This window comes from Streptomyces javensis, from assembly GCF_039525925.1.
GTDB lineage: Bacteria > Actinomycetota > Actinomycetes > Streptomycetales > Streptomycetaceae > Streptomyces > Streptomyces asiaticus.
In genome coordinates this window covers 1-81,693 of the sequence record NZ_BAAAIF010000044.1, presented here as the reverse complement: position 1 = coordinate 81,693, position 81,693 = coordinate 1, and the positions used below count along the sequence as shown (strand labels likewise).

The following is an 81,693-nucleotide window of genomic DNA, read 5'->3' as shown; positions in this document are numbered from 1 at the left end:
CGCCTGCCGTGCCGCTGCCCGCCGCGCCGCCGCCACCGGTGGTCACCACCCGCGCGCCCGCCGCCCGCAGAGCGGCGAGGCCGCCTCCGTGCGCCCGGTCGGGGTTGAGCAGTACCGCCGTGACGCCCGCGCCGCGGCGGGCCAGTCGGGCGCCCGCGTAGAGCGCGTCGCCGCCGTTGTCGCCGCTGCCGACGAGCAGGGCCACCCGGGAGCCGTACACCCGGCCCAGCAGGTCGGCGCACGCGGCCGCGAGCCCCGCCGCCGCGCGCTGCATGAGCGCTCCTTCGGGCAGCCGCGCCATCAGTTCGCGCTCGGCGGCCCGTACGGTCTCGACGCTGTAGGCAATCCTCATGCCCATAGTCTCCCGAACAGAGGGCACTCCTTGCGTGGAAGCGAGGCACTCCTTGCGTAGAAGCACACACTCCGGTCGGGGGATCGGCCTGAGAGACTGACGGAGATGGACGAGACACCGATGCGCGCCCGGGCCGTGGTCGATCTGGCCGCCCTGCGGGCCAATGTGAGGGCGCTGCGCGCCGCGGCACCCACGGCCGAGCTGATGACCGTGGTCAAGTCGGACGCCTATGGCCACGGCATGGTCCCGTGCGCGCGCGCCGCCCGCGCGGCGGGCGCGGACTGGCTGGGCGCGGCCACGCCGGAGGAGGCGTTCGCGCTGCGGGCGGCGGGGGACACGGGCCGGCTGATGTGCTGGCTGTGGACGCCCGGCGGCCCCTGGCGGCAGGCCGTCGAGGCGGACATCGACGTCTCGGCCAGTGGGCTGTGGGCGCTGCGCGAGGCCGTCGCCGCGGCCCGGGCGTGCGGCCGTACCGCGCGGCTGCACCTGAAGGCGGACACCGGGCTCGGCCGCAACGGCTGCCAGCCCGCCGACTGGCCCGCCCTGGTCGCCGAGGCCCGCGCCGCAGAGGCGGAAGGGGCCGTTCGGGTGACGGGGCTGTGGTCCCACTTCGCCTGCGCGGACGAGCCGGGCCATCCGTCCATCGCCGCCCAGCTGTCGGTCTTCCGCGACATGGTGGCGCACGCCGAGCGGGCGGGGCTGCGGCCGGAGGTGCGCCACATCGCCAACTCACCGGCCACCCTGACCGTGCCCGAGTCGCACTTCGACCTCGTCCGGACCGGCATCTCCACCTACGGCATCTGCCCGAGCCCCGAACTCGGCACGTCCGCCGACTTCGGGCTGCGCCCGGTGATGACGCTCTCCGCCGCGCTCGCCTCCGTGAAGCGGGTGCCGGGCGGGCACGGCGTCTCCTACGGGCACCGCTATGTGACCCCCGGCGAGACGACCCTCGCGCTGGTGCCCGTCGGCTACGGGGACGGCATCCCGCGCCATGCCTCGGGCACCGGCCCGGTACTGGTCGCGGGAAAGTGGCGGACCATCGCGGGTACGGTCGCCATGGACCAGTTCGTTGTGGATCTGGGCGGCGACACCGCCGCCCCGGGGGACGAGGCGGTGCTGTTCGGCCCGGGGGACCGGGGCGAGCCGACCGTCGAGGACTGGGCGCGGGCCGTGGGCTCGATCGGCTACGAGATCGTGACCAGGATCTCGGCCCGTGTCCCCCGCGTTTATGTAGGTGAGGACGGGGGCACAGGGAACTGACCATGGGCGACGAGACCACGGCCGTCAGCACGGCAGAGATGGCGACACGAGTCGCGGCGGGGGCCACAGCCGTGAGCTGGCGCCGGGGGGCCGGATTCGCCGGTGCCGCGATCGGCGTGCTCGCGGCGGGGGCGGCGGCGGGTGTCGCGCTCGAGCGGCTGACGGTCGGCCGCGGCGTACGGCGCAAGGCCCGGCTCGCCCTGGACGCCGAGGGCCCGTACGGCACGCTGCGCGGCACCCCGGGGACGGCGATCGCCGAGGACGGCACCGAGCTCTACTACGAGGTCGAGGAGGTGCGGGAGAACGCCGCCGCGCCCTCGCCCCGGCGCAAGCGGCGGTTCGGGCGCCGCGCCCCCACCCCCGTCACCATGATCTTCAGCCATGGCTACTGCCTCGCCCAGGACTCCTGGCACTTCCAGCGCTCCGCGCTGCGCGAGGTGGTCCGCACCGTCTACTGGGACCAGCGCTGCCACGGCCGCTCGGCGCGCGGCTGCGCCCAGGCGGACGGCGAGGCGATCAGCATCGACCAGCTCGGCCGCGATCTGAAGGCGGTGATCGACGCGACGGCGCCCGAGGGACCGCTGCTGCTGGTCGGCCACTCCATGGGCGGCATGACGATGATGGCGCTGGCCGCGCAGTACCCCGACCTGATCCGCGAGCGCGTGATCGGCGCGGCCTTCATCGGCACCTCGGCGGGCCGTCTCGGCGAGGTCAGCTTCGGCCTCCCGGTGGTCGGGGTGAACGCGGTGCGGCGGGTGCTGCCCGGGCTGCTGAAGGCGCTGGGCTGGCAGGCCGATCTGGTGGAGCGGGGTCGGCGGGCGACCGCGGATCTGTTCGCGGGGCTGATCAAGCGCTATTCGTTCGGTTCGAAGGACGTGGACCCGGGGGTCGCGCGGTTCGCCGAGCGGCTGATCGAGGCCACGCCGATCGATGTGGTCGCGGAGTTCTACCCGGCCTTCATCGCCCATGACAAGGCGGCGGCGTTGCCGCACTTCGACGGCATGCCGGTGCTGGTGCTCGCGGGCGACAAGGACCTCATCACCCCGATGGAACACAGCGAGGCGATCGCGGAGCTGCTTCCGGGCGCTGAGCTGGTCATCCTCGAGGAGGCCGGACACCTGGTGATCCTCGAGCACCCGGAGGTGGTCAACGGCCATCTGACGGAGCTGCTCTCGCGGTCGGTGGACGGGGTCGGCGACCGGGCGGGGCGGGGCGTGACGGGCTGACGAGCGGTGTCCCTGCCGGGGCCTTGGGGGGGTTCGGCCGGGGCGTTCGGGGGTCCGGCCGGGTCGTTCGGGGTGGCCGCACGCCGGTCCGCGGCGGGCTTTTCGGGCCCGTACCATCGGCGAGTATGGACGTAGGCACGCGCATCACCGTCACCTCTCCCGACCAGATGCGGGACCTGGGCCGCAGACTCGCCAAGCTGCTGCGCCCCGGTGATCTGGTGTTGCTCACCGGTGAACTCGGCGCGGGCAAGACGACCCTGACACGGGGCCTCGGCGAGGGCCTCGGCGTCCGGGGCGCCGTCACCTCGCCCACCTTCGTGATCGCCCGGGTGCACCCCTCGCTGGGCGACGGCCCGCCGCTGGTCCATGTCGATGCGTACCGGCTGAACGGCGGCCTCGACGAGATGGAGGACCTGGACCTCGATGTCTCCCTGCCGGATTCGGTGGTGGCCGTGGAGTGGGGCGAGGGCAAGGTCGAGGGGCTGGCGGAGGACCGGCTGCATGTGGTGATCCAGCGGACCGTGGGCAGCGACATGGCCGTCACGGACACGATGGCCGCCGACGTGGACGACGTACGGGACGTGGTGGTGACGGGCGTGGGTACCCGCTGGGCGGGGGAGGACCTGGCGTCGCTCGCGGGGTAGCGCCGGAGCTGCCGGGGGCCACCGGTCAAACGGTCAAGCCGCAGGTAGAGCTCGCGTGCAGATGCCGCGTAGTTTCCGACAAGCCGTCGGCATGCTGTTGCGTTCCGGGCATCACCCGTGGTCACATGGGGGGAGAAAGCGTGGGTTAGGTCTGCCTAACTCGGCTCGACTGCCCCAGGACCCTCAGGAGGCACCCATGTCGGCCCACGACCCCGTGGCCGGGACCGGCGCCGCGCGCGACGACCGGTCACCGTCGATGTCGGAGCTCCTGGCGGCGTGTGCGGCGGCCAGCGCGGTCTCGACGCCTCCGCGGCCGGCCGAGGAGGAGACCGGGGAGACCGGGGAGACCGAGACCCCGGCGTCCGTGGAGCCCGAGGCGGACGACGAGGAGCGGGACGAGGAGCGGGACGCGGCGTAGCCGCGCGGAGCTGCGTCGGCTGGGTACGTCGGCCAGGTCCGCGGTCCGTCAGGGGACGACGACCACCTTCATGTCGACCTGAGCGAACTCCCACATCGCCGTACCGTCCGCCCGGCTCTCCCGGACGGCTCCGGTCCGCTTGCGCGCGTTCGGGTCCGGCATCGACCCGTCCACCGCCGCGCTGAAACCGAACACGACCCCCCCTTCCGAGTGGAAGACGACGACGTGCTCGACCTGCACTCCGTCCGAGCCGACCCCGCCCTTGTTGCGCGAGGTCACCGTGTAGGTCCCCGGGTCGGGGCTGGCCGGGCTGGGTCCCACCTCGAAGGTGCGGCTCGCCTTGCCGTCGGCGCCGACCAGCCAGACCCGCTTGTCGCCGAGGGCGTAGACGACCCGTACGCCGGAGCCGGAGCGGGCCGGGAGGGCGGTGGACTTCTTCTTCGACCCCGCGTCGTCCTTGTCCTTCTTCTTGGACTCGGCGGAGTGCGACCCGGGCCGGGCCTGGGTCGGATGGTCGGGCGCGGTCGCGGCGGCCTGGTAGCCGAGGAACCCGACGACGCCCAGCGCGGCGGCGGTGAGTACGGCCACAGCTGGCCCGGTACTGCTCCTTGGCACGGCGGCTTCCCTCTCCTGCGGTCAGTACGTGCTGACGGCCCGTACGCACTTACGGTGACGGTAGCACCGGCGCCCGCCGCCCGGCCGCGCTCCGGGCGTCCGGTGACCGAGCTGTTCCACCGTCGGTACGAAAGCCCGTGCCGGGGCCGGTGCGGAAGCCGGTACCGGCATCGGTACCGAGGCCGGTACGGAAGAACGACCTCCCGGCGCGCCGTAGGCTGTTCTCGTGCTGTTGCTCGCTCTTGATACCGCCACCCCCGCCGTGACCGTCGCCCTGCACGACGGCTCCGCAGTGATCGCCGAGTCCGCCGACGTGGACGCTCGGCGCCACGGCGAGCTGTTGCTGCCCGCCGTCCACCGGACGCTGAAAGCGGCGGGTGCCGAGCTGAGCGCGGTGACGGAGATCGTCGTCGGCGCGGGCCCCGGCCCGTACACCGGACTGCGCGTGGGCCTGGTGACCGCGGCCACCTTCGGGTCGGCCCTCGGCGTCCCCGTCCACGGGCTGTGCACGCTCGACGGGATCGCGTACGCCGCCGGGCAGGCCGGTCTGGAAGGCCCCTTCGTCGTGGCCACGGACGCGCGGCGCAAGGAGGTCTACTGGGCGCGGTACGACGACGCCCGCACCCGCGTCACCGAGCCCGCCGTCGACCACCCCGCCGATCTCGCCGAGCGGGTGGCCGGGCTGCCCGCGGTCGGCGCGGGCGCGCTGCTCTACCCGGCGGCCTTCGCCGACGTACCGGCCGGGATGCCGGAGCACCAGTCGGCCGGGGCGCTCGCCTCGCTCGCCGCCGAGAAGCTGGCGCGCGGCGAGGAGCTGCCCCCGCCCCGGCCGTTGTATCTGCGCCGCCCCGACGCGAAGGTGCCCGCCAACTACAAGGTGGTCACCCCGAAGTGACCGGCACCGGCAGCGGCACCGACACCGGGACGGCCGTGACCCTGCGCGAGATGCGCTGGTGGGACCTGGAGCGGGTGATGGAGCTCGAGGAGGAGCTGTTCCCCGAGGACGCCTGGTCGTGGGGGATGTTCTGGTCCGAACTCGCGCATGCCCGGGGCCGGGACGCCACCCGTCACTATGTGGTGGCGGAGGAGGGGACCCGGCTGGCCGGGTACGCCGGGCTCGCGGTCGTCGACCGCACCGGCGACGTCCAGACCATCGCCGCCGCCCGCGACCACTGGGGCACCGGGCTCGGCGCCCGCCTCCTCACCGACCTCCTTACGGCCGCCACCGCCTTCGAGTGCCGTGAGGTACTGCTGGAGGTGCGGGTGGACAACGCCCGCGCGCAGCGGCTGTACGAGCGCTTCGGCTTCGAGCCCATCGGCAAACGCAAGGGCTACTACCAGCCCGGCAATGTGGACGCGCTGGTCATGCGGCTGGCCGACCCGGCGACGGCGAGTGCGGTGACGGCGAGCGCGGTGACGGCGAGCGCCGCCATGACCGCGAACGGCGAGCCCACGGCAGACACGGCGTCCACCCCGCACACGGCGAACCTGGCGACTCCCGCGAACTCCGTGAACCCGGCGACTCCCGCGAACCCCGTGAACCCGGCGACTCCCGCGAACCCCGTGAACCCGGCGACTCCCGCGAACCCCGTGAACCCGGCGACTCCCGCGAACCCCGCGAACCCCGCGAACCCGGCGAACCCGGCGAACCCGGCGAACCCTGCGACCTCAGTACAAGGAACCGAGACCCATGGCTGACGAACCCCTCGTCCTCGGCATCGAGACCTCCTGCGACGAGACCGGCGTCGGCATCGTCCGCGGCCACACCCTCCTCGCCGACGCCGTCGCCTCCAGCGTGGACGAGCACGCCCGCTTCGGCGGCGTCGTCCCGGAGGTCGCCAGCCGCGCCCATCTGGAGGCGATGGTCCCCACGATCCAGCGCGCCCTGAAGGAGGCCGGGGTCGCCGCCTCCGACCTCGACGGCATCGCCGTCACCGCGGGCCCCGGGCTCGCGGGCGCGCTGCTGGTCGGCGTCTCGGCCGCCAAGGCGTACGCCTACGCGCTCGGCAAGCCGCTCTACGGCGTCAACCACCTCGCCTCCCACATCTGCGTCGACCAGCTGGAGCACGGTCCGCTGCCCGAGCCGACGATGGCGCTGCTGGTGAGCGGCGGCCACTCCTCGCTGCTCCTCGCGCCCGACATCACCGCCGACGTCCGCCCGCTGGGCTCGACCATCGACGACGCGGCGGGCGAGGCGTTCGACAAGATCGCCCGGGTGCTGAACCTGGGCTTCCCCGGCGGCCCGGTCATCGACCGCATCGCCCGCGAGGGCGACCCGGACGCGATCGCTTTCCCGCGCGGGCTGACCGGTCCGCGGGACGCCGCGTACGACTTCTCCTTCTCGGGGCTGAAGACCGCCGTCGCCCGCTGGATCGAGGCGAAGCGGGCGGCGGGCGAGGAGGTTCCGATCGCCGATGTCTCGGCCTCCTTCCAGGAGGCGGTCGTGGACGTGCTGACCCGGAAGGCCGTCCGCGCCTGCAAGGACGAGGGCGTGGAGCACCTGATGATCGGCGGCGGCGTCGCCGCCAACTCCCGGCTGCGGGCGATGGCCGAACGCCGCTGCGAGGACGCGGGCCTCACCCTGCGGGTGCCGCGGCCGAAGCTGTGCACGGACAACGGGGCGATGGTCGCGGCGCTCGGCGCGGAGATGGTGGCGCGGGGGCGGTCGTCCTCGGCGTGGGACCTCTCGGCCGACTCCTCCCTCCCGGTGACGGACCCGCATGTCCCGGCGCCCACCGGGCACACCCACGACCATGTGCACGAGCTGAGCCGGAAGAACCTGTACGCATGACGGTCGCCTTGATGTGGGAGGCCCGGGCCGTGGCCGGAAAGGGCGAGGAGCTCCTGGCCTGGGCCCGGCGTCAGCGCCTCGACCCGCCCCCGCTCCGCCGCGAAACCTTCCGCGCACCCGAGGACCGCGTCCTCGTCATCACCTGGTGGGACGGCGCCTACGACACCCGGGGCCTGCCGGAACTCCCCGAGCCGGGGGAGGACTTGGTACGGCGTGCGGTGCACCGCTGGCGATTTGAGGCGGTAGCGGACGAGGGTTAGGGGGCGTCCGGCGAACCTTGACGCCTGCGGCGGGCTGCTCCCCTCCCCGCCCCACCCCACAACCGGGGCTCCGCCCCGGCCCCCGGCCCGGGACTCTGCCCCAGGCGCCCCGGAGGGGGCTCCGCCCTGGGCTCCGGGGGCTTCGTCCCGGGTTCCGGGGGGCTTCGCCTCGGGTTCGGGGGGCGCCTCGGGCTCCGGAGGAACTTCGTCCTGGGCCCCTGAGGAAGTTTCGTCCCGGGTTCCGGAGGGGGCTCCGCCCCGGGCCCCGGGCCGGGGCTCTGCCCCAGGCTCCGGAGGGGCCTCCGCCCGGGGCCCTGGCCAGGGCTTCACCCTGGGCTCCGGGGGGGGCTTCGCCTCGGGCTCCGGAGGGGGCTCCGCCCCGGGCCCCGGGCCGGGGCTCTGCCCCAGGCTCCGGAGGGCGCTCGCCCCAGGCTCTGGGGTCCAGGGGCGGAGCCCCTGGTGTCGGGAAGGGGTGGGGAGGGGAAAGACCCGCCGGGCACGGCACCCGGCCGCGCCGCTACCGCAGGGCCTCGGACAGATCGGCCAGGTGGCGGGAGACCGGGCCGACGGTGAGCAGGCCGCTGCCCGCCCCGGCGAGCTCGGCCGCCGCCGGAGCCAGCGCCGCGCGGGCGCGGGCGATCGTCTCCTGGTCGCCGACGGCGATGGCCGCCCGCCCGGTGAGGCACCACAGCGCCTCCAGCAGCAGATCGCGGGGCGGCTCCGGGACCGTGCGCAGCGCCGCCGCGGCCTCGGTGCGGCGGTCCTGGGCCAGCAGCACCAGCGGGCGGGCCCAAGGCGCGTACGGCCCCCAGTCGAGGCCCGCGTCGATCGGGGCGGGGCGCCCCCGTTCCACGCGCAGACAGAGCAGCGCGAGCGGCAGCAGACCGCGCTCCAGGCCGGGCATCCCGGCGCCGTCCAGCCGCGCGGCGGCGTCCCGGTAGGCCGCCTCGGCCGCGGCTTCGTCCGCCCGCCCCGTCGCGGCGAGCCGCAGCGCCCGGTACCACGCGGTGAACACCCCCACCAGCGGCCGCTCATGGCGCTCGCCCAGACGCTCGGCGGCGGCCGCGTGCCGGTCGGCCGCCGCGAAGTCGCCGAGCGCGCTGCGGGCCTGGAGCCGGATGAGATGGCCGAGCACCTCGAAGGCGGCCAGCCCGTGCCGCGCCGCGAGGGCGATCAGCTCGGCCCCGGTGGCGTCCCGGCGCGGCGCCAGCCCCGCGCGTTCGAAGCTCTGCATGAAGACGCCGTTCAGCGCGAACGCCAACAGCCCGGGATCGTCCAGCCGCCGAGCGATCTCCTCAGCCTGCCGAGCCGCCTGCCGCCCCCGCTCGGACCGCCCACCCCGAGACTCCACGGCGATCGTCGCCAACAGCCGGGCACGAATGGCGTCATGGCCGACCGGCTCATGGCCCCGCGTCTCGTGTGCGGGTGCGCCGTGGCCGGGCGGGCCGGGGGCCGTCGCCCCGCTGCCAGGGGGCTTGTGGCCGGGGGCCTCGTGATCGGGCGTACCAGGGCCGGCCGGGAAAACGGCCGCGAGAGCGGCCAGCGTGCGTTCGGCCGCGGCCACGATCGACGCCGCCTGTTCCGGGTCGTCCAGGCGGGTCCAGATCGCCGGGACGTCGTAGGCGCCGATGACTCGGGCGGTCAGTTCGGGGTCGCCCAGTTCTTCGGCCGCCGCGACGGCCGCCACGCGTTGTCGGCGGGCCGTCAGCAGGCCGCCGCCACCGGTCATCGAAAGGTCGCGGAGCAGGGCGGCCGTCGACTCCAGGCGGGTCCGGGCGCCGGAGGCCACGGTGCGGTCGTACGCGGCGGTCGCGTCCGCCCACACCTGGGCCGCCGCGTCGCCCCGCGCCGCCCTGGGATCGAGGTGGGGCGCCTGGCCGAGGATGTCCGTCTCCAGGCGGCGCAGCTCCGGGCCGGGGTCCACGCCCAGCTGCTCGACCAGCAGCGCCCGGGCCCGGCGCAGCACCGCCAGCGCGTCGCCCTGGCGGCCGGTGCGGTACAGCGCGAGGGCCATCGCCCGCCAGGCGCCCTCGCGCCAGGGGTGCTCGGCCAGATGCGCCTCCAGGTCCGGCACCGCCTCGGCGGCCCGGCCCAGCGCCAGCCGGGCCTCCGCCTGCCGCTCGACGGCGTGCAGCCGCAGCTCCGCCAGCCGGGAGCGCTCGCCCCGGGCCCAGCCCTCGTCGGCGAACTCCGCGTACGCGGGCCCGCGCCACCGGCTCAGCGCCTCCTCCAGCCGGGGCAGCGCGCCGTCCGGCGGCAGGGTCGCGGCGGCGGACACGTCCTGTTCGAAGCGCCAGGCGTCCACCGCGTCCGGGTCGGCCCGCAGCGCGTACCCGGGGCCCTCGGTGACCAGCAGCCGGGCCGGGGTGCGCGGCGGGCGCTGCGGCTCCAGCGCACGGCGCAGCGCGGCCACGAACGTGCGCACCGCGCCCACCGCCCCCGGCGGCGGCTCCGTCCACAGGTCCTCGATCAGCCCGGAGACGGGTACGACACGGCGGCGGGCGACGATCAGCCGGGCCAGCACCGCGCGGTGCCGTGGCCCCTTGAGCGCGATCGCGCGCCCGTCGGCGTCCGCGTCCCAGGCCACCACCGGCCCCAGCACCCCGAAACCGACCCGCATGCGGTCACCGTAGCGCGCTGATCGGATGCTCATCCGCACCCGGCAGGCTGACAGCCGTCTCGTCAGTCACTTACGTCATTACGTCGTCCGGTCGTCCGGTCGTTCACTCGTCGTCCGGTCACCCGGATGCTCTACAGAAAGCGCGCTGAGCCATGGCCCCTGTCATTCCCGGCTTCGACTACCGCCGCGTCCCCGTCGCCGACGGCGTGTCCCTGAACGTGGCCGTCGGGGGCTCGGGCAGCCCCGTCGTCCTGCTGCACGGCTTCCCGCAGACCCACCTCATGTGGCGGCATGTGGCCGCCGACCTCGCGGCCGATCACGCCGTGATCTGCCCCGACCTGCGCGGCTACGGCGCCAGCGACAAACCGGCAGCCGATGTAGACGCCGACGCCGACACCGACAGCGACACCGCCCCCGCCGCCTACGCCAAGCGCACCATGGCCGCCGACATCGTCGCCCTGGCCCGCGCGCTCGGGCATGAGCGCTTCGCGCTCGCCGGTCATGACCGCGGCGCCCTGGTCGCCTTCCGGGCGGGCCTCGACCACCCCGCGACGATCACCCATCTCGCCTGCCTGGACGTGCTGCCGACCCTCGACATGTGGGATGTGCTGCACGGCACCACCGCCGCCGTCGGCTTCCACCTCTTTCTGATGGCCCAGCCCCCCGGGCTGCCCGAGCGGATGATCGCCGCCTGCCCCGACGACTTCTTCGGCCACTTCCTCGACCTGTGGGCGGGCGACCCGCGGGCCATCCCCGCCGAGGTCCGTACCGCCTATCTGGACGCCTGCCGCGCCGCGGTGCCGTCGATCGTGGCCGACTACCGTGCCTCCGCCGGTGTCGACGTCGACCACGACCGGGCCGACCGGGACGGCGGACGCCGGCTGACGATGCCGCTCACCGTCATCCAGCAGGACTGGGGCGCGGCCCTCGGCTATGACGCGGCGGCGCTGTGGCGCGCCTGGGCCGACGACCTGGAGCACCTCACCGTCGGCTACGGCCACTTCATGGCCGAGGAGGCACCCGCGGACATCGCCAAGGCGCTGCGGAAGCTCCTCGCCCGCTAGGAGTCGTCGCCACAAGCCACGCCCACACCATGCCGGGGCCGCCCTGGTCGGATGCGGCTTCTGACCGCCGGACAACTCATGCGGCCGGTGGTTCGGCCGGTCGCCGAAGCCGACCCGTTCCAGGGTCGCGACCGCGCGCCTGCGGCGTTCGGCGCGCGGCAGACCGGAGTAGAGCGGGCCCTCGGCGACGTTGGCCTGCGCGCTCATGCCGGGTACGAGGTGGAACGCCTGGAAGACGAACCGATGACACCAACCCGGGCGGCGGCCTCTCGGTCAGGGTCCGCTTCCCATGAGCGGGGTGTGGCCCGTCACGCCGTCCGGTCGTAGTGGTCGGCGATCTCGTCGCTGGTCGTCACCCACACCCCGGGGTGGTTCACCACGTACTCCAGCGCCTGGTCCACGTACTTGTGCCGGAAGGGCTGGTTGATCACGAACGGATGCAGTACCAGCGACATCACCCGCCCGCTGTCGGCCGAGTCGGCGTAGAGCTGGTCGAGTTGGTCCTTGACGATCCGGACGAAGTCCGGCCCGCTGAGGCTCTTGCCGACGAAGAGCTGGATGTCGTTGACCTCGATCGAATACGGCACGCTCAGCATGCCCGGCACGTTCAGCCGGTACGGCTGGTCGTCGTTGGCCCAGTCCAGTACGTACCGCAGCCCCAGCTCGGCCAGGAGCTCCGGGGTCCGGAAGGTCTCGGTCAGCGCGGGCCCGAGCCAGCCGTGCGGCCTGCGGCCGGTGGCCTTCTCGATGGTGCCGATCACCTCGGTGAGGTAGGCCCGCTCCTCCTCCGGGGACATGTCCGCCTGGAGGATCGAGTTGTTCCTGCCGTGCGCCGCCCACACCCAGTCCCGTTCCCGCCCGGCCCGGATGATCTGGGGGTAGCGCTCGGCGACATCGGAGTTGAGCATCACGCTCGCCCGCACCCGGTGCCGGTCCAGGCTCTCGATCAGCCGCCAGATCCCGACCCGGGGCCCGTAGTCCCGCCACCCGTAGTTCAGCGGATCGGGGGCCAGCGCCCGGGTGTCGGGGAAGATGCTGGTGGAGGGGCGGTCGATCGCGTAGTGCTCGACGTTCAGCCCGACGTAGAAGGCCACCCGGGCGCCGCCGGGCCAGTGGATCGGGGGGCGTTCGACGATGGGGCTGTAGTCGAAGAGCTGGTTGTCCATCAGGGCTCACCTCATCTGTGTGGCTCAGCTGTACGGCGGTTCGGCGCCGCTCGGTGGACATCGTGAAACCCTCACACAAGTGAGAAGGTCAAGTGGTCTGCCCTCATGAGCTGAGAGACTGCGTCGGCGTACACCGCAGTGCCCTGCCTGCCCTGCGTGCCCTGCGTGCGATGAATGCCATGAGTGCCATGAGTGCCATGAGGAAGGACGCCATGACGCCGCCCAACGAGCTTCCGCCACCGCCGCCCGCCCCGGACGAGCGGCCGTGGAAGGACCGCGCCGGGCTGCTCGACGCGCGGGCGCGGGCGATGGGGGCGCTGGCGCGGTGGTACCTGGCGCCGCACCGGGCGCTGCTGCTGTGGCTGTCCACGCTCGTCTTCGCGCTGGGGTGGAGCCTCGCCGTCTCGGGATTCCAGTTCCTGGTGAAGGGCGAGATCATCGAGCATGTGCTGGGCGTGATCTTCCTGGGACTCGCCCTGGGCGCCACGGTCCCCTCCAGCCTCGGGGTGGTCTCCGGCATCCGGCGCGATGTCTTCGTGGGCGCCTGCCTCCGCGACTGGGCGGAGCTGGAGCGCGACCCCCGGACGCTGCCGCACTGGCGGGTCTCCGGCGGCGCTCTCCTGTGGCTGGGTCCGTCCATCGTGCTGGCCTGCCTGGGGCTGGCGCTGGGCGGGTTCGCGGCCTTCTCGGACGTCGGCACGGAGAGCGTCGGCACGGTCGCCGGTATCGGCCTGGTCTTCGTGGCCGCCGGAGCGCTCGGCATGGCCAAGGCGATCGACTACTACCGCCTGGTCAGCCGCGAACTCCGCCCCGACGGCGGTCCGGACGCATACGGTCCGGACCCGCTGGATCCGGACTCCGGCTACGGCGACGGCTTCTCCGGGGATGGCTTCTCCGCCGAGGGCTTCTCCGACGAGGGCTTTTGCAGTGACTGAAAGCGGGTCCGCAGCTCCTCGTACCGCTCCCCCGGGGTCTCCCCGCGCTCCTTGGCGACCTCCTCGATACGGGTCAGCAGCTGCCTGACCCGCACGGCGTCCGTATAGGCGTCGCGCTCCAGCTTCTTGTACGCGGCGGCGGCCGGGCCCTTGTGGTCGTCGGGGTCCACCGACTGCCTCAGATGGCCGAGACGCTCGATCTGTTCCTCGAGGTAACTGAGCATTCCCTCAAGGTCTTTGATGAGATCCGACAGATCCTGGTCCGATACGGACAGTTTGTCTTTACTCATGTTTCATCCGTCCCTGCCACCCTCCCATCGGCCCATTAGCGGGATGATCGTGCCATGACCGGGGCCGGTGTGGAGAGCCGCCCGGGGTAACTCCTCCGCCGTCAGTCCGGCAGGGCCGTGCCCGGGGGCAGCTCGATGCCGAAGTCGGCGGCGAGAACGCGCAGCACCTCGTCGTTGTCGGCGAGTTCGCGCTCCTTACGGCTGCCGTCGGAGCGGGTCTCGACGAGAGTCCGCCCGGACAGCAGGAGATGGCGGGCCGGGGTGGTGCGCTGGACGTGGAGGGTGTGCTGGAAGGGCGAGCGCGGGTTGGTGGCGACGTGCCAGTTGATGACCCCGTAGTCGGACGCCTCGAAGGGTTCGCGGGTGAAGGCGTACTGGTCCTGCCAGGAGCCGTCGAGGAACGCCTGGAACACCCACAGGTCCTCCAGCCCCTCCGGGTACGGCTCGCGGACGTAGCGGTGGCGGCGGGGGCCGTCGTGGAACTCGGTGTCGGCGACGAGCGGTACGGCCTCCAGGAGGCCGCCGACGCTGCCGAAGCCCACATCGGCCACGTAACGCCGCTCCTCGCCCGGGATCCCGACCAGCAGCAGCATATGGGTGCGCGGACGGACCGTCCCGGGGGCCGCTCCGACCCGGACGCGGGCGGTGAGGCCGGTGACGCGGAAGCCGAGCGCGGTGAGGGCGGCGGTCAGCAGCGTGTTGTGCTCGTAGCAGTAACCGCCGCGCCGGCCGCGCACCAGCTTGGCCTCGAGGTCGGGGACGGCGAGGGAGGGGGCCGAGCCGAGGAGGGGGTCGAGGTTCTCGAACGGTATGGACGTGAGGTGCGCCCGATGCACCGCCCGCAGCGTCTCCACAGTGGGGGCGGGGCGCCGGTCGCCCGTCCAGCCGATACGCGTCAGATAGGCGTCGAGATCAAGGGCGATGCGTTCCATACCGCCGACCGTAACGCCGGAGCCCGGCACCGGCTTCCGCTCCTGGTGGGGCCGTGTCTGGTCCCTTGGGCGTAGGTCCGTTACGCCATCCGTTACGTCTTCGGCACCGCCGCGAGGTGATCGAGCGCGCCCGCCTTGATCGACTGGAGCAGGGCTCCCAGCCTCGTGGGGCTCGTGGTGAGAACCGTACGGGGGTCGTCGCTCTCCCGGAGGGCGACGGTGGTGCCTATGAAGGCGAGCTCTATGCAGGAGTTCCCGTCCCCCGCGCCGGAGTAGGACGACTTGCGCCAGTTGACCTCGGACATTCCTTCGCCCTCACATCTGTCGAACGGTCTCGCGGATGAAGTCACGTGACTCCTTCTCGGACAAAGCCAGCTCTCCGGTCCGGTCCATGACCGCCCGGTAGTTCAGAAGCTGGGACTCCCCGTCGAGGAACGCCGCGTCCTGCGCGACGTCGAGTTGAACGGTATCCAACTGCGGCACCGGACCCGTGGCGTAGGTGACGGAGATTCCCGCGACGTGGAAACCTCCGGCCGCGATCGGGACGACCCGGACGGAGACGTTCGGGCGCTCCGAGGACTCCAGCAGGCTGTCGAGCTGCGCGCACAGCACGCGCTGATCGCCGAACCGTACGCGGAGCGCGGTCTCGTGCACGATGAATGTGCAGGATGGCGGCTGGTCCCGATCCAGGATGTCCCGGCGCTTCATGCGGTGCGAGAGTCTTCGGCGGAGCTCCGTCGGCGACCAGCCGGGGACGGCCGTGCTCAGTACCGATCGGGCGTAATCCTCGGTCTGCAAGAGTCCAGGGATGTGCATGAGCTCGACGACGCGCAGGCTCGTGGCGAAGTACTCCAGTTCCGCCAGATCGAGACCGGCGGCGCCGAGCGTCCCCCGGTACTCCTCCCACCACCCGCGCTTGCGCTCGGTCGCCATCGCGACCAGCGCCTCGACGTACGCCTCGTCCGGGCAGGCGTAGTTGGCGGCGAGTGTGCGTACGCGCTCTTCGCTGACGCCGAACCGGGCCAGCTCCATATTGGTGACATGCGAGCGGTTCGTGCCCAGCCGGTCGGCCGCTTCCTGGATGGTGAGACCCGCGTGCTCGCGCATCCTCCGAAGCTCCGTGCCAAGTCGGCGCTGACGTGCCGTGATGGTGGTCCTCGAAGCCATGCCTGCCTTCCTCGTGGGTCGTCACCCAGTGTGGCGCGTGACCACGAATGGGTCTATCTACTCACTAATTTCGACGATCCGGTGGCACTAGTTAGGCGCCGCCCTCTACCGTAGGTGTCGTTGCCGCTACTGCGCGTTGATCGCCGTAACGGTACGCGCGCTGTCGGCCCCCTCACAGGGAGTTGCCCCATGGATTCCGATCACGAGTCCGACGACCGTCCCCCACGCCGCCCGCCCGTTCCCTCCAGGGATCCGTACGTCTACACCCTTCAGAGCAGCCGGCACGCGACCTCCGCCAAGGTCTGCCGGGACTTCGTCGCCTGCGTCCTGAACTCCGTGGGGCAGGAGGAGCTGGTCGACACGGCGACGCTGTGCACGTCGGAGCTGGCCACCAACGCCTTTCTGCACGCCGAGGGCGACTCCGTGATGCTGCGCGTGGTGATCGAGCCGCCCCGCTTCCGCGTCCTGGTCTACGACGCCTCCGCCGAGCTCCCCGCCGCCGCCTGTCTCCCCGAGGGGGACCGCCTCCACGGCCGTGGCCTCGGGCTGGTGGCGGCCCTGGCCGACGCGTGGGGGACGGCGGAGGGTGACGCGGTGGGCATGTACGCCAAGGGGGTCTGGTTCGAACTCGCGGGCAAGGAGGAGGACGAGGCTTAGCCCTGGCTCAGCCCGCCGCGACGAAGGTCAGTGGGAATGCCTGGCCGGAGTCCGCGTAACGGTGGAACCGCCCGACCCAGGACGGCTCCTGAAGGGCCTGGACCTGGTCGCGGGGCAGCGCGATGTGCACATCGCGGCCGCCGTCCTGGTCGGCCGGGGTCGGCGCGATATGCACGGTCCAGGGAATGGGGATGGAGGAGAAGTCGTACCAGAAGGGGGCGCCCTGGCCGAAGTCGATGCGATAGAAGGGCAGCTTCGACCAGTTGTTGATCGCGATGGTGTTGTTGAACGCGTCCAGGCCCATGGTGGTCATGACCCGCTTGAGGCGCCCCGCGTCGCGTTCGGTGCACAGGAACGCCGCTTCCGCGCGGATTCGCTCCTCGGTGTTCTCGGCATAGCCCGCGCGGATCGCCGCGGCGATTTCGCCGAGCGGGCGGGAGCGCAGTTCGGCGGCGGTCATTCCGGGCCGGGTGTTGGTGACGGCGTTGCCAAAGTAGTCGTCCGGTACGGCCGCGCCGACGAATGAACGGAAGTCGGCGATGAGGCCGAGCCTTTCCTCGCTCGAATCGGGGCGGTCCCGCAATGCGCCGAGCACTTTCCACAGATGGGCGGTGAGCGCGTCATTGGTCGACACCCACCGGTCCGTGCCCGCGAGGTCGGCCATCGCGGCGTCCTTCATGGCGGTCAGCTCGGCGGCGGTGAAGCGGGTGGTCACGGTCGTCACACCGCCGAGGCTGCCCTTCAGGGCGCGGCCGACGAAGGCGGTCTTCTGGCCGCGCCCGGTGACCGTGAGATGGGCGCCGCCGGTAAGGGGGTCACCGGAGGCTGCGGCGGCGAGTGCGTCGATGATCCCGCGATCATGGTTGGGCTTGGCGTATCCGAGGCCCCGGTGCTCGTGCGACCAGGCCTCCAGGAAACTCATATAGCTGGATCCGTCGCCCACGGCGTGGTTCATCGTGAGCCCGAGGATGGAGCCGCCGCCTTTCATATGGGTGAGCTTCACCGTGAAAAGCGGCGTATCGCGGTCGACCACCCAGAACGGCATGGCGTGACTGAGATAGCGGTCCAGTCCCTTTTTCGCCGTGCGGCGGGGCCCGTAGTCCGGCATGGGCACGGATGCCTGTGCCTCGACGAAGCGCACACCCGAGTCGTCGCAGAGCACGCTGAGACCGCCGTCGGGGTCCTTCTTCATGCGCCCCGAAAGGACGGGGAAGTTACGCAGCGTCCGGCCGAGGGAGGCGCGCAGCGCCTCGCCGTCGAGCGTCTCCCGGTAGAAAAAGGCGCGGGGCGTATAGACGGTGCCGATGAGCATGTCGTAGACGCTCAGCCGTAGGCGGTCACCGCTCGCCTCTCCGGCACATACGGTGAACGATCGCTTGGCGCCGCTCTCGGTGGCGGAAGCCGTCATACTCACACGCTCTTTCGTCGGGCCCAAACGCGCTGTCACGGCGACGCGTTGACCGTAACTCCCGACGCGTTGACCGTAACCCTCGAGGCGTTGACCGTAACCCGCGGGCCGCGACGGCCCTCACGAACTGGAACGGGTTTAGGGAATTCCCCACCGCCCGCCCGGCCCCGAACTTTCCCGGGGCCGGGCGCGGACGCGGGGGCGGGCCGGGGCCGAGGCTGGGGGCGGGGGCGGGTTACGGGGTGTCCGCCGTTTCTTTCCCCTCCCCGCCCCTTCCCGCAACAGGGGCTCCGCCCCAGACCCCGACCCGGACGGGCGCGACCATCCGCCGCACCCAGCCCCTGGTTACGGGAAGGGGCGGGGAGCGGCCCACCGCGGGCGATGCCCGTGCGCATCCGGGGCGTCCGGCCGGTGTCTGGGGCGGGGCCGCGGTTTTGTCTCGCCCCTGGATGCCGGGGGCGAGGTGCCGACCGTCGCCGCGTGCTCGGCTCACTGCCCGGGGCGCCGACCGCGCCACCCGCGACGCGCCCGGGGCCCGGGGCGCAGCCCTCGCGTGGTGGAGCCGCGTATGGGTGCTGCGGGAAGGGGCGGGGCGGGGGACAGCCCACCGCGGGCGATGTTCGTGCGCATCTGGGGCGTCCGGCCGGTGTCTGGGGCGGGGCCGCGGTTTTGTCTCGCCCCTGGACCCCGGGGGCCAGGTGCCGACCGTCGTCGTGCTCGGCTCACCGCCCGGGGCGCCGACCGCGCCACCCGCGACGCGCCCGGGGCCCGGGGCGGAGCCCTCGCGCGGCGGAGCCCCCGCGCGGCGGAGCCGCGTATCGGTGCTGCGATGAAGAGAGCCGCCCGCCGCGGGCGTCAAGGGCCGGTGGGCAGGGGCTGGGCCGGGTGGCCCAGGAGCATCGTGGGGGAGCCCGCCGACCGCGTCAGCACGATCGTGCACGCGTTCCCACCCTCAAGCCGCAGCTTCTTGCGGAGCTGCTCCGGCTCGACCGCCGACCCGCGCTTCTTGATGGTCGCGACGCCCACCTCCCGCTCCCGCAACAGCGCCTTGAGCTTCTTCAGGTTGAACGGCAGCACATCCGTGATCTCGTACGCGGTGGCGAACGGCGTCGGACGCAGCTCGTCCGTGGTGATGTAGGCGATCGTCGGGTCGATCAGACGGCCGCCGACGCGGGCCGCCACATCGGCCACGAGGTGGGCGCGGATGACGGCGCCGTCCGGCTCGTAGAGCCAGCGGCCGACCGGGCCGGGCTCGGGGTCGGGGAGGAACGGGGTGCCGATCAGGGAGTGGCCGCTCGGCAGCAGCGTGGCGCGGCGCAGCCCGGGGCGGGCGGTGCCGAACCACAGGACGGCCTCCTTCACATGGCCGTGGTCCGAGATCCACTCGGCCTCCGCGTCCTCGGGTACCGCCTCGTGCGGCACGCCGGGGGCGATCTTGAGGGCGGCGCGCGGCGTGGTGCGGGCGGCCTCGACGGCCCAGGAGAGGGGCGGGGAGTACGCCTCGGGGTCGAAGACGCGGCCCCGGCCGCCGCGCCGGGCCGGGTCGACGAAGACCGCGTCGAAGTCGCGGGTGTCGACCTCGGTGACATCGGCGCAGCGGACCTCGATGAGCTCGGCCAGGCCGAGCGCCTCGGCGTTGGCGCGGGTGACGGCGCAGGTCAGCGGGTCGCGATCGACGGCGAGCACGGAGATCCCGGCGCGGGCGAGCGCGATCGCGTCGCCGCCGATGCCGCAGCACAGATCGGCCATCCGACGGACGCCGAACCCCGCGAAGCGGGAGGCGCGGTACGCGGCCACGGAGGTGCGGGTGGACTGCTCGACGCCGTTCGGCGTGAAGTACATGCGGTACGCGTCCTCGGGGCCGAATTTGGCCGCCGCCCGCTGCCGCAGCGCGGCCTGGGTCAGGGCCGCCGAGACCAGCGCCGGGGGATGGTCGCGGCGCAGCCGCGTCGCGGTGGCGAGTTCCTTCGCCGGGTCGTAGTCGCGGAGCGCGGAGAGCAGCGCCTGCCCCTCGTCGCCGAGCAGTGAATCGAAGGCGTCAACGTCCACATGGCCCATTCTCTCCGCTCCCAAGGGAGCATTCGCACCCCGCTCGGCGCGCGGGCCGGCGCCATAGAGCTGAAGATCGCTTTTGTGATGATGATCAAGGCTGGTCTTTCAAGGTGTCTGGTTCTCACCGCCGCGGCGGCCGTGCTCGCCGGCTGCGGGGCGCTCGGCTCTTCGGAGCCGCACACCCGGACGGGGAAGGCGGCCGGTCTGCTGGAGTCGGCCTCCGCCGGTCCGCACACCGCGTCCGGGACGTCCGGGCCGCCGTCGTCGGCGGGGAGCGGGCACGAGGACGGCGCGCCGCCATCGGGTCCGGCGGCGGGCTCCGCCTCGGCGGGGTTCCCGGACGCGTACCGCCGCTGGGGGCTGGACCGGCCCCTGACCCCGCCGCCGCCCCCGCCCTCGGTCAAGCCACCGCTCGCCGCGGTGTGGCCACCGGTACCCGGACTGGCGACGGTCATCCGCCGGGTCGCCACCACCGATCGGGTGGTTTTCCTGACGCTCGACGACGGGATCGAGAAGGACCCGGCCTTCGTCGACCAGGCCCGGGACCTCGGTCTGCCGTTCACGCAGTTCCTGGAGGACGAGGTGATCGGCGACCACTACGACTACTTCCGCCGGCTGCGTGAGCTCGGGAACCGGATCGGCAACCACACCCTCACCCACCCCGAGCTCGCGGGCCAGGGCTACGAATTCCAGCTCCATGAGATCTGCGGTCAGCAGGACGTCCTGCACTACCGCCTCGGCCTGGAGCCCCACCTCTTCCGTCCGCCTTACGGGGACTACGACCGGGACACGCTGCGGGCGGCGGCGGACTGCGGGCTGGCGAAGGCGGTGCTGTGGAGTGCGGAGATGGAGCCCGATGGACTGGTGTACCGCTCGGGCGGCGGGCTCCGGCCAGGGGACATCATCCTCGCCCACTTCCGCGGCCCGGACATGTTGAAGGGCGCGACGATGACCGACATGATCACTTCGCTGCTGCGGGAGGTTCAGGCGCAGGGGTTCGCGGTGGCTCGGCTGGAGGACTACATCTGACCTCCACCACATCCGGCCTCCACCTGAGGCCGCCACCGCGTCGCTTGGCACTCTAGTTGACTGAGTGCTAACCGCGTCATAATGTCGAGGCTGGCACTCGGGACCGATGAGTGCCAGGGATACAGCGACGGGCAGGTCCGGCACCCGCGACGACGGATCCACCTGGTCGCCACCTCAGACAGTTGACCCCGTGAGATCTCCGAAGGGGGAGGTCGGATCGTGACGACCACCAGCTCCAAGGTTGCCATCAAGCCGCTCGAGGACCGCATTGTGGTCCAGCCGCTCGACGCCGAGCAGACCACGGCTTCGGGCCTGGTCATTCCGGACACCGCCAAGGAAAAGCCCCAGGAGGGCGTCGTCCTGGCCGTGGGCCCGGGCCGCTTCGAGGACGGCAAGCGCCTTCCGCTCGACGTCTCCGTCGGTGACGTCGTGCTCTACAGCAAGTACGGCGGCACCGAGGTGAAGTACAGCGGCGAGGAGTACCTCGTCCTCTCGGCTCGCGACGTCCTCGCGATCGTCGAGAAGTAATCACCGAAGTTTTGCCTATGAGCCGTGCCCCGGTGCCCGTGTCATCTGAAACCGGGGTCGGGGCACGGCTTGTTTGAGAGGACATACGCAACTCATGGCGAAGATCCTGAAGTTCGACGAGGACGCCCGTCGCGCCCTCGAGCGCGGCGTCAACAAGCTCGCGGACACCGTCAAGGTGACCATCGGCCCCCGTGGCCGCAATGTCGTCATCGACAAGAAGTTCGGTGCCCCCACCATCACCAACGACGGTGTCACGATCGCCCGTGAGGTCGAGGTCGAGGACCCGTACGAGAACCTTGGCGCGCAGCTCGTCAAGGAGGTGGCGACCAAGACCAACGACATCGCGGGTGACGGCACCACCACGGCCACCGTGCTGGCCCAGGCGCTGGTGCGCGAGGGCCTGAAGAACGTGGCCGCCGGCGCCTCCCCGGCCGCCCTGAAGAAGGGCATCGACGCGGCAGTCAAGGCCGTCTCGGACGACCTGCTGGCCACCGCCCGCCCGATCGACGAGAAGTCCGACATCGCCGCCGTGGCCGGGCTGTCCGCCCAGGACAAGCAGGTCGGCGAGCTGATCGCCGAGGCGATGGACAAGGTCGGCAAGGACGGTGTCATCACCGTCGAGGAGTCCAACACCTTCGGTCTGGAGCTCGACTTCACCGAGGGCATGGCCTTCGACAAGGGCTACCTCTCGCCGTACATGGTCACCGACCAGGAGCGGATGGAGGCCGTCCTCGACGACCCGTACATCCTGATCCACCAGGGCAAGATCTCCTCCATCCAGGACCTGCTGCCGCTCCTGGAGAAGATCATCCAGGCCAACGCCAGCAAGCCGCTGCTGATCATCGCCGAGGACGTGGAGGGCGAGGCCCTCTCCACCCTCGTCGTCAACAAGATCCGCGGCACCTTCAACGCGGTCGCGGTGAAGGCCCCGGGCTTCGGTGACCGCCGTAAGGCCATGCTCGGCGACATCGCCACCCTTACGGGCGGCACCGTCATCGCCGAGGAGGTCGGCCTCAAGCTCGACCAGGTCGGCCTGGACGTGCTGGGCACCGCCCGCCGCGTGACCGTCACCAAGGACGACACCACGATCGTCGACGGTGGCGGCAAGGCGGACGAGGTCTCCGGCCGCGTCGCCCAGATCAAGGCCGAGATCGAGTCCACGGACTCCGACTGGGACCGCGAGAAGCTCCAGGAGCGGCTCGCCAAGCTGGCCGGCGGCGTGTGCGTGATCCGCGTGGGCGCGGCCACCGAGGTCGAGCTCAAGGAGAAGAAGCACCGTCTGGAGGACGCCATCTCCGCGACCCGCGCCGCGGTCGAGGAGGGCATCGTCTCCGGTGGTGGCTCCGCGCTGGTCCACGCCGCGAAGGTGCTGGAGAACAGCCTGGGCCTGGAGGGCGACGAGGCCACCGGTGTCGCCGTGGTCCGCCGCGCCGCGGTCGAGCCGCTGCGCTGGATCGCCGAGAACGCCGGTCTCGAGGGCTACGTGATCACCTCGAAGGTCGCCGAGCTCGAGAAGGGCCACGGCTACAACGCGGCCACCGAGGAGTACGGCGACCTGGTGAAGGCCGGCGTCATCGACCCGGTCAAGGTCACCCGCTCCGCGCTGGAGAACGCGGCGTCGATCGCCTCGCTGCTGCTCACCACCGAGACCCTGGTGGTCGAGAAGCCGGCCGAGGAAGAGGCCGAGGCCGCCGGCCACGGCCACGGTCACGCGCACTGACGCTCCGGCGTTCCGCCACAAGCAGCGCGAAGGCGCGGCCGCCCACCGGGCGGCCGCGCCTTCGTGTGTTCCGGTTCCTGTTCCGGTGCCGTCCCGGTCCCGGTGTGTTCCGGTTCCGCCGGACGGCTACCCCTTGGCCGGAGGGCGGCCGACCTTGGAGGAGATGGAGGAGAGGGCCGAGCGCGGGGCCAGCTTCGCCAGGCTCGACATCGCCTTGTAGCGCGGATCGGGGATGGACAGCGACTTGCCCCGGGCGAAATCCTTCAGCGCCGCCGTGACCAGCCGGTCCGGGTCCAGCCACATCCAGCTCGGCACGCTGGTGTCCTTGATCCCCGCCCGCGCGTGGAACTCCGTACGGACGAACCCCGGGCACAGCGCCATCAGCCGCACCCCCGAGCGCGCCAGGTCCTTCGCCGCGCCCTGCGTGAACTGCACGACCCACGCCTTGCTCGCCCCGTACGTCCCGCGCGGGAAGAAGGCCGCGACCGACGCCACGTTGATCACCCCGCCGCGCCCCCGGTCCCGCATCGTCCCGGCCCCCGCGCTGGTCAGCCGCAGCACCGCCTCGCAGTGCAGCTTCAGCATCCGCAGCTCATCGGCGATCGGCACCTCCAGATAGCGGGCGCGGTTGCCGAAACCGGCGTTGTTGACGAGCAGATCGACCGGGTGGGTACGGTCCTTCAGCCGGGCCTCGACCGCAGCGATCCCGTCATCCTCGGAGAGGTCCGCCACCAGCACGTCCGCCTCCACGCCGTGCCGGTCGTGCAGATCCGCCGCCTGCTCCCGCAGCCGCTTCTCATCGCGTGCGACGAGCACCAGATTGTGCCCGTCGGCGGCGAGCCGGCCCGCGAAGGCGGCGCCGATGCCCGCGGTGGTTCCGGTAATCAATGCAGTCGTCATACGCGCACGTTATCGGCCATGGCGGGCCCCGGCGGACCGCCGAGCGGCACCGTGAGCGATCTGCGCCGGAATGAGCGCTTCCGTCAGTCCGGATCCGTCAGATCGCCTTCGCGGACCGGTACTTCAGGGCGGTCTCCCGGGCCTCCGGATGCAGCGCCTCACCGGCCGCCAGCACCCTCGGCAGCAGCTCCCGCTCCGTGGTCTCGGCGCGGAAGAGGAACGCGACCGTCACCTCGTGGTCGGGCCGGTGCACGATCTCGACCGCGTCCCCCGAGCGGATCTCGCCGGGCTCGAGCACCCGCAGATACGCACCGGGGACGGCGGCCTGGGTGAACCGCTTGAGCCACCCCCGCTCGCCCAGCCAGCCGGCGAACGTACGGCACGGGATGCGCGGTGAGGTCACCTCCAGCAGCAGCTCGCTCCCCACCCGCCAGCGCTCGCCGACGAGGGCGCCGTTGACGTCGATACCGCTGGTGGTGAGGTTCTCGCCGAAGGCGCCGTTGGCCAGTTCGCGGCCCAGCTCCCGCTCCCAGACGTCGAGGTCCTCCCGGGCGTAGGCGTAGACGGCCTGGTCGTCGCCGCCGTGGTGGCGGAGGTCGCAGACCGAGTCACCGGCCAGACCGCTTCCGGCCCGGCCCTTCGGCCCGGGGGCCGTGACCCGTACCGGACGGTCGACGGGCCGCTTGTCGATACCGGTGCCCGCAGGGCAGTCGGTGTGGGTGCTCGGCATCGCGCGGCCGATGTTCACGGTGAGGACGGCTGGGGGGCGTGGTGTATCCGGCATGACCGCACCGTAGGACAGTCAGGCCAAAGCGTCGACGCAATATCCCGGGCCGTACCCAAGGGTCCCTTATGCTCAAGGCATGATCGAGGCCCGCCATCTCAGGGTGCTGCGCGCGGTGGCCGCCACCGGCTCCTTCTCCGCGGCCGCCCGTGAGCTCGGCTGCACCCAGCCCGCCGTCAGCCAGCAGATGAAGGCCCTGGAGGGCGCCGCGTGCACTCCGCTGCTGATCCGCAGCGGACGGGAGATGCGGCTGACCGAGGCGGGCCGGGCGCTGGTACGGCACGCCGGCGGGATCCTGGCCGGGCTGACCGCCGCCGAGGAGGAGGTCGCGGCCATCGCCGGGCTGCGCTCGGGCCGGGTGCGGCTGGTGTCCTTCCCCAGCGGCAGCTCGACCCTGGTGCCCATGGCGCTCGCCGAGATGCGCGCGGCACACCCCGGAACGCGGGTCTCGCTCGTGGAGGCCGAGCCGCCGGGCTCGGTGGAGATGCTGCGCTCGGGCGACTGCGAGATCGCGCTGGCCTTCCGGTATCCGCAGGTGAGCGCCGAGACGGAGGCGGCCGCGGGAGGCGGCGGCGAGTGGGACGACCTGGTCCTGCGGCCGCTGCTGAGCGATCGGCTGGTGGGCGTGGTGCCGGAGGGGCACAAGCTGGCGGGCGCCGGGGCGGTGGGGATCGCCGAGCTGGCCGGGGAGCCGTGGATCGCGGGTTGCCCGCGCTGCCGGGGACATCTGGTGGAGGTGTGCGAATCCGAGGGCTTCACCCCGCGGATCGACTTCGCGACGGACGACTATCCGACCGTCGTCGGCCTGGTCGGGGCCGGGCTGGGGGTCGCGGTGCTGCCCGAGCTGGCGCTGGAGTCGGTCCGGACCAAGGGCGCCGTGACGCTGGAGGTGGAACCGGCGGTGCGGCGGGAAGTGGTGGCGCTGACCCTGCCCGACCTCGCCCGCGTCCCGGCGGTGGCGGCGACGCTGGACCGGCTGGAGCGGGCCGCCCGCAGATGAGCGGCGCGCACACCACCTCGTGGGCCGTCCGCGCGTGCGCCGGGCGGCGACGGGCCGGGTGGTGACAGACCGTGATGGCGACGGGCCGTGGTGGTGACGGGGCCCGGGTGGTGACAGGCCGGATGGCGGCAGAAGGAACGTTTCTTCAGTTGGCCGGGGTCAGGCCGTGATCACGATCCCGGGGCGCCCGTACTGGCGACCGCGCGGTGCCGCGCCCGCCCCATGAGCTCCTCGCGCTCGTCCTCGGTCAGTCCGCCCCACACTCCGTAGGGCTCGCGTACGGCAAGGGCGTGGGCCGCGCACTGCGCCCGTACCGGGCAGCGCATGCACACCTCTTTCGCCGACATCTCACGTGCGCTGCGGGCAGCGCCGCGCTCCCCCTCCGGGTGGAAGAAGAGCGAGCTGTCGACCCCGCGACACGCGGCCAGGAGCTGCCAGTCCCACAGGTCGGCATTCGGGCCGGGAAGACGGGAGAAATCTGCCATTGCCTTATCTCCTCGAAGCGATCGGCTGCGGACGCTGTGTCCTGGGTCGTACACCTACGGTGTAAGTAGATGTAAATATGACTCATTGCGAATCTAGCCACACAGACCGCCAAATTGGAAGCAAGGTCGCCAAATGCCACCGAAGGGACTGCCTCGGGGGCTGCCCTATGGGGGAGGCGCGAAGGACGCGACCGGCGCGACGAAGCTGCTCCGTGTACGAGCCCTCACGTAGAGTGTCGAAGGTGGCCGCCGAACCCCGTAACTCTTTCGGGTGACCGTCGTTGAGAGTGCGGAGGCGGTTGATGGGTAAAGCTCTCGGACAGATATCCGGGGCTGTCAATCGCTCAGGTGACGATATGTACCAGCCTGGAGGCTCAAGGTGACGCGCATCAGCTGCGGAGGGCGGCCATGACATCCGTCCTCGTCTGCGACGACTCCCCGCTTGCCCGAGAGGCGCTGCGCCGCGCGGTGGCGACCGTGCCCGGCGTCGAGCGTGTGACGACGGCGGCCAACGGCGAGGAAGTCCTCCGCCGCTGGGGCGCCGACCGCTCGGATCTGATTCTGATGGACGTACGGATGCCCGGTCTCGGCGGTGTCGAGACCGTGCGGCGGCTGCTCTCCGCCGACCCCGGCGCCCGGATCATCATGCTCACGGTCGCCGAGGACCTGGACGGAGTGGCGCTGGCCGTGGCGGCCGGCGCCCGTGGCTATCTGCACAAGGACGCCTCGCGCGCCGAGCTGCGCGCCACCGTGACCCAGGCGCTCGCCGACCCCACCTGGCGGCTGGCCCCGCGCCGGCTGCGCTCGGCCGAGATGGGCGCCGCGCCCACGCTCACCGCGCGGGAGATCCAGGTGCTCGAGGGCATGAGCCACGGCCGGTCCAACGCGGAGATCGGCCGCGAGCTGTTCCTGTCCGAGGACACGGTCAAGACGCACGCACGCCGGTTGTTCAAGAAGCTCGGCGCGTCCGACCGGGCGCATGCGGTGGCCCTCGGGTTCCGCTGGGGTCTGGTTCGCTGATCCGGCCACGACCGTTCTGACGTGCTGCGCAGCGGGGGCGCGACGGTCCCCGCCCGTCGGGTGGCGGGCGGGGCGAAAGCGTGCGCGGCGAGCGCTGTGGTGGTGGCCTGTATCAGTTCCCCGCGCTATGCCGCATCCTTGAAGGTGTGGAGTTCCTCGGGGACGAGTCGGCCGGGCGTGAGGGGAGAGCGCAGGACGTGACGACAACCGGCGCACCTGCTCATAACGCTTCAGCGCACAACTACGGACGCGGTGCCACGGAGCCCCCGGGCCCGAGGCACCATGGATGGATGCCGCGCGACGAGGAGAGCCCAGGAGCCCCCAAGGGAGCTCCCGGGGGTACGGGGACCATCGGCGCCCTCGTCGGGCGCGCAGCCGAGGGGGACGAGCAGGCCACCCACGATCTGCTGGCCCTGGTCCACCCGCTGGCCCTGCGCTACTGCCGTACGAGGCTGTCCCGACTTCCGGGTGATGCCCGCCACTTCGTGGACGACCTGGCGCAGGAGGTCTGTCTCGCGGTGCTGTGCGCGCTGCCGCGCTACCGGGACACCGGAAAGCCCTTCGAGGCGTTCGTCGTGGCCATCGCCTCCCACAAGGTCGCCGATCTCCAGCGGGCCGCCATGCGGCACCCGGGCTCCACGGCCGTCCCCTCGGACGAGATGCCGGAGCAGCCGGACGATTCGCTGGGGCCCGAGGAGCGGGCGCTGCTCAGCAGTGACGCGGAGTGGGCCAAGAAGTTGCTGGCCAACCTTCCGGAGAACCAGCGGGAGCTGGTGCTGCTGAGGGTCGCGGTCGGGCTGACGGCGGAGGAGACCGGGCAGATGCTGGGGATGTCCCCCGGAGCGGTGCGGGTCGCCCAGCACCGGGCGCTGAGCAGGCTGCGCGCGCTCGCCGAGCAGTGACCCCCCGGACCCACCGGGGTTCCGACCGGCTCGTTACCTTGTTGTGCCTTCCGCATTCAGCAGGTCGCTGAGAAGTTATCCACAGGGCGGAATGAGGCACTCGGGGAGCCCGTTAGCATGGGAGTCCGCGCTGGGGCAAGACCATTGGAAGGGTGTCATGACTGACAACGTCGACGGAGTGCCTGAGAAGTTCGCCATGCTCGGGCTGACGTACGACGACGTGCTGCTGCTGCCGGGCGCCTCCGAGGTGCTGCCGAACGCGGTCGACACCTCGTCCAGGGTCTCCCGGAACGTCCGGGTGAATGTGCCGCTGCTGTCCGCCGCCATGGACAAGGTCACCGAGTCCCGGATGGCCATCGCGATGGCCCGGCAGGGCGGCGTGGGCGTGCTGCACCGCAATCTGTCCATCGAGGACCAGGCCAACCAGGTCGACCTGGTCAAGCGGTCGGAGTCCGGCATGGTCACCGACCCGATCACGGTCCGGCCGGACGCCACGCTGCACGAGGCGGACGCGCTGTGCGCGAAGTTCCGCATCAGCGGTGTGCCGGTCACGGACGCCGTGGGCAAGCTGCTCGGCATCGTCACCAACCGTGACATGGCCTTCGAGGTCGACCGGGGCCGTCAGGTCCGCGAGGTCATGACCCCGATGCCGCTGGTCACCGGCAAGGTGGGGATCTCCGGCGAGGACGCGATGCAGCTGCTGCGCCGCCACAAGATCGAGAAGCTGCCGCTGGTCGACGACGCGGGTGTGCTCAAGGGCCTGATCACGGTCAAGGACTTCGTGAAGGCCGAGCAGTACCCCCACGCGGCGAAGGACGCGGGCGGCCGGCTGGTCGTCGGTGCCGCCGTCGGCGTGGGCGACGAGTCGTACGAGCGGGCGCAGGCGCTGGTCGAGGCCGGGGCCGACTTCCTGGTCGTGGACAGCGCGCACGGCCACAGCCGGGGCATCCTCGACATGATCGCCAAGGTCAAGTCCAATATCGCGGTCGATGTGGTGGGCGGCAACGTCGCCACCAGGGACGGCGCCCAGGCGCTGATCGACGCGGGGGTGGACGGGGTCAAGGTCGGCGTCGGCCCGGGCTCGATCTGCACCACGCGCGTGGTCGCGGGCATCGGCGTGCCGCAGGTGACGGCCATCTACGAGGCCGCCCGCGCCTGCCACGCGGCCGGGGTGCCGCTGATCGGCGACGGCGGTCTCCAGTACTCGGGCGACATCGCCAAGGCGATCGCGGCCGGTGCGGACACCGTGATGCTGGGCAGCCTGCTGGCCGGCTGCGAGGAGTCGCCGGGCGAGATGGTCTTCATCAACGGCAAGCAGTTCAAGTCCTACCGGGGCATGGGCTCCCTGGGCGCGATGCAGACGCGCGGCCAGGCCCGCTCGTACTCCAAGGACCGCTACTTCCAGGACAACGTGCTGTCCGAGGACAAGCTGGTTCCCGAGGGCATCGAGGGCCAGGTGCCCTACCGCGGCCCGCTGGCCTCGGTCGCGCACCAGCTGGTGGGCGGTCTGCGGGCGTCGATGGGCTATGTCGGCTCGGCCAATGTGGCGGAGCTGAAGGAGAAGGGCCGCTTTGTGCGGATCACCGCGGCGGGCCTCAAGGAGAGCCACCCGCATGACATCCAGATGACCACCGAGGCGCCGAACTACTCCGGCCGTTGATCCGCGCCGTCCGTTGAACCACGCTGTCCGCTGATCCGCGCCGTTCACCCGGGCGACCTCGCGACGGTGCGGGCAGGGATACTGGGACGGCTGTTCGTGAACAGGGAAAGGCACCCACGTGACTGAGATCGAGATCGGGCGCGGCAAGCGCGGCCGCAGGGCGTACGCGTTCGACGACATCGCCGTTGTGCCGAGTCGTCGCACCCGGGACCCGAAGGAGGTCTCGATCGCCTGGCAGATCGACGCCTACCGCTTCGAGCTGCCGTTCCTGGCCGCGCCGATGGACTCGGTGGTCTCGCCCCGCACCGCGATCCGCATCGGTGAGCTCGGTGGCCTCGGGGTGCTCAACCTCGAGGGGCTCTGGACCCGTTACGAGGACCCGGAGCCGCTGCTGGCCGAGATCGCCGAGCTGGACGAGCACACCGCGACCACCCGGATGCAGGAGATCTACGCCGAGCCGATCAAGGAGGAGCTGATCGGCCAGCGGCTGAAGGAGGTGCGGGACGCGGGCGTGGTGACCGCCGCCGCCCTGTCCCCGCAGCGCACGGCGCAGTTCTCCAAGGCCGTGGTGGACGCGGGGGTCGACATCTTCGTGATCCGCGGGACCACGGTCTCCGCCGAGCATGTCTCCGGTGCCGCCGAGCCGCTCAACCTCAAGCAGTTCATCTACGAGCTGGACGTTCCGGTGATCGTGGGCGGCTGCGCCACCTACACGGCCGCACTGCACCTGATGCGCACCGGCGCGGCCGGTGTGCTGGTGGGCTTCGGCGGCGGCGCCGCGCACACCACCCGCAATGTGCTGGGCATCCAGGTGCCGATGGCCACGGCGGTCGCCGATGTCGCCGCCGCCCGCCGGGACTACATGGACGAGTCGGGCGGCCGCTATGTGCATGTGATCGCCGACGGCGGCGTCGGCTGGAGCGGCGATCTGCCGAAGGCCGTCGCCTGCGGCGCGGACGCGGTGATGATGGGCTCCCCGCTGGCCCGGGCCACCGACGCGCCGGGCCGCGGTCACCACTGGGGCATGGAGGCCGTGCACGACGAGGTGCCGCGCGGCAAGCGGATGAACCTGGGCACGGTGGGCTCCACCGAGGAGATCCTCCTCGGCCCCTCGCACACCACCGACGGCTCGATGAACTTCTTCGGCGCGCTGCGCCGCGCGATGGCCACGACCGGCTATTCGGAGTTGAAGGAGTTCCAGCGGGTCGAGGTCACGGTCGCCCCGTCGGCCCGCGACAAGCGCTGAGCGATCGCTGAGCGACAGGGGAAGGCCCCGACCGCCTCGCGGTCGGGGCCTTCCCCTTGCCGAATGCCGTGTTGCCGTGGGCTCAGCGGTTGCTGATCCGGTAGGCGGTGCTGACCGCGGCGACCGGCGCGAGCGCCATGAAGATGTAGGTCAGCGCGTCGGAGTCTTCCTTCCACGACTTCCACAGGTCGCTGAAGTGGTCGAAGAAGATCTCGTTCGAGGAGAGCACCTGGCTGCTGGCGCCGCCGCCGATCTTGTCGGCGTAGTTGCTCATCACATCGTGCAGGATCATGGCGTAGCCGTAGAGCTCGCCGAGGAACACCGCGGCCAGGGCCAGTACCGCGCCGACCACCCACAGTCCCGTGTTGCGGCCGCCCAGCTTGGCGACCGCCAGACCGATGAGCGCGCCGACGACCACACCGGCGTACGCGAACTGCGTGACCTCCGGCGGGGTCTTGTCCGTGTCCGCCATCGCGCTCAGCAGGAACGCGTAGAGGAACGCGCCGACGACCGTGGCCACGAGGGCGGCGCCCACCGCCAGCAGCGGGTTGCCCGGGCGGCCGGCCGGCGGCGCGGGCGGCGGGAAGCCGCCGCCGTACTGCGGCTGCGGCTGCTGGGGCTGCCCCTGCGGGTAGCCGTAGCCGGGCTGCTGCGCGGAGCCGTACCCACCGGCCTGCTGGGGCGGGGCGGGCTGCTGCGGGTAGCCACCCGGCTGCTGCGGGTACCCGCCTGGCTGCTGTGGCTGCTGCCAGTTCTGGCTCATGGAATTCCCCCGGGGATGAAGGTGTTGACACCGCGTTCCGGGGACAGCTCGGCTGATGAGCGGCTGCGGGCTGGGAACGCGGAAGGAAACTTTCGAGCCATAAAACTAACAGGCAGGCATGACAATCAGACAAGTCGTGTCTGACGTCCGTGACATGGCTGGGACCGGACGGAGACACGTTGGCCCGGCATATGGGGATTCGTCGCCGCTATTCGGCGATGCGCTTCGCGACGAGGTAACTTTCCGCTCCCGCCACGGCGTAGAAGGTGATGTCGTTGCGCCCCAGGATGTGATCGCGCCAGTAGCCCGCCACCAGCCCGAAGTGCTCGGTCAGGGTGTCCGTGGTGGGCCAGGAGCTCTCGTCCCCCATCAGCACCGCGACGCCGATCAGTTGCGCCAGCGAGACACTGACCACGGCCAGCGGTATCCCGACGAGCGCCAGCAGCGGCGCCCGGCCGCCCAGCTTGCCCAGCGCGGCGCCGGTCAACAGCCCGATGCACAGCGCCCAGTAGCCGACCTCCTGGCCACGGTGGCCGATTTTGCCCTGGATGAAGCCGAAAACCAGGGCTCCGAACAGGGCCGCCGCGATGCCCGCCGCGAGGCCACGGGCCGGCCGTGCGGCCTGAGCTGCGGAGGAAGCGGACACGATCATGCCCGCAAGGTAGCAGTGGCATGGCCGCACGGTGGTGCGAATGACATCAGTGCCGGGACAGAATCCGGCATAAGCAATAATGTCAACTTATGGCGCAGAACAAGTCGTTCAATGGGCGTGACATGGGTATCGACCTCGGCACCGCCAACACACTGGTGTACGTACGAGGCAGGGGAATCGTGCTCAACGAGCCGTCGGTTGTGGCCGTGAACACAGTCGACGGCAATGTGCTGTCGGTGGGTTCGGCGGCCAAGGAGACCATGGGGCGGACACCGACGAACATCGTCGCCGTGCGGCCGCTGCGCGACGGCGTGATCGCCGATTTCGAGATCGCCGAGCGCATGCTGCGGTACTTCATCAAGAAGGTCATGGGCAGCCGCAGGCTCGGCCGCCCCCGGGTGGTGGTCTGTGTGCCCTCCGGGATCACCGGCGTTGAGCGGCGCGCGGTGATGGAGGCCGCCACCCAGGCCGGGGCGCGTCAGGTGCATCTGGTCGAGGAGCCCATCGCGGCGGCGATCGGCGCGGGGCTGCCGGTGAGCGAGCCGACCGGCTGCATGGTCGTCGACATCGGCGGCGGTACGACGGAGGTCGCCGTCGTCTCGCTCGGCGGCATCGTCACCGCGCGGTCGGTGCGCACCGCGGGCGACGCGATGGACGTCGCGATCAGCTCCTATGTGAAGAAGCAGTACGCGCTGGCGATCGGTGAGCGGACCGCCGAGGAGATCAAGGTCTCCATCGGATCCGCCTCGCCCACCGGGCCGCTGTCCGTACCGAGGGTCTCGGAGTCCGTCCGGCGGCCGGAGCGGAATGTGGAGGTGTTCATCCCGGGCCAGAGCGAGGACAACGAGGACACCCAGGCGCTGCTGCCGCCGGACCGCTGCGCCATCCGCGGCCGGGACCAGGCGACCGGGCTGCCCAGGGTGCTCGAACTGACCTCGGACGAGGTGCGGCACGCCCTCGCCGAGCCGGTGGACAGCATCGTCGCGGCGGTGCGGGCCACGCTCGACGAGACCCCGCCGGAGCTTGCGGGCGACATCATGGACCGCGGCATCGTGCTGACCGGCGGCGGCGCCCTGCTGCGCGGCCTGGACGTACGGCTGGGCCGCGAGCTGAACATCCCGGTGCTGGTGGCCGACGACCCACTGGACTGCGTGGCCATCGGCACCGGCCGCTGCGTGGAGGACTTCGCCTCGCTGCGCACCGCGATGGACGCACGGCCCCGTCGGCCGGAATCCGTGCGGGTGTGACGCCCAAGCGCTCCGCTGGGAATGCCCTGGGAGGCCGTCGATCGTCCTGCGGCGCCGCCGTGGCCGCTCGCGCCCACGGGACGCCTCGGGGCGGCCCGGCGGTGCTCCCCGGGGCGGCGGCCTTGAGCGTGCGGCATCGTCCCCGGCGTGGTGGGCTGGTGACACCGCGTCGGTCCCGGGCGGCGCGGGCGGACGACAGGCGCGGGCGTCGAGGTGGTGGTCGTGGGGCGCGGCAGGACGTACCGGCGGGCGGTCGTCACGACCGTCACCACGATCCTGGTCGCGATCACCTCCGTCCTGCCGACGCCCGCCGGGGCGGCGACAGTCCTGGCGGACGGTGGCGGTGGGTACGGCGCGGCCGTGGCGGCGGCGCGGGGCCGCCTGCCTTACGGCGGTGGCGTTTCGGTGGGCGGCCGTGTCGCGCATGGTGGCGCCCCGGGGGACGGCCGAGGGGCCGGCGGGGGCAGGCCGGAGGGCCGCGTGCCTTACGGCGGTGTCTCGGCGAACGGCCGGTGGGCTCACGGCGGCGCCTCGTCGCACGGCCGAGGGGCTCGTGGCGGCTCACCGGAGGGCCGCGTGCCTTACGGCGGTGGCGTTTCGGTGGGCGGCCGTGTCGCTCATGGTGGCGCCCCGGCGGACGGCCGAGGGGCTCGCGGGGGCAGGCCGGAGGGCCGCGTGCCTTACGGTGCCGTTCCGGCGGATGACCGTGGGGCTCATGGCCGGGCCACTCCGCACGGCCGTGGGCCGGACAGTGCCCACACGGCCCACGTGCCCTCCCGCCGGTACCCCGTCTCCGTCGAGCTGGCCTCCCTCACCCCTGCCGTGATCCGTCAGGGCGGCGAGCTGCGGATCAGTGGGCGGGTGACCAATACCTCCGGGCGGCGGGTCGGGGCCGCGCGGATCGGGGTGCGGATCGGGGCCTCCGGGGCGATCGACACCCGGGGCGGGCTCGCCACCGTGGCCCGTCGTACCCCCCTGACCCGGGCCGACGGCCCCGAGGTGGCCGACCGCACGGCCCGTCTCGCCCCGCTGCCGACCGGCGCCGAGCGCGGCTTCCGGCTCACCGTGCCCGTGCCCGACCTGGGGCTGGACGGCGCCGGGGCGTACGCGCTGACCGTGCATGTCCTCGGCGCGGACGGCGCGGGCGCCGGGACCGTGCTCGGGCTGACCCGCACCCATCTGTCCGCGTATCCCGACGCCACCCGGCTGGAGCCGCTGCGCACCACCGTGCTGTGGCCGGTGCTGGACACCCCGCGGATGGAGGCGCTGACCCTGCGCACGCAGGACAGCGTGCTGCCGGTCTTCCGCGACGATCAGCTGACGGCCGCCTTCGGACCGGGCGGGCGGCTGCGGCGGCTGGTGGAGATGGGCAGGGGGCAGCCGGTCACCTGGGTGCTCGATCCGGATCTGATCGTCCAGGCGCGGGCCATGGTCGCGGGCTACCGGGTGGCCCGTACCCCCGGTGACACCGATCCGCGGCAGGCCACCGAGGGGGAGGGCGGTGAGGCGGCGGCGGGCTGGCTGGCCGCGCTCCGGGCGGCGGTCCGGGGCCGGGAGGTGATCGCGCTGCCGTACGCGGACCCCGATCTGGCCTCGCTCGCGCGTGGCGGCGGCACCCCGCTCGCCGGGCTGCTGCGCCGGGCCTCGCGCACCGGCCGGGCGGTGGTGGACCGGGCGCTGGGCGTCCACGCGCGCGCTGGTGTGGGCTGGCCCGCGGGCGGCGAGCTGGACGACGGGATCGCCCGGTACGCCAAGGGGCTCGGCCTGGACACGGTGCTCGCCTCGGGCGCCGGGGTGGCCTCCGCCGGTGAGCTGGTCTCGGAAGGGGCCACGGACGACGGCGCGGTCTCGCTCAAGGGCGGCACGACCGCGCTGCGCTACGACGCGGCGATCGCGTCCCAGCTCTTCGCGAGCCACCCGGCCTCGGGCGCCTCCGGCGCGCCCGCCCGGCTGCTGCTGCGTCAGCGGGTGCTCGCCGAGACCCTTACGGCCGCGCGGGAGCTGCCGTACGCCCGCCGCGAGCTGGTGATCGTGCCGCCGCGCCGGATGCCGCTCGCGGTCGGACGGGTGCTACTCACGGTGGTGGCCGAGGGCCGTAAGGCGGGCTGGCTGGAGCCGGCCGGGTTCGCGGACGCGCTGCGCAAGCCCACGGCGGGGCGGCTGCGCGGCTTCGACGGCTATCCGCTGGCGCGCCACGCCTCCGAGCTGCCGCCCTCCCGGCTCGCGGCGGTGGTCCGGGACCGGCTGCGGATGCGCGCCCTGGCCAAGGTGCTGTCGGACGCGCGGGCCACCGCCGCGTCCGTACGGGCCGCGCTGGCCCGCTCCGTGGCGACCGCCTGGCGCGCCGACCCGGCGGGTGCGGCCTCGTACCAGCGGGGGGTGTCCCGCTATCTGACCGCCTCGATCGCGTCGGTGCGGCTGGTGCCGAAGTCCACGGTGGTGGTGGCCGGGGGCTCGGCGACCATCCCGGTCACCGTCGACAACGGCCTCCAGCAGGACCTCACCGGGGTGGAGCTCAGGGTCCTCTCCAGCCGCCCCGAGCGGCTGACCGCCCGGGACCGCGCGATGCCGGTCCAGGCGTCGCGCGCGGTGAGCCGCACGGTGCGGATGCGGGTGGAGGCGTACGCGAACGGACCGGTGCGGCTGACCGCCCAGCTCTACACCACCGCCGACGGCAGACCCTGGGGCGCGCCGATGACGTTCACGGCGGATGTGCGGTCGGTGCCGTCGGGAGCTGTGATCTTCGTGCTGGGCGGGACGGCGCTGATCGTGCTGGCGGTCGCGTTCCGACTGCGGCGTACGCGGAGCCGATGAGGGCGTACGCGGACGCGGTGACGGCGGGGCGCCGACCCGGTGAGGGCGGGGCGCCGACCCGGTGCGGGGCGTACGCCGACCCGGTGACCGGCGGGGCGCGAAGCGAGGACGAGACATCCGAACCCGAGCCGCGCGGCTCAGAGCCGGTGCGCCGTCCCCGCCGGTCCCACCCCCCGGGTGTCCAGCAGCAGCTGGGCCTTCACCGACAGCCCCTGGAGGTCGTAGGTGCGGTGCGGCTGGAGCAGGACGGTCAGGTCGGCGTCGGCCGCCGCCTCGTACACCGAGTCGGCGCGCGCCACCTCGCGCCCCAGCACCCGCCAGCGCGTGACGTACGGATCGTGGTAGCTGAGCCGGGCGCCCAGCTCGATCAGCCGGGAGGCGATCTCCCGCGCGGGCGAGCCCTCCGCGTCGGCGACGTCGGCCTTGTAGCCGACGCCCAGCAGCAGTACGTGCGCCCCGCGCGCCGACTTCCCGTACTCGTTGAGCAGCGCCGTGCAGCGGCGCGTGACATAGCCCGGCATCCGCCCGTTGACCTGCTGTGCGAGCTCCACCATGCGCAGCGGGATGCCCAGGCCGCGCTGCGGGTCGGCCATATGCCCGTGGTCGACCGGCACGCCGTGGCCGCCGACGCCGGGGCCGGGGCGGAAGGACTGGAAGCCGAACGGCTTGGTCTCGGCGCAGCGCACCACGTCCCACACATCGACGCCGAGGTCATGGCAGTACACCGCCATCTCATTGACCAGGGCGATGTTGACGTGCCGGTAGTTGGTCTCCAGGACCTTGACCGTCTCGGCCTCGCGCGTGCCACGGGCCCGGACGACCTTCTCGGTGAAGCGCCCGTAGAAGGCGGCGGCCGCCTCGGTGCAGGCGGGGGTGAGGCCGCCGATGACCTTGGGGGTGTTGGCGGGGCCGTGGGCGCGGTTGCCCGGGTCGTGGCGGCAGGGGGAGTAGGCGAGGTGGAAGTCGCGCCCGGCCCGCAGCCCGGATCCCTCCTCGAGGAGCGGACGGAGGAATTCCTCGGTGGTGCCGGGGTACACGGTCGATTCCAGCAGAACGGTGGTGTGCGGGCGCAGCCTCGCCGCGAGCGTACGGGCCGCCTCGCCGACCGCCGACAGATCCAGTCTGCGGTCGTCCCCGAGCGGGGTCGGGACGCAGATCACAGCGGTGCGGACGCGGCCGAGCTCGGCGGGGTCGGCGGTGATCCGGAAGCCCTGGGAGGCCATCCGGCGCAGCTCGGCGGCGGAGAGCAGGCCCTCGCCCGAGCCGGCGGGCAGCCGTCCGGCCCGGAGGTCGTGGGCCGCGCGCGGATCGGGGTCGTAGCCGACGGTGCGGACGCCGGCGGCGGTGGCCGCCCGGGCGAGAGGAATACCGAGATGACCGAGTCCGATGACGGCGAGATCTGCGGGCATGACGTCGTGCCGTCCTTCCCGGGACGATGTCGGATGGCGCAAAGGCAGACTAAGCGGAAATATGACTCGTATTCAGTATTGGTGAGGGGTGTTGACACGGTGTCGCGTCGATGGCCGGAGCAGCGGCATGGCACGGAGGGGAGAAAGCCAGGAAAATCGGCAGGGCGGCGTGGCGTCGATCACAACGGGAGGCAGCGGTGAAAACACCGGCACTGGGACCGGCCGAGCGCGGCGAGGCGCTGGCCCGGATGGCGGACCGTGAGCTCGATGTGCTGGTCGTGGGCGGCGGAGTGGTCGGCGCGGGCACCGCGCTCGACGCCGCGACGCGGGGCCTGGAGACCGGTCTGGTCGAGTCGCGCGACTGGGCCTCCGGGACCTCCAGCCGGTCCAGCAAGCTGATCCACGGTGGGCTGCGCTATCTGGAGATGCTGGACTTCGCACTGGTGCGCGAGGCGCTGAAGGAGCGCGGTCTGCTGCTGGAGCGGATCGCCCCGCACCTGGTCAAGCCCGTGCCGTTCCTGTATCCGCTGAAGCATCGGGTCTGGGAGCGGTTCTACGCGGGCTCGGGCGTCGCGCTCTACGACGCCATGTCGATCTCCTCCGGACACGGCCGCGGACTGCCCGCCCACCGCCATCTGAGCCGCGGCCGGGCGCTGCGCGTGGCCCCCTGCCTCAAGAAGGACGCGCTGGTCGGGGCGTTGCAGTACTACGACGCCCAGATGGACGACGCCCGCTATGTCACCACGCTCGTGCGCACGGCGGCGGAGTACGGCGCCCATGTGGCCAACCGCGCGCGGGTGGTCGGCTTCCTGCGGGAGGGCGAGCGCGTGGTCGGCGCCCGGGTGCACGACCTGGAGCAGGGCGGCGAGTTCGAGGTCCGCGCCCGGCAGGTGGTCAACGCCACCGGGGTGTGGACCGACGAGACCCAGGCGCTGATCGGGGAGCGCGGCCAGTTCCACGTCCGGGCCTCCAAGGGCATCCACCTGGTGGTCCCCAAGGACCGCATCCACTCTACGACCGGGCTGATCCTGCGCACCGAGAAGAGCGTGCTGTTCGTGATCCCCTGGGGCAGGCACTGGATCATCGGCACCACGGACACCGACTGGGACCTGGACAAGGCCCATCCGGCCGCCTCCAGCGCCGATATCGACTATCTGCTGGAGCATGTCAACGAGGTCCTCGCGGTGCCGCTGACCCGCGACGACGTGGAGGGCGTCTACGCCGGGCTGCGCCCGCTGCTGGCCGGGGAGTCGGACGCCACCAGCAAGCTCTCCCGCGAGCACACCGTCGCCCATCCGGTGCCGGGCCTGGTGGTGGTCGCGGGCGGCAAGTACACCACGTACCGGGTGATGGCCAAGGACGCCGTGGACGAGGCGGTGCACGGCCTCGACCGCCGGGTCGGGCCCTGTGTCACCGAGGAGATCCCGCTGGTCGGCGCCGTCGGTTACAAGGCGCTGTGGAATGCCCGGGAGCGGATCGGCCGGCAGCACGGGCTGCACGCGGCGCGGATCGAGCATCTGCTCAACCGCTACGGCTCGGCGGCGCAGGAGGTGCTGGACCTGATCGCGGCCGACGCCTCGCTGGGGAAGCCGCTGACCGGGGCGGAGGACTATCTGCGCGCCGAAGTCTCTTACGCCGCCTCGCACGAGGGGGCCCGCCATCTGGACGACGTCCTCACCCGCCGCACCCGCATCTCGATCGAGACCTTCGACCGCGGTACGCGCTGCGCCCGCGAGGTGGCCGAGCTGATGGGGCCGGTGCTGGGCTGGGCCGAGGACCAGCTCGACCGGGAGGTCCAGCGCTACGAGAAGCGGGTGGAGGCGGAGCGCGAGTCGCAGCGTCAGCCGGACGATCTGACGGCGGACGCGGCCCGGCTGGGCGCGCCGGACATCATCCCGCTGTAGGAGGCTCCAGGAGGAGGTCGCGTGTCCTACCGGCGAGGACAGAACTCGGCTTCGAGCAGGGACGTTTCGGCGGTCAGCCCCGAGCCGGCCGTGCTGTTGAGCCGGTAGGCGAGGCTGTGCCGGCCGTCGGGGGCGGTCACGGCCAGCGCGTACGAGCCGTTGATCTCGCCGTTGTGGCCCCACAGCGTCACCCCGCACGCCAGCCGCACCGGGAACAGCCCCATGCCGTACCGGCCGTCGGAGGCGGAGGTGTTCCGCATCTGCCGCAGCTCGGCCCGGGGCACGACCTTGCCGCGCAGCAGACCGGGGAGGAGGCGGGTCAGATCGCCGAGCGTGGAGATCAGCTCCCCCGCGGCCCCCGCCGAGGACGGGTTGAGATCGGTGACATCGCGTCGGGCGCCGCCGTCCCCGGCCCCGCCGTCCCGCGTGTACGCGCGGCCGTGCGGGTCCGGGAGGGTGGTGCGGGTGCCCGGGAAGGAGGTGCCGTGCAGTCGCAGCGGGGTGATCACGTCGCGCCGGGCCTCGGTCGCGTAGGAGTGGCCGGTGACCCGCTGGACGACCATGCCCAGCAGCACGTAGTTGGTGTTGGAGTAGCGCCAGCCGGCCCCGGGCGCGAAGTCCGGGCGGTGCGCGACGGCGGTCCGCACCAGGGAGGCGGGGGTGCGGGTGCGGTCGGCCGCGGCGGACAGCTGACGCGCCAGCACCGGGTCCGCGGTGTAGTCGAACAGCCCGCTGGTCTGGTTCAGCAGCTGACGGATCGTGATGGTCCGGCCGTCGTTGCCCTGGCCGCGCACCAGCCCCGGGAGGTGCTCATCCACCGTGTCGCCGAGGCCGAGCCGCCCCTGGGCGGCAAGACGCAGCGTCACCGCCGCGATGACGGTCTTGGTGAGGCTGCCCGCCCGGAAGTGGTCGTTCCGGTGGATTCGGCGTCCGCTGCGGACGTCCGCGACCCCCGAGGCGAGATAGCGCGTGCCGCCGCCCTCCCGGCGGATGAGCACCGCGGCTCCCGGTGCGTCGCCCTGGGCCGCCAGCCGCCGTACGGCGGCGCGCAGGACACCGTCACGCCCGCCCTCGGCGCCCGGGCTCGCGTTCGCCCGCGGGGCCGCGTCCTGACCCGGTTCCGTGGCCGCCGCGCCGCAGCCGGACAGGACGAGCGCGAGGGCGGCCGTGAGCGCCGCGGCGGTCGGCATACGGCTCCGCCTGTGCCATCGTATGGCGGAGATGGGCATGACACGGACCTCCGTTTCCTGCGTACTTCCAGATGGTCGCAGGTACCGCGGTGGCCGCCACGCCGCGCCCCGGACCCGGGGCGGTTCCGGGTCCGCGGATGAGAGACAATGGACGCTCTCCCAGGGTGGGTTCAGGGTGGGTAGATTTGCAGAGGGGTCGCATGTCGGAGGCTGAGAAGACGCAGGGTTCGACTGGGCGCCTCCTCGCCGGGCGGTACCGGCTCGGGGAGATCCTCGGTCAGGGCGGCATGGGCACGGTCTGGCGTGCGAGTGACCAGACCCTCGGCCGTACGGTCGCGGTCAAGGAGCTGCGCTTCCCGTCCAGTGTGGAGGAGGACGAGAAGAGACGGCTCATCACCCGTACGCTGCGCGAGGCGAAGGCGATCGCCCGGATCCGCAGCAACGGGGCCGTCACCGTCTACGACGTGGTCGACGAGGACGACCGCCCGTGGATCGTCATGGAGCTCATCGAGGGCCGCTCCCTCGCCGACGTCGTCCGCGACGACGGCCCGCTGACCCCCAAGCGCGCCGCCGAGGTCGGGCTCGCCGTCCTCGACGTGCTGCGCGCCGCCCACCAGTCGGGCATCCTGCACCGCGATGTGAAGCCCTCCAACGTGCTGATCTCGGACGACGGCCGGGTCGTCCTCACCGACTTCGGCATCGCCCAGGTCGAGGGCGACCCCTCGGTGACCTCGACCGGCATGCTCGTCGGCGCGCCCTCCTACATCTCCCCCGAGCGGGCCCGCGGCCAGAAGCCCGGCCCGCCGGCCGACCTGTGGTCGCTGGGCGGGCTGCTGTACGCGGCGGTGGAGGGCGTGCCGCCGTACGACAAGAGCACGGCCATAGCGACCCTGACGGCCGTGATGACCGAGCCGGTGGAGCCGCCGAAGAACGCGGGCCCGCTGGAGGAGGTCATCTACGGCCTGCTCACCAAGGACCCGGACCGGCGGCTCGACGACGCCGGGGCGCGGGCGCTGCTCGAGCATGTGGTGAACGGGCCCGAGGTCACCAAGGCCCCCGCCGACGCGACCCGCACGATGAGCCTGCCGCCCGCCCCGTCGAAGGAGGACGAGGCCGCCGCCGGGGCCAAGGAGAAGGCCGCCGCGGAGCGCAGGCGCGGCGCGCTGAAGTCGGTGCGCAACGCGGCCGCGGCGGCGGCCGCGAAGAAGTCGGCGGTCGCGAAGAAGCCGGGGGACGAGAGCGAGGCGGAGCCGGAGTCGGCGTCGGCGTCGGGCGCGAAGTCCGGTGCGAAGTCCGGGGCCGCGGGCTCCGGGGCGGCGGGCTCCAGGTCGGACGCCGCGACCCCCGAGGCCGCGCCCACCCCGCGGCCCTCCCTGCCGCCGCGTGCCTCGATCACCGATGTGGTCCCCAAGCGCACGCTGATCATCATCGCGGTGGTCGTGGTGCTCGCCATCGTGGCCACCGTGCTCGCCGTCGTCCTGAACGACGGCGGGGACGGCGGCGACAAGGCCAAGGGCTCCTCCGGCGGCGACAAGTCCACCTCCGCCGGGACCTCGGGCGGCTCCAAGGAGGACCAGGGCAAGGACACCGACAAGACCGGCCAGTCGGGGGGCGAGTCGCCGAAGCCGGGGACTTCCGGCGGCAAGCAGAGCGATCAGCCGGACGCCTCCAAGGATTCGGACGACAACTCCGGCAAGGGCGGCGGAAGCGGCGACAACAGCGGTAAGGGCAAGGGCGACGGCGGTAAGGGCGGCCTGCCCGACGGCTACAAGACCGTCAAGAGCTCCGACTTCCCGTTCAGCATGGCCATGCCGGAGGGCTGGTCGGTCCACTCCGGAAGCTATTCCGGAAGCCGTAAGTACTACGGCGGGTCCAGCATTCCGCGTATTCAGATCGACTTCACCAACGCGCCGAAGTCTGACGCGGAGGCGGACTGGCGCAAGGGCGAGGAGAACGCCCGCCGCACCATGTCCGGCTACAAGGGCCTCGGCATCAAGTCGGTGGACTGGCGGGGCTATCCGACCGTCGCGGACTGGGAGTTCGAGCGGAACCAGGACGGCAAGCGGGTCCGGGTGCTCAACCGCGGCTTCAAGGCGGACGGCAGCCATGGCTTCGCCATACTGATCACCTGCGAGGCGAGCAAGTGGGACGACAAGGAGTGCGCCACCCTGCGGCAGACCGCCTTTGACACGTTCAAGATTACGGACTGAACACTCCTGTCGGCGAAGCGTCGTTCGGGCACGTATCGTGAGAGGCCCTAGACTGTGCGCAGCCGCAGGAACCCGCCAAAACGACCATATTTGAAGGGTTTCAGGCTGCGCTGACCGCTGATGAGGGCGGCGTTGGTCGCGCGCTTGGGGAGGCGTCGTGGAGGAGTACGCGGGCCGGGTGCTGGCCGACCGCTATCGCCTGCCCCTGCCGCCCGCCGACGAGTACGAACTCGTCGAGACCCGCGCCTTCGACACCTACAGCGGACAGGAAGTCCATCTGCGGCAGATACCGCTGCCCGAGGTCGTCGACGCGGAAGTCGTCGACGACGGCGCGCGGTGGGGCGGTGGGCCGTCGGGGCGCAACGGCACGTTCGCCGGTGCCGGGCGTACGGCCCGGGGCGGCGGCGACCCGGCCGTCCGGCGCGCCATCGCCGCGGCGACATCCGCCGCGCAGATCCCCGACCATCCCCGGCTCGGCCAGGTCTTCCATGTCTTCGCGGAGGCCGGAAGCCTGTGGATCGTCAGCGAACTGGTCTCCGGCCGCCCGCTGGCCGCGCTGCTCGCTGAGGGCACGCTGTCCCCGCACCGCGCCGCCGAGGTCGCCAACGACATCCTCACGGCGCTGCGCGCCCTGCACGCGCACGGCTGGGTCCACCGCAACATCACCGCCCGTACGGTGCTGTTGTGCGATGACGGGCGCGCGATGCTCACGGGGCTGGCGGCGGGTGCGGCGGAGGAGGCGCTGTGCGGCTACGACCCCGTTCCGGCGCCCGTGTCCTCGCCCGCCGTGTCCGCCCCTGAGGATGACCCGTCGGCTGACGTCCCGGGCTCCCGGCCGCCGGGCCCGGCCGGTTCCGGCGACCACCCGGACCCGGCCGCGCAGGATCCGGCCGCGCAGGGCCCTGCCGAGCCGGGGGACGAAGGGCGCGCCGCCATCCCCGGGGCCCGTACGGCCGAGGGCGGCGAGGCACGGCCGCACGGCGGCCCGCGCTACCACGACCAGGGCACCGGGGGAGGCTTCCTGCCGCCGGGCCGCCCTTACGGTGGCCATGAACCCGCGGGTGCGGCGCGGCCCGGGGAACCCGCGGGCGCGACCTGGCAGGACACCGACGGCCGGGAACACGGCGGCCAGGGCACATCGCCGGGGCTGCCCGAGCCACGGTCGCCTTACGGTGACCATGGCGACCACGGCGACCACGGCGACCACGGGGCGATGGAGGCGAGCCCGGGGCCTGGTGCGGGAGGTTCGGACGCGGGCGGTGCGGCGGGCGTGCGCCCGGGCGCGGGCGCCGGTGGTCCGGTGAGGTCCCGCCCCGGTGGTCCGGTGTACCGGGACCAGGTGACGTTCGGTCCGGGGACCGGTGGGCCCGTGGCGCCTTACCGGGACCAGGCGGCAGCCGGTGGGCTGCCCGGGCCGCGGCGGGCCGGGCAGCCGGGGCAGCCGGGGGGCCGGGAGGACGAACGGGGCGGCGTCGGCGCCGATGCGCCGAACGCGGCCGCGCGGGCGGCGCGGGCCAGCGCCATCGCTGCCTACGCGGCGGGCGCGCGCGCCGCCGCACGCGCCAACGTCGACGCGGCCACCCGCTCCCCGCACGCCCCCGAGCCCACCCCGACGCCCGCCCCGACGCCCACCCCCGAGCCCGACCCGGAGCCGGTGACCGGCGGCGCCCGCTGGCCCGGTCGGCCGGAGGCCCCGGAGAGCGCCCAACCGTCCGCCTCCGAAGGCCCGTCCGCCCCCGAAGGCGGCTCCTGGGACTCCGGCGGAGCCACCGGCGGCGGCCCCGCCACCGCGCTCGCCGCCGAACGCGCCCGCCAGGCCCGTATCGTCGTGGTCGGCGCCGTCACCGAGCGATGGGCGCCCGAGCAGGCGGGCCCGGTCCATGAGAACTGGCGGCTGGCGCCCCCGGTCGGCCCCGCCGCCGATCTGTGGGCGCTCGGCGCGCTGTTGTTCCGCGCGGTGCAGGGCCATGCCCCGTACCCGGAGGAGAGCGCCGCCGAGCTGGTGCAGATGGTCTGTGGGGAGGCGCCCGCGTACGCGGAGGAGTGCGGTCCGCTGCGCCCCGTCGTCGAGTCGCTGATGCGCCAGGACCCCACCGAGCGCCCGGACTTCGAGGAGCTGCGCGGCTGGCTGCGGTCCCTGATCCGGTCGGCGCCCGAGCCGGACGTCGGCATCAGCACGGTCACGGTGCCCTCGCTCGGCTCCGGTGGTGCGTCCGACCCCCGGCGGCTGCCGATCGTCCGCAGGCGGGGCTGGCTGGTGCGCAGGGGCCGGGGCCGCCGCCCGGCCGCGGCGGCCGACGCGCCGGTGGGCCATGCGCGGCACCGGCGGGACAAGCGCGAGAAGCGGGAGCGGAGGGAGCCCCGGGAGACCAGGCAGGCTCCTCCGGCGCCCCCCACCCAGCGCAAGCCGCGCAGGCTGGGGCGGATGCTGCTGCTCCTGATCCTGCTGGGGCTGGCGGCCGCGGTGCTCTACGCGACGATGTTCATGCCGCGCTCCAAGGACGACGGCGGCCAGGAGCGGACCGGCTCGGCCGGTACGCCCAGCGCGGCGCCGCACGACCCCGCGGACGGCGACGAGGGCGACGGCGACAAGGGCGACGGCGACAAGGGCGACGGCGACGAGGGGGAGGCCGGAAAGCCGTCCGACCCCGGCGACCAGGAGCCGCAGTCCACCGATCCGGCCGGGCTGGCGAAGGGCTTCGCGGTCCGTAAGGACCCCAAGGGCTTCAAGGTCGCCGTCCACGAGGGCTGGACCCGCCGGGGCGAGAACGGCCGCGGCCAGATCCGCTACATCGGCGGCGACTTCGAGCTGGTGGTCGTGGCCGGGCGGGACAAGATGTCCGAGTTCGGCGGCGACCCGATGGCGTACCAGCAGGACCGCGAGGCCGAACTGTCCGCCTACCGCGGCTCCTCCTGGGCCTCGTCCTCCGGGCTGCGGCGGATCGACGTCGGCCGTACGGCGATGGCGGAGGGCGCGTTCACCTGGCGCGACAGCAGCGGGCGGAATGTGTACGCGCGCAACCTCGCGATGCTGATCGACGGCCGCTACCACGTGGTCCTGGTCATCGGCCCGTCCGATGAGCGCCGGGCGGTCAACCAGTACTTCGACCAGGCCACGGCCACGTACAGCACCACCAACGGCTAGCTCCTACGCGGCTCCCGCCGCGAACCGCTCCCGCAGCCGGTACTTGAGCACCTTCCGCAGCGTCTCGTTGCGCGGCAGGGCGTCCACCACTTCGAGCCGCTCCGGCAGCTTGTGCACCGACAGCCCTGCCTCCCGCAGATACGACACGACCTGGGCGAGCGTCAGCGCCTCGGCCCCGGCCGGCTGCTCCACGACGGCGCAGACCAGTTCGCCCCGGTCCGGGTCGGGCAGGCCGATCACCGCCACATCGTCCACGTCCGGGTGCTGGTACAGCAGTTGCTCGATCTCCTTGGCCGAGATGTTCTCGCCCTTGCGGATGATGATGTCCTTGACGCGGCCGGTCAGCACCAGATGGCCGCTCTCCGTAAGGTGGCCGAGATCGCCGGTGAGGAAGAAGCCGTCCGCGTCGAACGCCTTACGGGTCTCGGCCTCGTCCAGATATCCGGCGCAGACCGCCTCGCCGCGCAGCCGCACCTGACCGTCCACCACCCGGATCTCCATCTCCTTGGGCGGCCTGCCCTCGGTGGTGGCGAGGTTCTCGTCCGTGTCGTCCGGCGCCCCCATGGTGATCATGGGGACTTCGGTCATCCCGTAGCCGTGGGTGAGGGTGCAGCCCAGCTCCCGTACGACCTCGTAGTAGAGCCCGGGCGGTTTGGGGGCGCCGCCGCCCGCGAGGAGCCGCAGGGTGGGGATGAGCCGGCGCGAGGGGTCCTTGCGCTGCTCGGCCAGGAACATCGAGTAGAAGGCGGTGCTGCCGCCCGCGACCGTCACCCCGTGCCGCCGGTAGGCGGGCAGCGACTCCGGCAGTGAGAAATGCTCGAGCAGCACCGCCGGGAAGCCGTAGAGCAGCAGCATCACGGTGTAGTCGGGCCCCGCGACATGGGCGTACGGGAAGGCCATGGACCCGACGTCGTCCGGGCCGAGCCGCAGCGCGTGGGCCAGGCAGGCACCGGCGGCGATGAGGCTGCGGTCGGTGTGCAGCACGCCCTTGGGGTCGGAGGTGGTGCCCGAGGTCCAGTAGATCCAGCGGACGGCCCGTCCGTCGGAGGGCGGTGGCGGCAGCCGCGGCGCCTTGGGGTCGGCCACCGGCAGCGTGTCGTACGCCTCGAAGACCATCGGCGGCTCGGGCAGTTCGGCGGCCAGCCGGTGCGCCATCGCGGTGTGGTCGAAGCCGCGCCACCGGCCGGGCACGGCGAAGAACCGCGCCCCGGAGGCGCGGAGCGCGAACCGCACCTCGCGGTCGCGGTAGTACGGGATGAGCGGGGTCTGGACGGCGCCGAGCCGGGCGAGCGCCATGGTCAGCACGACCGTCTCGATCCGGGTGGGCAGCTGCCAGGCGACCCGGCTCCCGGGGCGTATCCCCAGCCGGTACAGCCCGGCGGCGGTCCGCTCGGCGCGGGTGCGCAGGGCGCCGAAGGTCAGCCGCCGGTCATGGCGGGCGGAGGCGGCGGCCTGGAGCAGGACGGGGGCGTCGGGGGTGAGGGCGGCGCGGCGCTCGAGCAGTTCCCACAGCGTCGCCGAGCCGCCGAGCTCATGCGCGATGTCGGTCATCCCGGCCTCGGTCATCCCGGCCTCCCGTGGGACGGTAGCTGACGGCCCATCAGATAGTGCTGAAGCGTAAGGGTGTGCGCCTTGTCGGTCCAGGGGGTGCGGACTAGCCTGCGGAAGTCCATCTTGTCTGACGGACCATCAGAAACGGAGGTCGGCCGCTGATGGATCTCACCTACACGGAGGACGAGGAGGACTTCCGGCACCGGCTGCGCGCCTGGCTCGCCGAGGTCCTGCCCAAGTTGCCGGACCGTCCGCACCCGGCCGACTGGCCCGGCCGCCGCGCCTATGACTGCGGCTGGCAGCGCATGCTGCATGACGCGGGCTACGCCGGACTGCACTGGCCCGAGGACGCGGGCGGCCGGGGCGCGACGCCCACCCAGCATCTGATCTTCCTGGAGGAGACCGAGCGCGCCGGTGCGCCCTATGTGGGCGCGGGATTCGTCGGACTGCTGCACGCGGGCCCCACCATCGCCGCCGAGGGCACCCCCGAGCAGCGGGCGCGCTGGCTGCCGCCGATCCTGCGCGGGGACGAGGTCTGGTGCCAGGGGTTCTCCGAACCGGACGCCGGCTCCGACCTGGCGTCGCTGCGCACCCGGGCGGTACGGGACGGCGACGAGTACGTCATCAGCGGATCCAAGATCTGGACCTCGCACGCCGAGATCGCCGACTGGTGCGAACTGTTGGTGCGCACCGCGCCGGTAAACGCCGACACGCCGAAGCACCGGGGCATCACCTGGCTTGCGATGCCGATGGACGCGCCCGGGGTGACGGTGCGACCACTGCGGACCCTCGCCGGGACGGCGGAGTTCGCCGAGGTGTTCCTGGACGAGGTGCGAGTGCCGGTCGGTCACCGGGTCGGGGAGGAGAATGACGGCTGGCGGGTGACCATGGTGACCCTCTCCTTCGAACGCGGTACGGCCTTCGTGGGCGAGGTGGTCGCCTGCAAGCGGGTGCTTGAGGCGCTGGCCGGGACGGCGCGGGCCAACGGGCGCTGGGACGACGCGGTGCTCCGGCGCCGGTTGGGGCGGCTGGCGGCGGAGTGCGCGGCGCTGTGGCGGCTCACCCAGTGGAATGTGAGCGAGGCGCAGCGCACCGGCGGGGTGCCGGGCGTCGGCGGCTCGGTCTTCAAACTGCGCTACTCGCAGGTGCGGCAGGAGCTGTACGACGCGGCCGCCGAGGTGCTGGGGTCGGACGCGCTGGACGCGGGTCAGGAGTGGGTCGCCGACCGGCTCTCCTCGCTCTCGTACACCATCGCGGCGGGGACCTCGCAGATCCAGCGGAACATCGTGGCCGAGCGGATCCTCGGCCTGCCGAAGGGACGGTGAGCGGGGCGTGGACTTCCAGCTCACGGACGACCAGCGGGCGCTGCGGACGGGGATGCGCGAACTGCTGGAACGGCGCTTTCCGCGCACCCGGCTGCGGGCGGTGGTGGACGGGGGCGCGGTGCGGGGCGACGGCGGCGCGGTGCGGGGTGACGGCGGCGCGGAGCGGGGCGGAGAGCTGGACCGGGCGCTGTGGCGGGAGCTGGGCGCGGCGGGCCTGTTCGCGCTGCGGGTGCCGGAGTCGGCGGGCGGGGTGGGGCTGGGGCTGCCGGAGGTGGTGCTGGCCTTCGAGGAGGCGGGCCGTGCGCTGCTGCCGGGGCCGCTGGTCGCGACGGAGCTCGCGGCGGGGCTTTCGGGGTCCTTGGCGGCGGGTGCGGCCCGGGGCGAGACGGTGGTGACGGCGCTGGACGAGGGCGGTGCGCCGGTCGAGCATCTGGCCTCCGCCGATGTGGTGCTGGTGCTGGGGCCGAGGGCGGTCGAGGTGATTCCGGCGGCGGATGCGGTGCGTTCGGTGGAGCCGATGCGCTCCGTCGACCCGGCCACCCCGCTGCACCGGACGACCCCGCGCCGCACCGGGCTGGACCAGGCGGAACAGACGGACCGGCCCGAGCGGACGGACCGGCCTGACCGGACGGACCGGCCTGACCGGACGGACCAGGCCGACCGGACGGACCAGGCGGGGCCGGGCCGTTCGGGGCTCGCCGCCCGGCTGCGCCGCGAGGCGGCGCTGCTGACCGCGGCCCAACAGCTGGGCAGCGCCTCCCGTACGGTCGAGCTCGCGGTGGACCACGCCAAGCGGCGCACCCAGTTCGGCCGGCCGATCGGCGCCTTCCAGGCCGTACAGCATCTGTGCGCCCAGATGCTGGTTCGCGCCGAATCAGCCAGAAGTGTGGTGTATGCCGCGGCGGTCACAGAAGACCCGGGTGACATCGCGGCGGCCAAGTTGCTGGCCGATGAGGCCGCTGTCCACAATGCCCGCGATTGTCTGCAAGTTCATGGCGGGATGGGCTTCACCTGGGAAGCGGATGTCCACCTCCATCTCAAGCGGGCCTGGGTGCGGGCAGGTCAGTGGCAGTCCGCGGCGGAGGGGGAGGAGGAACTGGCGGCCGGGCTCGTGTCGACCGTTGAAACATGTTTGTAGCCGGGCTCGATGGATACGCCTGAATTGTTGGGATGTCGCATTCTCTGGGGAGATCCCCAGAGCTTCCGAGGTGACCGAGCGTTGATACCAGGTTGTTTCCTAGGCGTGACTCGTCACAGGGTGGAGTCGGGCCCGGGCTCGGGTACTCTCCGTGGGGTGCGAGCGCTTATGGGGTGCGAGAAGCCCGGCGTTGCCCATGGGGCGATTCCGGGCATGACGACGTGCCCCGCTCGCCCGGGGTATGCGACGCCCCAGCCTCGATGTTCGAGTCCTCAGGACGCGTGTCGCACAGTATGCCCCACGCATACTCCTTGGCGCTGGAATATGACCGAAGCGCTTGTTGGGGTGACTGTACGTCAACCATGCTGTCGCGCACGGGGGTACCTCCCAGCGGAAGCTGGGGGAGTGTCACGGTCCGTGACCTCTTGGAGGTACAAGGCGATGTGTCTGCCGGTTCGGATGGTGTGAGCGGTGCAGGTGCTTCAGGCGCAGATGGAGGTCAGGCCCGACCCGGCGGAGGTGAGCCGTGCCCGTCGATGGGCCCGTTCGCGGCTTGTCGGATCCGGAATCGGAGCCGATGAGCCACTCGCCGAGACGTTGATTCTGCTCATTTCCGAACTCGTCACCAACGCCGTGGTGCACACCGGCTGTCCGGCCGTGCTGCGGATGCTCTTCCCCGCCCAGTCGATGGGCGGCGGGAGCGGTGGCGCTGCCGGGAGCGGCGGCGGTGCCGGGGGCGGGACGTCGGGGCCGTTCCCGAGCCGGGGTGCCGGTGTGGGAACCGTCCGGGTCGAGGTCGCCGACGCCAGTGACCGCGCTCCGCGTCAGCGCTGCGCCGATGAGGGGGACACTCATGGGCGCGGTCTGGAGCTGGTCGACGGCCTCGCCGACCGCTGGGGCTGGCAGCCGGAGGGCTCCGGCAAGCGGATCTGGTGTGAAATCGACCGGGCGAAGGGCGAGGAGCCGCTTTCCAGGAAGCGAGCGGCCTCCCATGCGCCTTCACACATGGGGCGAATCAGGCAAAGTCCAGACCAGGTGTTGACGTGACGTGTTCGGTTGATCACTCTAGGATCAGCGATTCGTCGCGAGGGGACGCCGAGGGCAGTGGTGTCTCTGTGAACCGTGTGTTCGCGGGGACGTTCCTTGGCGAGTGCGGGTCGCGCCCCCGCTGCTGAAACAGGGCTCAGCGCCGGGAGCCGGGTGGCGGTGCGCGGTGCCGTGCTCGGGGCGCGCATGAGCGCACCGCCACCCGAAAGAGACCGGCCCGCCGTCCCCTCCATGGGCATCGGAAACGTCAGGGCATGGGCGGCGTCAGGCCGTCAGAGGATCGCGACGGGTGCGACGGGTGAGCCCGTGCCGCCGACGAACGGCTCCGGCGGGGCCGTCAGCAGAAAGGCGTAGCGCCCCTCCTCGGCGCAGGCTTCGGAGAGTTCCTCCAGATTCCAGTTCTGGCCCTGAAGCATGCCCATCTCGACCAGGTCGAGGGCGTGGACCGGCATCCAGAGGTCCTCGATCTCCGGTGGGAAGGCCTCGAAGGTCAGGGTGTCATTGGCGACCGCCGCCACATCGCGGGCGTGGAACCACTCGGGCGTGCGCAGGGAAAGCCCCGGTGAGGGGAACGCGTATGCCTCCTTCTCGCCCGCCAGATAGCGCTGGATCTGCCCGGTGCGGACGAGCACGATATCGCCGGGGCGGACCCTCGTCCCGGCCAGCTCCTCGGCGGCGTCGAGGTCTTCGGGGGTGACCACATGCCCCTCGGGCAGCCGCTCGGCGCCCCGGGCCCGGGCCACATCGAGCAGCACCCCGCGCGAGACGAGGGGGCCCGCCTTGTCGATACCGCTGAAGGCGGCCCGGTCATGGGAGGTGATGGAGTCGGCGGGGCGGCCGTTGTAGATCCTGCCGGAGTGCGAGACATGGGTCAGCCCGTCCCAGTGGGTACCGGCCTGGAGTCCCATCGTCACGGCGTCGTCGCTGGTCGCCACCGTGCCCGGGCCGAACATCTCGAAATTGACCGCGATCATCGTATGCAGCGGGTTGACCCGCCCGGGGATCATTCCGGTCTGGATGCCGTCCTGCCGCAGCGGCACCGCGAGCGGTATGCGACGGCCGGTCCGTATCGTCGCGGCGGCCTCCCGGACCACGGTGTCGGTGATCAGGTTGAGCGTGCCGATCTCGTCCGCCGTCCCCCAGCGGCCCCAGTTGTTGACGCGCTTGGCGATCTCGTGGAACTCGGCTGGCAGCGTCATGGCGTCTCCTTCGGCGTTCCCGGTCGGCGTTTGTGTGCGGGGGCTTGTACTCGGGCCGCGTCTGCTCAAAAATCTAACGGACCGTCAGAAACTCCGGAAGGGGATGCGACGTGGGCAACTTCTTGGACGGCAAGGTGGTCGCCGTCACCGGGGCCGGACGCGGTATCGGACGAGCGGTGGCCCTCGCCTGTGCGGCCGAGGGGGCACAGGTCGTCGTCAACGACTACGGGGTCTCGATCGAGGGCGGCGAACCGAGCAGCGAGGTCGCCGAGGCCGTGGTCAAGGAGATCGCGGCGGCGGGCGGCGAGGCGGTCGCGGTCGCCGACGACATCTCGACCATGGCCGGTGGCCAGCGGATCGTGGACACCGCGCTGGAGCGGTACGGACGGCTGGACGGGGTCGTCTGCGTCGCCGGGATCCTGCGCGAGCGAATGCTGTTCAACATGTCCGAGGAGGAGTGGGACCCGGTCGTCGCCACTCATCTCAAGGGCACCTTCACGGTCTTCCGGGCGGCGTCGGCGGTGATGCGCCGCCAGCGCTCCGGCACCCTGATCGGCTTCACCAGCGGCAACCACCAGGGCAGCGTCGCCCAGGCCAACTACGCCTCCGCCAAGGGGGGAATCATCTCCCTGATGCGCAGCGCCGCGCTGGGGCTGCACAAGTACGGCGTCACCGCGAACTGTGTCGCCCCGGTCGCCCGCACCCGGATGTCCGCCAACGTACCGATGGAGCTCAAGGAGATCGGCGAGCCGGAGGATGTGGCGGCCCTGGTCGTCTATCTGCTGAGCGAACGCGCCCGCGCGGAGCGGATCACCGGCCAGGTCTATACGATCGCGGGCCCCAAGATCGCGGTCTGGGCCCAGCCCCGTGAACTGCGTGCCGGATACGCCGAGGGCGCCTGGACCCCGGAGAAGATCGCCGACTTCCTCCCGGGCACGGTCGGCACCGACCCCATGCCCATGCTGGCCCAGCTGGAGGCCATGGCCCAGGCCGCCGCCGACGGCCAACGCCCCAACGCCTGACCCCGGCGACGGCGGGCGTACCGGAAACACCCACCAGGGCCGACGAGGGGAGAGGCTGTGGACTTCGCTTTCGGACCGGAGGACGAGCGGTTCCGCGCCGAGGCGCGCGACTGGCTGGCCGAGCACTTCACCGGACCGTTCGCCGCCCTCAAACAGCAGACCGGCGGCCACCCCGGCGAGGCGCACGGCGACATGGCCGTACGCCGCGCCTGGGAGCGAGAGCTCGGCACGGGCGGCTGGATCGGCCTGGGCTGGGACCGCACGGACGGGGCGTACGGCAACCGCGCCGCGACGCTGACCGAACAGGTCGTCTGGGCCGAGGAGTACGCCCGCGCCGGGGCGCCCGGCCGACTGGGGCATATCGGCGAGAACCTCCTCGGTCCCACCCTGCTCGCCCACGGCGACTCCGCCCAGCGCACCCGCTTTCTGCCGCCCATCGCCCGTGGCGAGGAGGTGTGGTGCCAGGGCTACAGCGAACCCGACGCCGGTTCGGACCTCGCCGGGCTGCGGACCCGCGCCGTCCGCGACCCGGGCGAGGGCACCTATCGCATCACCGGGCAGAAGATCTGGACCTCCCTCGCCCATGAGGCCGACTGGTGCTTTGTGCTGGCGCGCACCGAGGAGGGCTCACAGCGCCATCATGGACTCTCCTTTCTGCTGGTGCCCATGGACCAGCCGGGACGGATCGAGGTGCGGCCGATCCGGCAGCTGACCGGGACCGCGGAGTTCAACGAGGTGTTCTTCGACGGGGCCGTGGCCCGCGCCGAACACCTCGTCGGCGGCGCGGGCCACGGCTGGCGCGTGGCCATGAGCCTGCTGGCGGTGGAGCGCGGGGTCTCCACCCTGGTCCAGCAGATCGGCTTCGCCCATGAGCTGAGCCGGGTGGTGCGGCTGGCGCTGGAGACCGGCGCCGCGGAGGAGCCCGTCCTCCGTGACCGGCTCGTACGGCAGTGGGCCGAGCTCAAGGCCATGCGCTGGAACGCCCTGCGCACCCTGGGCAGCGCACAGAGCCCCGCCCCGAACTCCGCCCGGTCGGCCCGGGACCCCGCCCCGCGGAAGGCCGCCCCCCATGACCTCCCCCCGAGGAGCGCGGACCCCCAGGCCCCCGGCTCACCCGACCCCGGCTCGCCCGATTCCGGCTCGCCTGCCCCTGGCTCGCCTGCCCCCGGCCCGCACCACTCCGGACCGCAGGACCCCGGCGCGCCCAGCGTCGCCAAGCTGCTGTGGGGCGGCTGGCATCAGCGGCTCGGCGAGCTGGCCGTGCAGGTGAGAGGCGCCGCGGCCGCACTCGGCCCGGCGCGCTGGACCGCCGGCCGGCCGTACGAACTCGACGCCTTCCAGCGTCTCTTCCTCTTCTCCCGTGCCGACACCATCTACGGCGGCTCGGACGAGATCCAGCGCACCATCATCGCCGAGCGCGTACTTCACCTCCCCAAGGAATCACGCCGATGACGAAGACCTACGCGCACTGGATCGACGGCTCGTGGCGGGATCCCGGGAACGGGCACTACCCCGTCATCAACCCCGCCACCGAGGAAACCGTCGGCCATGCCCCCGAGGCCGATCCGGCCGATGTGGACGCCGCGGTGCGGGCCGCCCGGGCCGCGTACGACGGCTGGTCGCGCACCGCCCCAAAGGAGCGCGCCGCCGTACTCGACCGGGCCGCCGATCTGCTCGCCGAGCACGCCCCGGACCTGGTGCCCCTCGTCCAGGCGGAGACCGGGGCGACGCTGCGCGTCACCTCGTCCCTCCAGGTGCCCCCGGCGATCGACCGCTTCCGCCGCTATGCGCGCGGCGCCCTCGAACCGGACACCGTGCCGCTGGCCCCGCTGCCCCTGGCCGCCACCCCGCTGGCGCCCGGCGGGCTGATCGGGGCGGCAGCGGTCCGCCGTCCGCTCGGTGTCGTCTGCTGCATCACCTCCTACAACTTCCCTCTCACGAATCTCGCGGGCAAGGTGGCCCCGGCCCTGGCCATGGGCAATACGGTTGTGGCCAAACCCGCGCCGCAAGATCCGCTGTGCTGTCTCGAACTCGGCCCGCTGCTGAAGGAGGCCGGGCTCCCGGACGGTGCCTTCAATGTCGTCACCGGCTCGCGCGCGGCCGTCGGCGAGGCGCTGGTCGCGCACCCCGGTGTCGACATGGTCAGCTTCACCGGATCCACCGCCGTGGGGAAGAAGATCGCCGAAGCCGCGGGGCGGTCGATGAAGCGCACCCTGATGGAACTGGGGGGCAAGGGCGCGGCCATCGTCCTGGGGGACGCCGACGAGCGAGTGATCGCGTCGGCGGTCGGGGCGGTCGGTTCGACCTTCTCCTTTCACAGCGGACAGATCTGCACGGCGCCGACCCGTGTGCTCGTACATCGATCGCTGTACGAGAAGGTCATCGCCGCACTCACACACTACGCAGAGTCACTGAAGATCGGGGACCCTGTGGATAACTCCACGGCCGTCGGTCCGTTGATCTCCGCCGCGCAGCGCGATCGCGTCGAGGCGTATGTCTCCGGCGCCCGTGAACAGGGCGCCCGGATCGTCGTGGGCGGCGAACGCCCCGCGCTCAAGCCCGGCTTCTACGCCGCCCCCACGCTGATCGCCGACGCCGACCCCACGATGACCGTCGCGCGCGAGGAGTTGTTCGGCCCGGTCGTCGTGGCCCTGCCCTTCGACGACGAGGACGAGGCGGTGCGGATCGCCGACGCCACCCCCTACGGCCTCTACGACTACGTCTTCAGCGCCGACGCGGGCCGCGCCTGGGCCCTCGCCGCCCGTCTGCGCAGCGGAAACGTCGGCATCAACACCGCCCAGCGCCACCCCGAGACACCGTTCGGCGGCTTCAAGGAAAGCGGAGTCGGCCGCGACGGGGGTTCGTTCGGGCTGCACGCGTACAGCGAACTCCAGTCGCTGGTCTGGGTCGCCTGAGGCACCGGAAGGGTGATGAGGATGAGAGGCGTCATCTTCGACGGCACCGCGCCGCGCGTGGTCGAGGACTTGGAGGTGCGCGACCCCGGCCCCGGCGAGGTGCTGGTGCGCATCGCGGCCGCCGGGCTGTGCCACAGCGATCTGTCGGTCGTCGACGGCACGATCCCCTTCCCCCTCCCCGTGGTCCTCGGCCACGAGGGCGCGGGCGTGGTCGAGGAGGTCGGGCCGGGCGTCACCCATGTCGCACCCGGTGATCATGTGGCGCTCTCCACCCTCGCCAACTGCGGCACCTGCGCCGACTGCGCCCGGGGCCGCCCCACCATGTGCCGCGCGGCGATCGGCCGGCCGACCCGGCCGTTCCGCCGTGGCGACGAGCGGCTGTACAACTTCGCCTCGAACTCCGCCTTCGCCGAGCGCACCCTCGTCACCGCCGTCCAGGTGGTGCCGATCCCCGAGGACATCCCACTCGTCCCCGCCGCCCTCATCGGCTGTGCCGTACTCACCGGCGTCGGCGCCGTGCTCAACCGCGCCAAGGTGGACCGCGGTGAGTCGGTCGTCGTCATCGGCAGCGGCGGCATCGGGCTCAACGTGCTGCAAGGGGCCCGGATCGCCGGGGCGTCGCCCATCGTCGCCGTGGACTCCAACCCCGCAAAGGAGCCGATGGCCCGGCGGTTCGGTGCGACCCACTTCGTCCCCTCCGCCGACGCCGTACGGGAGATCCTGCCGACCGGCGCGGACCACGCATTCGAATGCGTCGGCTCCACCCGGCTCATCCGTCAGGCCGTCGATCTGCTCGACCGGCACGGCCAGGCGGTGCTGCTCGGGGTGCCGCCCGCCGACGCCGAGGCGGCCTTCCGCGTCTCCTCCATGTACCTGGACAAGTCCATCCTGGGCTGCCGCTACGGCTCCTCACGGCCGCAGGCCGACATCGCGCTGTACGCCGACCTCTACCGGCAGGGGCGGCTGCTGCTGGACGAACTCGTGAGCCGTACCTACCCCTTGGAGGACTTCGCCAAGGCCGCCGACGACGCCCACCACGGCCGGGTGGCGCGCGCCGTGCTCACCTTCTGAACGGGTGGTATCCGGTGCGTCCGACGACGAGGGCTGTTCACCCGGCCTTCCCGTCGCCGTTGCCTCTCTTGTGGGCTCCGCCGGTTACGTTGCCCTGGTGGAACGTTCCCGCCTGAATGGCGCAGCCGGTAAGGCAATCGATACGGCAGCCGATCTGACAGCCGATACGGCAGTCGAGGTGACGGCCGATACGGCAGCCGAGATGGACATCCCTCTCACCGTGGTCTTCGACCTCGGCGAGGTGCTGACACGGCCGCGCGGGCTGTCCGGTCTGGAGGAGCGGCTGGCCGGGCTGCTCGGAGTCGAGGAAGCGGCGTTCGCCGAGGCGTACTGGGCGCATCGTGACGCCTACGACCTCGGCGGCTCCGACATCGCCTACTGGTCGGCCGTGGCCGGCGCGCTCGGCGCCCCGCTGCGCCCCGGCGCGGTCGACGCCCTGGTGAGCGCCGAAGTCGACATCTGGACACGGCTCGACGGGCCCTCCCATGCCCTGGTGGAGGACCTGCGGCGGCAGGGCACCCGGCTCGCGCTGCTGTCGAACGCCCCCCATGTGCTGGCCAGGACCGCGGAACGCAGCGACTGGTCCGTCCACTTCGACCGGCTGATGTTCTCGGCGGACCACGGCATCGCCAAGCCCGACCCCGCCGTCTACCGGCGGATGACCGAACTTCTCGGCATACCGCCGGAGCGCGTCCTCTTCTTCGATGACCGCCGTAAGAACATCGACGCGGCCAGGGAGCACGGCTGGGACGCCCGGTTGTGGACCGGGGCCGTGCCCGCCCGCGCCGTACTCGCCGACCGCGGGCTGCTGCCCCACGGGCCGACCCGGGACGGTTCCACGAGCTGTGGTACTGGTAGCCGGTGACGGAGGAAAAGGCCAATAAGGCGCCCACGATCATCGACATCGCGCGGGAAGCGGGGGTTTCGAAGTCCGCGGTCTCCCGTGCCCTGCTGGGTCAGGGACGCATCAGCGAGGAGGCCCGCTCGCGCATCCTCGACGTCGCTCAGCGGCTCGGCTACGTCAAGAACGCCATGGCGCAGGGGCTGGTCGCGCAGCGGACGCACACCCTGGGGGTGCTCGTCCGCGACGCCGTCCGCCCCTTCTACGGACATCTCCACGCGGCACTCCAGGGGCGCGCCATCGAAGGCGGCTACCGGGTCGTCACCGCGACCGGCGTACGGGACTTCGCCCTCGCCGAGGAGCGCCGTGCCCTCCAGACGCTCCTCTCCCTCAGGGTCGAGGGGCTGGTGGTGTGCAGCGGTCTGCTTCCGGCCCGGGACATCGCCCCCTTCGTCGAACGGGTGCCGACGGTCGTCGCCGGACGGCCGGAGCCGCATCCGGCGATCAACAGCGTCTACTGCGACGAGGAGGACGGCGCGGAGCAGCTCGTGGACCACCTGGTATCCCTCGGACACCGCCGGGTTGCCGTGCTGCTGGTGCCGGAGGCGCTGTCGATCACGCAGTACGCCCGTACCGCCGCGATGGTGAACGGCCTGCGGGAGCGCGGTGTCGACACCGTCGTCTCCGAACTGACCGATGGCCCGGAAGCCCCCGTCGAGGCGGTGCCCGCACTGCTCGAGGACCGTGAGATCACAGCGATCATGTGCCCCCAGGACGATGTCATGGTCAGCGTCCTGGAACGGCTCCGTCGAGCCGGAGTGCGGGTGCCCGACGACATGTCGGTCACCGGCTTCGACGGCATCGGGCCGCTCGCCACCCCGCTCCTCGGGCTGACCACGCTGCGCCAGCCGTTGGACGAGGTCGGCCGACGCGCCATCGACCTGCTGCTGGAGCTCCGCGAGGACCGCTCCATGCCCACCCGCCACATACCCCTGCGCGGGGCGCTGGTGGCCGGAAACACCACCGCCCCGCCCCCATCCCATCCCGCGCGGCGCTGAATCCGGGGGTCCGCCCGCCGGAGCCCGGAGCCGCGCCGCTGACGTACCGGAGAAACCATGTCCGCGCCCTCGGCCGCCTCGTCCTTCCGCTACGGCGTCTTCCTCCGCCCCGACCCCGGCACCTGCGCCCTGCTGACCGATCTCCATCTGCTGCTCAGGCAGCAGTACGGGCTGGTCTCCTGCGCCGCCTACCCGCCCCACGCCACCCTCGCGGGCAATATGCCCACCGACGCGCCCGAGGACGAGCTGACCGGTCGGATCGGTGCGGCACTGGCGGGCACCGCCGCCTTCACCGCGTACAACTTGGGCATTGAGAAGGGCGGAGGAGGCATCGGGTTCAATCTCCACGACCTGCCCGGCGGCTCCCCGAACCCCGGGATCACCGCCCTGCTCGACACGGTACGCTGGGCGATTGGTCCAGTGGCCAAGCCAATGGACCACTACCGCGCCAATCCGCTGGACCCCGGCCAATTCCGCGCGCATCTGTCCATCGCCTCCCATGAGCTGCTGCTGCGCCCCGAACTCCGGCCGGAAATCGCCGATTTCGTCGAGGGCCTGGGGTGGGAGCCGCCGCGGAGCTTCACGGCCGACACGATCTCGCTGTACCGCTTCCGGAGCCCGGACTGGCATGCGCAGTGGTGGCGGAACATGACCTGGGACCACGTCCGCAGCTGGCGCCTGGAGCGAGGGTGCTTGTCGTCGCTGAGGACGTTCGTCGGGCCGTAACCTTTCGGCCGCCCCCAAGACGTCGATGCCGCATAGCTTTTCAGCCATGTGCGGGAACGTTCCACCATTGAAGCGCGCGGGCCCTCGTCGCCCCCGGCTCGGCCCCTGGCTGACCGTGCCGACCCTGCTGTTGATCGCTGTCTTCCTCTACTGGCCCCTGGGGCGCGGCATTTGGCTGAGCACCAGGGGGACCGATCTGCTCGGCAATCCGACCCGTTCGGTCGGGTTCGACAACTACACCCAGCTGCTGACCGACCCGGCGAGCCGCCGCGTGCTGCTCACCACGCTCATCCTTACGGTCGCCAGCGTGGCCATGGCCACGGCGGGGGCGCTGGCGGCAGTCCTGCCGCTGCGCCGCCGCATCGTCGGACGCCGCCTCTTCCAGCTCGTCTTCTCCCTCCCCTTCGCCTACTCCGCCGCCTCGGCCTCGGCCTGCTTCGCCGGGCTGTTCGCCCCGTCGGTCGGCACGCTCAACCACGTGCTGGCGAAGCTGGGGTACGAGGGCCCGCCGTGGTTGCAGTCCCCGGGGTGGGCGATGCTGTGCGTGGCCCTGGCGACCGCCTGGTACGAGTTCGGGTTCGCCGTCCTCGTACTGACGGCCGCTGTCCGGAATCTGCCCTCGGAGGTGCTGGAGGCCGCGGAGCTGGACGGGGCGAGCGGTCTGCGACTGGTGCGCGGCGTGATCGTGCCGCTGATCTCGCCCAGCCTGTTCTTCCTCGCCGTCACCCAGACGATCAGCGGACTCCAGATCTTCACGCAGGTCCAGGTGCTCACCCGGGGCGGCCCCTCCGACGCGACGACCACCCTGGTCGTGGAGCTGTACCAGCGGGCCTTCGGCGGCGGGGTGCCCGACTACGGCCGGGCCTCGGCCATCGCGGTCGTACTGCTGGCGCTCGTCCTGCTCGTCACCGCCGTGCAGTTCCTCGTCCTCAACCGCCGGGTGACCACCTCATGACCGTCACCACGACACCCACGACCCCCACGACCCCCACGGTCACCACGGTCACCGAGGCCACCGCGGCGGCGCGGAGGTCGCGAAGGTCACGCCCCCGCCCTCCGCTGCGCGCACGCGACATGGTGCGCTGGCTGTGGCTCGTCGCCCTTACGGTCGTCATCGGCTTCCCGGTCTACGTCACGCTACTGACCGGGCTGCTGCCGCCGCAGGACGTGGCGCACGGAACGCTGCTGCCCACCCGGCTGACCCTGGACAACTTCCGTGAGGCGCTGCGCAACGTGCCCTTCGGGCAGCAGTATGTCGTCAGCGTGCTCGTCACCGCCCTCCAGACGGGCGGCCAGCTGCTGACGTCCTCACTGGCCGCGTACGCCCTGGTGTTTCCGCGCTGGAGGGGGCGCGCGGTGGCGTTCGCCGTGATCGTCGCCACCCTGGCGATCCCCGGTGAGAGCCTGGTCATCCCGAACTACGAACTCGTCACCGGTCTCGGGCTGCGCGACTCCCTCCTCGGGATCACCTTGCCGTTCCTCGCCGCCGGGTACCCGGTCTTCCTGCTGCGGCAGGCGTTCCTCACGCTCCCCCGGGAGGTGTGGGAGGCGGCGCGGCTGGACGGCTGCGGCGATCTGCGCTGCCTCGTCCTCGTCGTGCTCCCGATGGCCAGGCCCCAGGTGACCGCGGCCACCCTGTGGAGCGCGCTGGCCGCCTGGAACGGCTACTTCTGGCCGCTGCTCATCACCGACTCCCCGGACCGGCGCACCGTCCAGGTGGGCATCTCCCAGCTGGTCAACGCCGAGTCGACCAGCCCCGGCGTGATCTACGCCGGTACCACCCTCGTCCTCCTTCCCACCCTCCTGCTCGTCATCGTGGGCCAGCGCTTCCTGCTCCGCGGCCTCGCCCGCACCTCCCCGCGCTGACACCGCTCTCCCGTCTTCCCGCACCCCCTTCTCAAGCCCCCTTCCCGGAGGAACATCACCATGCGCAGAAGCGCGTCCGCCGTCGCCGCCCTCGTGGCGCTGGCCGCCCTCAGCGGCTGCGGTGGCAACGGTAAGAACGACACCGGCGTTTCCGGCCAGGCCCCCGGCCCCGAGGCCCTCAAGGCCGCCAAGGGGCCCGTCACCGTCACCCTGTGGCACGGCCTCGGCGACACCAACGCCGTGGCGCTCCAGAAGCTCGTCGACCGGTTCAACGCCCAGCACCGCGGCAAGATCGAGGTCAAGGCCGTCTACCAGGGCCAATACCCCGACGTGCTCGCCAAGTACACCGCCGCCATCCGCGACAAGAGCACCCCGAGCCTGCTGCTCTCCTACGACATCAGCACCGGCTTCCTGCACGACGCGGGCCAGACCGTGCCCGCCCAGGACCTGGCCGAGGCCAACCCCGGCACGCTGTCCCTGGACGACATACGGCCCGCCGCGCGCAACTACTACAGCGCCCAGGGCAAGCTGATGGCCGTCCCCTTCAACACGTCGATGCCGATGCTCTACGTCAACGACGACCTGCTGAAGAAGGCGGGGCTGCCCGCGAACACACCCCTGAACACCCTGGACCAGGTGGTCGCCGCCGCGAAGACCGTCCACCGTAAGGTGCCGAAGGCCGGGGGCCTGGTCCAGCCCTTCGACACCTGGTGGATCGAGCAGCTGACCGCCGCCGCCGGAGTGCCCTACTGCGGTCCCGACAACGGCCGTAAGGGCGGCGCCGCGTCCAGTGTGAAACTCACCAGCCCGCAGCAGCGCAAGGCCATCGGTGCCGTGAGCGATCTCTACACCAGCGGCGCGGGGCTGGACACGGGCGAGGACGGCTCCAACGCCGTGACCGCCTTCCAGCAGGGCAAGGTCGCGATGATGTTCAACAGCAGCGGGGCCGCCGGGAAGGTCAAGGAGGGCGCCGACTTCCGCTACCGGGCCCTGCCCTATCCGCTGTCCGGTCCGGCCGCGACCTCCGGGCCCGTCGTCGGCGGCGCCGCCCTGTGGGTCAACGGCCCCGGCCACAGCGCCGCCGAGCAGGCCGCCTCCTGGCAGGTGGCCGCCTTCCTGGCCTCGCCCGCGTCCCAGGAGGAGTTCAGCCGCGCGACCGGCTACGCGCCCATCAACAAGAAGGTGGACGCGCTGCCCGGCCAGCAGAAGACCCTCGCCGCCCGGCCCGATCTCAAGGCCGTCATCGACCAGTTCAACAAGACGCCCGCCACCACGGCCGCGGCGGGATGCCTCACCGGCGCGATGCCCACCGTGCGCGCCGATGTGCTCGGTCCGATCCAGTCCGCCTTCGCCGGAAAGACGCCGCTGGACACCGCGCTGAAGGCCGCCGAATCCGCCGCCAACCGCGACATCGACCGCTACCGGGAACAGGCGGGTCAGTGATGCGAGACAACCCCCACCGCTACGGAGTCTTCCTCCGCCCCGATCCGCGCACCTGCGCGGTGCTCGCCCGGCTGCACCTGCTCATGAAGCAGCAGTACGGCCTGGTCTCGTGCGCGGCGTTCCCGCCCCACGCGACCCTGGCGGGCAATGTGCACGCCACGGTCGCCGAGGAGGAGCTGATCGCGGTGCTGGACCCGCTGCTGTCCGAGGCCACGTCGTTCACCACGTACAACTCCGGCATCGACCGGCACGGCAAGGGGTTCGCGTACAACGTGCACCATCTGCCGGACGGGACGCCCAACCCCGAGATGGTCGGCCTGGCGGTCTCGGTGAACGCCGCGCTGGCGCCGGTGTCGTCCATTCAGCCGGACTTTCTCTTCAAACCCTTCGACCCGGCGGAATTCCGGGCACATCTGTCCGTGGCCTCCCATGAGCTGACCCTGCGGCCCGACCTCTACGAGGAGATCGGGGAGTTCCTGGACACTCTGGCCGCGGACCCGCCCAAGCGGTTCACCGCCGAGACCATCTCGCTGTTCCGCTTCCACAGCGGCGACTGGAACGCGCAGTGGTGGCGGGACATGACCTGGGTGCACGTCCGCAGCTGGCGGCTCCAGGGCGCCGAGGCGACCGTGTCAGGGCGGGGGAGTGGCCCCATGACGGCGTGGGAGCGGCCCCATGAGGCGAGGGTGGCCCCGTGACGGCGAGAGCTGCCATGGCGGGGCTGAGCGGCCGCACGCGGCCGTGACGTGCCGAGCCTTACTCGCGGGCGTCGGCGCCGGGAGCCGTACCGGCCTCGGCGCCCGCGCGGAAGGTACGGCGGTAGGCGGTGGGGGAGACGCCCACGGCCGCCTGGAAGTGCTGGCGCAGGGACGCGGGGGAGCCGAAACCGGCCTGGCGCGTCACCTGGTCCACCGACAGATCGGTGCCCTCCAGGAGATGACGGGCCCGTTCCACCCGCTGCTGGGTCAGCCACTGGCCCGGGCTTACGCCGACCTCCTCGCGGAAGCGGCGGGTGAACGTCCGTACGCTCATCGACTCCTGGGCGGCCAGCTCCCGCAGCGAGATGGGCCGGTCCAGCCGGCCGAGCGCCCAGGCGCGGGCCGCCGCCGTGGTGGCCTGCTGCGGCTCGGGCAGCGGACGCGGGATGTACTGGGCCTGGCCGCCGTCGCGATGCGGCGGCACCAGGCTGCGCCGGGCCACGTTGTTGGCCACGGCCGTGCCGTGGTCGCGCCGCACCAGATGCAGACACAGGTCGATCCCCGAGGCGACACCGGCCGAGGTGAGCACATCGCCGTCGTCGACGAACAGCACATTCGGATCGACCTCGACGGTCGGGAAGAGGCGCTGGAAGTGGTCGACGCTGGACCAGTGGGTGGTGGCCGGGCGGCCGTCGAGAAGCCCGGCGGCGGCCAGCACGAACGAACCGGTGCAGATGGACACCCAGCGCACGCCCGGCCGGGCGTGGGCCAGCGCGGTGCCGAGCGGCTCGGTCATCCGGCCCTCCTCGTGGACCGGACCGAGCTCGTACGAGGCGGGCACCACGATGGTGTCGGCCTCGGCGAGGGCCTCCGGGCCGAGCTCCACGGCGATCGGGAAGTCGGCGTCCGTGGGCACCAGACCGGGCTCGGGGGTGCAGGTCACCACCTCGTACAGCCGCCGGTGGTCGGTGGAGCGGGCCTTGCCGAAGATCCGGTACGGGATGCCCAGCTCGAAGGGGATCACGCCGGGGAGGGCGAGGACGACGACACGATGGCGCGCGGCTGCGGTCCCGGGTGGGGCAAGGGGTGGGGGCTGGGGTTGGGGCTGGGGTGGGGACACTTCCGGCCTCCCGTCGTTCGGACACGGCCCCAAAGAGCTTGGCCCGATCCTAGCGAATGCTGTCCCTCGGGCCACTCGTCCGTGCCGACCCGCTGCCCGATGCTGGTCCGGTGACGCAGACGACCGAGCTCTCCGAAGCCCCCGAACAGGACGAACAGCCGGAACAGCCCGCCCGGCCGGCACGGCGGGCCCTCCTACGCCTACCGCACCGCGCCTGGGCGGTCGCCGCCATCACCTTTGTGACGATCATCGGCGCGGCCGGATTCGCCTCGCTGCCCGGTCTGCTCATCGATCCACTCCATGAGGAGTTCGGCTGGTCGCGCGGCACGATCGGGTTCGCGGTCTCCGTCAACCTCGCCCTCTATGGGCTCACCGCGCCCTTCGCCGCCGCCCTGATGGATCGCTTCGGCATCCGTAAGGTCGTCGCGGCCGCGCTCGTCGTCATCGCGGCCGGTGGCGGGCTTACGGTCTTCATGAGCGAGCCCTGGCAGCTCATCCTGTGCTGGGGTGTGCTGGTCGGCCTCGGCAGCGGCTCCATGGCGCTGGCCTTCGCCGCGACCGTGACCAACCGGTGGTTCGTGGCCCGGCGCGGATTGGTCACCGGCATCCTTACGGCGGGCGGGGCCTCCGGGCAGCTGATCTTTCTCCCGCTGCTCTCCTGGATCGTCGAAGGGCACCAATGGCGGCCCGCCGCGATCACCGTCTCGGTCGCCGCGCTGGCGATCGTCCCCCTCGTCTGGCTGCTGCTGCGCGACCACCCCTCGGACGTGGGCCTCGCCGCGTACGGCGCCGACGGGCCGCCCGCGCCGCGGCCCGCGCCCCGGCGCGGTGCGGCCCGGCGGGCCGTCAAGGCCCTCGTCTCGGCCTCGCGCACCGGCTCCTTCTGGCTGCTCGCGGGCGCCTTCGCGATCTGCGGCGCCTCCACGAACGGCCTCGTCAAGACCCACTTCGTGCCTGCCGCGCATGACCACGGCATGCCGGTGACTGCCGCCGCGAGCCTGCTCGCCGTCATCGGCGTCTTCGACATCGTGGGGACGGTGGCCTCCGGCTGGTTCACCGACCGCTTCGACGCGCGACGGCTGCTGGCCGTGTACTACGCGCTGCGCGGGCTCTCCCTGATGTTCCTGCCGATCCTGCTGGACGACGCGGTCCATCCGCCGATGCTCTTCTTCATCGTCTTCTACGGTCTCGACTGGGTCGCCACCGTGCCGCCGACGATGGCGCTGTGCCGGGAGCAGTACGGGGAGGACAGCGCGATCGTCTTCGGCTGGGTGCTCGCCTCCCACCAGGTGGGGGCCGGGGTCGTGGCCTTCGTGGGCGGCGCGGCGCGGGACGCCTTCGGCTCGTACGACCTGGTCTGGTACGGCGCGGGGGCGCTGTGCGCGATCGCCGCGCTGATGTCGCTGGTCATCCAGCGCGTCCCGGGCACGAAGACCGCGGCGGCATCGGCCTAGGGGCCGACGGACCTTGGCGCCTGCGGCGGGCTGTCCCCCTCCCCGCCCCTTGCCGCGACTGCGGCTCCGCCCCAGACGTCGGGGGTCCAGGGGCGAAGCCCCTGCCACCCGGCGGGGCTGGGAACCCACCGGACACCCCGGATGGCCGCCCGGGCTTACGCGAACGGGCGGTCTCAGGGAAGCGCCGTGAACTCCCCGAACGAGCCGCGGTGGAAGAGCAGCGGCCCGGATCGCGCCGCGGGCTCGTCCGTGCCCAGGGCCCGGACGCGGCCGACCACGACCAGATGGTCGCCGCCCGTGTGCACGGCGTGGATCGCGCAGTCGATCCACGCCGGGACGTCCGCGAGCCGCGGTGAGCCGGTGACCGGGGACGGCTCGTGGCGGACGCCCGCGAACTTGTCGGGGCGCCGGGAGCCGCTGACCGCGAAGGAGCGGCACAGCTCGCCCTGGTGCGCGCCCAGGACATTGACGCAGAAGACGCCCGCGCGGGCGATGCGCGGCCAGGTCGTCGAGGCGCGGGCCACCATGAAGGCGACCAGTGGCGGATCCAGCGACAGCGAGGCGAAGGACTGGCAGGCGAAACCGGCCGGTCCGTTCTCGTCGACGGTGGCGATCACGGTGACCCCGCTGGCGAAGTGGCCCAGCACCCGGCGGAATTCGGCCGGATCGACCGGGGGCCGCTCATCGTCGCGCACACAGCGCAGCTCCGGCGGGGGCAGCGGGTCGACCGGTCGTACGGAGGTGGTCGGCGAGCCGACCGCCCGGAGGTAGCGGACGGCGGTGGCGGCCATACCGGCGTGTCCCATCATGGCCTCGTCCCCCTTTCTCGCTTGCTCGGGTTTCTCGCTTGATCGGGTTGTGCCTTGCTGTCCCGGGTCCCCTGACGGCGCGGTTCTTCAGCGGCTTCAGTGGCTTCAGCGGCTTCAGCGGCCTTGGCAGTACGCTCAGCGGCCTCGGTACCCGGGCGGTCGGCGCTCGATGAACGCGCGGACGCCCTCCTGAGCGTCGGCCGTGGTCATGTTGATCTCCTGCGCCGCCGCCTCGGCGGCGAACGCGGCCGGGCGGTCGGCCTCCAGGGAGGCGTTCACCAGCGCCTTGGTGAGGGCCAGGGCGCGGGTGGGCCCCGCGGCGAGGCGCTCCGCCCAGGCGCGGGCGGTCTTGGCCAGATCGTCGTCCGGGACGACCCGGTTGACCAGCCCCAGCCGCTCGGCCTCGGCGGCGGGCAGCGCGTCGCCGAAGAACATCAGCTCCTTCGCGCGCTGTGGGCCGATCAGCCGGGGGAGGAGATACGCACCGCCCCCGTCGGGGACCAGACCGCGGCGGATGAACACCTCGATGAAGACGGCCGATTCGGCGGCCAGCAACAGATCGCAGGCGAGCGCGAGATGGGCGCCGAGCCCGGCCGCGGTGCCGTTGACGGCGGCGATCACCGGCTTCTCGCAGTCGAGGACGGCGGCGATGAGCCGCTGCGCTCCGCCGCGGATCAGCCGGGCGACATCGCCCGCGACGCGTTCCGCCCCGTCCGGCGCGCCGCGCAAATCCGCTCCCGCGCAGAACCCCTTGCCGGTGGCGGTCAGCACGACGGCCCGGACGGACGGGTCGGCGGAGGCGTGGTCCAGCAGCGAGATCAGGTGTTCTCGCTGGTCGGGGGTGATGGCGTTCATCGCCGCTGGGCGATTGAGCGTGATCCACGAGACGCCGTTGTCAGTGGTGTGCCGTACAACGGAGTCAAGTGCTTCTTCGGGGGAGGGAGAAGTCATGGGAACGCTCCATCGGTCAGCGGCAGATCGCCAGCGCGTCCAGCGCCACGGCGCCTTGGCCGCGCTCCAGCACCATCAGCGGATTGACGTCCAGTTCGGCCAGGTGGTCCCCAAGCTCCAGGGCCATGCGCTGGACCCGCAGCACGACCTCGACGAGCGCGTCCACATCGGCGGGGGGAGCGCCGCGCACACCGTCGAGGAGGGCGCGGCCGCGCAGTTCGGCGAGCATCGCGCGCGCCTGGTCCTCGCCGAACGGGGGGACGCGTACGGCAGCGTCACGGAGGACCTCGACGAGCACGCCCCCTATACCGACGGTCACGGTCGGCCCGAAGAGGGGGTCCTGGCTCATGCCGACCACCATCTCCACCCCGCGCTCGACCATCTGGCAGACCAGCACCCCGTCCAGCTCGACGCCTTCGTAGCGGGCGATGTCGGTGAGCTCCCGATAGGTGTCGCGGACCTGGCTGGCCGAGGTCAGCCCCAGCCGGACCAGCCCCAGCTCGGTCTTGTGGGCGAGCTGCGGCGCGGACGCCTTCATGACCACGGGGTAGCCCACCAGGCCCGCGGCGCGGACGGCCGCGGCCGCGCTGGTCACCAGCTGCTCGCGCGGCACCCGGATGCCGTACGCCCGCAGCAGCTGTTTCGCCGCGTGCTCGCTCAGGCGGTCTCCTGGGCGCAGCAGATCGCGCACCTTGCGAAGGGAGGGGGACGGCGTGCGCGGGGCGTCCTCGAAGGGGGACCGGTAGGCGGCGGTGAAGCGGTGGTGCCCCAGATAGGCGCGCACGGCGGTGATGCAGTTGGCGAACGTACGGAAGGTGGCCACGCGGGAGGAGCCCAGCAGGGTGGTGCGGTAGGCGTCCTCGGTGCCGACCGGCGAGCCCCACACCACACACACCAGCTTGTCCGTCCGCTCCGCCGCGTCCACCAGGTCCTGCGCCAGCTTGTCGCTCATGGGCGGGAAGGGGCCGGTGATCGGGCAGATCAGCACGCCCACGGCGGGGTCGGCGAGGATCGCATCGATGATCTTGCGGCCGCGCCAGTCGCCGACCGGGTGGCCGCCGTTGTCCACCGGGTTGGCGACGCTGAGATCGCCGGGTATCCACTGGTGGAGCTCGGTCTGCTTCGCGGCGGAGAGGGCGGGCAGGGTGAGGCCCGCCGCGGTGGCGAGGTCGGCGAAGTGGGCCCCGGTGCCCCCGGAGATCGAATACACCACGACGCCGTCGGCGAGCGGCGGGCGGGCGCGGGCGAGCAGCGCCGCCGTGTCCTGGAGCTCGTCCAGGCCGTCCACGCGGATCACGCCGAACTGCCGCATGGCCGCGTCCACCACCGCGTCCGAGCCGGTCAGCTTGCCGGTGTGGGAGGCGGCCGTGCGGGCGCCGGTCTCGGTGCGGCCGACCTTCACGGCGACGACGGGCACCTTGGCACGGGCGGCGCGGTCGGCGGCGAGGAGGAAGCCGCGGCCGTCCTTCAGCCCCTCCGCGTACAGGGCGATGGCGCCGACCTCGGGCCGGGTGGCGAAGTAGGAGATGAAGTCGGAGGTCTCCAGATCGGCCTCATTGCCGGTCGGGGCCCAGTGGCTGAGCCGGATGCCGAGTTCCTGGAGGGTGAAGACCGGGCGCCCCTGGTGGCCTGACTGGGTGATGAGGGCGATGGCGGGCCCGTCGAGGTCGTCGCGGAACTTCTCGAAGGCGTTGAGGTTGGTGTTGGGGCCGAGCAGCCGCAGCCCGGCGCCCCGGGCCGCGGCGGCCAGCCGGGCCTGCGCGGCGGCGCCCTCGGGGCCGGTCTCGGCGAAGCCCGAGGCGAAGACGACGGCGAACCTCACCTTGCTCCCGTCGAGTTCCTCGATCACCGGGAGCGGGTCGCGGACGAGCAGGACGGCGAGGTCGACGGGTTCGGGCAGCGCGGCCACGGACGGTACGCACGGAATGCCGAAGACGGCGGGACGGGAGGGATGCACGGGGTGCAACCGGGCGCCGACGCGTTCGGCCCAGGCCAGGAGTTGGCGGGTGATACCGGTGTTGGGGCGGCCGTCCGCGTCGGAGGCGCCGATGAGGGCCACCGACTCGGGATGGAAGAAGTGGTCCAGATCGGGGACGGCGGACGTCAGCGGGCGCCCGCTGACGTCCACGTCGTCCACGCCTTCGGCGGTCCCGCCCGCCGCGGTCCTGCTGTGGACATGCACGGCGGGGCCGGGGGCCTGACCGCAGGCGACAGCGCGGGCATGACGGGAGTTGGTGGTCAGGGTGCCGTAGGTCGATCCAAGCATCGGTATCCGCCACTCCTGCTCGTTGGCCAATAACCGGGTAGGTGACCAGGGGATTCGGCGTCGGCTGCCGCAGCAAAACTGACACCAAGTCACATTACCCAGTAGTCAGGTTACTGAACTGACGGCCTGTCAGGAATGCTCGGGGCGCGGGGAACACGCAGGGTGACGGAGGGGCCGGTGGAATCGCGGCCGCCCCCGCCGCGCCGTCATGCCGTCGTGCGGGCGACCGTCATGCCGTCGTGCGGGCGACCGTCCTGGCGATCTTCCGGGCGTCGATGGCCAGCTCGCGCAGCATTCCGCTGATCGGGTTCGTATAGCCCGTGAAGTGCAGACCCGGCGCGCCCTTCAGGGTCCGCCGACCGTGCGGGAGGGGGCGGCCGCGGTCGTCGAGCACGCCCAGATGGCCGACCAGTTCCTCCAGGCCGCGCCGGTAGCCGGTCGCGGCGATCACCGCCTCGGGCCCGATCCGCGAGCCGTCGGCCAGGACCACCTTGTCCAGATCGAAGGAGTCCACCGCCGGGACCACCTCCACCCGTCCCGTCCGCACCGCGTCGACCAGCCCCACGTCCTGGACCGGGATCGCGCCCTCTCGTACGCGGGTGTAGAGCCCGGTGTCGGGCCGGGGCAGACCGTGCTCGGTCAGATCCGGCATGCTCACCCGGCACATCACCCGCGCCGCCCGGTCCACCGCGCGCCGCGGCAGCCTGCGCACCAGGATGCCGGTGGCCTGCGCGGGCCATCCGGCCGTCGATCGGCGCAGGATGTGCGGCACGGTGCGGATCGCCAGTCGCACCCGGGCCGCGCCGCCCTCGACCAGGTCGACCGCGATCTCGGCGCCGGTGTTGCCGACGCCGACCACCAGGACGTCACGGCCCTCGAAGGGGCGGGGGTTGCGGTAGTGGGCGGCGTGCAGCAGCTCGCCGGTGTAGTCGGCGCGGCCCGGCCAGTCCGGCAGCCGCGGGGTGTGGTTGAAGCCCGTCGCGACGACGACCACGGGCGAGGACGGCGCCCGGCCGCCCGTGGCGCGCAGCACCCACTCCGTGTCGTCGGCCGATCGGTCGATGCGGGAGACCTCGACGCCCGTGACGATGTCCAGCCGGTGGTGCTCGACATAGCGCTCCAGATAGCGCACCACGTCGTCGCGCCCGACCCACCGTCCGTAGGACCGGGGGATCGGCAGCCCGGGAAGCGCGGAGAGTCTGCGCGTGGTGTGCAGATGCAGCCGGTCGTAGTGGTTCCGCCAGGAGGCGGCGACCGCGTCGGACTTCTCCAGGACGACGGCGCGGATCCCGCGGTGGCTGAGCGCGGCGGCGGCGGCGAGTCCGCCCGGTCCACCGCCGATCACATAGACGGGTGAGGACTTCTCGGGGGAGCGGTCGGCCATGCCGGTGAGCGTAGTCGGGTATTTGACGGGTTTCGGTCAAACAACCGGTCAAAGTGATTCCGGATGGGTTGCGGAGAGGTCACGGTCGGTCGGCGCCGGACCGTCGCCGCGGTGTCCCGTCGGATTTCGTTCCGCCGGTGCGACCCCTTGCGCGGGTCGCGCCCCGCCCGTGAAACTGACGTACCGTCAGATTCGCCGGGACGGGAGGGTGGGGAACGATGCGGACGATCGGGCTCGACGGGGCCGAATGGCTCGCCGTACTGCGTATCGGACTCGGCCTGTGGTGGCTCGAGAGCTGGCGGCACAAGAACAAGAAGGACTGGTTCGAGCGCGGCACCGGCATCGGCTGGGCGGTGGGCGTGGCCGCCAAGCACCGCTGGGCGTTCGTCCGCGGCGGTTTCGACGCGGTGGTCACACCCCGTCCCAAAGTCATGGCGTACGTCGTCGTCTACGCCGAACTCGCCCTCGGCCTCGGGCTGACGCTCGGCTTTCTGACCCCCATCGCCCTGATCGGCGCGATCGTGCTCAACCTGCTCTATTTCCTGCTCATGATCCACGACTGGGCGGAGCAGGGGCAGAACTCGATGATGGTGCTGATCTCCGTGGTCGGGCTCTTCGGCATGAGCTGGCAGACCTGGTCGCTCGACGAGGCATGGGGGCTGTTCCTATGAGCCCGGCGCCGTCCGCGGGCGGCCCGCGCTTCGATCTGCCCGGGATCGACGCCTTCACCCGCCCCTACTGGGACGCCGCCGCCGAGGGCCGGCTGCTGATCCGGCGCTGCGGCGGGTGCGGCCGGGCCCATCACTACCCGCGCGAGTTCTGCCCGTACTGCTGGAGCGAGAACGTCGCCTGGGAGGCGGCGAGCGGCGCCGCGTCGCTCTATACGTGGTCCGTGGTGCACCGCAATGACCTGCCGCCGTTCGGCGCCCGCGTCCCGTACACCGCCGCCGTCGTCGACCTCGCCGAGGGGCCGCGGATGATGACCGAGCTCATCGAGGTCCCGGAGGGCGGGCCGAGGGTGGGGATGCGGCTCCGGGTGGCGTTCCGGGCTCCGGGGGCCGCAGGGGCCGTCGAGGGGGCCGAGGGGGCCGAGGGGGCCGAGGGGGGTGTGCCGGTCGTTCCCGTCTTCCGGCCGGTGCCTGCCTAAGCGCTCCGCTGGAAGGGGCGTCGGCCGGCTGCGGCGCCGTCGTGGCTGGTTGCGCCCGCGCGGCGAAGCCGCACATCGAAACAGCCCCGCGCCCCTTCGGGGCGCTGCCCGAACGGTGGCGGACTTCCTCCGACCTGCTTAGCCCGCCGCTGCCCGCCCGTGCCTTATCCGCGTCGCCGCCTTACGGTCGCGTCGCCGCCTTACGGTCGCGTCGCCGCCTTGCGGTCGCGTCGCCTTCTCGTCGTATGCCTTACGGTCGTCGCCATACGGCCGTGCCGCCGTCATGGCCACAGCAGCTCTCGCCGCCAGCCGCCGGGCGCCCCGGGGTCGCGGCGGTAGCGGACCCGTACGTGTCGCCGCCGGGCCTCCTCCTGGTAGAACTCGACCTCGTCGGCCTCCAGGACGTACCGGGTCCAGGTGGGGGCGGTCGCGTCCGGTTCGCGTCCGGCCCGTTCGTACGCCGCCTCGAAGGCCCGCAGCAGCTCCTCGTACGAGCCGAGCACCTCGCTCTGCCGTCCGCTCCCGGCCAGCGCCGCCGCGAGCGCCGCGGGGGACCGGCCGCGCAGATCGGCCGCGCTCTCCTCGGGTCCGGCCTCGCCGACCCGTCCGCCGACGCGCACCTGACGGCCCGAGCGCATCCAGTGGAACGCGAGCGAGGCGTACGGCCGCTCGGCCAACTCGCGGCCCTTACGGCTGGTGCGATGGGTGCCGAAGTGCCAGCCGCGCTCATCGGCGTCGTGCAGCATCACCGTGCGCTGGGACGGACGGCAGTCGGCGCCCACGGTGGCCAGCGACATGGTGTGCGGGCCGGGTTCGCCCGCCTCGGCGGCCTCCCGCAGCCACCGCCGGAAGAGCGGAAGCGGTGCGTCCGGGGCGGTGGACGGGTCGAAGACGGGCAGTTCGCCCGCATGGGGTACGCGCAGGCCGCGCAGCAGTGCGCGGAATGCCTGGGCCTCATCCTGGTCGTCGCTCATCGGCTCCCCATCCGATCACCCGTGGGGGGCCGGGGCAAGCGGGGGCGTACGTACGGCCGGGGCGGACCCGTCAGCCGCGGCCCAGGACCACCGTGCCCGCCGAGCAGAACCAGCCTCCCGTGCCCGACGCCACGGCCAGCTCAGGCAGCCGTCCGCCCGCCTTGCGCACCTGGCGCTCCCCGGCCTCGCCGCGTAGCTGCCGTACGGCCTCGACCAGCAGGAACAGCCCGCGCATCCCCGGGTGGCAGGCGGAGAGCCCGCCGCCGTCGGTGTTGGTCGGCAGCTCGCCGTCCCGTGTCAGCCGCCCCTTCGCCGCGAACGCCCCGCCCTCGCCCTTGGCGCAGAAGCCGAGGTCCTCCAGCGTCACCAGGGTCATATAGGTGAAGGCGTCATAGAGCTCGGCCACATCGATGTCCGACGGCCGGACGCCCGCCCGCGCGAAGGCCGCCCGCCCGGAGGCCGCGGCCGGGGAGACCGTGAAGTCCTCCCATTCGGACATGGTGGTGTGCGAGACGGCCGTGCCCGAACCCAGCACCCACACCGGGGGTTTCGCCGTGTCCGGTACGTACTCCTCGGCCGCGAGCAGCACCGCGCAGCCGCCGTCCGAGCGGATGCAGCAGTGCAGCTTGGTGAAGGGGTCGGCGATCATCGGGCCGCTCAGGACGTCATCGACGGTGATCGGTTCGCGAAACATCGCGTCCGGATTGTGCCCGGCGTTGATACGCGCCTGAACGGCGATGTCCGCCAGCTGTTCGAGGGTGGTGCCGTACTCATGCATATGGCGGCGTGCGGCCATCGCGTACTTGGCGACCAGCGTATGCCCGTACGGGACCTCGAACTGGAGCGGCCCGCGCGCCCCGAAGGAGAGGTTCGCGGTGCGGCGGCCCGCGCGGATGTCGGCGCGGGCGGTGGAGCCGTAGACGAGCAGAACGGCGCGGGCGTGCCCGGCGGCGATCGCGTCCGCCGCGTGCGCGGCCATGACCTCCCAGGTGGCGCCGCCGACGGCCGTCGAGTCGGTCCAGGCCGGCCGCAGCCCCAGATACTCGGCCACTTCGACCGGCGCGAGGGTGCCGAGCCCCGCCGAGGCGAGGCCGTCGACGACCGACCGGTCGAGACCGGAGTCGGCGAGGGCCCGGCGGGCGGCCTGGCCGTGGAGGGCATAGGGGGTGGCCGTGTCGACGCGGCCGCAGTCGGAGAGGGAGACGCCGACGACGGCGACCTTACGGTTGCGCTGCGCTGCGGGCGGCATGAATCTGACGGTACATCAGATTTGCGGGAGCGGAAGGGGGCGTCTGTGCGAGCACATCGAGGCCCAGGGGGTCCCTCGCGCGAGCTCACCGAGGCCCAGGGGGAAGGGGTGGCCCGGACGATCTCCCGTATGGCCGTACCCGCGCCTCGAGCACAAGCCCCGTCCGGACCACGCGTGAGGCGTCCGATTACTGCGCGAACTGCCCCACGCAAGCGGCGATCGCCACCAGAAGGCTCAGCACTCCGATCACGACCTGCCACTTGTCCGGGCCGGTCCACCGGGTGTCGCTCGTCTCCCGCGTGCTCCGATCGTCCATTACCCCTCCTCGCTCCTCCGACAGGCCCCGGAGGACAGGGCTACCGCCGGTCCGGTCGCGCTCCGGCGGAGGATGCGGGGAGGAACGTGATGGGGCGGCAGCAGCTTAGCCGTGGATGGGGCGGGAGGGGTGGGAAAGTCCGGAGGTCGTCCCTAGTATGACGGCCCGTCAGAAAACGGAGGTGCTCGCCGATGGACGCCGCGTTCACCGAGGAACAGGACGAGATCCGCCGTACGCTGCGCACTCTGCTGCGGGAGCGGTGCGGGCCCGACGAGATCAAGGGGGCGGTCCAGACCGCGCCCGGCTATGACGAGGCCCTGTGGCGGCGGCTCGCCCGGACGCTCGGGCTGCCGGGCCTCGCGCTTCCGGCGGCGTACGGGGGCGTCGGCTGCGGCGTCACCGAGCTGGCGCTGGCCTGTGAGGAGACCGGGCGGGTGCTGCTGCCCTCGCCGCTCCTGGCCACCGCCGTGTTCGCCGCGCCCCTGGTCGCCGCGCTCGGGACGGAGGCGCAGGGCGCCGAGCTGCTCCCGCGTATCGCGGAGGGCGCCCTTACGGCGGCACTCGCGGTGCCGGGGCGCGCGCTGCCTGAAGCGCTCGGGCTCGTAGGCGCACGGGACAGCGCATGGGCCGGTGGGGGGCGCGCGGGGGGTGTCCAGGCGCGCCCGGACCGGGACGGCGGCGCCGGGTGGCGGCTGTACGGGCAGGTGGAGCAGGTGCCGGGCGGGCACAGCGCCGAACTGCTGCTGGTCGCCGCCCGCGCCGGGGGCTATACGCGCGGGCGGACGCTGCTGTTCCTCGTCCGGGCGGGGGCGGACGGGCTGGTCCGCACCCGGCTGACCGCGCTCGACGCGACCCGGCCGCAGGCCCGGATCGAGCTGCGGAATGTCTCGGCCGAGCTGCTGGGGGTGGACGACGGCGGGAGCGGGAGCGGGAGCGGGGAGGCGGTGGCCGAGGCGCTGGCGGCCGTGGGTACGGCGGCCGCGGCCGTCCTCGCCGCCGAGGCCGTAGGGGCGGCGGACGCGGCCCTCACGCGGACGGTCGAGTATGTGCGGGCGCGTGAGCAGTTCGGCCGTCCCATCGGCTCCTTCCAGGCGGTCAAGCACCGGCTTGCCGATGTGTACGTCGCGGTGCAGGCGGCCCGTTCGGCGGCGTACTACGCGGCGTGGGCCACGGCCGAGGGCGGTGCGGGCGGTGCGGGCGGTACGGAGGCCGCGGTCGCGGGCGGGCTGGCGCTCGCGCAGGCGCTGGAGGCGCAGCGCACGGCGGCGGCGGAGGCGGTGCAGCTGCACGGCGGTATCGGCTTCACCTGGGAGCATGACGCGCATCTCTACTTCAAGCGGGCCGCATCGGATGAGCTGCTCTTCGGCCCCGTCCATCGGCTGCGGGCGCGGGCGGCGGAGCGGGAGGGACTCTTCGGCGCGGCCGATCGCGCTCCTTACGGTGGCCACGAAGAGCGCGGCGGGAACAGCGGCCGGAACGGGGGCGGCACGCGCGGTGGGCCGGACGGACGCGAGGGGCGAGACGGTCCTGACGGGCGAGATGGTCCTGATGGGCGAGATGGTCCTGACGGGCGAGACGGCCTGCGCGAGGCGGTGACGGCCTGATGCCCGGTTACGGCGTGAAGCTGGTCCGTAAGGTGTCCTCGACCCGCGCCTTCGCCAAGGTCGCCCCCCATGTCATCCCCGCGTTCGACCGCACGGTCCACCGGCTGACCCGTGGCAAGGTGCTGCCGAGCGCGCGGATGCTGCCGGGCGTGATCCTTACGGCGCGCGGCGCGAGGTCGGGGCTGCCCCGCCGTACGCCGCTGGCCTGTATGCCGGAGGACGACGGCACCTGGATCCTGATCGGCAGCAACTTCGGCCGTCCGGGCCATCCGGCCTGGACGACGAACCTCCTGAGGCACCCGGAAGCGGAGATCAGCCGGCGGGGCCGGGACATCGCCGTCCGGGCACGCCTCCTGGAGGGCGCCGAACGCGAGGCCGCCTGGGCTGCCGTCCTCGCCTTCTGGCCGCCCTACGCGACCTACCAGTCCCGGGTGGACCGCGAGATCCGCCTCTTCCGCCTCCACCGCGTCGAGGAGGGCTGAGCCGGGCCGTCGGGCCGTGGGGAGGGCTGAGCCGGGCCGTCGGGCCGTGGAGGAGGGCTGAGCCGGGCCGTCGGGGCCGTCCGGGAGGGCTGAGTCGCGCGGTCGGGCCGTGGGAGGAGCTGATCCGGCCGTAGGGCCGCGGGGAGGGCTGAACCGGTCCCTCCCGTTCGGGACCCCGCGCCCCTCCCGTACCAATGACCGCAAAAGGCCGCGGCGGATCACTGGGGAGTGATCCGCCGCGGCGTGACAGGACGTGCGGGCCCGGCAGGGCAGCCGGCCGGGAGGGGCCGGGGAAGGGAGGCCGGGGGAGGGGCGCGGATTCGTTACTTCGGCGGCTTGCGGCCGGTGATGCCGAGGTGGACGAGCCAGGTCAGGCTCGGCCTGAGGTCGGCCTGCTTGACGCCCCAGCTCTGGAAGCCCTTCTGGTGCGCCGCGACCGCCGCCAGCATGGCGACCAGTGAGCCCGCGATGGCCCCGGGGTTGAGGTCCCCGTCGATCCGGCCCTTGGCCTGCTGCTCCTTGACGGCGTCCGTCAGGGAGTTGGTGACGGAATTGAGGATCTTCATGCGGATCTTGTAGAACCGCTTGTCACCCTCGGCGGCGCCCAGATCGACCACCCTCAGGATGGCGTCGTGTTTGCGCCAGAACGAGAGGAACCCCTCGACCAGGTCCTCCGCCGCGGTCGCCCCCGACTTGCCCGCCCATGAGCGGTCGGCGACCAGATCGGTGAGGTTCGCGCCCTCCTTCGCCATCTCCTCGGCGAGCTCGAGGACCGCGCCCTCCACATCGGGGAAGTACTGGTAGAACGTCGCAGGCGAGGTCCCTGCCTTACGTGCGACATCGATGACCTTGACGTCTCGATACGGGGAGGTGCTGAGCATCTCGCCGAGGCAGTCGAGCAGCTTCTGCCGCGTCGCCTGTCCGCGACGACCGGCCACCCGCCCGTCGACTGTGCGTACTTGTCCTGTCATGCCGTCAGCTTACCGAGGGGTGATCGGAGCGCGATTCGGCTGCGTGCAAATGGGGTTAGGGCGGGATGAGCGGGTTTGCGAACCTCGCTGAGCAGGTTGGAATGGCTGATTCCGACCCCTGTCCACAGTCGTCAAGCCCTCAATCACCGCTCACCCACACGTGTGAATCGTGTTATCAACAGCCTGTGGATAACAACGGTGGATGACGCGGTCGGATCCGTCTTCGAGCCAAAAGGATTGGCCAAATATTTCGAGTTCCGGGGTGAGCAGACCGGGCGATCCCCCGTTAGCGTGGCAAGTGAGGTGAACGAACCAAGCGGTTCCAAACACGTGCCAACCATCTCCAAACGGGCTGTGAGCAAGTTCCGAGGTGAGCAAGTTCCGAGGTGAGCGAGCTCCGGCGTGACCGGGCTCCGGGGCGAGCAGGTCCGAGGACCGAGGGACGCGGGAGGATCCGGGCCATGGCGGCATTCGCGGAAGGCGTGCCCTGCTGGGCGGATGTGCTGCTGTCCGACCTCGCGGCGGGGCGGCGCTTCTACGGTGAGCTCTTCGGCTGGACCTTCCAGGAGATCGCCACCGACTACGGCACGTTCACCCGGGCCCTCCTCGGCGGTAAGGACGTCGCGGGGCTGGTGCCCAAGCCGGACGGCCGGATGCCCACCGTCTGGAACATCTACTTCGCCGCCCAGGACGCCGCCGCGACCGCCGTACGGATCCGCGAGGCCGGTGGCCGGGTGATCACCCCGCCGGTGTGGATCGACGAGTTCTGCGTCATGGCGACGGCCGCCGACCCGGGCGGCGCGGTCTTCGGAATCTGGCAGGCGGGCAGCCACACCGGCTTCGCCCGGCGCGGCACGCCCGGTTCGTACGGCTGGACGGAGGTCCACACGCGTCAGCCGCGCGCCGTGGACGCCTTCTACCGGGCGGTCTTCGGCTACGAGATGACGCCCTCAGCCCCGACCTCCGCCCCGCCGTCTGCGCCGTCTGAGCCCTCAGCCCCGCCCTCCGCCCCACCCTCCCCGCCGCCCCCCGCCGAAGGCGCACCGGCCGACGTGGTCCTGTGGACGCCGCGCGGAGAGGCCCCGGACCCCCGGCACGCGATCGGCGGACGCGTCGTGATGGGTGACGAGTACCCGGCCGTTCTGCCCGCCCACTTCCTGACGTACTTTGTGGTGGCGGATTGCGATCAGTCGCTGCGCACGGCCCACAGGCTGGGCGGGCGGGTTCTCAAGACCGCCGAAGATACGCCGTACGGGCGTTTCGCGGTCCTTGCGGACAATCAGGGCGCGGCCTTCGCCGTCATCGACACCTCGACGGCGGGCTGAACCCGGGGCGAATAACTGGGCGATACGGGCCTGCGGGCACTTGGATGGTCCCCGGGTCGAACCGGACGGACCCCCGCTCCGTATCGCCCGATGACACGACGATTCGCCCCCGGGTTCGCAACCGCCGCCTTCGCCAGAGAGAATGCAGGATGCGTGCCGCCGGTTGGTTTGTCGGTGAGACGCTGCACGGGGCTGTATTTTTTCAAGCCCCCACGGGGAGGTGGCAGGCAAGTGGTGGAGCAGCTGACGCAGCACGATCCGAGGCGGATCGGCCCTTTCGAGGTGCTCGGACGTCTCGGCGCGGGCGGCATGGGGCTGGTCTATCTGGCCCGCTCGGCATCGGGCCGACGGGTCGCGATCAAGACGGTCCGGACCGAGCTCGCCGAGGACCAGCTGTTCCGTGTCCGATTCACCCGTGAGGTGGAGGCGGCCCGCGCGGTCAGCGGGTTCTACACGGCCGCGGTCGTGGACGCCGATCCGCGCGCCGCGGTGCCGTGGCTGGCCACGGCCTATGTGCCGGCGCCCTCCCTCGAGGAAATCGTCAACGAGTGCGGGCCGATGCCGGCCCAGGCGGTGCGCTGGCTGGCGGCCGGGGTCGCCGAGGCGCTCCAGTCGATCCATGGCGCGGGCCTGGTCCACCGGGATCTGAAGCCGTCCAATGTGCTGGTCGTCGAGGACGGCCCGCGCGTGATCGACTTCGGTATCGCCTCCGGTGTCTCGAACACCCGGCTGACGATGACCAACGTCGCGGTCGGTACCCCCGCCTACATGTCCCCCGAACAGGCGCGCGACTCGCGCAGTGTGACGGGCGCGAGCGACATCTTCTCGCTCGGCTCGACCCTGACCTTCGCGGCCACCGGGCACGCGCCCTTCCACGGCGCCAACCCGGTGGAGACCGTGTTCATGCTGCTGCGCGAGGGCCCCGATCTGGCCGGGCTGCCCGATGAGCTGCGGCCGCTGATCGAGTCGTGCATGCAGATGGAGCCCGAGCGGCGGCCGTCCCCGGCCGATCTACAGTCCCAGCTGGCCCCGCATCTGTTCGCCTCCAACGCCGACGACAGCGGTACGGCCTCGGCCTGGCTGCCGCCCGGCGCCGTCGCGCTCATCGAGCGCAAGCGCAGCGGCCGCAACCAGGTGCGCGGCTCCTCCCGGCCCGCGGCCGGAGGCGGTCGTCCCGGCGGGGGCGCGGGGAACGCCGGAAGCGCCGCGAGCGCGGGCAGCCGCCCCTCCGCGCCGCTTCCGCCCGAGCGCCCGCCCACGCCGCCGCCCTCGTACG

Annotated in this window: 74 protein-coding genes and 1 pseudogene; 45 read left to right on the top strand and 30 right to left on the bottom strand. The window is 72.4% G+C overall.

The window, feature by feature from the left end; genetic code table 11:
- A partial coding sequence (locus ABD329_RS31490) for an NAD(P)H-hydrate epimerase (RefSeq protein ID WP_344317242.1) occupies positions 1–352 on the bottom strand: 352 nt, incomplete at its 3' end.
- Between the two features lie 105 nt (positions 353–457).
- Here ABD329_RS31490 and alr point away from each other — a divergent pair.
- From alr to ABD329_RS31470, 4 genes are all read left to right on the top strand, one after another.
- Positions 458–1,612 carry an alanine racemase gene (gene alr, locus ABD329_RS31485; protein WP_198282056.1) on the top strand — a complete coding sequence of 385 codons (1,155 nt, stop codon included), beginning with the start codon at positions 458–460 and terminating at the stop codon, positions 1,610–1,612.
- A gap of 2 nt (positions 1,613–1,614) precedes the next feature.
- The gene (locus ABD329_RS31480; protein WP_344317241.1) at positions 1,615–2,838 is read left to right on the top strand and encodes an alpha/beta fold hydrolase; all 1,224 of its coding nucleotides are present in this window, start codon (positions 1,615–1,617) and stop codon (positions 2,836–2,838) included.
- A gap of 125 nt (positions 2,839–2,963) precedes the next feature.
- Entirely contained in the window at positions 2,964–3,482 is a 519-nt protein-coding gene (gene tsaE / locus ABD329_RS31475; protein ID WP_198281454.1) for a tRNA (adenosine(37)-N6)-threonylcarbamoyltransferase complex ATPase subunit type 1 TsaE, read from the top strand.
- Between the two features lie 196 nt (positions 3,483–3,678).
- Positions 3,679–3,900 (top strand): hypothetical protein, encoded by a 222-nt coding sequence (locus ABD329_RS31470; protein WP_198281455.1) that lies wholly within the window; start codon positions 3,679–3,681, stop codon positions 3,898–3,900.
- A gap of 48 nt (positions 3,901–3,948) precedes the next feature.
- Here the strand turns inward: ABD329_RS31470 and ABD329_RS31465 are convergent, their stop codons facing one another.
- Positions 3,949–4,488, bottom strand: a complete 540-nt coding sequence (locus ABD329_RS31465) for a hypothetical protein (RefSeq protein WP_309142931.1) — start codon at positions 4,486–4,488, stop codon at positions 3,949–3,951.
- 253 nt (positions 4,489–4,741) lie between these two features.
- Here ABD329_RS31465 and tsaB point away from each other — a divergent pair, with 253 nt between their 5' ends.
- Genes tsaB through ABD329_RS31445 form a run of 4 tightly spaced genes read left to right on the top strand, consistent with a single transcriptional unit; the run spans position 4,742 to position 7,566 of the window.
- Positions 4,742–5,410: a tRNA (adenosine(37)-N6)-threonylcarbamoyltransferase complex dimerization subunit type 1 TsaB gene (tsaB, locus tag ABD329_RS31460; RefSeq protein WP_198281457.1), complete on the top strand. Its 669-nt coding sequence runs from the start codon at positions 4,742–4,744 to the stop codon at positions 5,408–5,410.
- 50 nt (positions 5,411–5,460) lie between these two features.
- On the top strand, positions 5,461–6,213 hold the full coding sequence (gene rimI, locus ABD329_RS31455) for a ribosomal protein S18-alanine N-acetyltransferase (protein WP_344317243.1): 753 nt from the start codon (positions 5,461–5,463) through the stop codon (positions 6,211–6,213).
- Positions 6,206–7,306 (top strand): tRNA (adenosine(37)-N6)-threonylcarbamoyltransferase complex transferase subunit TsaD, encoded by a 1,101-nt coding sequence (gene tsaD, locus ABD329_RS31450; protein ID WP_198281458.1) that lies wholly within the window; start codon positions 6,206–6,208, stop codon positions 7,304–7,306. The genes rimI and tsaD overlap by 8 nt, the downstream gene beginning before the upstream one ends.
- A complete protein-coding gene (locus ABD329_RS31445) occupies positions 7,303–7,566 on the top strand; it encodes a hypothetical protein (protein ID WP_198281459.1) in 264 nt (87 codons plus the stop codon). Before tsaD ends, ABD329_RS31445 begins: the two co-directional genes overlap by 4 nt.
- 517 nt (positions 7,567–8,083) lie before the next feature.
- On the opposite strand, the gene ABD329_RS31440 is transcribed toward ABD329_RS31445, so the two are convergent.
- The gene (locus ABD329_RS31440) at positions 8,084–10,186 is read right to left on the bottom strand and encodes an AfsR/SARP family transcriptional regulator (RefSeq protein WP_198279644.1); all 2,103 of its coding nucleotides are present in this window, start codon (positions 10,184–10,186) and stop codon (positions 8,084–8,086) included.
- Between the two features lie 152 nt (positions 10,187–10,338).
- Here ABD329_RS31440 and ABD329_RS31435 point away from each other — a divergent pair, with 152 nt between their 5' ends.
- Positions 10,339–11,250: an alpha/beta fold hydrolase gene (locus ABD329_RS31435; RefSeq protein ID WP_198279643.1), complete on the top strand. Its 912-nt coding sequence runs from the start codon at positions 10,339–10,341 to the stop codon at positions 11,248–11,250.
- 57 nt (positions 11,251–11,307) lie between these two features.
- Here the strand turns inward: ABD329_RS31435 and ABD329_RS31430 are convergent.
- Positions 11,308–11,490, bottom strand: a pseudogene (locus ABD329_RS31430) (ABC transporter ATP-binding protein); the annotation flags it as partial.
- Positions 11,491–11,558: 68 nt separating this feature from the next.
- Positions 11,559–12,416, bottom strand: coding sequence for a polysaccharide deacetylase family protein (locus ABD329_RS31425; RefSeq protein ID WP_198279642.1), 858 nt, complete (start codon positions 12,414–12,416; stop codon positions 11,559–11,561).
- Between the two features lie 188 nt (positions 12,417–12,604).
- On the opposite strand from ABD329_RS31425, the gene ABD329_RS31420 reads away from it, so the two are divergent.
- Entirely contained in the window at positions 12,605–13,351 is a 747-nt protein-coding gene (locus ABD329_RS31420; protein ID WP_246618810.1) for a hypothetical protein, read from the top strand.
- Here ABD329_RS31420 and ABD329_RS31415 read toward each other — a convergent pair.
- The 4 genes from ABD329_RS31415 to ABD329_RS31400 form a co-directional block, all read right to left on the bottom strand.
- Positions 13,279–13,641 carry a hypothetical protein gene (locus tag ABD329_RS31415; protein WP_198279641.1) on the bottom strand — a complete coding sequence of 121 codons (363 nt, stop codon included), beginning with the start codon at positions 13,639–13,641 and terminating at the stop codon, positions 13,279–13,281. The genes ABD329_RS31420 and ABD329_RS31415 overlap by 73 nt on opposite strands.
- 101 nt (positions 13,642–13,742) lie before the next feature.
- Positions 13,743–14,564: an arylamine N-acetyltransferase family protein gene (locus tag ABD329_RS31410; protein ID WP_198279645.1), complete on the bottom strand. Its 822-nt coding sequence runs from the start codon at positions 14,562–14,564 to the stop codon at positions 13,743–13,745.
- Positions 14,565–14,665: 101 nt separating this feature from the next.
- Entirely contained in the window at positions 14,666–14,878 is a 213-nt protein-coding gene (locus ABD329_RS31405) for a DUF397 domain-containing protein (RefSeq protein WP_198279640.1), read from the bottom strand.
- A gap of 10 nt (positions 14,879–14,888) precedes the next feature.
- Positions 14,889–15,740: a Scr1 family TA system antitoxin-like transcriptional regulator gene (locus ABD329_RS31400; RefSeq protein ID WP_198279639.1), complete on the bottom strand. Its 852-nt coding sequence runs from the start codon at positions 15,738–15,740 to the stop codon at positions 14,889–14,891.
- 189 nt (positions 15,741–15,929) lie between these two features.
- Here ABD329_RS31400 and ABD329_RS31395 point away from each other — a divergent pair, with 189 nt between their 5' ends.
- Complete coding sequence (locus ABD329_RS31395; protein WP_198279638.1) at positions 15,930–16,397, top strand: ATP-binding protein; 468 nt, start codon at positions 15,930–15,932, stop codon at positions 16,395–16,397.
- Between the two features lie 7 nt (positions 16,398–16,404).
- Here ABD329_RS31395 and ABD329_RS31390 read toward each other — a convergent pair whose 3' ends face one another.
- Both ABD329_RS31390 and ABD329_RS31385 read right to left on the bottom strand, forming a co-directional pair.
- Positions 16,405–17,805, bottom strand: coding sequence for an acyltransferase (locus ABD329_RS31390; RefSeq protein WP_198279637.1), 1,401 nt, complete (start codon positions 17,803–17,805; stop codon positions 16,405–16,407).
- An 855-nt stretch (positions 17,806–18,660) separates the two neighbouring features.
- Entirely contained in the window at positions 18,661–19,863 is a 1,203-nt protein-coding gene (locus tag ABD329_RS31385; protein ID WP_198282309.1) for a class I SAM-dependent methyltransferase, read from the bottom strand.
- Between ABD329_RS31385 and ABD329_RS31380 the strand changes: the two genes are divergently transcribed.
- From ABD329_RS31380 to groL, 3 genes are all read left to right on the top strand, one after another.
- Positions 19,855–20,886, top strand: a complete 1,032-nt coding sequence (locus ABD329_RS31380; RefSeq protein WP_344317240.1) for a polysaccharide deacetylase family protein — start codon at positions 19,855–19,857, stop codon at positions 20,884–20,886. The two genes, ABD329_RS31385 and ABD329_RS31380, sit on opposite strands and share 9 nt — an antisense overlap.
- A 219-nt stretch (positions 20,887–21,105) precedes the next feature.
- Positions 21,106–21,414 carry a co-chaperone GroES gene (groES, locus tag ABD329_RS31375; protein ID WP_014054228.1) on the top strand — a complete coding sequence of 103 codons (309 nt, stop codon included), beginning with the start codon at positions 21,106–21,108 and terminating at the stop codon, positions 21,412–21,414.
- Positions 21,415–21,508: 94 nt separating this feature from the next.
- Entirely contained in the window at positions 21,509–23,134 is a 1,626-nt protein-coding gene (groL, locus tag ABD329_RS31370) for a chaperonin GroEL (RefSeq protein ID WP_198276516.1), read from the top strand.
- A gap of 126 nt (positions 23,135–23,260) precedes the next feature.
- Here the strand turns inward: groL and ABD329_RS31365 are convergent, their stop codons facing one another.
- Both ABD329_RS31365 and ABD329_RS31360 read right to left on the bottom strand, forming a co-directional pair.
- A complete protein-coding gene (locus ABD329_RS31365; protein ID WP_198276515.1) occupies positions 23,261–24,034 on the bottom strand; it encodes an SDR family NAD(P)-dependent oxidoreductase in 774 nt (257 codons plus the stop codon).
- A 97-nt stretch (positions 24,035–24,131) separates the two neighbouring features.
- Positions 24,132–24,818, bottom strand: a complete 687-nt coding sequence (locus tag ABD329_RS31360) for an MOSC domain-containing protein (protein ID WP_198276514.1) — start codon at positions 24,816–24,818, stop codon at positions 24,132–24,134.
- Positions 24,819–24,897: 79 nt separating this feature from the next.
- On the opposite strand from ABD329_RS31360, the gene ABD329_RS31355 reads away from it, so the two are divergent.
- Entirely contained in the window at positions 24,898–25,818 is a 921-nt protein-coding gene (locus tag ABD329_RS31355) for a LysR family transcriptional regulator (protein WP_198276513.1), read from the top strand.
- 170 nt (positions 25,819–25,988) lie between these two features.
- On the opposite strand, the gene ABD329_RS31350 is transcribed toward ABD329_RS31355, so the two are convergent.
- Positions 25,989–26,303 (bottom strand): WhiB family transcriptional regulator, encoded by a 315-nt coding sequence (locus ABD329_RS31350; RefSeq protein WP_037952995.1) that lies wholly within the window; start codon positions 26,301–26,303, stop codon positions 25,989–25,991.
- A gap of 408 nt (positions 26,304–26,711) precedes the next feature.
- On the opposite strand from ABD329_RS31350, the gene ABD329_RS31345 reads away from it, so the two are divergent.
- The 4 genes from ABD329_RS31345 to ABD329_RS31330 all read left to right on the top strand — a co-directional run bounded on the left by ABD329_RS31345 (position 26,712) and on the right by ABD329_RS31330 (position 31,131).
- Positions 26,712–27,323: a response regulator transcription factor gene (locus tag ABD329_RS31345; RefSeq protein ID WP_003948568.1), complete on the top strand. Its 612-nt coding sequence runs from the start codon at positions 26,712–26,714 to the stop codon at positions 27,321–27,323.
- A 290-nt stretch (positions 27,324–27,613) separates the two neighbouring features.
- Complete coding sequence (locus ABD329_RS31340) at positions 27,614–28,225, top strand: sigma-70 family RNA polymerase sigma factor (RefSeq protein WP_214664725.1); 612 nt, start codon at positions 27,614–27,616, stop codon at positions 28,223–28,225.
- A 157-nt stretch (positions 28,226–28,382) separates the two neighbouring features.
- Positions 28,383–29,885, top strand: a complete 1,503-nt coding sequence (guaB, locus tag ABD329_RS31335) for an IMP dehydrogenase (protein ID WP_198276511.1) — start codon at positions 28,383–28,385, stop codon at positions 29,883–29,885.
- Positions 29,886–30,003: 118 nt separating this feature from the next.
- Entirely contained in the window at positions 30,004–31,131 is a 1,128-nt protein-coding gene (locus ABD329_RS31330) for a GuaB3 family IMP dehydrogenase-related protein (protein WP_198276510.1), read from the top strand.
- Positions 31,132–31,213: 82 nt separating this feature from the next.
- On the opposite strand, the gene ABD329_RS31325 is transcribed toward ABD329_RS31330, so the two are convergent.
- Both ABD329_RS31325 and ABD329_RS31320 read right to left on the bottom strand, forming a co-directional pair.
- Positions 31,214–31,894, bottom strand: a complete 681-nt coding sequence (locus tag ABD329_RS31325; RefSeq protein ID WP_198276509.1) for a hypothetical protein — start codon at positions 31,892–31,894, stop codon at positions 31,214–31,216.
- A gap of 208 nt (positions 31,895–32,102) precedes the next feature.
- A complete protein-coding gene (locus ABD329_RS31320) occupies positions 32,103–32,546 on the bottom strand; it encodes a hypothetical protein (protein WP_198276508.1) in 444 nt (147 codons plus the stop codon).
- Positions 32,547–32,635: 89 nt separating this feature from the next.
- Between ABD329_RS31320 and ABD329_RS31315 the strand changes: the two genes are divergently transcribed.
- The gene (locus ABD329_RS31315) at positions 32,636–33,793 is read left to right on the top strand and encodes a rod shape-determining protein (protein ID WP_198276507.1); all 1,158 of its coding nucleotides are present in this window, start codon (positions 32,636–32,638) and stop codon (positions 33,791–33,793) included.
- 561 nt (positions 33,794–34,354) lie between these two features.
- Here ABD329_RS31315 and ABD329_RS31310 read toward each other — a convergent pair.
- Positions 34,355–34,510, bottom strand: a complete 156-nt coding sequence (locus ABD329_RS31310; protein ID WP_344317239.1) for a hypothetical protein — start codon at positions 34,508–34,510, stop codon at positions 34,355–34,357.
- A gap of 51 nt (positions 34,511–34,561) precedes the next feature.
- Here ABD329_RS31310 and ABD329_RS31305 point away from each other — a divergent pair, with 51 nt between their 5' ends.
- On the top strand, positions 34,562–36,607 hold the full coding sequence (locus ABD329_RS31305; protein ID WP_344317238.1) for a DUF6049 family protein: 2,046 nt from the start codon (positions 34,562–34,564) through the stop codon (positions 36,605–36,607).
- Positions 36,608–36,744: 137 nt separating this feature from the next.
- Here the strand turns inward: ABD329_RS31305 and ABD329_RS31300 are convergent, their stop codons facing one another.
- Positions 36,745–38,016: a nucleotide sugar dehydrogenase gene (locus ABD329_RS31300; RefSeq protein ID WP_198276505.1), complete on the bottom strand. Its 1,272-nt coding sequence runs from the start codon at positions 38,014–38,016 to the stop codon at positions 36,745–36,747.
- Between the two features lie 197 nt (positions 38,017–38,213).
- Between ABD329_RS31300 and ABD329_RS31295 the strand changes: the two genes are divergently transcribed.
- Positions 38,214–39,920: a glycerol-3-phosphate dehydrogenase/oxidase gene (locus ABD329_RS31295; RefSeq protein ID WP_198276504.1), complete on the top strand. Its 1,707-nt coding sequence runs from the start codon at positions 38,214–38,216 to the stop codon at positions 39,918–39,920.
- A gap of 26 nt (positions 39,921–39,946) precedes the next feature.
- On the opposite strand, the gene ABD329_RS31290 is transcribed toward ABD329_RS31295, so the two are convergent.
- A complete protein-coding gene (locus ABD329_RS31290) occupies positions 39,947–41,110 on the bottom strand; it encodes a serine hydrolase domain-containing protein (protein ID WP_246618369.1) in 1,164 nt (387 codons plus the stop codon).
- A 200-nt stretch (positions 41,111–41,310) separates the two neighbouring features.
- On the opposite strand from ABD329_RS31290, the gene ABD329_RS31285 reads away from it, so the two are divergent.
- Together ABD329_RS31285 and ABD329_RS31280 are read left to right on the top strand one after the other, a co-directional pair.
- On the top strand, positions 41,311–43,320 hold the full coding sequence (locus ABD329_RS31285; protein ID WP_198276502.1) for a serine/threonine-protein kinase: 2,010 nt from the start codon (positions 41,311–41,313) through the stop codon (positions 43,318–43,320).
- Between the two features lie 157 nt (positions 43,321–43,477).
- Entirely contained in the window at positions 43,478–46,465 is a 2,988-nt protein-coding gene (locus tag ABD329_RS31280) for a protein kinase domain-containing protein (protein WP_344317237.1), read from the top strand.
- A gap of 3 nt (positions 46,466–46,468) precedes the next feature.
- Here the strand turns inward: ABD329_RS31280 and ABD329_RS31275 are convergent, their stop codons facing one another.
- Positions 46,469–48,016 carry an AMP-binding protein gene (locus ABD329_RS31275; protein WP_425574402.1) on the bottom strand — a complete coding sequence of 516 codons (1,548 nt, stop codon included), beginning with the start codon at positions 48,014–48,016 and terminating at the stop codon, positions 46,469–46,471.
- 161 nt (positions 48,017–48,177) lie between these two features.
- On the opposite strand from ABD329_RS31275, the gene ABD329_RS31270 reads away from it, so the two are divergent.
- The 3 genes from ABD329_RS31270 to ABD329_RS31260 all read left to right on the top strand — a co-directional run bounded on the left by ABD329_RS31270 (position 48,178) and on the right by ABD329_RS31260 (position 51,526).
- On the top strand, positions 48,178–49,341 hold the full coding sequence (locus tag ABD329_RS31270; RefSeq protein WP_198281516.1) for an acyl-CoA dehydrogenase family protein: 1,164 nt from the start codon (positions 48,178–48,180) through the stop codon (positions 49,339–49,341).
- A gap of 7 nt (positions 49,342–49,348) precedes the next feature.
- Complete coding sequence (locus ABD329_RS31265) at positions 49,349–50,479, top strand: acyl-CoA dehydrogenase family protein (RefSeq protein WP_344317236.1); 1,131 nt, start codon at positions 49,349–49,351, stop codon at positions 50,477–50,479.
- A 471-nt stretch (positions 50,480–50,950) separates the two neighbouring features.
- Complete coding sequence (locus ABD329_RS31260) at positions 50,951–51,526, top strand: ATP-binding protein (protein ID WP_198281261.1); 576 nt, start codon at positions 50,951–50,953, stop codon at positions 51,524–51,526.
- Between the two features lie 272 nt (positions 51,527–51,798).
- Here ABD329_RS31260 and ABD329_RS31255 read toward each other — a convergent pair whose 3' ends face one another.
- The gene (locus tag ABD329_RS31255; RefSeq protein ID WP_198281262.1) at positions 51,799–52,725 is read right to left on the bottom strand and encodes a cyclase family protein; all 927 of its coding nucleotides are present in this window, start codon (positions 52,723–52,725) and stop codon (positions 51,799–51,801) included.
- A 110-nt stretch (positions 52,726–52,835) separates the two neighbouring features.
- Between ABD329_RS31255 and ABD329_RS31250 the strand changes: the two genes are divergently transcribed.
- The 11 genes from ABD329_RS31250 to ABD329_RS31200 all read left to right on the top strand — a co-directional run bounded on the left by ABD329_RS31250 (position 52,836) and on the right by ABD329_RS31200 (position 64,365).
- The gene (locus ABD329_RS31250) at positions 52,836–53,747 is read left to right on the top strand and encodes an SDR family NAD(P)-dependent oxidoreductase (RefSeq protein WP_198281263.1); all 912 of its coding nucleotides are present in this window, start codon (positions 52,836–52,838) and stop codon (positions 53,745–53,747) included.
- A 57-nt stretch (positions 53,748–53,804) separates the two neighbouring features.
- Complete coding sequence (locus tag ABD329_RS31245) at positions 53,805–55,199, top strand: acyl-CoA dehydrogenase family protein (protein ID WP_344317233.1); 1,395 nt, start codon at positions 53,805–53,807, stop codon at positions 55,197–55,199.
- On the top strand, positions 55,196–56,662 hold the full coding sequence (locus ABD329_RS31240; protein ID WP_198281466.1) for an aldehyde dehydrogenase family protein: 1,467 nt from the start codon (positions 55,196–55,198) through the stop codon (positions 56,660–56,662). Before ABD329_RS31245 ends, ABD329_RS31240 begins: the two co-directional genes overlap by 4 nt.
- Positions 56,663–56,683: 21 nt before the next feature.
- Positions 56,684–57,733, top strand: coding sequence for a Zn-dependent alcohol dehydrogenase (locus tag ABD329_RS31235; protein WP_198281465.1), 1,050 nt, complete (start codon positions 56,684–56,686; stop codon positions 57,731–57,733).
- Between the two features lie 202 nt (positions 57,734–57,935).
- On the top strand, positions 57,936–58,598 hold the full coding sequence (locus ABD329_RS31230) for an HAD family hydrolase (RefSeq protein WP_198281464.1): 663 nt from the start codon (positions 57,936–57,938) through the stop codon (positions 58,596–58,598).
- The gene (locus ABD329_RS31225; RefSeq protein ID WP_344317232.1) at positions 58,595–59,632 is read left to right on the top strand and encodes a LacI family DNA-binding transcriptional regulator; all 1,038 of its coding nucleotides are present in this window, start codon (positions 58,595–58,597) and stop codon (positions 59,630–59,632) included. The genes ABD329_RS31230 and ABD329_RS31225 overlap by 4 nt, the downstream gene beginning before the upstream one ends.
- Before the next feature lie 57 nt (positions 59,633–59,689).
- On the top strand, positions 59,690–60,358 hold the full coding sequence (locus ABD329_RS31220; protein WP_198281001.1) for a 2'-5' RNA ligase family protein: 669 nt from the start codon (positions 59,690–59,692) through the stop codon (positions 60,356–60,358).
- A 67-nt stretch (positions 60,359–60,425) separates the two neighbouring features.
- Entirely contained in the window at positions 60,426–61,313 is an 888-nt protein-coding gene (locus ABD329_RS31215) for a carbohydrate ABC transporter permease (protein ID WP_198281002.1), read from the top strand.
- A complete protein-coding gene (locus ABD329_RS31210; protein WP_198281003.1) occupies positions 61,310–62,224 on the top strand; it encodes a carbohydrate ABC transporter permease in 915 nt (304 codons plus the stop codon). Before ABD329_RS31215 ends, ABD329_RS31210 begins: the two co-directional genes overlap by 4 nt.
- 60 nt (positions 62,225–62,284) lie before the next feature.
- Positions 62,285–63,667: an ABC transporter substrate-binding protein gene (locus ABD329_RS31205; RefSeq protein ID WP_198281004.1), complete on the top strand. Its 1,383-nt coding sequence runs from the start codon at positions 62,285–62,287 to the stop codon at positions 63,665–63,667.
- The gene (locus ABD329_RS31200) at positions 63,667–64,365 is read left to right on the top strand and encodes a hypothetical protein (protein ID WP_198281005.1); all 699 of its coding nucleotides are present in this window, start codon (positions 63,667–63,669) and stop codon (positions 64,363–64,365) included. Before ABD329_RS31205 ends, ABD329_RS31200 begins: the two co-directional genes overlap by 1 nt.
- Positions 64,366–64,423: 58 nt before the next feature.
- Here the strand turns inward: ABD329_RS31200 and ABD329_RS31195 are convergent, their stop codons facing one another.
- Positions 64,424–65,485, bottom strand: a complete 1,062-nt coding sequence (locus ABD329_RS31195) for a GlxA family transcriptional regulator (RefSeq protein WP_344317230.1) — start codon at positions 65,483–65,485, stop codon at positions 64,424–64,426.
- Between the two features lie 56 nt (positions 65,486–65,541).
- On the opposite strand from ABD329_RS31195, the gene ABD329_RS31190 reads away from it, so the two are divergent.
- Positions 65,542–66,939, top strand: coding sequence for an MFS transporter (locus ABD329_RS31190; RefSeq protein WP_214665509.1), 1,398 nt, complete (start codon positions 65,542–65,544; stop codon positions 66,937–66,939).
- Between the two features lie 173 nt (positions 66,940–67,112).
- Here ABD329_RS31190 and ABD329_RS31185 read toward each other — a convergent pair whose 3' ends face one another.
- The 4 genes from ABD329_RS31185 to ABD329_RS31170 form a co-directional block, all read right to left on the bottom strand.
- On the bottom strand, positions 67,113–67,730 hold the full coding sequence (locus ABD329_RS31185; protein WP_198280693.1) for a flavin reductase family protein: 618 nt from the start codon (positions 67,728–67,730) through the stop codon (positions 67,113–67,115).
- A 153-nt stretch (positions 67,731–67,883) separates the two neighbouring features.
- Positions 67,884–68,699, bottom strand: coding sequence for an enoyl-CoA hydratase/isomerase family protein (locus tag ABD329_RS31180; RefSeq protein WP_198280690.1), 816 nt, complete (start codon positions 68,697–68,699; stop codon positions 67,884–67,886).
- Positions 68,700–68,715: 16 nt separating this feature from the next.
- Entirely contained in the window at positions 68,716–70,965 is a 2,250-nt protein-coding gene (locus tag ABD329_RS31175; protein ID WP_198280691.1) for an acetate--CoA ligase family protein, read from the bottom strand.
- A 229-nt stretch (positions 70,966–71,194) separates the two neighbouring features.
- On the bottom strand, positions 71,195–72,349 hold the full coding sequence (locus tag ABD329_RS31170) for a flavin-containing monooxygenase (protein WP_198280692.1): 1,155 nt from the start codon (positions 72,347–72,349) through the stop codon (positions 71,195–71,197).
- 218 nt (positions 72,350–72,567) lie between these two features.
- Between ABD329_RS31170 and ABD329_RS31165 the strand changes: the two genes are divergently transcribed.
- Positions 72,568–73,020 (top strand): DoxX family protein, encoded by a 453-nt coding sequence (locus tag ABD329_RS31165; RefSeq protein WP_198282520.1) that lies wholly within the window; start codon positions 72,568–72,570, stop codon positions 73,018–73,020.
- Positions 73,017–73,496, top strand: a complete 480-nt coding sequence (locus ABD329_RS31160; protein ID WP_344317228.1) for a Zn-ribbon domain-containing OB-fold protein — start codon at positions 73,017–73,019, stop codon at positions 73,494–73,496. The genes ABD329_RS31165 and ABD329_RS31160 overlap by 4 nt, the downstream gene beginning before the upstream one ends.
- Positions 73,497–73,777: 281 nt before the next feature.
- Here the strand turns inward: ABD329_RS31160 and ABD329_RS31155 are convergent, their stop codons facing one another.
- From ABD329_RS31155 to ABD329_RS31145, 3 genes are all read right to left on the bottom strand, one after another.
- Positions 73,778–74,470, bottom strand: a complete 693-nt coding sequence (locus ABD329_RS31155; protein ID WP_198282079.1) for a pyridoxine/pyridoxamine 5'-phosphate oxidase — start codon at positions 74,468–74,470, stop codon at positions 73,778–73,780.
- Positions 74,471–74,540: 70 nt separating this feature from the next.
- Positions 74,541–75,719 (bottom strand): thiolase C-terminal domain-containing protein, encoded by a 1,179-nt coding sequence (locus tag ABD329_RS31150; protein WP_198282080.1) that lies wholly within the window; start codon positions 75,717–75,719, stop codon positions 74,541–74,543.
- A 187-nt stretch (positions 75,720–75,906) separates the two neighbouring features.
- Positions 75,907–76,035, bottom strand: a complete 129-nt coding sequence (locus ABD329_RS31145; RefSeq protein WP_281404736.1) for a hypothetical protein — start codon at positions 76,033–76,035, stop codon at positions 75,907–75,909.
- 191 nt (positions 76,036–76,226) lie between these two features.
- On the opposite strand from ABD329_RS31145, the gene ABD329_RS31140 reads away from it, so the two are divergent.
- Positions 76,227–77,639 carry an acyl-CoA dehydrogenase family protein gene (locus tag ABD329_RS31140; RefSeq protein ID WP_198282242.1) on the top strand — a complete coding sequence of 471 codons (1,413 nt, stop codon included), beginning with the start codon at positions 76,227–76,229 and terminating at the stop codon, positions 77,637–77,639.
- On the top strand, positions 77,639–78,121 hold the full coding sequence (locus ABD329_RS31135; RefSeq protein WP_198282241.1) for a nitroreductase family deazaflavin-dependent oxidoreductase: 483 nt from the start codon (positions 77,639–77,641) through the stop codon (positions 78,119–78,121). Before ABD329_RS31140 ends, ABD329_RS31135 begins: the two co-directional genes overlap by 1 nt.
- Positions 78,122–78,444: 323 nt before the next feature.
- On the opposite strand, the gene ABD329_RS31130 is transcribed toward ABD329_RS31135, so the two are convergent.
- Positions 78,445–79,092 (bottom strand): TetR family transcriptional regulator, encoded by a 648-nt coding sequence (locus tag ABD329_RS31130; RefSeq protein WP_121824672.1) that lies wholly within the window; start codon positions 79,090–79,092, stop codon positions 78,445–78,447.
- A 461-nt stretch (positions 79,093–79,553) separates the two neighbouring features.
- On the opposite strand from ABD329_RS31130, the gene ABD329_RS31125 reads away from it, so the two are divergent.
- Together ABD329_RS31125 and ABD329_RS31120 are read left to right on the top strand one after the other, a co-directional pair.
- Entirely contained in the window at positions 79,554–80,417 is an 864-nt protein-coding gene (locus tag ABD329_RS31125) for a VOC family protein (RefSeq protein ID WP_344317227.1), read from the top strand.
- 231 nt (positions 80,418–80,648) lie between these two features.
- Positions 80,649–81,693, top strand: a 1,045-nt coding sequence (locus ABD329_RS31120; RefSeq protein ID WP_344317226.1) for a serine/threonine-protein kinase, incomplete at its 3' end; no start/stop codon positions are given.

Excerpts from the sequence above, each read along its gene's own strand:
- ABD329_RS31400 (WP_198279639.1), bottom strand. The coding sequence starts at position 15,740 with ATGGCTTCGAGGACCACCATCACGGCACGTCAGCGCCGACTTGGCACG.
- tsaD (WP_198281458.1), top strand. The coding sequence starts at position 6,206 with ATGGCTGACGAACCCCTCGTCCTCGGCATCGAGACCTCCTGCGACGAG.
- ABD329_RS31390 (WP_198279637.1), bottom strand. The coding sequence starts at position 17,805 with ATGACGGCTTCCGCCACCGAGAGCGGCGCCAAGCGATCGTTCACCGTA.
- ABD329_RS31320 (WP_198276508.1), bottom strand. The coding sequence starts at position 32,546 with ATGATCGTGTCCGCTTCCTCCGCAGCTCAGGCCGCACGGCCGGCCCGT.
- ABD329_RS31385 (WP_198282309.1), bottom strand. The coding sequence starts at position 19,863 with ATGGGCCATGTGGACGTTGACGCCTTCGATTCACTGCTCGGCGACGAG.
- ABD329_RS31440 (WP_198279644.1), bottom strand. The coding sequence starts at position 10,186 with ATGCGGGTCGGTTTCGGGGTGCTGGGGCCGGTGGTGGCCTGGGACGCG.
- ABD329_RS31310 (WP_344317239.1), bottom strand. The coding sequence starts at position 34,510 with ATGAGCCCCACGGTCATCCGCCGGAACGGCACCGTAAGGCACGCGGCC.
- ABD329_RS31275 (WP_425574402.1), bottom strand. The coding sequence starts at position 48,016 with ATGACCGACATCGCGCATGAGCTCGGCGGCTCGGCGACGCTGTGGGAA.
- groL (WP_198276516.1), top strand. The coding sequence starts at position 21,509 with ATGGCGAAGATCCTGAAGTTCGACGAGGACGCCCGTCGCGCCCTCGAG.
- ABD329_RS31145 (WP_281404736.1), bottom strand. The coding sequence starts at position 76,035 with ATGGACGATCGGAGCACGCGGGAGACGAGCGACACCCGGTGGACCGGC.
- ABD329_RS31155 (WP_198282079.1), bottom strand. The coding sequence starts at position 74,470 with ATGAGCGACGACCAGGATGAGGCCCAGGCATTCCGCGCACTGCTGCGC.
- ABD329_RS31345 (WP_003948568.1), top strand. The coding sequence starts at position 26,712 with ATGACATCCGTCCTCGTCTGCGACGACTCCCCGCTTGCCCGAGAGGCG.
- ABD329_RS31315 (WP_198276507.1), top strand. The coding sequence starts at position 32,636 with ATGGCGCAGAACAAGTCGTTCAATGGGCGTGACATGGGTATCGACCTC.
- ABD329_RS31240 (WP_198281466.1), top strand. The coding sequence starts at position 55,196 with ATGACGAAGACCTACGCGCACTGGATCGACGGCTCGTGGCGGGATCCC.
- ABD329_RS31285 (WP_198276502.1), top strand. The coding sequence starts at position 41,311 with ATGTCGGAGGCTGAGAAGACGCAGGGTTCGACTGGGCGCCTCCTCGCC.
- ABD329_RS31360 (WP_198276514.1), bottom strand. The coding sequence starts at position 24,818 with ATGCCGGATACACCACGCCCCCCAGCCGTCCTCACCGTGAACATCGGC.
- ABD329_RS31270 (WP_198281516.1), top strand. The coding sequence starts at position 48,178 with ATGGATCTCACCTACACGGAGGACGAGGAGGACTTCCGGCACCGGCTG.
- ABD329_RS31235 (WP_198281465.1), top strand. The coding sequence starts at position 56,684 with ATGAGAGGCGTCATCTTCGACGGCACCGCGCCGCGCGTGGTCGAGGAC.
- ABD329_RS31160 (WP_344317228.1), top strand. The coding sequence starts at position 73,017 with ATGAGCCCGGCGCCGTCCGCGGGCGGCCCGCGCTTCGATCTGCCCGGG.
- ABD329_RS31130 (WP_121824672.1), bottom strand. The coding sequence starts at position 79,092 with ATGACAGGACAAGTACGCACAGTCGACGGGCGGGTGGCCGGTCGTCGC.
- ABD329_RS31185 (WP_198280693.1), bottom strand. The coding sequence starts at position 67,730 with ATGGCCGCCACCGCCGTCCGCTACCTCCGGGCGGTCGGCTCGCCGACC.
- ABD329_RS31445 (WP_198281459.1), top strand. The coding sequence starts at position 7,303 with ATGACGGTCGCCTTGATGTGGGAGGCCCGGGCCGTGGCCGGAAAGGGC.
- ABD329_RS31125 (WP_344317227.1), top strand. The coding sequence starts at position 79,554 with ATGGCGGCATTCGCGGAAGGCGTGCCCTGCTGGGCGGATGTGCTGCTG.
- ABD329_RS31205 (WP_198281004.1), top strand. The coding sequence starts at position 62,285 with ATGCGCAGAAGCGCGTCCGCCGTCGCCGCCCTCGTGGCGCTGGCCGCC.
- ABD329_RS31170 (WP_198280692.1), bottom strand. The coding sequence starts at position 72,349 with ATGGCCGACCGCTCCCCCGAGAAGTCCTCACCCGTCTATGTGATCGGC.
- ABD329_RS31380 (WP_344317240.1), top strand. The coding sequence starts at position 19,855 with ATGGCCCATTCTCTCCGCTCCCAAGGGAGCATTCGCACCCCGCTCGGC.
- ABD329_RS31230 (WP_198281464.1), top strand. The coding sequence starts at position 57,936 with ATGGACATCCCTCTCACCGTGGTCTTCGACCTCGGCGAGGTGCTGACA.
- ABD329_RS31300 (WP_198276505.1), bottom strand. The coding sequence starts at position 38,016 with ATGCCCGCAGATCTCGCCGTCATCGGACTCGGTCATCTCGGTATTCCT.
- ABD329_RS31140 (WP_198282242.1), top strand. The coding sequence starts at position 76,227 with ATGGACGCCGCGTTCACCGAGGAACAGGACGAGATCCGCCGTACGCTG.
- ABD329_RS31210 (WP_198281003.1), top strand. The coding sequence starts at position 61,310 with ATGACCGTCACCACGACACCCACGACCCCCACGACCCCCACGGTCACC.
- ABD329_RS31405 (WP_198279640.1), bottom strand. The coding sequence starts at position 14,878 with ATGTCCGAGGTCAACTGGCGCAAGTCGTCCTACTCCGGCGCGGGGGAC.
- ABD329_RS31135 (WP_198282241.1), top strand. The coding sequence starts at position 77,639 with ATGCCCGGTTACGGCGTGAAGCTGGTCCGTAAGGTGTCCTCGACCCGC.
- ABD329_RS31415 (WP_198279641.1), bottom strand. The coding sequence starts at position 13,641 with ATGAGTAAAGACAAACTGTCCGTATCGGACCAGGATCTGTCGGATCTC.
- ABD329_RS31180 (WP_198280690.1), bottom strand. The coding sequence starts at position 68,699 with ATGACTTCTCCCTCCCCCGAAGAAGCACTTGACTCCGTTGTACGGCAC.
- ABD329_RS31290 (WP_246618369.1), bottom strand. The coding sequence starts at position 41,110 with ATGCCGACCGCCGCGGCGCTCACGGCCGCCCTCGCGCTCGTCCTGTCC.
- rimI (WP_344317243.1), top strand. The coding sequence starts at position 5,461 with ATGCGCTGGTGGGACCTGGAGCGGGTGATGGAGCTCGAGGAGGAGCTG.
- ABD329_RS31470 (WP_198281455.1), top strand. The coding sequence starts at position 3,679 with ATGTCGGCCCACGACCCCGTGGCCGGGACCGGCGCCGCGCGCGACGAC.
- ABD329_RS31220 (WP_198281001.1), top strand. The coding sequence starts at position 59,690 with ATGTCCGCGCCCTCGGCCGCCTCGTCCTTCCGCTACGGCGTCTTCCTC.
- ABD329_RS31395 (WP_198279638.1), top strand. The coding sequence starts at position 15,930 with ATGGATTCCGATCACGAGTCCGACGACCGTCCCCCACGCCGCCCGCCC.
- ABD329_RS31480 (WP_344317241.1), top strand. The coding sequence starts at position 1,615 with ATGGGCGACGAGACCACGGCCGTCAGCACGGCAGAGATGGCGACACGA.
- ABD329_RS31420 (WP_246618810.1), top strand. The coding sequence starts at position 12,605 with ATGAGTGCCATGAGGAAGGACGCCATGACGCCGCCCAACGAGCTTCCG.
- ABD329_RS31190 (WP_214665509.1), top strand. The coding sequence starts at position 65,542 with ATGCTGTCCCTCGGGCCACTCGTCCGTGCCGACCCGCTGCCCGATGCT.
- ABD329_RS31150 (WP_198282080.1), bottom strand. The coding sequence starts at position 75,719 with ATGCCGCCCGCAGCGCAGCGCAACCGTAAGGTCGCCGTCGTCGGCGTC.
- ABD329_RS31165 (WP_198282520.1), top strand. The coding sequence starts at position 72,568 with ATGCGGACGATCGGGCTCGACGGGGCCGAATGGCTCGCCGTACTGCGT.
- ABD329_RS31355 (WP_198276513.1), top strand. The coding sequence starts at position 24,898 with ATGATCGAGGCCCGCCATCTCAGGGTGCTGCGCGCGGTGGCCGCCACC.
- alr (WP_198282056.1), top strand. The coding sequence starts at position 458 with ATGGACGAGACACCGATGCGCGCCCGGGCCGTGGTCGATCTGGCCGCC.
- ABD329_RS31255 (WP_198281262.1), bottom strand. The coding sequence starts at position 52,725 with ATGACGCTGCCAGCCGAGTTCCACGAGATCGCCAAGCGCGTCAACAAC.
- ABD329_RS31350 (WP_037952995.1), bottom strand. The coding sequence starts at position 26,303 with ATGGCAGATTTCTCCCGTCTTCCCGGCCCGAATGCCGACCTGTGGGAC.
- tsaE (WP_198281454.1), top strand. The coding sequence starts at position 2,964 with ATGGACGTAGGCACGCGCATCACCGTCACCTCTCCCGACCAGATGCGG.
- ABD329_RS31435 (WP_198279643.1), top strand. The coding sequence starts at position 10,339 with ATGGCCCCTGTCATTCCCGGCTTCGACTACCGCCGCGTCCCCGTCGCC.
- ABD329_RS31325 (WP_198276509.1), bottom strand. The coding sequence starts at position 31,894 with ATGAGCCAGAACTGGCAGCAGCCACAGCAGCCAGGCGGGTACCCGCAG.
- ABD329_RS31175 (WP_198280691.1), bottom strand. The coding sequence starts at position 70,965 with ATGCTTGGATCGACCTACGGCACCCTGACCACCAACTCCCGTCATGCC.
- ABD329_RS31365 (WP_198276515.1), bottom strand. The coding sequence starts at position 24,034 with ATGACGACTGCATTGATTACCGGAACCACCGCGGGCATCGGCGCCGCC.
- ABD329_RS31340 (WP_214664725.1), top strand. The coding sequence starts at position 27,614 with ATGCCGCGCGACGAGGAGAGCCCAGGAGCCCCCAAGGGAGCTCCCGGG.
- guaB (WP_198276511.1), top strand. The coding sequence starts at position 28,383 with ATGACTGACAACGTCGACGGAGTGCCTGAGAAGTTCGCCATGCTCGGG.
- ABD329_RS31425 (WP_198279642.1), bottom strand. The coding sequence starts at position 12,416 with ATGGACAACCAGCTCTTCGACTACAGCCCCATCGTCGAACGCCCCCCG.
- ABD329_RS31200 (WP_198281005.1), top strand. The coding sequence starts at position 63,667 with ATGCGAGACAACCCCCACCGCTACGGAGTCTTCCTCCGCCCCGATCCG.